The sequence below is a fragment of the Streptomyces hamibioticus genome, assembly GCF_047946815.1.
Lineage (GTDB): Bacteria > Actinomycetota > Actinomycetes > Streptomycetales > Streptomycetaceae > Streptomyces.
The window spans coordinates 2,615,917-2,727,723 of record NZ_JBKKQY010000001.1; the positions used below are offsets into that span (position 1 = coordinate 2,615,917).

The 111,807-nt window shown below is 71.2% G+C and carries 105 protein-coding genes and 3 pseudogenes (2 of these 108 cut by a window edge); 38 read left to right on the forward strand and 70 right to left on the reverse strand.

Going from position 1 to position 111,807, the window contains the following annotated elements; translation table 11 throughout:
- The 19 genes from ACLGIH_RS11525 to ACLGIH_RS11615 all read right to left on the reverse strand — a co-directional run.
- Positions 1-116 carry the beginning of a DegT/DnrJ/EryC1/StrS family aminotransferase gene (locus ACLGIH_RS11525; protein ID WP_416525154.1) on the reverse strand. It extends 1,171 nt beyond the left edge of the window, so 116 of the gene's 1,287 nt are visible here — the first part of the coding sequence; the start codon lies at positions 114-116; the stop codon falls past the left edge of the window.
- 38 nt (positions 117-154) lie between these two features.
- Positions 155-1,243 carry a 2-deoxy-scyllo-inosose synthase gene (locus tag ACLGIH_RS11530; RefSeq protein WP_416525155.1) on the reverse strand — a complete coding sequence of 363 codons (1,089 nt, stop codon included), beginning with the start codon at positions 1,241-1,243 and terminating at the stop codon, positions 155-157.
- A 208-nt stretch (positions 1,244-1,451) separates the two neighbouring features.
- Entirely contained in the window at positions 1,452-2,366 is a 915-nt protein-coding gene (locus ACLGIH_RS11535) for a phosphotransferase (protein WP_416525156.1), read from the reverse strand.
- Complete coding sequence (locus ACLGIH_RS11540) at positions 2,350-3,207, reverse strand: inositol monophosphatase family protein (RefSeq protein WP_416525157.1); 858 nt, start codon at positions 3,205-3,207, stop codon at positions 2,350-2,352. Before ACLGIH_RS11540 ends, ACLGIH_RS11535 begins: the two co-directional genes overlap by 17 nt.
- Positions 3,200-4,501, reverse strand: a complete 1,302-nt coding sequence (locus ACLGIH_RS11545) for a condensation domain-containing protein (RefSeq protein WP_416525158.1) — start codon at positions 4,499-4,501, stop codon at positions 3,200-3,202. Before ACLGIH_RS11545 ends, ACLGIH_RS11540 begins: the two co-directional genes overlap by 8 nt.
- Positions 4,502-4,520: 19 nt before the next feature.
- Entirely contained in the window at positions 4,521-6,302 is a 1,782-nt protein-coding gene (locus ACLGIH_RS11550) for an ATP-binding cassette domain-containing protein (RefSeq protein WP_416525159.1), read from the reverse strand.
- 8 nt (positions 6,303-6,310) lie between these two features.
- On the reverse strand, positions 6,311-8,167 hold the full coding sequence (locus tag ACLGIH_RS11555) for an ABC transporter ATP-binding protein (protein ID WP_416525160.1): 1,857 nt from the start codon (positions 8,165-8,167) through the stop codon (positions 6,311-6,313).
- A gap of 52 nt (positions 8,168-8,219) precedes the next feature.
- Positions 8,220-9,260, reverse strand: a complete 1,041-nt coding sequence (locus tag ACLGIH_RS11560; RefSeq protein WP_416525161.1) for an inosamine-phosphate amidinotransferase 1 — start codon at positions 9,258-9,260, stop codon at positions 8,220-8,222.
- A gap of 59 nt (positions 9,261-9,319) precedes the next feature.
- On the reverse strand, positions 9,320-9,565 hold the full coding sequence (locus ACLGIH_RS11565; protein ID WP_416525162.1) for an acyl carrier protein: 246 nt from the start codon (positions 9,563-9,565) through the stop codon (positions 9,320-9,322).
- A 30-nt stretch (positions 9,566-9,595) separates the two neighbouring features.
- Complete coding sequence (locus ACLGIH_RS11570; RefSeq protein WP_416525163.1) at positions 9,596-10,570, reverse strand: ParB/RepB/Spo0J family partition protein; 975 nt, start codon at positions 10,568-10,570, stop codon at positions 9,596-9,598.
- Positions 10,567-11,973, reverse strand: a complete 1,407-nt coding sequence (locus ACLGIH_RS11575) for a glutathionylspermidine synthase family protein (protein WP_416525164.1) — start codon at positions 11,971-11,973, stop codon at positions 10,567-10,569. The genes ACLGIH_RS11570 and ACLGIH_RS11575 overlap by 4 nt, the downstream gene beginning before the upstream one ends.
- Positions 11,970-13,292 carry an ATP-grasp domain-containing protein gene (locus ACLGIH_RS11580; RefSeq protein ID WP_416525165.1) on the reverse strand — a complete coding sequence of 441 codons (1,323 nt, stop codon included), beginning with the start codon at positions 13,290-13,292 and terminating at the stop codon, positions 11,970-11,972. The genes ACLGIH_RS11575 and ACLGIH_RS11580 overlap by 4 nt, the downstream gene beginning before the upstream one ends.
- Positions 13,289-14,617 carry an MFS transporter gene (locus ACLGIH_RS11585; RefSeq protein ID WP_416525166.1) on the reverse strand — a complete coding sequence of 443 codons (1,329 nt, stop codon included), beginning with the start codon at positions 14,615-14,617 and terminating at the stop codon, positions 13,289-13,291. The genes ACLGIH_RS11580 and ACLGIH_RS11585 overlap by 4 nt, the downstream gene beginning before the upstream one ends.
- Positions 14,610-15,086 (reverse strand): redoxin domain-containing protein, encoded by a 477-nt coding sequence (locus tag ACLGIH_RS11590; protein ID WP_416525167.1) that lies wholly within the window; start codon positions 15,084-15,086, stop codon positions 14,610-14,612. The genes ACLGIH_RS11585 and ACLGIH_RS11590 overlap by 8 nt, the downstream gene beginning before the upstream one ends.
- Positions 15,087-15,144: 58 nt before the next feature.
- Positions 15,145-16,485 (reverse strand): glutamine synthetase family protein, encoded by a 1,341-nt coding sequence (locus ACLGIH_RS11595; RefSeq protein WP_416525168.1) that lies wholly within the window; start codon positions 16,483-16,485, stop codon positions 15,145-15,147.
- On the reverse strand, positions 16,482-17,888 hold the full coding sequence (locus ACLGIH_RS11600) for a SidA/IucD/PvdA family monooxygenase (protein ID WP_416525169.1): 1,407 nt from the start codon (positions 17,886-17,888) through the stop codon (positions 16,482-16,484). Before ACLGIH_RS11600 ends, ACLGIH_RS11595 begins: the two co-directional genes overlap by 4 nt.
- A gap of 14 nt (positions 17,889-17,902) precedes the next feature.
- Entirely contained in the window at positions 17,903-19,141 is a 1,239-nt protein-coding gene (locus ACLGIH_RS11605) for an NAD(P)/FAD-dependent oxidoreductase (RefSeq protein ID WP_416525170.1), read from the reverse strand.
- Positions 19,142-19,179: 38 nt separating this feature from the next.
- Positions 19,180-20,469: an ATP-grasp domain-containing protein gene (locus tag ACLGIH_RS11610; protein ID WP_416525171.1), complete on the reverse strand. Its 1,290-nt coding sequence runs from the start codon at positions 20,467-20,469 to the stop codon at positions 19,180-19,182.
- 54 nt (positions 20,470-20,523) lie between these two features.
- Positions 20,524-20,844 carry a hypothetical protein gene (locus tag ACLGIH_RS11615; protein WP_416525172.1) on the reverse strand — a complete coding sequence of 107 codons (321 nt, stop codon included), beginning with the start codon at positions 20,842-20,844 and terminating at the stop codon, positions 20,524-20,526.
- Here ACLGIH_RS11615 and ACLGIH_RS11620 point away from each other — a divergent pair.
- Positions 20,843-21,823 (forward strand): LuxR C-terminal-related transcriptional regulator, encoded by a 981-nt coding sequence (locus tag ACLGIH_RS11620; protein ID WP_416525173.1) that lies wholly within the window; start codon positions 20,843-20,845, stop codon positions 21,821-21,823. The genes ACLGIH_RS11615 and ACLGIH_RS11620 overlap by 2 nt on opposite strands.
- A gap of 101 nt (positions 21,824-21,924) precedes the next feature.
- Here ACLGIH_RS11620 and ACLGIH_RS11625 read toward each other — a convergent pair whose 3' ends face one another.
- Positions 21,925-22,647 (reverse strand): sulfite exporter TauE/SafE family protein, encoded by a 723-nt coding sequence (locus ACLGIH_RS11625; protein ID WP_416525174.1) that lies wholly within the window; start codon positions 22,645-22,647, stop codon positions 21,925-21,927.
- A 207-nt stretch (positions 22,648-22,854) separates the two neighbouring features.
- Here ACLGIH_RS11625 and ACLGIH_RS11630 point away from each other — a divergent pair, with 207 nt between their 5' ends.
- A complete protein-coding gene (locus ACLGIH_RS11630; protein WP_416525175.1) occupies positions 22,855-23,073 on the forward strand; it encodes a hypothetical protein in 219 nt (72 codons plus the stop codon).
- Between the two features lie 132 nt (positions 23,074-23,205).
- On the opposite strand, the gene ACLGIH_RS11635 is transcribed toward ACLGIH_RS11630, so the two are convergent.
- The 8 genes and pseudogenes from ACLGIH_RS11635 to ACLGIH_RS11670 all read right to left on the reverse strand — a co-directional run.
- Positions 23,206-24,954: an ABC transporter ATP-binding protein gene (locus ACLGIH_RS11635; RefSeq protein WP_416529343.1), complete on the reverse strand. Its 1,749-nt coding sequence runs from the start codon at positions 24,952-24,954 to the stop codon at positions 23,206-23,208.
- A 134-nt stretch (positions 24,955-25,088) separates the two neighbouring features.
- Positions 25,089-25,532: a lasso peptide biosynthesis B2 protein gene (locus ACLGIH_RS11640; RefSeq protein ID WP_416525176.1), complete on the reverse strand. Its 444-nt coding sequence runs from the start codon at positions 25,530-25,532 to the stop codon at positions 25,089-25,091.
- Complete coding sequence (locus tag ACLGIH_RS11645) at positions 25,529-25,783, reverse strand: lasso peptide biosynthesis PqqD family chaperone (protein WP_416525177.1); 255 nt, start codon at positions 25,781-25,783, stop codon at positions 25,529-25,531. Before ACLGIH_RS11645 ends, ACLGIH_RS11640 begins: the two co-directional genes overlap by 4 nt.
- Positions 25,784-25,813: 30 nt before the next feature.
- Positions 25,814-27,664 carry a lasso peptide isopeptide bond-forming cyclase gene (locus tag ACLGIH_RS11650; protein ID WP_416525178.1) on the reverse strand — a complete coding sequence of 617 codons (1,851 nt, stop codon included), beginning with the start codon at positions 27,662-27,664 and terminating at the stop codon, positions 25,814-25,816.
- A gap of 25 nt (positions 27,665-27,689) precedes the next feature.
- On the reverse strand, positions 27,690-27,800 hold the full coding sequence (locus tag ACLGIH_RS11655) for a keywimysin-related RiPP (RefSeq protein ID WP_366132068.1): 111 nt from the start codon (positions 27,798-27,800) through the stop codon (positions 27,690-27,692).
- A gap of 761 nt (positions 27,801-28,561) precedes the next feature.
- Positions 28,562-28,865, reverse strand: a pseudogene (locus tag ACLGIH_RS11660) (helix-turn-helix domain-containing protein); the annotation flags it as partial.
- 84 nt (positions 28,866-28,949) lie between these two features.
- Positions 28,950-29,744: a helix-turn-helix domain-containing protein gene (locus ACLGIH_RS11665; protein ID WP_416525179.1), complete on the reverse strand. Its 795-nt coding sequence runs from the start codon at positions 29,742-29,744 to the stop codon at positions 28,950-28,952.
- A gap of 362 nt (positions 29,745-30,106) precedes the next feature.
- Positions 30,107-30,436: pseudogene (locus ACLGIH_RS11670) on the reverse strand (ATP-binding protein); the annotation flags it as partial.
- Between the two features lie 146 nt (positions 30,437-30,582).
- On the opposite strand from ACLGIH_RS11670, the gene ACLGIH_RS11675 reads away from it, so the two are divergent.
- Together ACLGIH_RS11675 and ACLGIH_RS11680 are read left to right on the forward strand one after the other, a co-directional pair.
- On the forward strand, positions 30,583-30,852 hold the full coding sequence (locus ACLGIH_RS11675; protein WP_416525180.1) for a type II toxin-antitoxin system Phd/YefM family antitoxin: 270 nt from the start codon (positions 30,583-30,585) through the stop codon (positions 30,850-30,852).
- Positions 30,845-31,108, forward strand: a complete 264-nt coding sequence (locus ACLGIH_RS11680; protein ID WP_416525181.1) for a type II toxin-antitoxin system RelE family toxin — start codon at positions 30,845-30,847, stop codon at positions 31,106-31,108. Before ACLGIH_RS11675 ends, ACLGIH_RS11680 begins: the two co-directional genes overlap by 8 nt.
- Before the next feature lie 359 nt (positions 31,109-31,467).
- Here ACLGIH_RS11680 and ychF read toward each other — a convergent pair whose 3' ends face one another.
- Complete coding sequence (gene ychF / locus ACLGIH_RS11685; RefSeq protein ID WP_416525182.1) at positions 31,468-32,556, reverse strand: redox-regulated ATPase YchF; 1,089 nt, start codon at positions 32,554-32,556, stop codon at positions 31,468-31,470.
- A gap of 470 nt (positions 32,557-33,026) precedes the next feature.
- Here ychF and ACLGIH_RS11690 point away from each other — a divergent pair, with 470 nt between their 5' ends.
- Positions 33,027-33,443: a DUF6542 domain-containing protein gene (locus tag ACLGIH_RS11690; RefSeq protein WP_416525183.1), complete on the forward strand. Its 417-nt coding sequence runs from the start codon at positions 33,027-33,029 to the stop codon at positions 33,441-33,443.
- Positions 33,444-33,614: 171 nt separating this feature from the next.
- Here ACLGIH_RS11690 and ppgK read toward each other — a convergent pair whose 3' ends face one another.
- Both ppgK and ACLGIH_RS11700 read right to left on the reverse strand, forming a co-directional pair.
- Positions 33,615-34,373, reverse strand: coding sequence for a polyphosphate--glucose phosphotransferase (gene ppgK / locus ACLGIH_RS11695; protein WP_416525184.1), 759 nt, complete (start codon positions 34,371-34,373; stop codon positions 33,615-33,617).
- Positions 34,374-34,402: 29 nt separating this feature from the next.
- Positions 34,403-35,431 (reverse strand): 4-hydroxy-3-methylbut-2-enyl diphosphate reductase, encoded by a 1,029-nt coding sequence (locus ACLGIH_RS11700; protein ID WP_416525185.1) that lies wholly within the window; start codon positions 35,429-35,431, stop codon positions 34,403-34,405.
- Positions 35,432-35,571: 140 nt separating this feature from the next.
- Between ACLGIH_RS11700 and ACLGIH_RS11705 the strand changes: the two genes are divergently transcribed.
- The 3 genes from ACLGIH_RS11705 to ACLGIH_RS11715 are packed head-to-tail and all read left to right on the forward strand — an operon-like array spanning position 35,572 to position 38,517.
- Complete coding sequence (locus tag ACLGIH_RS11705; RefSeq protein ID WP_416525186.1) at positions 35,572-37,002, forward strand: APC family permease; 1,431 nt, start codon at positions 35,572-35,574, stop codon at positions 37,000-37,002.
- A 42-nt stretch (positions 37,003-37,044) separates the two neighbouring features.
- On the forward strand, positions 37,045-38,253 hold the full coding sequence (gene xseA, locus ACLGIH_RS11710) for an exodeoxyribonuclease VII large subunit (protein WP_416525187.1): 1,209 nt from the start codon (positions 37,045-37,047) through the stop codon (positions 38,251-38,253).
- Between the two features lie 9 nt (positions 38,254-38,262).
- The gene (locus tag ACLGIH_RS11715) at positions 38,263-38,517 is read left to right on the forward strand and encodes an exodeoxyribonuclease VII small subunit (protein ID WP_416525188.1); all 255 of its coding nucleotides are present in this window, start codon (positions 38,263-38,265) and stop codon (positions 38,515-38,517) included.
- A gap of 344 nt (positions 38,518-38,861) precedes the next feature.
- Here ACLGIH_RS11715 and ACLGIH_RS11720 read toward each other — a convergent pair whose 3' ends face one another.
- Entirely contained in the window at positions 38,862-39,074 is a 213-nt protein-coding gene (locus ACLGIH_RS11720; protein ID WP_416525189.1) for a DUF4287 domain-containing protein, read from the reverse strand.
- 204 nt (positions 39,075-39,278) lie between these two features.
- Here ACLGIH_RS11720 and ACLGIH_RS11725 point away from each other — a divergent pair, with 204 nt between their 5' ends.
- Positions 39,279-39,869, forward strand: a complete 591-nt coding sequence (locus tag ACLGIH_RS11725; protein WP_416525190.1) for a malonic semialdehyde reductase — start codon at positions 39,279-39,281, stop codon at positions 39,867-39,869.
- A 92-nt stretch (positions 39,870-39,961) separates the two neighbouring features.
- On the opposite strand, the gene ACLGIH_RS11730 is transcribed toward ACLGIH_RS11725, so the two are convergent.
- Positions 39,962-40,495 carry a DUF4245 domain-containing protein gene (locus ACLGIH_RS11730; protein ID WP_416525191.1) on the reverse strand — a complete coding sequence of 178 codons (534 nt, stop codon included), beginning with the start codon at positions 40,493-40,495 and terminating at the stop codon, positions 39,962-39,964.
- A 127-nt stretch (positions 40,496-40,622) separates the two neighbouring features.
- On the opposite strand from ACLGIH_RS11730, the gene glpX reads away from it, so the two are divergent.
- Positions 40,623-41,654 (forward strand): class II fructose-bisphosphatase, encoded by a 1,032-nt coding sequence (gene glpX, locus ACLGIH_RS11735; RefSeq protein WP_416525192.1) that lies wholly within the window; start codon positions 40,623-40,625, stop codon positions 41,652-41,654.
- Between the two features lie 125 nt (positions 41,655-41,779).
- On the opposite strand, the gene ACLGIH_RS11740 is transcribed toward glpX, so the two are convergent.
- Together ACLGIH_RS11740 and ACLGIH_RS11745 are read right to left on the reverse strand one after the other, a co-directional pair.
- Positions 41,780-42,154: a WhiB family transcriptional regulator gene (locus ACLGIH_RS11740; protein WP_416525193.1), complete on the reverse strand. Its 375-nt coding sequence runs from the start codon at positions 42,152-42,154 to the stop codon at positions 41,780-41,782.
- Positions 42,155-42,326: 172 nt separating this feature from the next.
- A complete protein-coding gene (locus tag ACLGIH_RS11745) occupies positions 42,327-43,031 on the reverse strand; it encodes a DUF1707 SHOCT-like domain-containing protein (RefSeq protein WP_416525194.1) in 705 nt (234 codons plus the stop codon).
- Between the two features lie 148 nt (positions 43,032-43,179).
- Here ACLGIH_RS11745 and ACLGIH_RS11750 point away from each other — a divergent pair, with 148 nt between their 5' ends.
- The 4 genes from ACLGIH_RS11750 (at position 43,180) to ACLGIH_RS11765 (ending at position 49,468) form a co-directional block, all read left to right on the forward strand.
- Complete coding sequence (locus tag ACLGIH_RS11750) at positions 43,180-44,856, forward strand: fumarate hydratase (protein WP_416525195.1); 1,677 nt, start codon at positions 43,180-43,182, stop codon at positions 44,854-44,856.
- Positions 44,857-44,993: 137 nt separating this feature from the next.
- On the forward strand, positions 44,994-46,379 hold the full coding sequence (locus tag ACLGIH_RS11755) for a class II fumarate hydratase (protein ID WP_416525196.1): 1,386 nt from the start codon (positions 44,994-44,996) through the stop codon (positions 46,377-46,379).
- Between the two features lie 73 nt (positions 46,380-46,452).
- Positions 46,453-47,166, forward strand: coding sequence for a cytidylyl-2-hydroxypropylphosphonate hydrolase (fomD, locus tag ACLGIH_RS11760; protein ID WP_416525197.1), 714 nt, complete (start codon positions 46,453-46,455; stop codon positions 47,164-47,166).
- Between the two features lie 217 nt (positions 47,167-47,383).
- Positions 47,384-49,468 carry a SpoIIE family protein phosphatase gene (locus ACLGIH_RS11765; RefSeq protein WP_416525198.1) on the forward strand — a complete coding sequence of 695 codons (2,085 nt, stop codon included), beginning with the start codon at positions 47,384-47,386 and terminating at the stop codon, positions 49,466-49,468.
- Between the two features lie 58 nt (positions 49,469-49,526).
- Here the strand turns inward: ACLGIH_RS11765 and ACLGIH_RS11770 are convergent, their stop codons facing one another.
- The gene (locus ACLGIH_RS11770; protein ID WP_416525199.1) at positions 49,527-51,854 is read right to left on the reverse strand and encodes a transglycosylase domain-containing protein; all 2,328 of its coding nucleotides are present in this window, start codon (positions 51,852-51,854) and stop codon (positions 49,527-49,529) included.
- A gap of 266 nt (positions 51,855-52,120) precedes the next feature.
- Here ACLGIH_RS11770 and ACLGIH_RS11775 point away from each other — a divergent pair, with 266 nt between their 5' ends.
- The 5 genes from ACLGIH_RS11775 to ACLGIH_RS11795 all read left to right on the forward strand — a co-directional run bounded on the left by ACLGIH_RS11775 (position 52,121) and on the right by ACLGIH_RS11795 (position 57,027).
- Complete coding sequence (locus tag ACLGIH_RS11775) at positions 52,121-53,056, forward strand: SPFH domain-containing protein (protein WP_416525200.1); 936 nt, start codon at positions 52,121-52,123, stop codon at positions 53,054-53,056.
- Entirely contained in the window at positions 53,053-53,310 is a 258-nt protein-coding gene (locus tag ACLGIH_RS11780; RefSeq protein ID WP_416525201.1) for a type II toxin-antitoxin system antitoxin, read from the forward strand. Before ACLGIH_RS11775 ends, ACLGIH_RS11780 begins: the two co-directional genes overlap by 4 nt.
- Positions 53,311-53,435: 125 nt before the next feature.
- A complete protein-coding gene (locus tag ACLGIH_RS11785) occupies positions 53,436-53,960 on the forward strand; it encodes a PadR family transcriptional regulator (RefSeq protein ID WP_416525202.1) in 525 nt (174 codons plus the stop codon).
- Positions 53,957-54,643 (forward strand): ABC transporter ATP-binding protein, encoded by a 687-nt coding sequence (locus ACLGIH_RS11790; RefSeq protein WP_416525203.1) that lies wholly within the window; start codon positions 53,957-53,959, stop codon positions 54,641-54,643. The genes ACLGIH_RS11785 and ACLGIH_RS11790 overlap by 4 nt, the downstream gene beginning before the upstream one ends.
- A gap of 83 nt (positions 54,644-54,726) precedes the next feature.
- Positions 54,727-57,027 (forward strand): ABC transporter permease, encoded by a 2,301-nt coding sequence (locus tag ACLGIH_RS11795; RefSeq protein ID WP_416529344.1) that lies wholly within the window; start codon positions 54,727-54,729, stop codon positions 57,025-57,027.
- A 142-nt stretch (positions 57,028-57,169) separates the two neighbouring features.
- Here the strand turns inward: ACLGIH_RS11795 and ACLGIH_RS11800 are convergent, their stop codons facing one another.
- Entirely contained in the window at positions 57,170-58,111 is a 942-nt protein-coding gene (locus tag ACLGIH_RS11800; RefSeq protein ID WP_416529345.1) for a LysR substrate-binding domain-containing protein, read from the reverse strand.
- Positions 58,112-58,240: 129 nt separating this feature from the next.
- Here ACLGIH_RS11800 and ACLGIH_RS11805 point away from each other — a divergent pair, with 129 nt between their 5' ends.
- A complete protein-coding gene (locus tag ACLGIH_RS11805; protein WP_416525204.1) occupies positions 58,241-58,795 on the forward strand; it encodes a peroxiredoxin in 555 nt (184 codons plus the stop codon).
- A 6-nt stretch (positions 58,796-58,801) separates the two neighbouring features.
- On the forward strand, positions 58,802-59,335 hold the full coding sequence (locus ACLGIH_RS11810; protein WP_416525205.1) for an alkyl hydroperoxide reductase: 534 nt from the start codon (positions 58,802-58,804) through the stop codon (positions 59,333-59,335).
- Positions 59,336-59,434: 99 nt separating this feature from the next.
- Here ACLGIH_RS11810 and ACLGIH_RS11815 read toward each other — a convergent pair whose 3' ends face one another.
- The 3 genes from ACLGIH_RS11815 to ACLGIH_RS11825 all read right to left on the reverse strand — a co-directional run bounded on the left by ACLGIH_RS11815 (position 59,435) and on the right by ACLGIH_RS11825 (position 63,382).
- A complete protein-coding gene (locus tag ACLGIH_RS11815; RefSeq protein ID WP_416525206.1) occupies positions 59,435-60,784 on the reverse strand; it encodes an AI-2E family transporter in 1,350 nt (449 codons plus the stop codon).
- A gap of 139 nt (positions 60,785-60,923) precedes the next feature.
- On the reverse strand, positions 60,924-61,634 hold the full coding sequence (locus tag ACLGIH_RS11820; protein WP_416525207.1) for an aggregation-promoting factor C-terminal-like domain-containing protein: 711 nt from the start codon (positions 61,632-61,634) through the stop codon (positions 60,924-60,926).
- 422 nt (positions 61,635-62,056) lie between these two features.
- Positions 62,057-63,382 carry a PhoH family protein gene (locus ACLGIH_RS11825; protein WP_416525208.1) on the reverse strand — a complete coding sequence of 442 codons (1,326 nt, stop codon included), beginning with the start codon at positions 63,380-63,382 and terminating at the stop codon, positions 62,057-62,059.
- Between the two features lie 1,092 nt (positions 63,383-64,474).
- Here ACLGIH_RS11825 and ACLGIH_RS11830 point away from each other — a divergent pair.
- Positions 64,475-64,702 (forward strand): annotated as a pseudogene (locus ACLGIH_RS11830) (DNA glycosylase AlkZ-like family protein); the annotation flags it as partial.
- 12 nt (positions 64,703-64,714) lie between these two features.
- Here ACLGIH_RS11830 and ACLGIH_RS11835 read toward each other — a convergent pair.
- Both ACLGIH_RS11835 and ACLGIH_RS11840 read right to left on the reverse strand, forming a co-directional pair.
- Entirely contained in the window at positions 64,715-65,521 is an 807-nt protein-coding gene (locus ACLGIH_RS11835; protein ID WP_416525209.1) for a class I SAM-dependent methyltransferase, read from the reverse strand.
- 67 nt (positions 65,522-65,588) lie between these two features.
- Positions 65,589-66,473: an LLM class flavin-dependent oxidoreductase gene (locus ACLGIH_RS11840; protein WP_416525210.1), complete on the reverse strand. Its 885-nt coding sequence runs from the start codon at positions 66,471-66,473 to the stop codon at positions 65,589-65,591.
- A gap of 232 nt (positions 66,474-66,705) precedes the next feature.
- On the opposite strand from ACLGIH_RS11840, the gene ACLGIH_RS11845 reads away from it, so the two are divergent.
- Both ACLGIH_RS11845 and ACLGIH_RS11850 read left to right on the forward strand, forming a co-directional pair.
- Positions 66,706-67,110 carry a DUF192 domain-containing protein gene (locus ACLGIH_RS11845; RefSeq protein ID WP_416525211.1) on the forward strand — a complete coding sequence of 135 codons (405 nt, stop codon included), beginning with the start codon at positions 66,706-66,708 and terminating at the stop codon, positions 67,108-67,110.
- A gap of 76 nt (positions 67,111-67,186) precedes the next feature.
- Positions 67,187-67,672 (forward strand): hypothetical protein, encoded by a 486-nt coding sequence (locus ACLGIH_RS11850; RefSeq protein WP_416525212.1) that lies wholly within the window; start codon positions 67,187-67,189, stop codon positions 67,670-67,672.
- Positions 67,673-67,674: 2 nt separating this feature from the next.
- Here the strand turns inward: ACLGIH_RS11850 and ACLGIH_RS11855 are convergent, their stop codons facing one another.
- From ACLGIH_RS11855 to ACLGIH_RS11925, 15 genes are all read right to left on the reverse strand, one after another.
- A complete protein-coding gene (locus tag ACLGIH_RS11855; protein ID WP_416525213.1) occupies positions 67,675-68,232 on the reverse strand; it encodes a hypothetical protein in 558 nt (185 codons plus the stop codon).
- 2 nt (positions 68,233-68,234) lie between these two features.
- Positions 68,235-68,864, reverse strand: a complete 630-nt coding sequence (locus ACLGIH_RS11860; RefSeq protein ID WP_416529346.1) for an OmpA family protein — start codon at positions 68,862-68,864, stop codon at positions 68,235-68,237.
- 8 nt (positions 68,865-68,872) lie between these two features.
- Positions 68,873-69,448: a hypothetical protein gene (locus ACLGIH_RS11865; protein WP_416525214.1), complete on the reverse strand. Its 576-nt coding sequence runs from the start codon at positions 69,446-69,448 to the stop codon at positions 68,873-68,875.
- Positions 69,449-69,481: 33 nt separating this feature from the next.
- Positions 69,482-70,078 carry a pilus assembly protein TadG-related protein gene (locus ACLGIH_RS11870; RefSeq protein ID WP_416529347.1) on the reverse strand — a complete coding sequence of 199 codons (597 nt, stop codon included), beginning with the start codon at positions 70,076-70,078 and terminating at the stop codon, positions 69,482-69,484.
- Positions 70,075-70,269 (reverse strand): Flp family type IVb pilin, encoded by a 195-nt coding sequence (locus ACLGIH_RS11875; RefSeq protein ID WP_416525215.1) that lies wholly within the window; start codon positions 70,267-70,269, stop codon positions 70,075-70,077. The genes ACLGIH_RS11870 and ACLGIH_RS11875 overlap by 4 nt, the downstream gene beginning before the upstream one ends.
- 148 nt (positions 70,270-70,417) lie before the next feature.
- Positions 70,418-71,233, reverse strand: a complete 816-nt coding sequence (locus ACLGIH_RS11880; protein WP_416525216.1) for a response regulator — start codon at positions 71,231-71,233, stop codon at positions 70,418-70,420.
- Entirely contained in the window at positions 71,230-72,648 is a 1,419-nt protein-coding gene (locus ACLGIH_RS11885) for a sensor histidine kinase (RefSeq protein ID WP_416525217.1), read from the reverse strand. The genes ACLGIH_RS11880 and ACLGIH_RS11885 overlap by 4 nt, the downstream gene beginning before the upstream one ends.
- An 18-nt stretch (positions 72,649-72,666) precedes the next feature.
- The gene (locus ACLGIH_RS11890) at positions 72,667-73,554 is read right to left on the reverse strand and encodes a DUF5936 domain-containing protein (protein WP_416525218.1); all 888 of its coding nucleotides are present in this window, start codon (positions 73,552-73,554) and stop codon (positions 72,667-72,669) included.
- A gap of 11 nt (positions 73,555-73,565) precedes the next feature.
- Entirely contained in the window at positions 73,566-74,510 is a 945-nt protein-coding gene (locus ACLGIH_RS11895) for a type II secretion system F family protein (protein WP_416529348.1), read from the reverse strand.
- 35 nt (positions 74,511-74,545) lie between these two features.
- A complete protein-coding gene (locus ACLGIH_RS11900) occupies positions 74,546-75,886 on the reverse strand; it encodes a TadA family conjugal transfer-associated ATPase (protein ID WP_416525219.1) in 1,341 nt (446 codons plus the stop codon).
- Between the two features lie 70 nt (positions 75,887-75,956).
- Complete coding sequence (locus ACLGIH_RS11905) at positions 75,957-76,319, reverse strand: TadE/TadG family type IV pilus assembly protein (protein WP_416525220.1); 363 nt, start codon at positions 76,317-76,319, stop codon at positions 75,957-75,959.
- A 1-nt stretch (position 76,320) separates the two neighbouring features.
- The gene (locus ACLGIH_RS11910) at positions 76,321-76,710 is read right to left on the reverse strand and encodes a pilus assembly protein (protein WP_416525221.1); all 390 of its coding nucleotides are present in this window, start codon (positions 76,708-76,710) and stop codon (positions 76,321-76,323) included.
- Positions 76,707-77,960, reverse strand: a complete 1,254-nt coding sequence (locus ACLGIH_RS11915; RefSeq protein WP_416525222.1) for a CpaE/TadZ family protein — start codon at positions 77,958-77,960, stop codon at positions 76,707-76,709. Before ACLGIH_RS11915 ends, ACLGIH_RS11910 begins: the two co-directional genes overlap by 4 nt.
- Before the next feature lie 9 nt (positions 77,961-77,969).
- Entirely contained in the window at positions 77,970-78,677 is a 708-nt protein-coding gene (cpaB, locus tag ACLGIH_RS11920; RefSeq protein WP_416525223.1) for a Flp pilus assembly protein CpaB, read from the reverse strand.
- Between the two features lie 88 nt (positions 78,678-78,765).
- The gene (locus ACLGIH_RS11925; RefSeq protein WP_416529349.1) at positions 78,766-79,629 is read right to left on the reverse strand and encodes a hypothetical protein; all 864 of its coding nucleotides are present in this window, start codon (positions 79,627-79,629) and stop codon (positions 78,766-78,768) included.
- Between the two features lie 510 nt (positions 79,630-80,139).
- Here ACLGIH_RS11925 and ACLGIH_RS11930 point away from each other — a divergent pair.
- A complete protein-coding gene (locus tag ACLGIH_RS11930) occupies positions 80,140-80,466 on the forward strand; it encodes a hypothetical protein (RefSeq protein ID WP_416525224.1) in 327 nt (108 codons plus the stop codon).
- Positions 80,467-80,974: 508 nt separating this feature from the next.
- Here ACLGIH_RS11930 and ACLGIH_RS11935 read toward each other — a convergent pair.
- The 3 genes from ACLGIH_RS11935 to ACLGIH_RS11945 are packed head-to-tail and all read right to left on the reverse strand — an operon-like array spanning position 80,975 to position 86,840.
- Positions 80,975-85,618 carry a putative T7SS-secreted protein gene (locus ACLGIH_RS11935; protein ID WP_416525225.1) on the reverse strand — a complete coding sequence of 1,548 codons (4,644 nt, stop codon included), beginning with the start codon at positions 85,616-85,618 and terminating at the stop codon, positions 80,975-80,977.
- On the reverse strand, positions 85,618-86,283 hold the full coding sequence (locus ACLGIH_RS11940; protein WP_416525226.1) for a hypothetical protein: 666 nt from the start codon (positions 86,281-86,283) through the stop codon (positions 85,618-85,620). Before ACLGIH_RS11940 ends, ACLGIH_RS11935 begins: the two co-directional genes overlap by 1 nt.
- The gene (locus ACLGIH_RS11945; protein WP_416525227.1) at positions 86,280-86,840 is read right to left on the reverse strand and encodes a hypothetical protein; all 561 of its coding nucleotides are present in this window, start codon (positions 86,838-86,840) and stop codon (positions 86,280-86,282) included. Before ACLGIH_RS11945 ends, ACLGIH_RS11940 begins: the two co-directional genes overlap by 4 nt.
- 218 nt (positions 86,841-87,058) lie before the next feature.
- Here ACLGIH_RS11945 and ACLGIH_RS11950 point away from each other — a divergent pair, with 218 nt between their 5' ends.
- The gene (locus ACLGIH_RS11950; protein WP_416529350.1) at positions 87,059-88,765 is read left to right on the forward strand and encodes a chitinase; all 1,707 of its coding nucleotides are present in this window, start codon (positions 87,059-87,061) and stop codon (positions 88,763-88,765) included.
- A gap of 64 nt (positions 88,766-88,829) precedes the next feature.
- Here the strand turns inward: ACLGIH_RS11950 and ACLGIH_RS11955 are convergent, their stop codons facing one another.
- Complete coding sequence (locus tag ACLGIH_RS11955; protein ID WP_416525228.1) at positions 88,830-89,318, reverse strand: ATP-binding protein; 489 nt, start codon at positions 89,316-89,318, stop codon at positions 88,830-88,832.
- Positions 89,319-89,513: 195 nt separating this feature from the next.
- On the opposite strand from ACLGIH_RS11955, the gene ACLGIH_RS11960 reads away from it, so the two are divergent.
- The 4 genes from ACLGIH_RS11960 to ACLGIH_RS11975 all read left to right on the forward strand — a co-directional run bounded on the left by ACLGIH_RS11960 (position 89,514) and on the right by ACLGIH_RS11975 (position 92,531).
- The gene (locus ACLGIH_RS11960) at positions 89,514-90,365 is read left to right on the forward strand and encodes a helix-turn-helix domain-containing protein (protein ID WP_416525229.1); all 852 of its coding nucleotides are present in this window, start codon (positions 89,514-89,516) and stop codon (positions 90,363-90,365) included.
- Between the two features lie 10 nt (positions 90,366-90,375).
- Positions 90,376-90,567 (forward strand): hypothetical protein, encoded by a 192-nt coding sequence (locus tag ACLGIH_RS11965; RefSeq protein WP_416525230.1) that lies wholly within the window; start codon positions 90,376-90,378, stop codon positions 90,565-90,567.
- 79 nt (positions 90,568-90,646) lie between these two features.
- On the forward strand, positions 90,647-91,156 hold the full coding sequence (locus ACLGIH_RS11970) for a SigE family RNA polymerase sigma factor (protein WP_416525231.1): 510 nt from the start codon (positions 90,647-90,649) through the stop codon (positions 91,154-91,156).
- Between the two features lie 76 nt (positions 91,157-91,232).
- The gene (locus ACLGIH_RS11975) at positions 91,233-92,531 is read left to right on the forward strand and encodes a hypothetical protein (protein ID WP_416525232.1); all 1,299 of its coding nucleotides are present in this window, start codon (positions 91,233-91,235) and stop codon (positions 92,529-92,531) included.
- A gap of 17 nt (positions 92,532-92,548) precedes the next feature.
- On the opposite strand, the gene ACLGIH_RS11980 is transcribed toward ACLGIH_RS11975, so the two are convergent.
- The 5 genes from ACLGIH_RS11980 to ACLGIH_RS12000 form a co-directional block, all read right to left on the reverse strand.
- Entirely contained in the window at positions 92,549-93,871 is a 1,323-nt protein-coding gene (locus ACLGIH_RS11980; protein ID WP_416525233.1) for an Nramp family divalent metal transporter, read from the reverse strand.
- Positions 93,872-93,938: 67 nt separating this feature from the next.
- Positions 93,939-94,541 carry a hypothetical protein gene (locus tag ACLGIH_RS11985; RefSeq protein ID WP_416525234.1) on the reverse strand — a complete coding sequence of 201 codons (603 nt, stop codon included), beginning with the start codon at positions 94,539-94,541 and terminating at the stop codon, positions 93,939-93,941.
- 106 nt (positions 94,542-94,647) lie between these two features.
- Positions 94,648-95,058 carry a RidA family protein gene (locus ACLGIH_RS11990; RefSeq protein ID WP_416525235.1) on the reverse strand — a complete coding sequence of 137 codons (411 nt, stop codon included), beginning with the start codon at positions 95,056-95,058 and terminating at the stop codon, positions 94,648-94,650.
- Complete coding sequence (locus ACLGIH_RS11995; RefSeq protein ID WP_416525236.1) at positions 95,055-95,831, reverse strand: IclR family transcriptional regulator; 777 nt, start codon at positions 95,829-95,831, stop codon at positions 95,055-95,057. The genes ACLGIH_RS11990 and ACLGIH_RS11995 overlap by 4 nt, the downstream gene beginning before the upstream one ends.
- Positions 95,828-96,868: a sugar kinase gene (locus tag ACLGIH_RS12000; RefSeq protein WP_416525237.1), complete on the reverse strand. Its 1,041-nt coding sequence runs from the start codon at positions 96,866-96,868 to the stop codon at positions 95,828-95,830. Before ACLGIH_RS12000 ends, ACLGIH_RS11995 begins: the two co-directional genes overlap by 4 nt.
- A gap of 147 nt (positions 96,869-97,015) precedes the next feature.
- Between ACLGIH_RS12000 and ACLGIH_RS12005 the strand changes: the two genes are divergently transcribed.
- Together ACLGIH_RS12005 and ACLGIH_RS12010 are read left to right on the forward strand one after the other, a co-directional pair.
- Positions 97,016-98,356 carry an amino acid deaminase gene (locus ACLGIH_RS12005; RefSeq protein WP_416525238.1) on the forward strand — a complete coding sequence of 447 codons (1,341 nt, stop codon included), beginning with the start codon at positions 97,016-97,018 and terminating at the stop codon, positions 98,354-98,356.
- Between the two features lie 26 nt (positions 98,357-98,382).
- Complete coding sequence (locus ACLGIH_RS12010) at positions 98,383-99,993, forward strand: N-acyl-D-amino-acid deacylase family protein (protein ID WP_416525239.1); 1,611 nt, start codon at positions 98,383-98,385, stop codon at positions 99,991-99,993.
- Between the two features lie 52 nt (positions 99,994-100,045).
- Here ACLGIH_RS12010 and ACLGIH_RS12015 read toward each other — a convergent pair whose 3' ends face one another.
- A complete protein-coding gene (locus ACLGIH_RS12015; RefSeq protein ID WP_416525240.1) occupies positions 100,046-100,798 on the reverse strand; it encodes a hypothetical protein in 753 nt (250 codons plus the stop codon).
- Between the two features lie 126 nt (positions 100,799-100,924).
- Here ACLGIH_RS12015 and ACLGIH_RS12020 point away from each other — a divergent pair, with 126 nt between their 5' ends.
- Positions 100,925-102,136: a pyridoxal phosphate-dependent aminotransferase gene (locus ACLGIH_RS12020; RefSeq protein WP_416525241.1), complete on the forward strand. Its 1,212-nt coding sequence runs from the start codon at positions 100,925-100,927 to the stop codon at positions 102,134-102,136.
- A gap of 101 nt (positions 102,137-102,237) precedes the next feature.
- Positions 102,238-102,657 carry an SCO4983 family protein gene (locus ACLGIH_RS12025; RefSeq protein ID WP_416525242.1) on the forward strand — a complete coding sequence of 140 codons (420 nt, stop codon included), beginning with the start codon at positions 102,238-102,240 and terminating at the stop codon, positions 102,655-102,657.
- A 564-nt stretch (positions 102,658-103,221) separates the two neighbouring features.
- Here the strand turns inward: ACLGIH_RS12025 and ACLGIH_RS12030 are convergent.
- On the reverse strand, positions 103,222-105,033 hold the full coding sequence (locus ACLGIH_RS12030; RefSeq protein ID WP_416525243.1) for a phosphoenolpyruvate carboxykinase (GTP): 1,812 nt from the start codon (positions 105,031-105,033) through the stop codon (positions 103,222-103,224).
- 339 nt (positions 105,034-105,372) lie between these two features.
- Here ACLGIH_RS12030 and trhA point away from each other — a divergent pair, with 339 nt between their 5' ends.
- The 4 genes from trhA to ACLGIH_RS12050 all read left to right on the forward strand — a co-directional run bounded on the left by trhA (position 105,373) and on the right by ACLGIH_RS12050 (position 109,142).
- Complete coding sequence (trhA, locus tag ACLGIH_RS12035) at positions 105,373-106,086, forward strand: PAQR family membrane homeostasis protein TrhA (protein ID WP_416525244.1); 714 nt, start codon at positions 105,373-105,375, stop codon at positions 106,084-106,086.
- A 100-nt stretch (positions 106,087-106,186) separates the two neighbouring features.
- On the forward strand, positions 106,187-107,752 hold the full coding sequence (locus ACLGIH_RS12040; RefSeq protein WP_416525245.1) for an MFS transporter: 1,566 nt from the start codon (positions 106,187-106,189) through the stop codon (positions 107,750-107,752).
- Between the two features lie 4 nt (positions 107,753-107,756).
- On the forward strand, positions 107,757-108,398 hold the full coding sequence (locus ACLGIH_RS12045; protein WP_416525246.1) for a TetR/AcrR family transcriptional regulator: 642 nt from the start codon (positions 107,757-107,759) through the stop codon (positions 108,396-108,398).
- A gap of 12 nt (positions 108,399-108,410) precedes the next feature.
- Positions 108,411-109,142, forward strand: a complete 732-nt coding sequence (locus tag ACLGIH_RS12050; RefSeq protein WP_416525247.1) for a Mut7-C RNAse domain-containing protein — start codon at positions 108,411-108,413, stop codon at positions 109,140-109,142.
- On the opposite strand, the gene ACLGIH_RS12055 is transcribed toward ACLGIH_RS12050, so the two are convergent.
- Positions 109,139-111,547: a galactose oxidase family protein gene (locus ACLGIH_RS12055; protein WP_416525248.1), complete on the reverse strand. Its 2,409-nt coding sequence runs from the start codon at positions 111,545-111,547 to the stop codon at positions 109,139-109,141. The genes ACLGIH_RS12050 and ACLGIH_RS12055 overlap by 4 nt on opposite strands.
- Positions 111,544-111,807, reverse strand: partial view of a glycosyltransferase gene (locus ACLGIH_RS12060; protein WP_416525249.1) — the 3' end only. It continues 933 nt past the right edge of the window; the window shows 264 of its 1,197 coding nt (coding positions 934-1,197); its start codon lies beyond the right edge, outside the window — the gene reads right to left on this strand; the stop codon is at positions 111,544-111,546. The genes ACLGIH_RS12055 and ACLGIH_RS12060 overlap by 4 nt, the downstream gene beginning before the upstream one ends.

Genomic DNA, 111,807 nt, shown 5'->3' on the forward strand with positions numbered 1-111,807 from the left:
TGGCTCTGCAGCGTCTCGGACACGCGCCGGAGCGTGTCGGTCCCGAGCTGCGGCCACCGCGGCCAGCCAGCCGTCCAGACCGGAGGCCCGCCGTACAAAGCGAGTTCTGTCACCACGTCACCCCGCGTTTCCGTTGTGGAAGGGCAGCTTGTTCTCAGTGCTGAAGGGACAGGCCGTGCCGGTCGGCCCGAAGGCCGGCGACCGTCTCCTCGACCAGGTCCATGGGGACGGGGACCAGCGGCAGATCGCGTGAGCCCATCGGCGTGCCCAGCTCGTCCAGGACGACCATCGCCGCCTCGTCCTCGGAGACCGGCAGGTATCCCCGCTTGTTGTCCCGCCGGACGGCGTTCATGACGTCCGCGATGTCCAGGCCGGAAGGCACGGCGACGGGAGCGCCGAGTGCCTGCGCAAGTTCGTCGTGCAGGGCCACGTCATCGTGCGTGAGTCCGCCGACCGCGGCGGAGACGCGGGCGGCGGCCAGCATGCCGAACATCACGGCCTCGCCGTGCGAGACGCCTGCGGCGCCGCGAAGCCGCTGGTCGCATATTTCGACCGCGTGACCGACGGTGTGGCCGTATTCCAGGATCAGTCCCGCCTTCTGCTCATAGCGGTCCTGCCCGGTGACGGAAACCTTCGCCTCAAGACTCTCTTCGAGCAGCCACAGCAAGGTGCCGGGCGCCGTGAGATCACCCTCCGCGAGGACGCGCCGCAGGTCGGGAATGCTATGGGGACGGATGGCCAGACAGTTCTTCGTCGCCTCGCAGAGACCCGACCGCAATTCGCGGTCTTCCAGGGTTTGCAGCATCGCCACATCCAGGTAGACCGCTTCGGGCGTGTGGTAGGTGCCGATGTGGTTCTTTCCGGAGCCGCTGTTGATGGCCTGCTTGAGCGAGATCACAGAATCCATCGCCGCTACGGTGGTGGTCGGAATGTGCACGAGGCGCACCCCGCGGAACAGGAGCGCGGCGACCACTCCGGCGAGGTTTCCCGGCACTCCGCCACCGAATGCGATCACCACGGAGCGTCGGGTGGCTCCGGATGCGATGGCGTCTTCGAGGTGCGACGCGAGGTTGGGCAGCGATTTGATGTTCTCGCCGGCAGGGAGGCTGAGCACCCGGACGGGGGCATGTACACCGAGCTTGGTCAACAGGGACTCGCCGTGCTGGGCCAGCACCTTTTCGTCGGTGACGACGATGAATCTGTCCGCATCGTACGCGGCAATCGATTCGACGATCCGGTCCATGCAGTCGTACCCGTAGAAGTATGGGTACCTGGTTCCGCCGAGAGCGACGGTGCGCATGTTCCAATTCAAGTCAGCCATAACCACGGAGGTTACTCAACGCCGAGACGCAGACACACTGAGAATGAACACCGGCTGAGCTCCCCCGAGCAAAACAGAAAACCCCGCCCGAAGAGGTGTTCACCACTTCGGACGGGGCCTGGAACGGACGTCACACGGTCAGCGTCCGGCCATCCGGAAGATACGTGAGGAGCCGTCCCCACATTGCCTCGTCCTCCCGGTCCCCGGCGCAGCTCCGCATGAACCGGGAGCAATATTCCGCTATCTCGCTGAGAATCCACCGGATCTCGTAGAAGCGGAGGAACTCCGGTCGGCAGCGCTCAGCGATGTCGACGCCCAGGGTCCTGCCGACGTGGAACCAGTCACGCTCGGGCGGGCCGACCATCGCGCCGCCCCAGTCCGCCAGTATGAGTCCCTCCGCGGTGCGCAGCACGTTCGCGGCGCTCGGTTCACCGTGCGTGATGCCTCGGGTGTCGGCGGACCCGGCACAGTGCCGTCCGAGCTGCCCGATCTCGGAGCGGAGCGCGGCCAGTCGCTCCCGGTGTGCGCGCAGCAGGCGGAAGAGCCGGGCCGGATAGCCGCCGTCCGGCTCCGGGCCGTCGGCGAAGGCCATCGCGCTGTCGAGGTCGGCGTCGAAGGACAGCGTGAAGTCCTCGGCTGGCAGGTCGTGGGGCACCTGCGCCACATGGACTTCCGCAATCATGGACGTGATGCGCTCCAGCTCGTCCAGGGTCGGCCGGGACCGGCCCACCTGCTCGGCACCGACCAGGGGGAAGACGACGACCGGATACCCGCCGACCGCACGGACGGTTCGGCCGTCGGCACCGGTGAGGGGGGCCAGGACGTAGCGCAGTCCCGACTCCCTCAGCAGCGTGGCGACCCGGTAGGCCGCCGGCACATGTCCCCGGAGGTCGCGGCGCAGACTGACCCAGAGACTACCCAGGCGGAAGGCCCAGCTGTCCTCGCCCAGGGGCACGAACTCCAGCGTGCCCGAGGCCCCTTCGTACTGTGAGGCCACGGTCCGTTCCAGTTCGTCGAGATTCACGTCCTCAGGTGGCAGCAGCACGGTCTTCCCCTTCCTCTTCCCCACGGACGGCGGCCGGCGGCGCCGGGGGCACGTCCACCGGCAGGTGAGGGGCGAGTACGGCGGTGAGTGCCGCGTGCACGGCACGCCCCCCGTAGAGCCCCCAGCGCATGTCGAGTCGGTTGCCTCCCCACGGGTCGGTGAACAGGCCCCCGGCCTCGGCGACCAGGAGCGCACCGGGAGCCATGTCCCAGGGATTGCCGCCCTCGTCGAGGACGGCGTCGAGACGCCCCTCCAGCAGCGCCACCACGGGCGAGGACTCGGCCACCCACCGGGCACGCCGGGCGATCGCCGCGGCCGCCACGGACTCCGACGGGGGGACGAAACCTCCCACTCGTGCGGTGTCCGGGTCCCCGGCGGCGGTGAGGGTCACCCGACGACCGGTCGACATCGGCGCGGCATCCGTTCCGGCATAGGTGCCCGCGCCACGCACCGCCCACCAGCGGCGTCCAGTGGCGGGCCGGTTCAGGACGGCGATCTGCAGCCGGCCGTCGACTTCCAGGGCGATATGGGTGCCCCAGTCGTCCCTCCCGTCGAGGAAGGGCACGGTGCCGTCGATCGGATCGAGGATCCAACGCCTTCTTCCCGACGCGCACGTGCCGCTCTCCTCCGTCAGGATGCCGTCCTCGGGCCGCGCACGGCGCAGCGTGCGCACCAGGGCGCGGTCCACCTCGAGATCGGCGGCGGTGACCGGGCTGCCGTCGTCCTTGCTTCGCATCGGTATGCCGGACCGGCCGAAGTGGCGCAGGGAGATGCGGGTGGCGACGTCCGCCATGTGATGGGCGAGCTCGAGGTCGCCGAGGTCCGTCGGGGCATCAGCCACGGCCCGCACCCGCCTCGGCGGACAGCTCCCCGACGGCCGAGGTGAGGGCCGAGGCCAGAGCACGGACGGCGCTCTCGGCCACCTTGGCGGGGCGGTAGGTGATCCGCCCCCGCAGTTCGTCTTCCGTGAACTGCCACCGGATCTGCGCCGGTCGGCGGTCGCGTGCGGGAAGGGGCACGTCGAGGGCGGTCAGCACCGCTCGGCCGAGACGGGGCGCGTCGAACTCGTCGCCCGCCGCGCCGGCGAAGTTCACCTTGAGCGGTTCCGGTCCGCCGCACGCGTCCAGGATGCGGTCCTCGTAGACATGCCGGTGTGGTTCCGACGCCTGCCACGCCTCTCCCGTCCGGCGCGAGAGACGCAGGGGGGTGTCGGTGGCCGTGGTGCGCAGGCGGGTGAGGCGCGCGTTGACGCAGTGCCCCACCACGTCCCAGCTGCGTTTGCTGTCGCGTCCGGCGGTGTCGGTGCCCAGCAGCAGGTCCCGCTGCCCCGTGGTCCGGGCGACGGCGGAAGCCGTGGCCCCGAGCAGCACCATGCTCGGTGAGAGACGGTTCTCACGAGCGACTCGGCGCACCGCTGACAGGGAACCCGGGGCCAAGGTGAATGTGTGCCGGACCGTCTGCCAGGTATCGCCCTCCGGCCGTTCCCTCGCCGGCGGCTCCCAGGACGCGGCCGACGGCGCACCCGCCGTGACGGCCTGCCAGAAACCCAGGGAGCGGCCGGCGACCTCGGGCCACGACCGGCGCTGATCGCGGATGAAGTCCGGGTAGTCGTAAGCGAGCGGGTTGAGCCGAGCCGGGCGTCCCTCCACGCGGGCGCTGTAGAACTCCGACAGGTCGCGCCAGATGACGGACAGCGACCAGCCGTCATAGACGAGATGGTGCAGGGCGAAGGACAGCAGGGTGCCGTCGGCGGTGATGTGCAGGGCCGAGCGGAACAAGGGCTGCCCGTTCAACACCTCATCGGTTGCGCAGCGCTCGGCCGCCAAGGCCGCGGCGACCTCCCGCATCCCCCGGTGGCCCCACTCCCGGACGGTCGTGCGCCCCGACGCGGAGTCGGCGACGCACTGCTCGTAGCCGCTGTCACCGGGAGTGATGACCGAGCGCAGCATGGCATGCCGCTGTGTCACGTCGTCGACCGCCCCGACCAGGCTCGCCCGGTCGAGAGCGCCGTCCACGCGGAACAGACAGACGAGGTCGTACTGCTCGGCGCACTCGGGATACCGCGTCATGTTCCGGATCATGCCGGTCTGCTGGAAGGAGAGCGGCAGCACTGACCGCGGCGGAGGGTTGCTCATGGGACTCCGGCTCTTTCGCTCAAGAGGTGGAATAGGCGGTGGCCTGGATGCCGTACAGCTCCGCGTACCGGCCGCCGAGGCGCATCAGGGCGTCGTGGTCGCCCGACTCGACGAGCCGGCCCTTGTCCAGCACGAGAATGAGGTCCGCCCCCGTGACGGTGGAGAAGCGGTGCGACACGATGACCGTGACGGCTCCCGTCCGCCGGGCCAGTGACCTGGCCCGGTCCATGTAGCGCTCGAAGATGGCCTGCTCGCTCGGTGCGTCGAGCGACGCCGTGGGCTCGTCGAGTACGAAGAGCAGTGGGTCGGAACGCATCGAGGCCCGGGCCAGCGCCGTGCGCTGCCACTGGCCCTCCGAGAGGTCCACGCCGCCCAGCTCGCGGCCGAGCTGGGTGTCCAGTCCGTCCGGAAGGCTGTCCGCCAGTTCCTCGGCGTCCGCGTCCCGCAGCGCCTCCCGCACGATGGCCCGGTCACCGATGTTCCGCAGGTCCCCGAGCCCCACGGTTTCGGCGAAGACGGTCCTGAACCGCCCGAAGTCCTGGAAGGTGGCGCTCGAACGGGACCGCCAGCGCTCGGTGTCCACTTCGGTGAGTTCGACGTCGTCGACCAGTATCCGGCCCGTGTCGGGCCGGTACAGCTTGCTGAGCATCTTCACCAGCGTGGTCTTGCCCGATCCGTACTCCCCGACGATCGCCACCACGGAACCGGCCGGCAGGCGCAGGTTCAGGTCGTCCAGCGCCTTGATGTCCGTACCGGGGTAGGAGTACGAGACGTTCTCCAGCGTGATGCCCTGCGACAGCCGCGCCGGGGGCGGCACGCTCCCGGTGGTGCGTGCCCGGTCCTGCTCGACGTAGGAGCGGAACCACAGGTACGGCTCGATCACCCGTCGGGCTCCGGCGGTCGACGTGGTGCTGGCAACCGTGCTCTGCACGGTCTGGCGGAGGCTGGCGGCCACCGTCACCGCGAGGACGAGATCCCCGACCGTGCCGTGCCCCTGCGCGGTTCGGTGGGTGACCAGGGCCAGCCCCCCGACGAACCCCGCGGCGAAGGTCAGCCAGCCGGCCAGCTTCCAGGCCCCGGCGCGGAGCTGCGCCCGCCCTCGCGGGCCCATCGCGGCCTGCCAGGCCTCCTGCTGCCTCCTGACGATCTCGAGCCCTGCTCCGGAGACGCGGATCTCCTTGCCGGTGTCCGCCTTCACCGCGAGCTCGGCCAAGTGCTGCTGCAGCCGGTACGCCTCCGCCGTCTCCACCTCGACGCGCTTGACGACCCCTTGGCCACGGTGGTCGCACAGCACCGGTGCGAGGGCGAAGAGCAGCAGGATCAGCAGCCATGGGCTCACCGTCCCGAGGAGCAGCAGCGTGACGACCAGTTTCAGCACGTTCGCGGCTGCCTGCGCCGCGTTCCAGAAGCTCGCCGCCAGTTGACTGGTCGAGGCGCGGACGATGGTCACCCGGTCGAGGAAGTCGGTCCGTTCCAGATGGTCCAGGCCCTCGAGTGAGACGATGTCCCGGTGCACCCGTGGGTGCAGTTCGAGCCGGCCGACGCGGTCGGCCGTGGTGGAGCGCAGGAGTCCGGTCGAGTCCTGGAGGACCAGGTTCAGGGCGTAGACGACGCCCGCCGCGGCAGCTGCGGTCGCCGCACCGCCTCGGTCGCCACGGACGATGGCGTCCACCGCCTCGCGCAGGGCGACGGCGCTCGCGGCGACGGCCACGACGGAGCAGGCCAAGGACGCGAGGGTCAGCAGGGTGAGCCGTCGCTGCGACTGCCATGAGAGGACGAAGACCTCTCTCCAAAGACGCAAATAACCCTTCACAGCACCCCTCCCAGGCCGGCCTCTTCGGGTAGGTCGCGGTTGAACCGCTCCGCCTGGATGGCGAACATCCGCGCGTAGGCACCGCCGAGTGACATCAGCTCGTCATGCGTTCCGCACTCGGTGATGCGGCCGTCCTCCAGCAGCACGATGCGGTCGGCCTGCCGCACGGTGGAGAGCCGATGGGAGATCAGCACGACGCTGGTGTCGCCCTTGTTCCTGGCCAGCCGGTCGAAGACGTCGAATTCCGTGCGTACGTCCAGATGAGCGGTCGGCTCGTCCAGCACCAGCAGTTTCGCGCCTCGGCGGATGGCGTACAGCGCCCGAGTGAGCACGATCTGCTGCCATTGGCCGCCGGACAGGTCCACACCGCCGGTCCGCGAGCGCGCCAGGGGTGTGTCCCATCCCGACGGAAGCCGCTCCAGCACCGCGTCGAGTCCCGCCTCACGGGCGGCGGCTTCCAGCGCGTCCGGGCTCGACGCCGCTTGGGCCTGCCCGAGCGTCACATTGTCGGCGGCGGACAGGTGGTACCGGACGAAGTCCTGGAACACGATCGACAGTCGGGCCCGCCATGCGTCGGCGTCGAGTTGCTCCGTGTCCTGGCCGTCCGCGGTGATCCGTCCTCCCGTCGGGCGGTACAGCCCGGCGAGCAGCTTGATGAGGGTCGACTTGCCGGCGCCGTTGAGGCCGACGACGGCCAGCAGTTCCCCGGGCTGGATGGCCAGGTCGACCCCCTTCAGAACCTTCCGCTCGGTGCCGGGGTAGGCGAACTCGACCTGGTCGAAAACGACGCGTGGAGGGCGCGTGGCCGTGTCCGGGAGCCGGCTGGGTGACGTGCCGCCGGTGTCGGACGCCAGGTCGTCGTCACGCAGCGCCTCGGTCAGCTCGTCGAAGGCCCGCAGCACCCGCATCCCGCCCAGAATGTGGTACGTCTCCGCATTGGGCCCCAGGATCTGGAACAGCGACCAGCCGGCGGCGAACACCGCGGTCGCCACCGCCGTGGTGGCACCGCCGTCCACCGCGCTGCGCGCCACCAGGACATACGCGGGTATCAGCCCCACGCAGACGATCAGGAACTGCCGCCAGGTGGACAGCAGCATCGTGGTGATGTACGACCACAACGGCTCATTGGCCTCCCGGACGTGTTCCTGCATCCGCTCGACCATCCAGTCGGACAGCCCGAAGACACGGAGGTCCTTCCCCTCGCCCGGGGACACCGAGGCCTGGCGCCACACATCGGCGAACAGCTCACCCTTGGTGGCACCCTTCCACCGCACCGTCAGCCCGAAGTCCAGCCGGGTGCGTAGCACGCGGTTGACCACGGCCGGGATCAGCACGAGGGGCACCAGCCACCACGCGTAGGTGAGCAGGACCAGGCACGCGGCGACGGCGCCGAGCATGCTCGCCGCCCAGCGCACCAGGCTCACGGCGCCGTCGGAGGGCGTGGAGTCGTATCCACGGCTGCGGTCGGCCAGCGCCTCTCGGACCAGGGTCTGCACCTCGGGCCGTTCCAGGGCCTGGATCCTGCGGCTCGTCGCGGCGGCCCGGGTGACCCGGGCTCTGTGCCAGCCGTCGATTCGCGCGGACGCCACGAACGCCAGCGGCGCCGCTGTGGCCTCGGCCACATGCCCCACGACCAGTACCCCGGCGAAGACCCCCAGGGGCGCCAACGCCGACTCGAACAGGTCGGCGCCGCCCGCCTGGACGAGGCTGTCCACGAGGAACGCGAGGGCCATCGCACTGGCTGCGGGCACCAGTCGCTCCAGCAGCAGCCCGACGACGAGGGTGCCGACGACCGGGCGCCCGGCCGCTCGCAGAATCCTGAGCAGGCGGATCCTCTCAGTGATTCCGGTCACAAGTTCTCCTAAGCGGTCCGAGAAAAGGGTCTGCCTCCTGACCACGGCGGTTTCAGCGGTACGTCTCCAGGGTCCCGGTACGGCGGACGTCGAGGGACACGCAGTGGAAGGAGCCGCCGAGTGTGCGCGCGTGCGTCAGGGACAGGGGCAGGACGTCGACCCCGTGCTTCTCCAGCATCCGCATCAGATCGGGCTGCCGCTTGTCCGCGACGACCAGGCCCGGCTTGAGCACCAGAAGGTTCATCCCGATCCAGGTGGAACAGTACGGCCGCTCCCCCACGAAGCCGGTGTCCACCAGTTCCGGGCACCAGATCTTGTCCCAGCCGCGCAGGAACTCCGGCATGTTGCTGTCGTTCACACGTTCCGGGTTGAGCAGCACGAGCCCCGGGCGCAGGGGGACGATGGTGGAGTCGACGTGCGTGGACGCGTAGAGGTCCCGGCAGGGGTGGACGGTGTAAGTGTCACCGAGCGCGGCCTGGAGCCAACGCCACCCCTTCTCGTTCCCGCTGTCGGACACGAGGTAGAGGATGTCCGTGCCGAATCGCAGGATGTTCGCCGCATCGAAGGCCGGCTCGAGGTCGAGAAGGCGGCTGCCCGGCTTCCGGCCGGCATCGAACATGCCGTCACCGAGCCGGGGCTTGGGCGCCGATATCCACTTGGAACCGCTCGAGAAGAACTCGATGAGCATGTCCTTGTAGGCGAACGGCTCCAGAAATCGGGAGCGAAGCACCATGGGGGTCTCGATGACCGTGTCGCCGACCGTGAGCAACACGTCCCTGGGGCAGTAGTTGTAGAAGCCGTCCGTCTGCCAGTCCGGGGTGGCGATGGTCGCCGAGTGATCGGTGTTCTGCGGTCGCCGGACCTTGATGCCGAGGTCCGTGAGTTCGGCGCAGAGCTGTTCGAGGTCGTCCCGGGTCTCCTCCAGAACGCGTCGGGGAATCGGCCCCGAGGGGATTTGGTCTATGGAGCCGTGGTCGGCGTACTCGATGGCGAAGAGATCCTCACCCGGCCTCGGCACCTGGGCGCCCTCGATGGACCCGATGACGACTTCTTCCAGCGGGTCCCATTCATTGTGGACGTCGACAAGGCTCATGAGCCGTTCCCTTCTGTCAATGCGTTTTCCAGCAGTACCGGACGAGTGCGCGAAGCCGCTCAACTTGTACTCATCGGCAGGCCGGTGACCTCGGCGTGAAGATCGGCGAAGCTCTCCGCGAAAAGGATGTCGGACGCCTCGGCAGAAATGTTCCACCGCTCCTCGAGGAGGGTTGCGATGCGCAGCGCCATGAGCGAGTCACCGCCGACTTCGATGAAGTTCTCGCCGGGTGCGGGAGCGGGAATGCCGATGACATCGCCACACAGCTTTGTCAAAGCGTGCAGCTCGAGAGGTGATGAATTCACGACTGCCCTTCATTTCCTTTTCTGGGGCGATCACTGCGACAGAGCGTAACTATCGGCGGCCTGCTGCTGCCTCATGTCGTGAACACCTGGACCGTGACGGTTGAGCTCCCTGGAAAGGGCCAGCCATTCGGCGGCGCATCGCCGGGCCAGCCCCGCTGCCACCTCGGCCCAGTGCGGGGGGAGGCCCTCTGCGACGATCCGCCACTCCTCGTCGAGAACGAGGTGGGCGTCCAGCCAGCGCAACAGCATCCGGCCCCTTTCCGTGTAGCGGAGCCCGGGGTCCTGGGACAGCGCTCGATAGCGGCCGGCCACCGCGTCGGCCTCCTCGACGTCGTCGGGGGCCAGCGGGGCCCCGGCCTCCATCAAGGCCCGAACGCTGTGAGCGGTACCTACGGAGACGCCTGCCTCGCGCGCGATCTGCCGGATCGAAGCCTCCGGCCGTGCCGCGATGACGGCACTGGCGCGGATGCGCGCGTCGCCGGCTCTGAGCGGTCGGGCCCGGCCGTCCCGTCCCAGCCGGGTGTTCGACTGCGCACTTTCCTCGGACGAACACCCGCGCAACCGGCCAACGGTCTTCGGGCTGAGCCCCACCACGGCAGCGATGCCACGGTCCGACCACTGCGGATGCGTCCTCAGGATCCGTACCGCGGCGGCGCGGCGTTCCGCCAGGCACAGCGGGAGGCCGTGGCGGGCGTTGAGCCGCACCGACAGGACGAAGGCGTCCTCTTCGCTGCCGTCGAAATACCGCGCGGCCACGTGCCGTCGTCCCAGCAGCTTGTACGCCTGCACCCGGTGCCGACCGTCGATGACGCGCAGCGTCGAGAGGTGGACGACGATCGGCGGCAGGTCCCCGTCGTTGTGGCACAGCAGCTGAATGTGCTGCGCGTCTTCGGTGTCCCGCCGTGGCGACCCGGTCAGCACCAGCGACGCGATGCTGACACGGTGCACCTCGGGTGCCACAGCGGCCAGGATGTGCGCGTCCGCTGGTTCGGCCGGCTGATTCACCTTTCTCCCCCGCCCTTCGCTTCGGTCCCCGCCTGGAAGACACAGCCGGCGTGGGCTCGCTCCGCATAGGAGATGACGTCTGCGCGCTCGGTCGGCAGCCCGCGCAGAAAGGCCCCCGCGTAGCGTCTGCCGATCAGGAAGGCACCCCAGTTGAGAACCCATCCGGAAGCGGCCTCGGACTGCGCGGTGGCAGGGAAGGGTTCCGGCTGCGGGACGACCAGTTCCTGGACGACGTGCGGACGCTCCAGCGACGCTTCCAGGTGTGCCGACCATTCCTCGTCGCCGACACCGCGTCCCAGGACCGTGCCGGTTCCGCCAAGACCATGGGCCGGCTTCAGCACGAGCCGCTCCCGGTGCCGGCGGCAGTGGTCGAGCAGATCGACGGCGGCCCCTTCCCGGGTCCTGACCGTGCCGGGCCGGAGTTCGTGTGTCCAGGGCAGCAGGCGCCGCACGAGTTCCCGCTCGTGCGGAGCGAACGTCTCCTGGCAGCCGCCCTCCCACAGCATGGCGAGGGCCCGTTTGTTGCCGTGCAGGGACGTGCGCAACGGCGACAGCAGGGGCACCTCGCACCTGGTGAGAGCGTCGAGGAGGGCCTCGGCGGCGGCTGTCGAGGCCGCGTCGGCCGTCAGCTCTCCCAGGGTGAAGAAGCGGTATACGACGTCTATGGGTTCACCGTCGACGAGGGTCCGGCCGCCGTCCTCGCGCACCTGGCCCGTATGGCAGGGGACCGCTGTCACTCCGTGCGAGGCGAGGAGCCGGGCGAGCACCCGGATCTCCGGTTCCGTCGCGCGGTAACCGCTGACACAGTCCATGAGAGCGACCCGGCACGGTGCGGCGGAGCGGCCGCAGCCGGGTGCCGCGGCCTTGATCACCTCCGCGAGCGCGGCCACGGTGTCGGGAAACGACAGCTGTTCGTCCCGGACGAATCGAGCAAGACGGTCGTCGGTCAGCAGCAATCGGTTCAGTTCCGGAGTCTGGAGGCCGCCGAGGGCACTGCTGAGGTTGAACTCGAGCAGCCTGAATCCCGTGTCGTCCCGGTAGAGGTCGGCCCGGCCGATGCGCGTCGGCTCGGGCACCGGCGACCTGAGGACCAGTCGCGTCTGCGCGGGGGTCAGCCCCACGGCGGCCGCGAACGCGGACAGATCGCCTCCGAAGAGCCGGTCCGGGAGGGAGAAGAGAAGGTCGACGACACCGTTCAGGTCGTCCTCGAGCCGTGCGACCTCCGTGGCCTCCAGGAAGGCCGGCCGGGTGAGGAGGCGATCCTCCAGCGCCAGCCTGACGTTCTGCACGAGTTCCGGGTCCGCGTCCGCGGGCTCCAGCGGACGGCTGCCGGCGTCCGAGGCGGTATAGCGGGCCGTCAGAGGACGCATGGTGCGCAAACCGGCCTCCAGTGCACGTGTCATCGGCGCTCCTCGTGGTCGTTCCCGGTGTTCCCGGTGTTCTCGGCCTTCCCGGTGTTCCCGGCGTTCTCCGCCGCCTCGGCGGCTCCGGCGGCTTCCGTGGTCACGTGGATCAGGCTCAGGGCATGCCGGACCCGGTCGAGCGCCTCGTCCGGGTCCGCCCCGATGGCGGTCACGGCACCGCACCGGTCTCCGGACCCACGAAGAGGGGCCACGGTGTCACCGAGCCGGATGTCCTGTGCCAGCTCCACCACCCCGGGGCAGGCGGCGGCCTGCTCCCACCCGGTGAGCCCGGTGACGACGCCCGGATCCGGGGTCAGGAACCAGGTCGCGGCGGCGCCGTGCGGCCCGGTGGCCGGCGGCAGCCCGAGTGGCGCCCCGGACACCTGCGCCGCCAGTAGGTCACGGACGTCGACGCCTCTCACGTGCCGCACCAGGTCGACGATGCCGTCGCCACCCGGCCGGTTGTGCGACTCGACGATGCGGGGTCCCCGCGCCGTGAGAATGATCTCTGTGTGCGCGGGTCCCTCGGTCAGGCCGACGGCATCGAGAAAGCGGCGGGCCGCCGCTTCCAGCGCCTGGAGCCGGACGGCCCCGATCCGGGCCGGGACGACGTGACCGACCTCGACGGCGTTCGCGCCGGTGAACTTCTCGGTGACCGCGAGGATGTGGTGTCGGCCCTCGGAAGTGAACGACTCGACGCTGAACTCCGGTCCGTCGAGGAACTCCTCGACCAGGAGTTGCTCCGGGTCCCGCACGGCCCTGCCGCGCGCGGCGGCGACGTCTGCCGGGTCCCGCACGACGAGGACACCCTCGCTCCCGGACCCGCCGCGAGGTTTCACCACGACGGGCAGTCCGGCCAGGGCGATGAAGGCGTCGACGTCCTCGGGGCCCCGGAGGACGCGGGCGCGCACGGCGCAGGCGTCGGCGAGCAGACCGGGGTGCCGACGCATCAGCGCCTTGTCCTGGAGCGTCAACACGGTCGTCAGCGGATTGCCGCCGAGTCCCAGGGCGTCCACGATACGGGCCGCCGTGGTCAGGAACCGCTCCCTGACGGTGACGACCCGCCGAAAGGACAGCTCCTGGTGAAGGAGGAGTGCCCTGCGGATCCAGGCCTGCGGAGAGTCGTCGGGAAGCAGCAGCGCCTCGTCGCACGCACCGCGGTGACCTGGCCCGAACTCGTCGCGGGTGCCTCCGTAGACGACGTACATGCCATGCGCGCGCAGCGCTGCGGGCAGCCGTGTGCCGCCGCCCAGGACGAGCACCGCGGCCCGTTCCGTCGCGCGGGACGGCCTGGCGGTTGTCACTGCCGTGTCAGTCATGCCGTTTCCTGTACTGCTCGGGGAGGAGAGGGGGTGCCCGGGGTGACGGCGAGGCCACCGGCGGTGCTGCGCCGCGCCCCGCGCACCAACGACGGGACGGTGGCGGCGACGGCGGTGACGGCGACGCCCAGGAGGAGCCAGCCGGTGACGGGCCTCCAGTCGGCTCCGGGTGCCAGGCACACGGTGGTGAGGACGATGGGGGACAGGGCACTGGTCACGCCTCTGCCGAGGGAGAAGAAGCCCTGGTACTCCCCGTGCGCGCCGGCCGGTGCCAGCTCGTAGCTGAGTCCATAGGCACCCGCGGAGTGCCACAGTTCGCCTGCCGTGTGCAGCGTCATTCCGACGATGAGCACCAACAGGGCCGCCGCGGGACTGCGGACGAAGGTGACACAGGCGATCAGCGCCCACGCCACCGCCAGCACCCACCCCGAGCGACGCACCGCGGCCGCGGCGGTCACCGCGTTCCCCGTGCCGCGGGAGAACGGCACCTGAAGGAGGACGACCAGCACGGTGTTGGCCACGATGACGGCCGATATGCCCCACTTCGGTACGGTGCTGTGTCCCGCTATCCACAGTGGCAGGGCGAGCGACAGCACGTCGTAGTGGATGCTCGTCACTCCGCACGCCGCGGTGACCAGGGTGTACCGCCGGTCGCGCAGGACCGCCCGGCGTGACCGCCCCGGTGCACCGGGTGTCTCCCTCACCACTTCGGGAACTCTCGCCAAAGGCAGGGCGGCCAACACGTACGCGGCCGCGTTGACGAGGACGATCGTCAGGTAGGCAGCACGGCTGTCGGCTGCCAGGGCGAAGGCCGCGAGCGCGGTGCCTATGCTCAGTCCGGCGTTCGTCACCGACTTGAGCATGGCGCGCAACCGCACTCGGGCCTCTCCGGTGCCCATGCCGCCGATGACCGCTCCCCGTGCGGCGGCGCCACCCCGTTCGGCCAGGGCCGCGACCGTGGCGGCGGCGACGAACGGCCACCAGGAGTGGACGAGCGCGAAAGACGCCGTGGCGAGGGCCTGTACGAGGAGCGCGGTGGCGTAGGTGCCGCGCGCGCCGAAGCGGTCGGCGAGCCGTCCCATGGGAACGGCCGCCAGCAGTCCGGCCAGTCCGGCGACGGCGAGTCCGACGCCCACCTGAGACGGCGTCAGGCCCACGGACCGGGTGAAGAACAGCGCGCTGACCGGCAACAGGAGCCCGCTGCCGGTCTGTCCCACGAACGTGGACAGGGCCAGGGCGCGGGGCGCGCCCCGCTCGGGAAGCGCCCGCCGGATCCGCGCCCGCGCCGACACCCGCGTCCGGTCGGCAGGACGAGGATCAGTCATCAAGGGCCCCGTCGGCCGCCGAGAGCCTCGACAGTTCGTCCAGTACGAGCGCGGCGTGACGCTCGGGGTCGGGAACAGGATGGATCAGGGAACGGACCCGGCCCTCCCGGTCCAGAACGACGGCGGCGCGGGCGAACAGCGTCCGCTCCCCCACCCGGACCTCGGGTACGCCCAGTGCCCGGCCGAGGGAGAGGTCACCGTCGCCGATCAGCGGATACCCCAGCTCCCGGGTCCTGGCGAACTCCGCCAGGAAGCCCGGTGGGTGGGCGCTGGCGCCGAGGACCAGGACGTCGCTGCGGGCGAAGGCCCCCGCCCGGTCGCGCACGGAGCAGAGTCCCGTGGTGCAACCCGCGAGTTCCGGCAGCGCCTCGCCTATACCCGGCTCGGTGATGTAGATGAGGACGGTCCACCGGTGGCCGGGGCTCGGAACGGACACCGGGCCGACGGTCGTCTCGACGACGCTGTGCATGGTTCTTCCTACTTCAGTCGATGGCGGGTTCGGCGCCGGCAGGGGGCGGTGTCTGCAGTCACACGACGTCCAGGTACCGGTCCACTTCCCAGGGGGTCACCAGCCGGTGCCAGGCGTTCCAGTCGGCCCGGCTCGCCGCCAGCCAGGCGCGGGTGGTGAGATCCCCCACGGCCTCCCGCACGGTCGTGTCCTCCTCCAGGGCACGCAGCGCGGTGGGGAGGTCGGTCGGCAGCGGGCTGACGCCGCGCAAGGCCCGCTCGGCCTCGCTGAGCGTGTCGGCGGGTTCCTCGCAGGCCTCGGACAGTTTCAGTCCTCGGTCCTGGCCGTCACCGAACGCGGCGAGGATCGCGGTGAAGAGCAGATGGGGGTTGGCCGCCGGGTCGGGACTGCGCATCTCCAGCCGCATCGAGTCGGGGGCGGCCGCGTCCCCCACGACCTTGAAGGCGGTGGACCGGTTGTGCCTGGCCCAGGTCCGGTGCACGGGGGTGCCGGAGGCCGGCACCAGCCGCTTGTAGGAGTTGACCGTGGGGTTGCCCAGGGCGGTGAGCGCGTCGGCGTGCTCCAGAACACCCGCGAGCGACTGGCGGAAGAGCGCGGACATGCCTTGGGCGTCGTCGGACTGGTGGAAGAGCGGAGCCCCTTCGGAGTCCGTTCCCCGCAACGACACATGGACGTGCAGTGCGTTGCCGTACAGGTGGGCCAGTGGCTTGGGCATGAAGACGGCCTTCATGCCGCGGCGTCGTGCCATGGTCCGCGCCGTGTGCTTCAGCAGCAGCAACCGATCGGCGGTGGTCACCGCGTCCGCGTGCTGGAAGACGATCTCGCGCTGCCCCGCGCAGACCTCGTGGTGGTGGCCGAGGACGGTGAAACCCATCGTCTCCAGGGCGTCACTGGTGTCGCGACAGACCTCGTCCGCCTGTTCCTGCTCGACGAGGTCCCAGTAGCCGCCGGTGTCGCCCGGCTCCCACGGGGGCCGCGAGTCGTGGGCGCGCAGCAGGTAGAACTCGGCCTCGACACCGAACACGGGGAGCTGCCCGCGGGCCTCGGACCCGGCGACCGCGCGGCGCAGCCGAGCGCGGGGATCGGCGGCGAACGGCCGCCCCCGGTCGTCGAGCACATCGCAGAAGACCATGCCCACCGTCCTCCCCGCCGGTGTGCGCCACGGCCGGGAGACGAAGGTGTCCGGGTCGGGCACGAGACGCAGATCACCGTGTCCCGGACCGCCTTGGCCCAGCAGGACCGAGCTGTCCACGGTCCATCCCGTGTCGCGGACGGCCTTCCAGCGGGAGGCGGGGACCTCCAGGGCCTTCAGGCGTCCGGTGACATCGGTGAAGAGCAGCTGGATGTAGTCCATGTCGGCCGGCGACGTGGTCGGCGACTTCGCGGTACGGGTGTTCACAGTGCTCCTCGGCTGGTGCTCGGCACATGGGCGGGGGCGGTCAGGCTGCCCGGCTGCGCGTCGTGCGCGAGGGACGCCGGGGAGACGTAGGCGGAGAGCACTCGGTCGGCCAGCAGGCCGAGCGAGCTGAGATTGGGGAAGCCCGGTCCCTGGGCGACCCCCGCCAGGTTGGGCAGATGCAGTGGCGCGGGGAGGCCGGGCACAGCCAGCACATGGTCGATGACGCGTTCGAGAGTGGCCCGGGCGAAGGCCCCGCCCACGGCCCGGTTCAGCGCCTCACGTGCCCGGGGGCCGAGCACATCGGTGAACCACAGTGGGTCGCCGCCCGTGGCGTCCACCACCAGGTCGGCCTCGAGGACGTGCTGCCGGCCCGCATGGTCGAAAACGACCTCGACGGTGCCGTCGGCAGCCAGGCGGGTTGCGGTGACCCGGCCGGTCCGCCAGGAGACCCGTTCGGTCCCGGCGAGATCGCGCTGGACGTCCTGGGAGAACACTGCCCGGTCGGTGCGCCGGATGAACTCCCGGCGGTCCGGCTCGGCCAGCGCCGTCCAGTCGGCGGGGTCACTGAAGTAACGGTTCTCGAAGGGGCTCTCGCCCCGGCTGTAGAGAGCGGCGTGGGGCGTGACGACAGTGACATCGCGGTGGTGGGCGAGGGCCAGCTCCCTGACGATCGTCCCAGCCGTCTCGCCCGCCCCGATGACCGCCACCCGTCGCAGCCGGTCGGGCAGGCCGGCCATGGCCACACGCCAGAACCCCGCCGTGTCCAGCACGCGCGCGCCGTCGGTGGACACGACGCCCGCGCAGGGGCCTGGTCCGGACACCAGCAGCCCGCAGCCGTGCACGGTACCGCGGGAGTCACCGTCGGCGTGGACGACCGTCCAGCCGCCCTCCCGCGTCTCCGCGCTCAGTACCTCGCCGGTCACCACCCGCAGTCCGGCCTCCAGCGACGCCCATTCGAGGTAGTCGGCCCAGTCCCGGTGGGTGGGTTGCGGTCTTCCCCGGTCTATCCAGCGCGCGTACGCCGCGGTGCTCATCAGATAACCGGTCCAGCTGAAGCCGGCCATGCGCCGCACTATCTCGCCGACCACGGGGTCACGGCGCTCGCCCCAGGTGGAGCCGTCATAGGGGAATCCCAGGTCCTTTTCGGGCAGGGTTCCCAGGCGCTGGCGTCCGTCGGTCCAGCCCTGTCCGGCACGCCAGTTGGCCGCCGTGCGGTCGCGCTCGACGGCGGTCACGGCGGGAACGTCGAAACCGACGTCGCGCAGGACCTTCGACTTGGCGGCGAGCGCGACGGCCTTCGGCCCCGCTCCGATGACCAGCAGGGACCGGTCACGTGCCGAAGCGTCGCCGGTGGGTGGCTGGTCCGGCAGGCGGGAGGTCCGCAAGGTCGCAAGGTTGCTCATGGTGTCCTCACGCCTCACAGGAAGCGGGCGGGATCGAAGGCGGCGGGTATGCCCCGTCCGGTACCGCCACGTATCCGCTCCGCCAGCTGTTCGGACAAGACCTGGGAGTAGGGCATTCCGTGGCCGTTGAACGCGGCCATCACCCACAGGCCCTCCGCTCCCGGCCAGGCGCCCACCAGCGGGCAGCGGTCGGGTGTGAAGGCCATCACCCCGCTCCACGCGCGAACCACGGGAACTCCGGTGGTCTGCGGCATCAGGGCGGGCAGCGCACGGGTCAGACGCTCGGCCAGTTCGGGGGAGAAGGCCGGCGTGTTGGCGCCGGAAGGCAGGGCCACGTGCTCGTCCCTGCCGGGGACCGTGTGGCGCAGTCCACCGAGCAGGAGGGAGCCGTCCTTGTTCTGGCCTCCGTACACCAGCCCGCGGTCGAGGCCCCATTGCGGGATGCGGAAGGGCACCGGAGCCGTCTGCACGAGCTGACCGCGCACCGGCGTGATGACCTGGGCGAGTGCGGGCAGGACGGTCGGCGTCCAGGCGTTGAGGGCGACCACGACGTGGTCGGCGACCACGTCGCCGGCGTCCGTGACGACACGCCAGCCGGCGTCGCCAGCGGCCGGTTCCACGGCCACCGTGGTCACGCCGAAGCCGAAGTCCGCACCGTGTCGCTGAGCCGCGCCCGCAATGCCCCGGACGTACGCCACGGAGTGCACCATGTCCTGGCCGGGCCGGTGAAGCCCGCCCAGCACGGTGTCGGGCAGGTCGGTGCCGAAGACCGCCCGCGCCTCGGGGAGGTCGAGCCATTCGGCCTGGATGCCCTCGCTTTGCAGGGCCTGCGCCGTCCGCTTGAGTTCGAGTGCCTCGTCTTCGCTGTCCGCCAGGTCGAGCTTGGCCGTGCAGGCCCGTGTGTCTTCGAGACCCTCTCGAGCGATCACCTCCCGCAGCAGGTCCCGGTTGGTGAGCGTGGCGCGGTAGATGGCCTGTGCCTGGTCCCGGCCGAAACGGTCGATGGCCGAGGAGTGCTGAGCGTTGCCCCCTTGGATCACCCGTCCGGCGTTGCGGCCCGACGATCCCATGGCCGGGCCGGGATTGCGTTCCACCACGAGGGGGCGCAGACCGGCACGGGCGAGCCAGTAGGCAAGCGTCGAGCCCATGACGCCGGCGCCGAGCACACAGACGTCGGCGCGGGCGGGCAGGGGCTGGTCGGTTCCCGTCCAGCTCGGTCCGGTGGCGAGCCAGCAGGAATCAGGGCTTTGCATGGACGTCCTTGCATCGGTCACGTGGGTCGTCGTTCGGCTCAGGTCCAGCATTCGGCGCTCGGCAGTCTCCGCGCCGGCTCCTCGTCCGGGGCACGAGGGGACGTGACCACGTGGACCATGGCGGCGATGCGGTCCGCACGTTCCACGGCGTCCGCCGTGTCCTCGCCGACGGCTATGACGTACCCGAGGCGGTGCAGATTGGAGTTGACGGGTTCGACGACGTCTCCCGGCCGGGTCAGCAGGACCAGGCGTTCGCGGTCCGGCGCGAGAAGCCGGGCCGCCTCGGCGACCCCGTCGATGCGCCGTACGACGCCCGGGGCCCCGGTGAGAAACCGGATGGCGGCGCCGCCGGTGAAGGGCGGCAGGTCGAGCGCGTCCAGGTTCACGTCGAGACCGAGAGCGAGGTCGGCGGCGATGCCGTAGAGGTCGACTCCGCGGGTGAGGCGGATCAGGTCCACGATGCAGTCGCCCGCGGGCCGTGGGTTGACCTCGACGATGCGAGGGCCGTCGGCGGTCAGGATGAGCTCCGTGTGAGCGATGCCGTGGTCGTAGCCGACCGCCTTGAGCGCTCCTGCGGCGATGTCCCGCACCTGTGCTTCGAGGTCGGGGCCGAGCCGGGCCGGTACCGCCTGGCCGAGCTCCACGAACGAGGTGCCGCGAGTGCTCAGTTTCTCGGTGCAGGCGAGGACCACCGTGCGCCCCTCGGACGTCACCGTCTCGACGCTGATCTCCTCTCCGATCAGCTCCTCTTCGGCGAGCAGGCGCCCCGTCCTGGTGAACCGTGCCGCCTCCGCCCAGGCGGAGTCGAGTTCCCGTGGGCTGCCGGCGCGGACCACGCCGCGTCCCGCCGACGAGTCGTCGGGCTTGAGGATGAGGGGGTAGCTCAGTCCGTCGACCGCGGCTCGTCGCTCGCCGGAACCGCCCACCGCCGACTCAAGAGTGCGGAATCGGGGCCCGGGGACAGCGGACTCGGCGAGCCGGGCACGGACCCAGGTCTTGTTCGTCAGGGCCCGGAGTGTCTCCGGCGAGCAACCCGGCAGCCCGAACTCCTCAGCCAGTTCGGCTACCAAGGGCAGGGTGGAGTCGAGGAAGCCGATGACCCCTTTGCGTTCGGGCGCCGACGCCAGCGCGGCGCGGCACGCCTCGTACATGTCTTCCGCCGGACGCTGGGGCGACAGCGGAATCTGCCGGTCGGCCAGCCTCAGATAGGCGGCGGTGGCACTCTCTGCCACCGCGAGGTCGAAGTCGGTGCGAGAGATCCATGAGGTCAGCGCCTGTTCGCGCAGACACCCGACCCGGATCAGCAGGAGGAGGGCCTTGGCATCCATGGCCATGTCTTTCGTCAGGTAGCGGTCGGTGATTTCGGCGGCTGCTGGGCCGGCTCATCCCCAACCGGTGTCCCTTTCGGCGGCGGCGACGACGCGCCCGGCCGCGAGTGGTTCCTGGGCCGCGGCGGCCACGGCAGCCGCAGGCGTGATCACCAGAAACAGCGCGAAAAGGTATCTCTTGGCCACTTTCATGCTCAATCCCCCATTTGGAACCTTGCGTTCGAATTCCTGATTCGATCTTGCTGCAGCTTCTTCACGTTCGCCACGCCCCCGGTGGATCATGGATAGGCAGTGCCGGAACAGGAAGGCTGAATGAATGACAGGAAAACGGGAGGTAAACGGAGGTAATGGACAGGATTCAGTGATCCAGGCCATGCAGCAGCTCTACGCAGAGGCGTTGCGGCAGGGCTCCGGCACTCGTGAGGACCTGACCCGTGACGCCGATCTGCCGTCATCGGCGGCCGCGCCCGCCTTCGAACGGCTGCTGGCGCTCGGGTTGCTGGAGCCCCGGCAGGACCGCTCCGGCACCTACGACCAGCGCCTGCTGGACGTGGCCGAGGCACGCGCCATTGCCCGTCTGCGCCAGGCCCTGCACGAGGCCCAGACACGCATCGACACCGCGACGGAGGAGTTCGCGGCGCTGCGCGAGGCTCAGGATGCCGTCCAGGAGACCGAGCACCGGGCCGACACCACGCTCGAGATCGGCGTAGGCGACATCGATCTGCTGCTGGAGGAGACGGCGAAGGAATGCAGGAGGGAGGTGCTGACGGCTCAGCCGGGCGGCCCACGCCCCGTCAATGTCCTCGGTCAAGCCCAGGAACGCGACATCGCGATGCTGGAGCGGGGTGTGGCCATGCGCACCATCTACCAGCACAGCGCCCGCTTCAGCCCGGCCACGGAAGCGTACGCCGCCCGCCTGGGCGAGGCCGGCGCGGAGATCCGCACGCTGGACATCCTCTTCCCCAGGCTCATCATCTTCGACCGGCGCGTCGCCTTCATCCCCACACACCAGGGACCCGGCGCTCTCTGCATCCGCCGCCAGGGCGTGGTGTCCTTCTTGGTCAGCGTCTTCGACATGGCCTGGCAAGCGGCCTCTCCTTTCGCGTCCGCCTACGAATCCCGTCGGGAGGGGTTCGTCGTCTCGGACACGCAGCGCGCCATCTCACGGCTGCTTCTGGTCGAGGAGAAGGACGCCGCGATAGCCCGCCGTCTGGGCATCAGCGAACGGTCCTGCCGCCAGCACATCGCGAAGCTCATGGTCCAGCTGGGCGCGCGCAACCGTACCCACCTCGGGTTCCTCCTGGCTTCCGAACTACAGGAGGAAGCCCACGGCCCGGTGCCCCACTCCCCCTGACCCGGACGCACCGGGGACGGTGCGGCGAGCACCGGAACCTCGTGATGCCGCTTGCCCGGGCCGGGCGCAGCCCGACCTTCCTCGGCGCTCCTCTTCCGCGGTCACGCGGCGGCCACCCGGAAGACCACCGAGACGGAGCTGACGACCAGCAGCCCGAGGATGACCCGGCGGAACCATTCGGTGTTCAGCCGGCTGAAGATCTTCTCCCCGGCGAATATCCCGACGAACAGCGCAGGGACGCCGGCCAGCAGCGTCTGCCCGACGGTGGCGGTGAGCTGGCCGCTGACGGCGTAGCCCGACAGGGCGAACAGGCTCGTTCCGGAGAACACCACGCCCAGCGTGGCCCGTTGGACGCGCGGTTCCAGCTTCATGCTCTGCAGCGCGGCGACCATGGGCGGGCCGTCGATCCCGGTGGAGGCGAAGGAGGCGCCGGAGAACATGGCCACGCCGACGATGGTCGCCGTCCCGCCCTTCAGGGTGATCTTCCGCCACACGATGAAGGTGCCGAGGAGGACGACGGCGGTGATGGTGAGCATCAGCGCCCGGGGCGGCAGGGCGGCCAGCAGCCATACGCCGAAGGGGACTCCGGCCAGTCCCGCGACGAGGGTGACGAATGTGAGACGGCGGTCGATGTGCCGCCGGTCGCGGACGGCTGTCCACAGGCTCAGCGGAGCGGCCATGATTCCGGCGACGATGACCGCACCGGCGGGGTCGATGAGCAGGGCCAGCGGCGGTACGGCGACGAGCGAGAAGCCGAACCCCGCGGTGGTACGGACGACGGAGGCGACGGCCAGGATCAGGAAGGCGCCGAGGACGGTCATCATGGAAAGGGGCTCCGAGGGGTTCAGATGACGTGGTGGGTGAGGCCGCCGATGCGCACATGATCTTTCTTGCCGTTCGCCGGCCACGCAAGGCCCCAGGGGTACGGAAACCCGCGAGGGACTCGCCCGGCTGGCGGTACAGGGCGGGCGCGCGCGCCGCCGGGGGGTGACGGTGGGGTTGTCTGCTGGCCTCCGTCAGAGGAGTTTTCCGTGATCATCAAGAAGCTGCACGAGTCGGGTCTGCGCAGTGAGCACGCCTACACGGCCGCTGTCGCCTCGATCGGTCTGTCGTTCCTGTCGTGGACGGTGTCCGTCAAGGCGGAATCGGCCGGCACGGACCGTGCCGACCGGTGGGGGATCTTCGTCGGTGAGTGGGCGCCCACGTTCTTCGGCCTGGGGCTCGCGCTGGCGCAGTACGAGAAGAAGTGACGAAACGATCCTTCATGCACCCGTGGGGTGGGCTTGCGGCCGCCCCACGGGTGCGTCGGCCGGCGCCCCCGTGACCGTCGCGCCCGCGGCGTCGGCAGTCCGGAGGATGTGTCGACCGACCTGGGCGAACGGCTACTTCGGCGTCTCCGCGACCGGGCGGAGCATCTGGCCGGCCGCCAGTTCGCGGTAGGTGGGGCTGCCGGTGAGCAGTTCCTCGTGACGTCCGCCGGCGATGGCGCGGCCGTTGTCCAGTACGACGATCCGGTCGGCGTGCTGGACGGTGGAGAGCCGGTGTGCGATCACCAGGAGAGCGCATTCCTGCGCGACCTCCTTCATCACCGTGGTGAGCGCGGCCTCGTTGATGGCGTCGAGGTGGGACGTGGGCTCGTCGAGGAGGAGCAGCCGGGGACGGGCGAGCAGGGCGCGGGCCAGGGCGACACGCTGGCGCTCGCCTCCCGAGAGGGTGTTGCCGCGGTCGCCGAGCATCCCGGACAGCCCCCCTCGCAGCCGTCGCACGACGTCGTCGAGCCGGGCGAGTTCGACGACGCGCCGCACTTCGGCCTCGGTGGCGTCGGGCACGGCGTAGGTGATGTTGTCGCGCAGGGTGCCGTGGACGACGTGGGTGTTCTGGTCGACGACGGCGATGCGCTCACGGCATTCCGCGCGGGTCAGTCCGGTGGCGGGCAGCCCGTCGAAGAGCAGGGTTCCGGAGTCCGGTTCGTAGAACCTGGCCACCAGGGCGAAGATCGTGCTCTTGCCCGCGCCCGACCGGCCGACCAGGGCCGTCTGGCGCCGGTGCGGGACGGTGAAGGTGACGCCGCGCAGGATCGGCCGGTCGGGGTCGTAGCCGAAGGTGATGTCCCGCAGGGCCAGGGCGGGCTCCGGGTCCGGGGCGGCCGGCCGAGCCGGTTCCCGCGTGTGCGCCCGCACGGCCGGCGCCCGGCGCTGCGGTGGCTCCGCGGGCAGGTTGAGGGCTTGCTCGATGCGCTGGTAGGCGCCCATGCCGCGTTGTATCAGCCCGACCGCGCGGAAGACCGAGGACAAGGGCAGCACGAGGTAGGAGGCGTACAGCAGGAAGGCGACCAGGTCACCGAGGGAGTTGGCGTGGCCGGTGACGCGCAGGCCGCCGATGACCAGGACGAGCAGGAAGGAGCCCTGGACGGCGAGTTCGACGGCCGGGCTCATCACGGATGCCAGCTTCGCGGTCCGTACGCCCGCTCCGTACGCCGCCTCGACACGTTCCCCGATGCGCCGGGCCTCTCGCTCCTCCGCGCGGTGCACGCGCACCATCGGCAGGGCGCCGAGCGCACGCTCGAGCTCGGCGGCGATCGCGCCGACGGAGTTCTGCATGTGTTCGGACGCGGCCCGGATGCCCTTCAGCAGTGAGGCCACGACCGCTGCCGCGGTCGCCACGGTCGCGGCGACCAGGAGCAGCAGCAGCGGGTCGATCCACATCATCAGGGCGATGGCGCCTGCCGCGACGAGTGCCCCGGTGACCAGGTCGACGAGGGCCTGGGACACCACTTCCCTGAGCAGGGTGGTGTCGGCGGTCACGCGGGAGACGAGATCGCCGCTGCGATGGCGGTCGTACTCCCGCATCTCCAGCCGCAGCAGCCGTCCCACCAGGCCGTGGCGGAGTTGCCGTACGACGCCTTCGCCCATGCGTTCCAGGACGAACCGGCCGACGGCGCCGGTGATCGCTTCGGTGATGAACAGCACGGCCAGCAGGAGCAGCAGCGGCCAGTACACCCGTCCGTCACCGCTCGCGTCCACGATCCGCTTGGCGACGAGGGGCTGGGCGAGCCCGAGGGCGGAGCCCACGAGGGTGAGCACGGTGGCCACGACGATCGCGGGCCGGTGTCCGGTGGTGAGCCGGTACATGGTGGCCACCGCGGCCCGTGTGGAGCGGTCCGGCGTCTTGGCCCGTGCCGAGCCGTCCGGCGTATCGGCCCGGGTGGAGCGGTCCGGTGCCTTGGCCGGTGCCGAGCGGTCCGGCGTATCGGCCCGGGGGCCGGTCATGAGTGGGGCGGCCGGTGCGCCGTCACGGGTTCCACCGCCAGCAGCCGCGTGAAGTAACCGTCGGGCACTCCTTCACCGATGGGCCGGCCCTCCGCCTCGATCCAGGCGTGCGCGTTGAAGGGAGGCACCACGCTCGCCCCGGTGACCCACGTGGGCCAGCTGCCGGTGAGCCGGCACAGCAGGGCGGCGCCCAGCGAGCGGGGCAGGCAGCCCTTCGGCCCGGCGCAGAGCAGGCTGACCGCGCACATCGCGTCCCGGGCGTTCTTCGCCTGTGCGGCGGTGGCGGGCGCGGCTCCGCGGCGGACGGTGCCGAGGACGGCGCGGATCCGCCGCGGGGGCAGCCGCGACAGCACGACGGCGGGCAGCAGCACGAGACGGGCGGCCAGGCGCCGGGGAAGCGGGACGCCGGTGGGTCGTTCCAGGGCGCTCGGTGTCGTCATGCGGCCAGCCCCGCCTTCCGCAGTTCCTGTACCAGAGCCGTGACGTCCTGCTCGGCGCGGGCCCGGTCGGTGTCGAACTCCGTCACGAGCGCGTCGACGGCCTCGGCCTCGTCGCCGCCCTTCAGGAGGGTCTGCACCACCAGGGTGCCGGTGGGGTTGAGCTCCCAGTAGCTCCCGCTGCGCTGGTCCAGGAGGACGGTGCCGTAATCGGTCTGAGCGGTGGAGACGTCGGGGCTGAACCGCAGTGCCATGGGGGGTGACTGCCTTTCTCCGGTGCGGGCCTAGCGGATACGGGTGCGGCTGGGGGAGCCGGAGAGGCCGCGCAGCCAGACCTCGGTGGCGATGGTGGAGTAGAGGATGGCGTCGCGCAGCCCCGGCGTGGAGGGCCGCTGGGCGAGGCGGCGCAGTGCGCTCCCGTCGACCAGGCCGAGCTGCTCCAGGCGGGAGTTCTCCCACAGGGCGTGCAGGTCGGCGCGGTGCCGGCGCAGTCCGTCGGCGGCGTCCATGGAGGCGGCGGCCTTGGTGGTGCGCCGCAGGCATTCCTCGGGCACGATTCCGCTCATGGCGGCGGTGAGGAGGGGTTTGTACCGCCAGGGGGAGACCCGCTCGCTGGGCCGTACGGCGAGGGACGCCTCGATGACGCGGTCGTCGAGGAACGGCGAGGCCATCGGCACGCCGGCGCGGGCCGCCATCCGGTCCCACTGGCGGATGATGCGGGTGCAGGAGCGGATCTGTTCCAGGTCGGCGTGCAGGCCGCGGTCCGCGTGGAGCGGGGTCGCCCGGTCGGCGGCCTCTCGCAGGGCCCGCCGGGCCAGCCGGGCGGCGTCGGGGGTGACCCAGTCGAAGAGGCGTGGGGGCGTGCCCCAGCCGAGGCTGGTGGCGACCGTGGCGGGGACCGGGTCGCGCAGGTGACCGGCGGCGTCGGCGAGCCACTTCCCGTAGGGGCGGGAGTCGGCCAGGGCACGGACCGTGCCCCCGAGCGGCCACTGCCACAGGGCCCGGAAGCCGCGCAGCTGCCGCAGCGCGAACAGCGGCCGGGTGCGCGCCAGCCGGTGGTAGTACGCCTCCGAACACCACGCCACGTGGTCGCCGCCGATGCCGGTCAGGTGCAGCCGGCTGCCGCGCTGCGCCATGCCGGGCAGGTGGTGCAGGACCCGGGAACGGTCCATGACGCCGATGGTGGGCTCGTCCAGCAGGTCGTCGATGGAGAGCAGATCGTCGTAGACCAGAGGTGAGGCGTCGGCGTCCCACACCACATGCTCGACGTCCGGCAGGTGCTTCGCCGCCTGCTCGGCCCAGTGCAGATCGGTGTCGGCCGGATCGCGCCCCGGCCAGGTACTGGCCACCACGTGGGCGGGAGAGCGGTCGGCGAGGAAGCAGACGGACGTGGAGTCCAGGCCGCCGGAGAGGTCGCAGCTGACCACGCCGCCCCGGCGAGTGCGGGCGTCGACGGCCGCGGTGAGGGCCTCACGGACCAGGGGGGCGCCGTCGGCGAGCGTACGGACCGGCTCCGGCGGGGACCACCACCGCGAGTGGCGTGCGGTCCGCCCGTCCGCGGCGACGATCAGGGCGTCCTGTGGGGGAACGGCGGTCACCTCGCGCCAGAGGGACGTCTCGGACAGTGGATGGGGCACCGGCCACAGCAGCCGCACCGCCAGTCGCTGCTCGTCCGGCGCGGCGCCGAGCGCGTCGGCGAGTACGTCGGCGCGGGTGGCGGCCACCTGCAGGCCGTCCACGAGGGCGTGGAAGACCAGCCGGAGCCCGGACGCGGTGCCCTGGACCCTGAGCCGGCCGTCCAGGGTGGCGACGAGGTGGAAGCTGCCGGGCAGGGAGCGGGCCAGCGCGTCCAGCTCCGCCGGATCACGCAACCGTTCTGCCCGGGCCTTCAGTTCTGCGGCGTCCACCGGGCAGCAGCCGACGACGGCCAGGGCGGTGCGGCCGGCGCGCGCCGTCACGATCTCCTGGTCGTCCCACTGCCCCACCAGCCACGGCCGGCCCGACGGGTGCGTGAGGACGCGTGCTCCGGGGTGGGCGAAGGAGCGGGCCACGGCGGCCGCGTCCGCACGGTCGGTGAAGACCGTGAAGTGCGCGTCGCCGGGGCCCGTCCCCGCACTTTCGTGCAGTTCAGTCATGACGTCGGGTCAGGACCGTCGGTCGTCAGTTCTTGCTCAGGACGAGCCGGTCGTTGCCCGAGCGCTGGAGCAGCCCGGTCTTCTTCCGGAACGATCCGAGCCGGACGAGCGTCGGCGCTTCGTAGGCCTTCTTCATGACCACTCCTCTGTTCCAGGGTTCACGTCCGCTTCCCTGGCCGGCAGCGCACGGGGGTTCCGGCTCACTGCGGGCCTGCCCAGGCTCATCGGGAGCCTCGGGGTGAGGAATCGGCCGCAGCACCTAGCTATGTGCACAACGGAGAGCCCGACAAGACCACGAAAGAAAATAAGACAATAGGCTAATTCCGCTTATGGGTAGACGCTGACCCCGCTGCTCGCCGATCTCGTCGAGCACCGCGCCATTCAAGGCACTTGTGCACACATGCAGAAGAAACGTTTGGAACTGCGCGCCTGGCGACGTCCACCGACTCTGCCGCGGCGCGCCGACAGCCGAACCGGACGGAGCCGCCGGGCGCACTCGGCCCCGGTGCTCGCGCATCCCTCTCTCCGACTTTCCGTACCGCGACCCGCGGAAGACGCACCGAACGGTCGGCGCCGGGCCGGCGGAACCCGGCATCACCGACCCAATTCACACCGCACGGCCACCCGCGACGGGGTGTACTCCGCAATCAGCTCGACGTCGGCCGGAGTCGGGATCCCATCCTTGTCCGCCGCCAACGCATCCCCCAGGAGATCCAGATGCCTCGTGCGGAATCGTTCGCTCCCGATGCGCTTGTCGACAACTGCCGACGGCGACCCGCCGGCACCATGCGGTCATTGACCGTGAAGGCTGTCGGCCCCGCACCGCGTCCGTGGACGTCATCAATGCTGTGACCGCGAAGCTCCGCCGGGTGGCTGGGCCGGTGATCAAAAGGGAGGGGTGACCGTCTGAACGACGGAGTCCTCGTCGTCACGGCTGAGCAGGCGGGGACAGCCTCCCGCCCGGCGAGGGCCCAGGCAGGCCGGGCCGATCTCGTTGAACCGCTGGATCACATCGCGCACGGTGTCCCAGTCGGCCTGCACCGGCTGGGCGATCACTGGGCATCCGGTTCCCGCCGGTCGAGGCGAGCAACATCATCGCGCGCCGGTCGCGCACCGACTTGGTGCTGCCCCGGCGCACAATCTGCTGCAGCCGCTGCCCTTCCTGATCGGTCAGTCTGCGCACACGGGCAGGCTCGGCCACCGCACGCCTCCAGCAGTCGGATCGGCGTCACCGCACATCCGACCGTCGTGACCGCGAACCCGTCGAACCTATGCGGTCAGAACGTCAGCCGCCGCCCGCATGGAGGGCTCCATTCTCGATGTCGTCGACATGAACGAGGGCGTCCGGAATATCCTTGAAGTGCATGAGGGCCTTGACGGAAACCTTGTAACTCCGCCCTGCCCTCGCCACAGGTAAAGGAAACTGGCCCGCCCTGATGAGTCGATGCGCGCCAGAAATAGAGATTCCCATCACGTCTGCGGCTTCCTGGAGCCCGACGAACGAGGGATAGAGATCAGACGCATAGTAGTACAGGTTCGGGCTGGAAATCCGGGATCGGGACAGCCTCGATGCCCTCACCGCCTGACTGACGGACCCTGAGCGACGACCAGTGCGCAGGTCTTCGTGAAAGCCCTGCACAGCGTCGGAGCAACCCACCCTCTGAAACAGCGCCCCGAGTCGCTCACCCCTGATCTGCTCTGCGACATCCGAGTCACGGATACTGCCGATATCAATGATCGATGATGCCCTCAGAGCCGAACCCTGGGTGGGCACTTCCGGTTGGTCGAATGTTTCGAGGTCATCCCTCGAGTACTCCGCCGAGGCGACATTCCCGTACCGAAAGGCCATCTCGAAGGCCGCCTTCACCATTCGATCCCTGACATGCCGAGGCGGAACGCCCAAGGCAGTGTCTACCCACACCTCCAAGGCGGTTGCCATCATGGCCGACCGAATTTCTTCCAGTTCGACTCGGAAGTCACGGGAGATCTTCGCGGACAGCGATCGGAAGCATGGAACGATGCAGTCAAGGATGACTAGTCTCCATCTGTCGTCGCCATCCAGATCACACAGCCTGCCCATGGCAATCAGGGATTCCCACAGACGAGAACTGGCCGCTGACCGAACTCCTGCGGAAATCACTTCGGCGCGAAACTTCGGATAAGTGGGATGGCGCCTGATCTCACACTCATCAACTACTCCCACATGGACACAAACTGGCGCCTCTCCGAAACTCTGACGAACACTCCATTCAATGCGATCAAAAACATCCGGCATAACTCGCGCTCCGTCCTTAACCGGCTACCCGCACAAAGTATGCCGCTCCAAGAAAAGTTTGGAGACCGTCTCCTAACCAGGTCATCCAATCGCATGAACGATGTTTACATCCAGCGATTTGGGGGTTCGCAGAAAGAATCCAGAATCGCTCGGCACAGCCACATCGCCAGGGCGCGATCCGAGGCTCGCTGCAGCATCCCTCGAAGACGCCGGCGGCATCCATCAGGCAGGGAACCTCGTCGATGACCAGCACGCTCGCGCGGCCGGCAGGCAGCGCCGCCGCCAGTACATCGAACGCAGCGTCCCAGCTCTGCGACGGCACGGCGGCCACCAAGTGCGCCAGGGACAGCGTCGATGTCTGGACATCCCGGGCAAGCCGCGCCAGATCATCCCCGGGGACGCACCGGTGGCGGCGTAGAACAAGGATGACGCCCGGACTGCTCTGCACACCGCTCGACCAGGTCCGACTTGCCTGCTCGGCGCCACCCGCGCAGCATCACGCAACAACAGCCCAGCCACTCACTCCGACGGACTGTCCAGCACGCACCCAGCACGGCGGGGAGTCGTCCAGCACATCCAGCGCTAGAGACCGCTCCAGCCGGAGCGTTTGTGTACACATGGCACACTCGGTACACTTGAGCGCATGACACAGCCGCTACCCATAGAGTCCATTCGCGACGTACGCGCACACCTGGCCGAGGTCGTGGAGCGCGCCGACAGGGACGACGTGCCCACCGTGATCACCCGACGGGGCAAGCAGGTCGCAGCCGTTGTCTCCATCGATGTACTGCGCAAGTACCAGGAGTGGGAAGAACGCGAGATCAACCGGATCATCGACGAACGCATGGCCAACCCTGCACCCGGCGTCCCGATCGAGGACATCATGAGGGAGACGCTGGCGCGCGGTGAGTGAGTACCGAACCGTCTTCCGGCCGGAGGCGCAGGCAGAGCTCCGGAAGATCCCCCGCGACATGGCCCTGCGCATTCTGGCCAAGCTGACCGAGCTGGAGAGCGACCCCTTCGGCTTCAACACCACTGCGCTCGTGTCACAGCCAGAACGCCGTCGACTGCGGGTCGGCGACTACCGGGTCGTCTACACGATCGACAACGGAGAGCTCGTGGTGTGGGTCGTACACGCCGGGCATCGCTCCACCGTTTACGACACCTGATCCCGACTGTTCCAGCGTCACAACGTCCGGCCCGGATCGAGCACGGGGACACCTTGTACGCGAAGCCTCCTCCGCAGGCGTGCGGGGCCTACTCCAGTGTCTCGCGCGTTCCGGCGTGAGGCCCATGGCAACGATGGCTTCAGCGAAGGTTGGCGTGCCGGCATCGACATACAGAAAGTACAGGCAGCGCCCCGGAGCTCACTCAGCTACCTGCATCCCTGATCGCTGCGGTGACCGAACGTCAGAGGGTCCAGCACCGATCCAGCACGGGATGGACAAAGGGGCCGTCTCCCGGAGGAGCCGACCCCATCTGACCTGTATGTCTGCCCAGTCGGTGACGTGGTGCTTGTTTCATCCGCTCACACGTTGAAGCGGAACTCCACCACGTCCCCGTCCTGCATCACGTAGTCCTTGCCCTCCATGCGGGCCTTGCCCTTCGCGCGGGCCTCCGCCACCGAGCCGGCCTCGACCAGGTCGTCGAAGGAGATGACCTCGGCCTTGATGAAGCCCTTCTGGAAGTCGGTGTGGATGACGCCCGCGGCCTCCGGGGCGGTGGCGCCCTTCTTGATGGTCCAGGCGCGGGATTCCTTGGGGCCGGCCGTCAGGTAGGTCTGCAGGCCCAGGGTGCGGAAGCCGACGTGGGCCAGGGTGGCGAGGCCGGGCTCGTCCTGGCCGACGGACTGGAGCAGCTCCAGCGCCTCGTCCTCGTCCAGCTCGGTGAGGTCGGACTCCAGCTTGGCGTTGAGGAAGATCGCCTCGGCGGGGGCGACCAGGGCGCGCTGCTCGTTCTTGAAGTCCTCGTCGATCAGCTCGTCCTCGTCGACGTTGAAGACGTAGAGGAAGGGCTTGGTGGTGAGGAGGTGCAGGTCATGGAGGAGCTCGTTGCGCTCGGTGCCCTGGACGATGCCGTGCGCGAAGAGCGTGTCGCCCTTTTCGAGGATCTCCTTGGCCTCCTCGACCGCCTTGACCTTCGGCTGGATGTCCTTCTTGATCCGCGACTCCTTCTGGAGGCGCGGCAGGACCTTCTCGATGGTCTGGAGGTCGGCGAGGATCAGCTCGGTGTTGATCGTCTCGATGTCGTCCTTGGGCGAGACCTTGCCGTCGACGTGGACGACGTTCTCGTCCTTGAAGGCGCGGATGACCTGGCAGATGGCGTCCGACTCGCGGATGTTCGCCAGGAACTTGTTGCCCAGGCCCTCGCCCTCGCTCGCGCCCCGCACGATGCCCGCGATGTCGACGAAGTCGACCGTCGCCGGCAGGACCCGCTCGGAGGAGAAGATCTCGGCCAGTTTCGCCAGCCGGGGGTCGGGGACGCCGACCACGCCGACGTTGGGCTCGATCGTGGCGAACGGGTAGTTGGCCGCCAGCACGTCGTTCTTGGTCAGGGCGTTGAACAGGGTCGACTTGCCGACATTCGGCAGACCGACGATTCCGATCGTGAGCGACACGTTGCGACTTCCCGTACGTGAGGATGCGGAGGTGCGGAGCAGGCCAGACAGGGCCGATCCACCAGTCTACGGGGTGGCCGGCATCGGTCCCGCGCAGTGTCGAACGCTTGGCCAAGGTCCGCTCCACGGCGTGTCCGAGAGCCGATTCGGCACATAAAACGACCTAAGTTGGTCGAGTGGAGCAACACAGGACGCGACCCCCGCAGCACGGAACGCGACGAGGCCGGCCGCCGCTGCCCCCGCAGGGCCGGGGCGGCGACGGCGGTGCGGCGGGCCCGGCGGTGCGCGGCCCCCGCGGCGCGGGCGGCGGGGTCGGCAGGCAGGGCGGGCCCGGTGGGCCGGGTGGGACAGGTGCATCGGGCGGATCGGGCGGAGCGGGCGGGCCCGGCGGGCCGCCGCGGGTGGTACGGCCGGCGCGGCCGGGGGCCGTACGTCCGCACGGGCCCCCGGTGGTGCGGGCGCTGCGGCGGATGCCCAACCCACGGCTGACCGGGCTGGGCAGCGGGCTGTTCTGCGCGGCGGTGATGCTGGCGCTCGGGTTCCTCGACCAGCTGCTGTTCGGTTCGTCGCTGACGGTGTACGGCGTGCTGTTCGTGCCCGTGTGCGTACTGACCGCCGTCTGGGTGCGCCGGGGCGACCTGCTCACCGCCCCCGTCGTGGTGCCGATCGCCTTCGCCGTGGGGCTGACGACCGTCGCCGACGACGGTGACGGCGGATTCGGCGGGCGGGTGATGGGGATGGTGACCGCGCTGGCCACGGAGGCCGGGTGGCTGTACGGGGGCACCCTGGTCGCCGGGTCGATCGTGATCGTGCGGCGGATCCGGCTGATGCGGCGCCGGGCCGCCGCCCGCAAGTCACGCCTCCACGCGAGCCGCCGCTCGGCCTGAAGGCTCCCTGGCCCGGCATGGTCCGGCCTTGTCCCATCTGGCCCGGCTTTCACCGCCTGGCACTCGGCCTTGTCCCGCCTGGCCCGGCTTTCCTCCGTCTGCCCCCGGCCTGGTCCGGCCTGATCCGCCCCTGGGCAGCGGTGCCGTCGCCCCCTCCGCCCTACGGCCCCCTCAGCCGGTCGTCCGTTCCAGTTCCGCCGCCCTCATCGCCGCGCCCACGATGCCCGCGTTGTTCTGGAGCTGTGCCGGGAGGATCTCCGCCTTGACGCCCTCGAGGTACGGCAGGAACTTGTGGGCCTTGCGGCTGACCCCGCCGCCGATGATGAACAGCTCGGGCGAGAAGAGCATCTCGACATGGGCGAGGTACTTCCGCACGCGGTGCGCCCAGTGCTCCCACGACAGGTCGTGGTCCTCCTTGACCTTGCTGGACGCCCGCTTCTCCGCGTCGTGTCCGTCCAGCTCCAGGTGGCCCAGCTCGGTGTTGGGGACGAGGGCGCCGTCGACGAAGACGGCGCTGCCGATGCCGGTGCCGAAGGTGAGGAGGATCACCGTCCCCCGCCGGTCGCGGCCCGCGCCGAAGTGCATCTCGGCGACGCCCGCCGCGTCGGCGTCGTTGACGACCGTCACCGGCAGGCCGCCCAGGCGGTCACGGAACATCGCGCGCGCGTCCGTGTCGATCCAGCCCTTGTCGACGTTGGCCGCCGTACGCACGGTGGAGCCGCCGGTGACCACGCCGGGGAAGGTGAGCCCGACCGGGCCCGTCCACCCGAAGTGCTCGACGACCTGCCGGACTCCGTCGGCCACGGCGCCGGGCGTCGCCGGTCGCGGGGTCAGAACCTTGTGGCGCTCCTCCGCCAGGTCGCCCCTGTCGAGGTCCACAGGGGCGCCCTTGATTCCGGATCCGCCGATGTCCACGCCGAAGATCTGCATGGCACCACGTTACGACCCACGACTGACAGTCACGCCCCGCTCGTCGGACCCGGCGCTCCCGAACCGCCCCGCTCGGCGACCAGGGCCGCCGCCTCCTCGCGCAGGTCGCGGCGCAGTTCCTTGGGCAGCGAGAAGGTGATGGACTCCTCGGCGGCCTTGACGATCTCCACGTCCTCGTAGCCGCGCCGGGCCAGCCACTCGAGGACCTGCTCGACCAGTACGTCCGGGACGGAGGCGCCGGAGGTGACGCCGACCGTGGTGACGCCCTCCAGCCAGGCCTCGTCGATCTCGTCGGCGAAGTCCACCAGGTACGCCTCGCGCGCGCCCGCCTGCTTGGCGACCTCGACGAGCCGCTTGGAGTTGGAGGAGTTGCGGGAGCCGACGACGATCACCAGGTCGGCCTCGGCACCCATCTGCTTCACCGCCAGCTGGCGGTTCTGCGTGGCGTAGCAGATGTCGTCGCTGGGCGGGGAGATGAGCTGCGGGAACTTCTCCTTCAGCGCGTCGACGGTCTCCATGGTCTCGTCCACGGAGAGCGTGGTCTGGGAGAGCCAGACGACCTTGGACGGGTCGCGGACCTCGACCTTCTCCACGTCCCCGGGGCCGTCGACGAGCTGGATGTGCTCGGGGGCCTCACCGGAGGTGCCGATGACCTCCTCGTGACCCTCGTGGCCGATCAGGAGGATGTCGTAGTCCTCACCGGCGAAGCGGACGGCCTCCTTGTGGACCTTGGTCACCAGGGGGCAGGTGGCGTCGATGGTGGCGAGCTTGCCGCGCTCGGCCTCCTCGTGGACGACGGGGGCCACGCCGTGCGCGGAGAACATGACGATGTTCCCCGGGGGGACTTCCTCCGTCTGCTCGACGAAGACGGCGCCCTTCTTCTCCAGGGTCTGGACGACGTACTTGTTGTGGACGATCTCGTGCCGGACGTAGACGGGGGCCCCGTACTGCTCCAGGGCCTTCTCGACGGCGATCACGGCGCGGTCCACACCCGCGCAGTAGCCACGGGGGGCGGCGAGCAGGACACGGCGGCCAGGCGAAGCGGTCATGCGGTCCATCGTAAGGCCGCGTTCGGCGGGTCAAAGATCGCGTCGGGGCCGCGTCGCCCGGGAGACTGGCGAAGGGCGGGGAGAGCGAGGGGGAGCGAGGGGAGCGACGGGGAGCGACGGCGAGCTTCGACACGCACGGCGGAGGCGCGATGTCCGAGTCCGGCACGGGGGCCCAGCGGGCCGAGGGCGAGCACGGCGCGCACGGGGAGCACGGCGGGCAGGGGGAGCGTGACGGGCACGCGCTGCGGCGCAGTCTCGGCTTCCGTGACCTGGTCGTCTACGGGCTGCTGTTCATCGCGCCGATGGCGCCGGTCGGGGTGTTCGGCACGCTGGACGCCAAGTCGCACGGCGCGGTGGCGCTGGTCTACGTCGCCGCCACGATCGCCATGGCGTTCACCGCGTTCAGCTACGCGCAGATGGTGCGGGTGGTCCCGCAGGCGGGGTCGGTGTTCGCCTACGCGCGCGCGGGGCTCGGCCGGGGCGCCGGGTTCGTGGCCGGCTGGATGGCGATGCTGGACTACGTCCTGATCCCGGCCGTCGCCTATCTGTTCTCGGGCATCGCGATGAACGAGCTGGTGCCGGAGGTGTCGCGGTGGGTGTGGACGGCGCTGGCGGTGGTCGTGACGACCCTGCTGAACCTGTGGGGGGTGCGGGCGGCGGCCCGGGTGGGCTTCGCGGTGCTCGCCATGGAGATCGTGGTCCTGCTGGTGTTCGTCGCGGCGGCGGTCGTCGTCCTCGCGCGCGACGGTGCCGAGCGCGGCTGGCTGTCGCCGCTGTCCGGGGACGGCACCCAGGGGGCGTTCGCGCTGTCGGCGGTGGTGGGCGCGGTGTCGGTGGCGGTGCTGTCGTACCTCGGGTTCGACGCCATCGCCACCTTCGCCGAGGAGGTGACCGGAGGGTCGGCCAAGGTGGCGCGGGCGCTGCTGTTCTGTCTCGCGCTGGCCGGTGTGCTGTTCGTGGCGCAGACGTACCTGGCGGCGCTGCTGGCGCCGATGTCGTCGGCGGAGCTGGCGGCCGAGCCGGGGCGGCAGGGATCGGCGTTCTACGACGCCGTGGACGTCTCCGTCGGGGCGTGGCTGCACGACCTGGTCGCGGTGAGCAAGGCGATCGGCGCGGCGTTCGCGGCGCTGGCGGGGCAGGCGGCGGCCGGGCGCCTGCTGTTCGCGATGGGGCGCGACCGGCGGCTGCCGGGGGTGCTGTCCCGGACATTCTCCGGGGTTCCGCGGGTGGCGCTGCTGGTCGCGGCCGTGATCACCATGGTCGCCGCGGTGTGGGCGGCCCGGCGGGACGACGGGATGGACCACCTGGTGTCGGTGGTCGACATCGGCGCGCTGACGGCCTTCACGCTGCTGCACGCGAGCGTGGTGGGCTGGTTCGCCGTCCGGCGGCGGGGAGGCCGCGTCAGCTGGTGGCGGCACGTGCTGATCCCCGTGACCGGGGCGGCGATCACCCTCGCGGTGATCGTGGAGGCGTCGGGCACGGCTCAGCTGGTGGGGCTGGTGTGGCTGGCGGTCGGGCTGGTGGTGCTCGTGGCCCAGCGCAACCGGGTCGGGGCCCGGCGCGAGCCGGTCGAGGGGTGAGCGGGCGGCCGGATTGTCGGTGCGGCGGACTACGCTCGCGGCATGGCGGTGAACACGAGTCCCGAGTCCCCTCTGCCCGTCGGTGAGGTGTCGCGGCTCATCGGGGGCTGGATCGACCGGCTCGGCGCGGTGTGGGTCGAGGGGCAGATCACACAGTTGTCGCGGCGGCCGGGTGCCGGGGTGGTGTTCCTGACACTGCGCGACCCGTCGTACGACATCTCCGTCAGCGTCACCTGCTACCGGCAGGTGTTCGACGCGGTCGCCGACCTGGTCGGCGAGGGCGCCCGGGTCGTCGTGCACGCCAAGCCGGAGTGGTACGCCCCGCGCGGGCAGCTGTCGCTGCGGGCCGCCCAGATCAAACCGGTCGGGGTCGGGGAGCTGCTCGCCCGGCTGGAGCAGCTGAAGAAGGCGCTCGCGCGCGAGGGGCTGTTCGCGCCGGAGCGGAAGAAGCCGCTGCCCTTCCTGCCGCATCTGATCGGGCTGGTGTGCGGGCGGGCGTCGGCCGCCGAGCGCGACGTGCTGGAGAACGCCCGGCACCGCTGGCCGGCCGTCCGCTTCGAGGTGCGCAACGTCGCCGTGCAGGGCGTGCACGCGGTGCCGCAGGTGGTGCAGGCCGTCAAGGAGCTGGACGCGATCGACGACGTGGACGTCATCGTCGTCGCGCGCGGCGGTGGCAGCGTGGAGGATTTGCTGCCGTTCTCCGACGAGCAGCTGGTGCGGGCGGTCGCGGCCTGCCGGACGCCGGTGGTGTCGGCGATCGGCCACGAGCCGGACAATCCGCTGCTGGACCATGTGGCCGACGTGCGCGCCTCGACACCGACCGACGCCGCCAAGAAGGTCGTGCCGGACGTCGGCGAGGAGTACGAGCGGGTGCGGCTGCTGCGGGACCGGGCGCGGCGGTGCGTGGAGGCGTTCGTCGAGCGGGAGGAGCGGGGGCTCGCCCATGCGCTGGCCCGCCCCTCGATAGAGGACCCGCACCGGATGATCGACGAACGGTCCGAGCAGGTGACCGGGCTGCTGGAGCGCGGCCGGCGCACCCTGCGGCACCACCTCGACCGCGCCGACTCGGAACTGACCCACACGCACGCGCGCGTGGTGGCCCTCTCCCCCGCCGCGACCCTCAAGCGGGGGTACGCGGTGCTGCAGCGGTCCGACGGTCACGCCGTCCGCGACCCGGACGAGGTGGCGGCCGGCGAGACGTTGCGCGCGCGGGTGGCCGAGGGCGAGTTCTCCGTGAGAGTCGATGCATAGGGTGTGGGGATGACCAGCGAGGTGGAGCAGACGGCGGCGGCCCGGGACGAGGCGCTCGGCTACGAGCAGGCCCGCGATGAGCTGATCGAGGTCGTACGGCGCCTGGAGGCGGGCGGTACGTCGCTGGAGGAGTCCCTCGCCCTGTGGGAGCGGGGCGAGGAACTGGCGAAGATCTGCCGGCGCCGGCTGGACGGCGCCCGCGCCCGGCTGGACGCGGCGCTGGCGGAGGAGGCGGAAGCGGAGGCAGGGGCCGACCGGGACTGATCCGTCGCGCTCAGGAGCGCGGCCGGTTGTGATGTGCGGCGCGTGCGGGTTCGCCTGCGGCGGCTGCGGGTTCGTGGCCTCAGCCGGTCCTCGCGGACGGCGGCCGCGGGTCCGTCGTGGCTTGTCGCGCAGTTCCCCGCGCCCCTGGGTGGACCGCCCGGACCTCCGGCCGAACCCCGACGCCCGGACCCGCGCCCAGGGACTCGGTCGGTCCTCGCGGACGGCGGCCGCGGGTCCGTCGTGGCTTGTCGCGCAGTTCCCCGCGCCCCTGGGTGGGCTGCCCGGACCTCCGGCCGAACCCCGACGCCCGGACCCGCGCCCCTGGGGGCGGCCGGCCGTGCTCGCTACTTTTCGCCGGTCTCGGCGAGGGTGTGGGCGACGAGGGCGTTGGCGTGGCCGTGGCCCAGGCCGTGGTCGGCCTTGAGCCAGCCGACCAGCTCCATGTGCTTGGTGAGCGGCGAGGAGCGGATCAGCTCCTTCCATTCCGCGATCGGACGGCCGTACTTCTTCTCGATCGACGGGAAGTAGCTGGCGGGGCCCTTGGCGGTGCTGGTCATGTCGGTGCTTCCCATTCGTGTCGGTCAACTGTGGCGTCTCACCCGGTAGGACCGTAGGCGGCGGGTGAAATCACCGGTCGGAGGGCGTGATCTGCGTCACCGGCATCTTGGTTGAAGGTTGAACTTCTTTTGGCGTACGGTCGTACCCGTCAGCGGATCCGTGCACCCGCCACGGACCCGACGCAGCCCCGAGAAGGACCACGCATGTCTCTCGTTCTTGACCCCGCCGCCCAGGACCTGCTGTTCCGCGAGGCCCGGACCGCCAACACCTTCACCGACGAACCGGTGACCGACGAGCAGGTGCAGGCGATCTACGATCTGGTCAAGTACGGCCCGACCGCCTTCAACCAGTCCCCGCTGCGCATCACGCTGGTCCGCTCCGCCGAGGCCCGTGAGCGTCTCGTGCGGCACATGGCCGAGGGCAACCGGCCCAAGACGGCCGCCGCCCCGCTGGTCGCCATCCTCTCCGCGGACAACGAGTTCCACGAGGAACTGCCGCACCTCTTCCCGCACTTCCCCGAGGCCAAGGACGCCTTCTTCAGCGAGCGCCCGGCCCGGGAGAACGCCGCCGCGCTGAACGCCGCCCTCCAGGCCGGTTACTTCATCGTGGGCGTCCGCGCCGCCGGCCTGGCCGCCGGTCCGATGACGGGCCTGGACTTCGAGGGCGTGCGCAAGGAGTTCCTGGACGACGACCACACGCCGCTGATGGTCGTCAACATCGGCCGCCCGGGCCCCGACGCCTGGTTCCCGCGCTCCCCGCGCCTGGCCTACGAGCAGGTCGTCACGACGGTCTGAGACCGCCCCCGGCCACGGAAAAGGCCCCCGGCGCGCCGCCGGGGGCCTTCGTCGTACGCGCGGTCGTACGCGCGCGCCGTACGCGCGCGGGCTCACGCCATCTTCAGCGCCGCCGCCATCTTCGCCAGCTGCTCGAACGAGCCCGTGCCCGCCACGATGGTCGTCGCCCCCTCGACGCCGCCGGTGTCCTTCAGCACCAGGGCGTCGTACCGGCCGCCCTCGTACCGGGTCCACGTCCGGCCCGCTATCTCCTCGGTCCGCTCCGTCTCCCGCGCCCCCTGGGTGGCGTCGTCGATGAACTCGGCCGGCTTCTGCGTCGACTGCTGGACCTGCACGTACTCACCGTCAGCGGTGTGGAAGCCCAGGTGCCAGGTGTCGGACTCGGCGCCCCGGTAGCGGACCGACGTCGGCTTCCAGTCCTTGGCCAGCCCCTCGGGCGCCGCGACCGGGTACGGCGCGGCGCGGCGCGCGGTCAGCAGCTCGACCCGGTAGTCGACCCGCTTGAGGTCGGGCTCGCCGTCCTCGTGCGGGATGAACAGCCACATGACCAGCCCCGCGAGAACGATGACGCCCATGGAGAGCACCATGTCCCGGGCCGTCTTCTGCTTGCCTTTCGTACCTGCCACGCCCCCTATCGTCGCAGGTCCCCGGAGCGCTCATCCGTGGGGTCCCCTGCTCATTTTGTCTGCCTAACGATAGAGTCGTGGCCAACACCCTCATCCGGCCGTCGTCGTATCAGAAAGGTGCGCTCCGATGACCGAGCATCATCTGCCGTCCGAGCTGGACGTCCCCTCCGAGGCCCCCGACCGCAACCTCGCAATGGAGCTGGTCCGCGTCACCGAGGCCGCGGCGATGGCCGCCGGCCGCTGGGTCGGGCGCGGGGACAAGATCGGCGCCGACGGTGCCGCGGTGCGCGCCATGCGCACCCTCGTCTCCACCGTCTCGATGAACGGCGTCGTCGTCATCGGGGAGGGCGAGAAGGACGAGGCGCCGATGCTCTTCAACGGCGAGCGCGTCGGCGACGGGACCGGGCCCGAGTGCGACATCGCCGTGGACCCGATCGACGGCACGACCCTGACCGCCAAGGGCATGACGAACGCGATCGCGGTGCTGGCCGCCGCCGAACGCGGCTCGATGTTCGACCCGTCCGCCGTGTTCTACATGGACAAGCTGGTCACCGGCCCGGACGCGGCCGACTTCGTGGACATCGACGCGCCGGTGTCCGTGAACATCCGCCGGGTGGCCAAGGCCAAGCGGTCCACGCCCGAGGACGTCACCGTCGTCATCCTGGACCGGCCGCGGCACGAGGGCCTGATCCAGGAGATCCGGGAGACCGGCGCCCGCATCAAGCTGATCTCCGACGGCGACGTGGCCGGCTCCATCCTCGCGCTGCGCGAGGGCACCGGCATCGACCTGCTGCTCGGCATCGGCGGCACCCCCGAGGGCATCATCTCGGCCTGTGCCGTGAAGTGCCTGGGCGGCACCATCCAGGGCAAGCTGTGGCCCAAGGACGACGAGGAGCGGCAGCGGGCGATCGACGCCGGGCACGATCTGGACCGCGTGCTGACCACGGACGACCTGGTCTCCGGCGACAACGTCTTCTTCGCCGCGACCGGGATCACCGACGGCGAGCTGCTGCGCGGGGTGCGGTACCGGGCCGAGACGGCCACGACGTCGTCGATCGTCATGCGCTCGCGGTCGGGCACGGTACGGCGCATCGACTCCGAGCACCGGCTGAGCAAGCTGCGGGCGTACAGCGCGATCGACTTCGACCGGGCGAAGTAGCGCGGCCGGGGGTGCCGGGCACCGATCAGCTGCGGGCCCGGCATTCAAAGCGTTGAAACACTCAAGGCGTTGAAAGGGGCGCCCTCCTCATCGGGGGGGCGCCCCTTTCCCGCGTGCGTGCCGGGTCAGCCCGCTGCCGCTATGCGGGCCGCTCGCGCCGTCTTCTTCAGTTCCAGCTCGCGGCGGCGGCGCCGGGCCAGGACCACGCGGCGCTCGGCGGCGGTGAGGCCACCCCAGACGCCGTACGGCTCGGGCTGGAGCAGGGCGTGCTCGCGGCACTCGACCATGACCGGACAGCGCGCGCAGACGCGCTTGGCCGCCTCCTCTCGCGAGAGCCGGGCGGCGGTGGGTTCTTTGGAGGGTGCGAAGAACAGGCCGGCCTCGTCGCGCCGGCACACCGCCTCGGTGTGCCACGGAGCGTCTTGGTCCCTGTCCCGCGCTGGCACCCGCTGGGCCGGAACGGCAGCTACCTGCAGGGACGAATGCGGCGTTTGCAGCACGGTCTACTCCTGACGACGGCTTCGCGAGCGAGAGACGATGCGTCAAGGCCTACCCGCTGTGCGCGCGCCTATGCACTGAGTTCCGAAGCGCCGCTTCCGGCTTCGCGACCGCCAACGGTCACAGGGACAACAGCGGCAACAGTGGCAACGAGGGTTCACATCGGCACAGTGGTCACAGGTACTTGCGCGTGCGCCTTTCGACCTTGCGCTGCACCCGGTCGAGGATGTCCGCGACGATCTTGCCCCGCTTGGGCCGCGCCTCCACGCTGCCGAGGACGGCCCAGCCGTCGACGTAGACGACGGGGGCCCCGGGATCGGCCGAGTCGAGCGTGTCCACCTCGAAGCTGCCGAGGACGCCGCCGCCGGTGCCGCGCAGCGACACGTTCTCCGGGACGCGGACCTCGACGCTGCCGAAGACCGAGAACGCCTTGATGACGACCTGCTGGTACTCGAAGATCGCCTCGCTGAGATCGATCTCGACGCTGCCGAAGACCGCGTACGCGTGGACACGGCGGCCCGCGCGCCAGCGGCCCTTGCGGACGGCGGCGCTGAACACCGCGACCACGTTGTCGTCGGCCACCGCCGGCAGGGCGTCGGCGGCCGGGCGGTCGGGGGCCGGGGCGTGCGGTACCCGGCGCCGGTGCGCGGCGGGCAGGTCCCGGACGAAGACGTCCAGCTCCCCGACCGTCTTGGCGGCCAGCACGCCCTCGACGCGCTCGGCGTGCTCCTCCGCGGTGAGGCGGCCCTCGGCGAGGGCCTCGCGCAGCATGTCGGCGACGCGGTCGCGGTCGGCATCCGAGGCGCGCAGCTCGGTGACGGCCGGCTCGGTGACGCGCGGGGCGGTGTCCTGCGGGCGGGCGTGCTTGTGAAGGTCCACGGCAGCAGCGTACCGAAACGCGATAGATCGCGACTAGGGGGTGTCGGGGACGAACTGAGCCCGACCTCACAAGCTCCGCCCCGACCGCAGGTTCTACGCTGGTGAGCGCTGCCAATGGAGGCCAGCCGCTGTCTGCCGTGAGTGAGGAATGGGCGCCATGCCTGAGTTCGCGTACACCGATCTGCTCCCCATGGGAGAGGACACCACCCCGTACCGGCTGGTGACCTCCGAGGGTGTCTCCACCTTCGAGGCCGACGGGCGGACGTTCCTCAAGGTGGAGCCGGAGGCGCTGCGCAAGCTGGCCGAGGAGGCCATCCACGACATCCAGCACTACCTGCGCCCGGCCCACCTGGCGCAGCTGCGCCGGATCATCGACGACCCCGAGGCGTCGAGCAACGACAAGTTCGTGGCGCTGGACCTGCTGAAGAACGCGAACATCGCGGCGGCCGGCGTGCTGCCCATGTGCCAGGACACCGGCACGGCGATCGTCATGGGCAAGCGCGGACAGAACGTGCTGACCGAGGGCCGTGACGAGGAGGCCCTGAGCCGCGGCATCTACGACGCGTACCAGAACCTCAACCTGCGCTACTCGCAGATGGCCCCGCTGACCATGTGGGAGGAGAAGAACACCGGCTCCAACCTCCCCGCCCAGATCGAGCTGTACGCGACCGACGGCGGCGCCTACAAGTTCCTGTTCATGGCGAAGGGCGGCGGCAGCGCCAACAAGAGCTTCCTCTACCAGGAGACCAAGGCCGTCCTGAACGAGGCCTCCATGATGACGTTCCTGGAGGAGAAGATCCGTTCGCTGGGTACGGCCGCCTGTCCGCCGTACCACCTGGCGATCGTCGTCGGCGGCACCAGCGCGGAGTACGCGCTGAAGACCGCCAAGTACGCCTCCGCGCACTACCTGGACGAGATCCCGGCCGAGGGCTCGCCGCTCGGGCACGGCTTCCGGGACACGGAGCTGGAGGAGAAGGTCTTCGAACTGACGCAGAAGATCGGCATCGGCGCGCAGTTCGGCGGCAAGTACTTCTGCCACGACGTCCGGGTCGTCCGGCTGCCGCGGCACGGTGCGTCCTGCCCGGTCGCCATCGCGGTGTCCTGCTCGGCGGACCGGCAGGCCGTCGCGAAGATCACCGCCGAGGGGGTCTTCCTGGAGCAGCTGGAGACCGACCCGGCGCGGTTCCTGCCGGAGACGACGGACGAGCAGCTGGAGTCGGAGGGTGACGTCGTCAAGATCGACCTCAACCAGCCGATGGACGACATCCTCGCCGAGCTGACCAAGTACCCGGTCAAGACCCGGCTGTCCCTGACCGGCCCGCTGGTCGTGGCCCGTGACATCGCGCACGCCAAGATCAAGGAGCGGCTGGACGCGGGTGAGGAGATGCCGCAGTACCTGAAGGACCACCCGGTGTACTACGCGGGTCCGGCGAAGACGCCCGAGGGGTACGCGTCCGGGTCGTTCGGCCCGACGACCGCCGGGCGCATGGACTCCTACGTGGAGCAGTTCCAGGCGGCGGGCGGCTCGAAGGTGATGCTGGCGAAGGGCAACCGCAGCAAGCAGGTGACCGACGCGTGTGCCGCGCACGGCGGCTTCTACCTCGGGTCCATCGGCGGGCCGGCGGCGCGGCTCGCCCAGGACTGCATAAAGAAGGTCCAGGTCGTCGAGTACGAGGAGCTCGGGATGGAGGCCGTCTGGAAGATCGAGGTCGAGGACTTCCCGGCGTTCGTCGTCGTGGACGACAAGGGCAACGACTTCTTCCAGGACCCGGCGCCGGCGCCGACGTTCACGTCGATTCCGGTGCGGGGGCCGGGGCTGGCGTAGTCCCCGGGGGTGCGGCAGAAGGATTTTCCTCGCCCCCGCCGCCCCTGCCCTCCCCCAGAGGGAGGGTCCCCACGTCCCCGGGGGCACAGCCCCCGGGGACGCGGAACATCCGCCCCCGGTCACACGCTGTACCGGGTATGAGCGAATACCGCATCGAGCACGACTCCATGGGCGAGGTCCGGGTCCCCGCCCACGCCAAGTGGCGGGCCCAGACCCAGCGGGCGGTGGAGAACTTCCCCGTCTCCGGGCAGCGCATCGAACGCGCGCACATCGAGGCGCTCGCCCGCATCAAGGGAGCGGCGGCCAAGGTCAACGCCGAGCTGGGGGTGCTGGACAAGGAGATCGCCGGCGCGATCCAGGAGGCGGCCGCCGAGGTCGCCGAGGGGAAGTGGGACGAGCACTTCCCGGTCGACGTCTTCCAGACCGGCTCCGGCACCTCGTCCAACATGAACACCAACGAGGTCGTCGCCACCCTGGCCAGTGAACGGCTCGGCCGGGACGTGCACCCCAACGACCACGTCAACGCCTCCCAGTCGTCCAACGACGTCTTCCCGTCCTCGATCCACATCGCCGCCACCGCCGCCGTCAGCCGGGACCTGATCCCCGCGCTGGAGCATCTCGCCGCCGCGCTGGAGCGCAAGGCCGAGGAGTTCGCCGACGTGGTGAAGTCCGGGCGTACCCATCTCATGGACGCCACGCCCGTGACCCTGGGCCAGGAGTTCGGCGGGTACGCCGCCCAGGTGCGCTACGGGATCGAGCGGCTGACCGCCTCGCTCCCCCGGCTGGCCGAACTGCCGCTCGGCGGCACCGCCGTGGGCACCGGCATCAACACCCCGCCCGGTTTCTCCGCCGCCGTCATCGAAGAGGTGGCCCGCGCGACCGGGCTGCCGCTGACCGAGGCGCGCGACCACTTCGAGGCGCAGGGCGCCCGGGACGGCATCGTCGAGACCAGCGGGCAGCTGCGCACCATCGCGGTCGGCCTGACGAAGATCGCCAACGATCTGCGCTGGATGTCCTCGGGTCCGCGGACCGGGCTCGCGGAGATCCTGCTGCCCGACCTCCAGCCCGGCTCGTCCATCATGCCGGGGAAGGTCAATCCGGTGATCCCGGAGGCGGTGCTGATGGTCTGCGCCCAGGTCACCGGCAACGACGCGACCATCGCCACCGCCGGCGCCTCCGGCAACTTCGAGCTCAACGTGATGCTGCCGGTCATCGCCAAGAACGTGCTGGAGTCGATCCGGCTGCTCACCAACGTCTCCCGGCTGCTGGCCGACCGGACCGTGGACGGCGTCGTCGCCGACCGCGAGCGGACCCGCGAGTACGCCGAGTCCTCACCCTCCGTGGTGACGCCGCTCAACAAGTACATCGGGTACGAGGAGGCCGCCAGGGTCGCCAAGAAGGCGCTCCAGGAACGCAAGACGATCCGTCAGGTCGTGGTCGAGGGCGGCTACGTCGAGCGCGGCGACCTCACCGAGGAGCAACTGGACGAAGCGCTGGACGTCCTGCGGATGACCCGCCCCTGAGCGGCCCGCGGACCGGACGCGGACCGTGACGGCCGCCGCAGCGTCGTATGCCGGTGGCACCTACTATCTGGCCATGGCAGACGGTGAAACGGTGAGCACGGCGGCGGAGGCGGGCGGAGCGGCGGCTCCGGCGCCCCCGGCGGCCTTCTGGGCGCCCGGCAGCCACATACTGTGGCGGTACCGGGAGAACGGCGGCCCGCGCATCCACATCGCCCGCCCCGTCACCGTCGTCCGGGACGACCCCGAGGTGCTCGCCGTGTGGCTGGCGCCCGGCACCGAGTGCGTGAAGCCGGTGCTCGCCGACGGCACGCCCGTGCACCGGGAACCGCTGGCGTCGCGCTACACCAAGCCGCGCGGCGTCCAGCGCGACCGGTGGTTCGGCACCGGAGTGCTGAAGCTGGCGCGCCCCGGCGAGCCCTGGTCGGTGTGGCTGTTCTGGGAGCCGGGCTGGCGGTTCAAGAACTGGTACGTCAACCTGGAGGAACCGCTGACCCGCTGGTCCGGCGGTGTCGACTCGGAGGACCACTTTCTGGACATCTCCGTGCAGCCGGACCGGAGTTGGCACTGGCGCGACGAGGACGAGTTCGCGCAGGCCCAGCGGGACGGTCTGATGGACTCCGCGCAGGCCGAGCGGGTGCGGCGGGCGGGCCGGGCGGCGGTGGAGACGATCGGCGCCTGGGGGCCGCCGTTCCCGGACGGCTGGGAAAACTGGCGCCCCGACCCGGACTGGCACGTACCGTCGCTGCCGGAGGACTGGGACCGTACGCCCGCGCAGGTGTCCTCATGAGACCCTTGATGCGCCCCCCGGCAAGAAACGTAGGATCGTCCTCCGCACGTGCGCACGGCGGCAACTTCAGGAGCACACGGCGGGCTTGACCGATCGTCACCGAGGGGCGGCAGGACGTGAACGAGAGGTACGAGGGCATTCCGTTCCCGGGGCACGTGTTCCGGGTATCGGGACTTCTGCGAGACGAACTGCACGCGCGGCGCGCAGTCGCAGACGGATGGATTCGACACGCGTGACGGAGCACCCGATCTCCTTCGAGCGCCCCCAGCCGGGCGCAGCCCCCGCGGACCCCCGCGGGGCGCTGCTGCGTACCCCGACGCCGCGCATCCCGCAGGCCGGTCTGCCGGCCCAGGGCCGCACCGGCGAGACGCCGTCCACGCCCGCCGCACCGCCGGCACCCCAGACGGCGCCCGCCGGCGGTCTCGCCGAGCACTCCCAGCCCGGTGCCGAGCACGACGCCGAGCCCGACACGCACCGCCCGCGACCCGCGCCCGAGGGCATTCCGGCCCAGCCGGACGGCGAGCCGGACGACGCCGCCGGCCCGGCCCCGGAGCGGCGCACGGGGCAGCAACCGGCGCCGGGGCGGCCCACGCCGATGCGCCGGGACGGGGACCGGCTGCGCTTCGTGGGCGCCGCGACCCGGCGGATCGCCCGCGGCATGGACCTCGACGAGATCGTGATGGGCCTGTGCCGGGCCACCGTGCCGACGTTCGCCGACGCGATCCTCGTCTATCTGCGCGAGCCGCTGCCGGTCGGCGACGAGCGCCCCAGCGGCCCGCTGGTGCTGCGGCTGCGCCGCACCGACCGGATACCGGCCGAGCGGGACACCGAGGGCGGTTTCATGCCCCCGGCCCAGCCCGAGCCGTCGGAGCTGGACACGGTCGGCTCCGAGCTGTGCGAGGTACGGCCGGGCAGCGCCCTCGCCGAGGTGCTGCGCGGGGTGCGTCCGGTCTTCACCGACACCTCCGCCGCCCGCGCCGCTCTGCCCGAGCTGCTGGGCGAGGGCGGCGAGTTCACCGTACCGAGCGGTCGGCGGACGATTCTGGCGCCGCTGCGCGGCCGGCGCCGGGTGATCGGGGCCGCGCTGTTCCTGCGCCGCCCCGAGCGCGTCGCCTTCGAACCGGACGACCTGCTCGTGGCCGCCCAGCTGGCCACGCACAGCGCGCTCGGCATCGACAAGGCGGTGCTGTACGGCCGCGAGGCCTACATCGCCGACGAGCTGCAGCGCACGATGCTGCCCGAACACCTGCCGCGCTGCACCGGCGTCCGGCTGGCCTCGCGCTACCTCCCGGCCGCCGAGACCGCCCGGGTCGGCGGCGACTGGTACGACGCGATCCCGCTGCCCGGCAGCCGGGTCGCCCTGGTGGTCGGCGACGTGATGGGCCACTCGATGACGTCGGCGGCCATCATGGGCCAGCTGCGCACCACCGCGCAGACGCTGGCCGGGCTCGACCTGCCGCCGCAGGAGGTGCTGCACCACCTCGACGAACAGGCGCAGCGCCTGGGCACCGACCGCATGGCCACCTGCCTGTACGCCGTGTACGACCCGGTGTCGCACCGCATCACCATCGCCAACGCCGGCCACCCGCCGCCGGTCCTGCTGCACCTGGGCGGCCGGGCCGAGGTGCTGCGGGTGCCGCCGGGGGCGCCGATCGGCGTCGGCGGCGTGGACTTCGAGGCCGTGGAGCTGGACGCCCCGGCCGGCGGCACCCTGCTGCTGTACACCGACGGGCTGGTGGAGTCCCGCCTGCGGGACGTGTGGACCGGCATAGAGCAGCTGCGCGAGAAGCTCGCCGCGACGGCGCAGCTGACCGGGCCGGACCATCCGCCGCCGCTGGAGGCCCTGTGCGACGAGGTGCTGGACATGCTCGGGCCGGGCGACCGGGACGACGACATCGCGCTGCTCGCCGCCCGCTTCGACGGGATCGCGCCGAGCGACGTGGCGTACTGGTTCCTGGAGCCGGAGGACACGGCCCCGGGCCGGGCCCGGCGACTGGCCCGGCGCGCGCTCGCCCGCTGGGGCCTGGACGAGCTGAGTGACTCGGTGGAGCTGCTGGTCAGCGAGGTCGTGACCAACGCCGTGCGGTACGCGACCCGGCCGGTCACGCTGCGGCTGCTCCGTACCGACGTGCTGCGCTGCGAGGTCGGTGACGACGTGCCCCAGCTGCCGCGGCTGCGGCAGGCCCGGGCCACCGACGAGGGCGGGCGCGGGCTGTACCTGGTCAACCGGCTGGCCCGGCGGTGGGGCGCGACCCGGCTGAGCACCGGCAAGGTGGTGTGGTTCGAGCTGAACCGGGGCTGAGCCCCGTGTCGCGCGGAAACGCCGGGGCGCCCGGTGATCACCGGGCGCCCCGAGCGTCTCACTGCTGCCGTTGCTCCGGTCGCTGCCAGGCGCCGTTGGGCAGCAACGGCTTTTCGTCGTCGTCCGGGGACTCGTCGCCCGTCGGCGGCTGCGGCGACTGGGAGATGCTCGGCGAGGCCGAGGACGGGGTCCCGGACGGCGTCTGCGACGGCGGCTCGGAGCTGGGCTCCTCGGACACCGGCGGCTCGGAGGAGGGCGCCTCGGAGGACGGCTCCTCGGTCGGGGTCTGCGACGGCGTCCGGGACGCGGAGGGCGTGCTGCTCGGCCGGACCGCCGCGCCCTGCTTGGTTTCCAGGACGAACTCGCTGTTCCCGTCCGTCACACCGAAGGTGTACGCCGCCCAGATCTCCGCCGGGAAGCCGCCGCCGTTGACGCGGTGGTCGACGCCGCCCGCCTTGTACATCGGGACCTGGGGGTGCGGTTCCTTGTCGTCCTCGCCGAACAGGCCGACGGAGGTGACCAGCTCGGGCGTGTAGCCGCTGAACCAGGCCGACTTGTTGTTGTCGGAGGTGCCCGTCTTGCCCGCGACCTGCTGGCCGTTGCGGAGCGGGTTGTCCCGCACGGACCGCTGGGCCGTTCCGTCGTTGACCACGCCGGTCAGCACGGACGTCACCGTGTCCGCGGCCTCGCGGCTGATGACCTGCTCGCCGATCGGCTCGGGGAAGTCGACCGTGCGGGAGTTGTGCTCGGCGGACTTGACCAGGGCCGGGGTGACCTTCTCGCCGTGGTTGGCGAGGGTGGCGTAGACACCGGCCATCTCCAGCGGGCTCGCGCCCATGCTGCCCAGGGTCTGCGCGGGCACGGCCTCCATGCCCTCGGTCTCCATGCCGAGCCGGCCGGCGACGTCCACCACCCGGTCCATGCCGACGTCGATGCCCATCTGGGCGAAGACGGAGTTGACGGACTTGTTCATCGCCTCCTGGACGGTGATGTCGCCGTAGTCGACGTCGTCCTCGTTGGGGGGCGCGAAGCCGACCTTGCGGCCGTTGTCCACCACCGGGCGCCGGCTGTCGCCGTCGTAGACGGTGTCCGCCGTGATCGGCACGCCGTCCTGTGTCTCGGCGTCGTCGTCCACGGCGGCGGCCAGGACCACCGGCTTGAAGGTGGAGGCGGGCTGGTAGTCGTCCCGGGTGGCGTTGTTCGTGAAGTGCTTGAGGTAGTCCACGCCGCCGTACATCGCCACGACCGCGCCCGTCTCCGGGTCCACGGAGACGGCGCCCGCCTGCACGTCGGCGTCGACGTCACGCTGGTCGGGGTCGAGCTTGCTGGTCAGCCGGGTCTTGACCGCCTTCTCCAGCTGCGTCTGCTTCTTCTTGTCGATGTTGAGCGTGATGGTCCAGCCGCCGGCGTCCACCATGACCTTGGCCTGGTTCATGTCCTCGGCCGTTCCCTCGGCGACCAGCCGGTTCATCAGGGCCGCGTTGGCCGTCTCCACCACGTACCCGGCCTGGCCCTTCAGCCCGGGGGCGGGCCTGGGCTCCTCGGGCTCGGGGAACTTCATGGCCTGCCGCTCGGACCGGTCCAGCCACTTCATCTCGACCATGTTGTCCAGCACGTAGTTCCAGCGCTGCCGGACCAGCTTCTTGCCGGTGTCGCTGGCGATCGCCCAGTCGTACTGGTTCGGCGCCTGGAGCAGCGCGGCCAGGTAGGCGCCCTGCTCGACGGTGAGGTCCTCGGCGTCGACGCGGTAGTAGGCCTGGGCGGCGGCCTGGATGCCGTAGGCGCCGCGGCCGTAGTAGCTGGTGTTCATGTAGCCGGCGAGGATGTAGTCCTTGGACTTCTCCCGGTCCAGCTTGAGCGAGATGACCAGCTCCTTCAGCTTGCGCGTGACGGTCTGGTCCTGCGTCAGGTAGTAGTTCTTGACGTACTGCTGGGTGATGGTCGAGCCGCCCTGCGCGCCCTTGCCGGCGAGTGTGTTGAACACGCCGCGCGCGGTGCCCTTCAGATCGACGCCGGCGTCCTTGTAGAAGGTCTTGTTCTCGGCGGCGACGAAGGCGTGCTGGACGTCCTTGGGCACTCTGGACAGGTCGACGATCTCACGGTTGCGCTCGCCGTCCCGGGCCATGACCGAGCCGTCGCTGTACTTGTAGACGTTGCTCTGCAGCTTGGCGTCGGACTTGGCCGGCGGGATGTCGATCACCATGTACAGCACGATGAAGGCGCCCATGCCGAGCAGGCAGAGACCGAAGAACGTGCCGAGGATCTTCTTCCAGGTGAACAGCCGGCGTATGCCGCTCTTGCCGGTCGCACCCGACGAGCGGCCGCGCTGCGGCGCCGCGCGGCGGCCACCGCGCTGCCTCGCTCTTCTCTCTTCCGCTCGCCCCATGGATCCGGTCCGCTCCGCTTCGCTCATGTGTGCTCAGACGTCACACAGGTTTCGTCGGCAGGTCAGCTCAGAAAGCTAACACCGTCAGAAGTGACAAAGGGCGGCCGATCCGGTCTTTTACGGACGTGAGAATCAGCACGCGCCCCCATGGAACCGACGTGCGAGAGCGGTTGAGGGTTGCCACGGCGGGATAAAGTGATATCACTTATCTAGCAGTCAGCTATACGACATCGGCGCCCGAGGGCGCGGACGGACGGGGAGCACTCATGCCGATACAGGACACGCAGATCACCGCCGACGCTCCGGAGATGCCGGAGCCACGCGTGCGGGAGTTCCCGGCGCACAGCGTCGGCGGCGGGCTCGCCCTGCTGCTCGGACTGGTCGGCCTGTTGGCCGGCGTCGGCATGGTCGTCACCGCCACCGCGGTCTCCGGCGCGGGCGGCAAGGCCGCGCTGATCATCGGCGGCATCCTGGTCGCCCTCGCCTCGGCCCTCGCCATGGGCGGGCTGAACATGGTGGCGCCCGGCGAGGCGCGGGTGGTCCAGCTCTTCGGGCGGTACCGCGGCACGATCCGGCAGGACGGACTGCGCTGGGTGAACCCGCTCACCTCCCGCCAGAAGATCTCCACCCGCGTGCGCAACCACGAGACCGCGGTGCTGAAGGTCAACGACGCCTACGGCAACCCGATCGAGCTGGCGGCGGTCGTGGTGTGGAGGGTCGAGGACACCGCCCAGGCGACGTTCGAGGTCGACGACTACATCGAGTTCGTCTCCACGCAGACCGAGGCGGCCGTGCGGCACATCGCCATCGAGTACCCCTACGACGCCCACGAGGAGGACGGCCTCTCGCTGCGCGGCAACGCCGAGGAGATCACCGAGAAGCTCGCGGTCGAACTGCGCGCACGCGTGGAGGCGGCCGGCGTGCAGATCATCGAGTCCCGCTTCACGCACCTCGCCTACGCCCCCGAGATCGCCTCGGCGATGCTCCAGCGGCAGCAGGCCGGGGCGGTCGTCGCGGCACGGCGGCAGATCGTGGACGGCGCCGTCGGCATGGTCGAGGCGGCGCTCGCCCGGATCACCCAGCAGGACATCGTGGAGCTGGACGAGGAGCGCAGGGCCGCGATGGTGTCCAACCTGATGGTCGTGCTGTGCGGGGACCGTGCCGCGCAGCCGGTCATCAACACCGGGACGCTCTACCAGTGACGACCCCCGCCGAGGACCCCTCCCGGAAGCGACGGCCGCAGCGGCGCAAGCAGGTGCTGCTGCGGCTGGACCCGCTGGTCTACGAGGCACTGGCCCGCTGGGCGGGCGACGAGCTGCGCTCGGCCAACGCCCAGATCGAGTTCCTGCTCCGCCGGGCCCTGGCGGAGTCCGGCCGGCTGCCGGGCGAGGCGGGGCCGATCCCCCGCCGGGGACGGCCGCCGGCCGCGGAACGGGACGCCGAACCGGAGCCCTAGCCGCCCGGTCGGGGCGGTGGCGGAATCGTGACAATCGGCCCCGACCTGCACCGCCGTACACCCCGCCATGATCTGCACACCCCGCGTATACACCTTGCGTATACACCGTGTGTAGAGTGCTCCGCATGTCCATCGGTCACACCCTCCTCGGACTCCTGGAGTCCGGACCCCGCCATGGTTACGACCTCAAGCGGGCCTTCGACGAGAAGTTCGGTCACGACCGGCCGCTGCACTACGGCCAGGTCTACTCGACCATGTCCCGGCTGCTGAAGAACGGCCTGGTCGAGGTCGACGGCATCGAGGCCGGCGGCGGTCCCGAGCGCAAGCGGTACGCGATCACCGACGCCGGCATCACCGACGTCGAGCGCTGGCTCGGCACCCCGGAGAAGCCCGAGCCGTACCTCCAGTCCACGCTGTACACCAAGGTCGTCCTCGCGCTGCTCACCCACCGGGACGCCGCCGACATCCTCGACACCCAGCGCTCGGAGCATCTGCGCAGCATGCGGATCCTCACCGACCGCAAGCGCAAGGGCGATCTGGCCGACCAGCTCGTCTGCGACCACGCCCTGTTCCACCTGGAGGCCGACCTGCGCTGGCTCGAGCTGACCGCGGCGCGCCTCGACCGGCTCCGGGAGGCGGTGGCCCGATGACTCCGGCCGGTTCGCTGCTCACCGCCGAGGGCCTGCGCAAGGCCTACGGTCCCACCCTCGCCCTCGACGGCGCCGAGTTCTCCATCCACCCCGGCGAGGTCGTCGCCGTCATGGGCCCTTCCGGGTCCGGCAAGTCGACGCTGCTGCACTGCCTCGCCGGCATCGTCACCCCCGACTCCGGGACGATCACCTACAACGGGCGGGAGCTGTCCGCCATGACCGACGCCCGGCGCAGCGCGCTCAGGCGCTCGGAGTTCGGGTTCGTGTTCCAGTTCGGCCAGCTCGTGCCGGAGCTGACCTGCGTGGAGAACGTCGCCCTGCCGCTGCGGCTGAACGGCGCGCCGCGCAAGCAGGCCGAACGGGCCGCGCTGTCCTGGATGGAGCGGCTGGAGGTCGACGACCTGCGCAAGAAGCGGCCGGGCGAGGTGTCCGGCGGTCAGGGGCAGCGGGTCGCCGTCGCCCGCGCGCTGGTGACCGACCCGCGCGTGCTGTTCGCCGACGAGCCGACCGGCGCGCTGGACTCCCTCAACGGCGAGCGCGTGATGGAGCTGCTCACGGACGCCGCGCGGTCCACCAACGCCGCCGTCGTGCTGGTCACGCACGAGGCCCGGGTGGCCGCCTACTCCGACCGCGAGATCGTCGTACGGGACGGCAGGTCCCGGGACATGGAGCGCGCGATATGAATGCCCGCCCGTCGCCCACCACCGCCCTACCCGAGGCGCTGCGCGCCGCACCTTCGCGTTCCACGTGGGCCGGTGACCTCGCGATGGGTGTCCGGTTCGCCTTCACCGGCGGGCGCGAGGGCTGGACCCGGGCGCTGCTGACGGCCGTCGGCGTCGGACTCGGGGTGGCGCTGCTGCTGCTGACGACGGCGATACCCAGTGCGCTCTCCGCCCGGGACGACCGGGAGAACGCCCGCACGGACATCACGTTCAGCCAGAAGGTGATTCCCGAGGCCGAGGACACCCTCGTCGTCGCGAACGTCGGCACCGACTACCGCGACGAGTCCGTCCGGGGCCGGGCGCTGGAGCCCGAGGGCCCGCGGGCGCCGCTGCCGCCCGGTGTGGAGCGGTTCCCGGGCGTGGGCGAGATGGTCGTCTCCCCGGCGCTGAAGGAGCTTCTGGAGTCGGACGCCGGGAAGCTGCTGCGGGAGCGGCTGCCGGACCGGATCGTCGGCACGATCGGCGAGAGCGGGCTGGTCGGCTCGGCCGAACTGGCCTTCTACCAGGGCGCCGAGGGGCTCGCGCCGCGCATCGACGGCGGCCGGGTGGCCCGTATCGACCGGTTCGGCGATCCGGACCCCGGCTCGGAGCCACTGGACCCGGTGCTGCTCCTGCTGATCCTGGTCGTGTTCGCGGTGCTGCTGATGCCGGTCGCCGTCTTCATCGCCGCGGCCGTCCGCTTCGGCGGCGAGCGGCGCGACCGGCGGCTGGCGGCGCTCCGGCTGGTCGGCTCCGACAGCCGGATGACGCGGCGGATCGCCGCCGGCGAGGCACTGGCGGGCGCACTGCTCGGGCTCGGCTTCGGCGCGGTGTTCTTCCTGGTCGGCCGTCAGCTGGCGGGCCACGCGGTGGTCTTCCACGTGAGCGTCTTCCCGAGCTATCTGAACCCCTCGCCGCTGCTGGCGCTGCTGGTCGCGGTGGCCGTGCCGGCGGCGGCCGTCCTGGTGACGCTGTTCGCGCTGCGCGGCGTGATCATCGAGCCGCTCGGCGTGGTGCGCACGGCGAAACCCGCGCGGCGCCGGCTGTGGTGGCGGCTGCTGCTGCCGCTGGCCGGTCTCGCCATGCTGTACCCGATGATCGGCCAGGGCCGCTCAGGCGGGGACTTCAACCAGTACCTGGTGATCGGCGGCGTCGTCCTGCTGCTGGTCGGCGTGACCGCGCTGCTGCCGTGGGTGGTGGAGACGGTCGTCGCCCGGCTCGGTGCCGGCGGGGTGTCCTGGCAGCTGGCGGTGCGCCGCCTCCAGGTGAGCAGCGGCACGGCGGCCCGCATGGTCAACGGCATCGCGGTGGCCGTCGCCGGGGCGATCGCCCTGCAGATGCTGTTCGCGGGCGTCGACGACGACTACACCGAGATGACCGGGTACGACGTCATGCGCGCGCAGATGCAGGTGAGCGTGCCGCAGCAGGTGCCGATCGGGCCGGCCGCGGAGAAGCTGCGCGAGACCGAGGGGGTGCGCGGGGTGTACGCGTACTCCGAGGCCTACCTCGGCGACCGGCGTGCCGACCCGGAACTCACCACGGCGCTGACCGTCGGGGACTGCGCGGCCCTCCGGGAGATCGCCGGGCTGCCCTCGTGCCGGGACGGCGACGTGTTCGCCGTGCCCCGGACGGAGCACGACACCGACGCCGGGAAGCTGATGGAGCCGGGCCGGACGCTCTACCTCGATCCGACCTACGAGGGCGGTCCGAAGGGCCGCGAGATCCCCTGGACGGTGCCCGAGAAGGTCCGGGAGGCCCGGCCGCGCACCGGACCGACCGGCCAGGAGACCGGCGGCTTCCTCGTCACGCCCAAGGCGCTGGCGGCGGCCGCCGAGCCGGTCCTGTCCGGAACGGTCTACCTCCGGCTCGACCGGTCCGTGCCGGACGTGGAGGAGTACGTCCGCAACACGGCCGCGGCCATCGACCCGATGACGTACCCCATGGTGTGGTCGGCGCAGGAGAGGACCGAGCGGTTCACCGCGATCCGCACCGGCCTGTTCGTCGGAGCCGCGTGCGTGCTGGCGCTGATCGGCGCGAGTCTGCTGGTGTCCCAGCTGGAGCAGTTGCGGGAGCGCAGGAAGCTGCTGTCCTCGCTGGTCGCCTTCGGCACCCGGCGGCGCACGCTGAGCCTGTCGGTGCTGTGGCAGACGGCGATTCCGATCGCCCTGGGCCTGCTGCTGGCCACCGTGGTGGGTCTGACGCTGGGCGCGGTGCTGCTGAAGATGACGGCCACGCCGGTCCGGGTGGACTGGGCGAGCGTGTGGTCGATGACCGGCATCGGCGCGGCGGTCGTCCTGGTGGTGACGCTGCTGAGCCTGCCGCCGCTGCTGCGGCTGATGCGGCCGGAGGGCCTGCGCACCGAGTAGCCCTCGCCTCCGGGCCCCCGCTACGCCGGACGAGCTGACACACCAGCCCGTCCGGCGTCTGAGGACGAGGCCGTTCAGGCCGGCGACGGGGGTGCGGGGGCGGATCCCCCGGGACGGGACGGTCGGGGGCGGCGGGTGCGGATCACCCGACGATCCGCACCGGAAGCTCCCGCAGCGCCCCCCGCAGCGCCGCCGCCAGCTCCTCGTACTCCTCGGCCCGGGCCGCCCCCGTCCGCATGGCCAGGGCGACGCGGCGGGTGGGGGCCGGGTCGGCGAAGGACGCGGTGAGGAGCTGGGTGGAGCGCGAGGTCTCCACCCGGACCGCCGTGCGCGGCAGCAGCGTCACACCGAGGCCGCCCGCCACCAGCTGCACCAGCGTCGACAGGCCCGCGGCCGTGGTGGTCGCCGGGACGTCGGCGCGGCCCGCCTCCCGGCAGATGTCGAGCGCCTGGTCGCGCAGGCAGTGCCCCTCGTCGAGCAGCAGCAGGTTCAGCGAGCGCAGCGCCTCGCGCGGGACGCCCTCCCGGCCGCCGAGCCAGTGGTCGAGCGGGGTGACCAGCACGAAGTCCTCGTCGAAGAGCGGCAGCTCGGTGACGCCCGGCACGCCGAGCGGAACGGCGAGGAGGAGCAGGTCCAGGCGGCCGGCGGCCAGACCGTCCAGCAGGCTCGCGGTCTGCTCCTCGTGCACCTGGAGGTCGAGGTCCGGGTAGCGCTCGTGCACCAGGCGCAGCACGGTCGGCAGCACGTACGGCGCCACGGTCGGGATGACGCCGAGGCGCAGCGCGCCGGTGAACGGCGCCCGGACCGCCTCCGCCTCCTCCAGCAGCGCCCCGACCTCCGCCAGCACCGCCTTCGCGCGGACGGCGAGCCGCTCGCCGGCGGGCGAGAGCAGCACCTTGCGCGTCGTACGCTCGACGAGGGTGACACCGAGTGTCTCCTCCAGCGCCGACACGGCCCCCGACAGCGCGGGCTGGCTGGTGCCGATCGCGGCGGCCGCGTCCCGGAAGTGCAGATGCTCGGCGACGGCGGCGAAGGCGCGGAGCTGGGCGAGGCTGGGCTGCTTCGGCTTACCGACAGTACTGATAACTACCTCCGATCAACCGGACCGAGTGTAGCTATTTCCGTAATCAATGCACGGTGTGCCAACATCAGCAACGTCCAACCCATGGGAAACACCTGCAAACCGGGTGTTTCTTCGCTGCAAGGAGAGCGTGTGCTCACTGTCGGTGACAAGTTCCCCGAGTTCGAACTGACCGCCTGCGTCTCGCTGGAGAAGGGCAAGGAGTTCGCGACGATCGACCACAAGACCTACGAGGGCAAGTGGAAGGTCGTCTTCGCCTGGCCCAAGGACTTCACCTTCGTGTGCCCGACCGAGATCGCCGCCTTCGGCAAGCTGAACGACGAGTTCGCCGACCGCGACGCCCAGGTCCTCGGCTTCTCCGGCGACTCCGAGTTCGTCCACCACGCCTGGCGCAAGGACCACGACGACCTGCGTGACCTGCCGTTCCCGATGATGGCGGACCCCAAGCACGAGCTGATGCGCGACCTGGGCATCGAGGACGAGGAGGGCTTCGCCAAGCGCGCCGTCTTCATCGTCGACCAGAACAACGAGATCCAGTTCTCCATGGTGACCGCGGGCTCCGTCGGCCGGAACCCCAAGGAGGTCCTGCGGGTCCTGGACGCCCTGCAGACCGACGAGCTGTGCCCGTGCAACTGGACCAAGGGCGAGGAGACCCTCGACCCGGTCAAGCTGCTCGCCGGAGAGTGATCCGACATGTCCCTCGACACCCTGAAGTCCGCCATACCGGACTACGCCAAGGACCTGAAGCTCAACCTGGGCTCGGTCATCGGCAACTCCGAGCTGCCCGCCCAGCAGCTGTGGGGCACCGTGCTGGCGACCGCCATCGCCTCGCGCTCCCCCATCGTGCTGCGTGAGCTGGAGCCGGAGGCCAAGGCCAACCTGACGCCGGAGGCGTACACGGCCGCCAAGGCCGCCGCCGCCGTCATGGCGATGAACAACGTGTTCTACCGCACCCGGCACCTGCTGTCGGACCACGAGTACGGCACCCTGCGGGCCGGCCTGCGGATGAACGTCATCGGCAACCCCGGCGTCGACAAGGTCGACTTCGAGCTGTGGTCCTTCGCGGTCTCCGCGATCAACGGCTGCGGCATGTGCCTGGACTCGCACGAGCAGGTGCTGCGCAAGGCGGGCCTGGACCGCGAGACGGTCCAGGAGGCGTTCAAGATCGCGGCCGTGGTCCAGGCCGTGGGCGCCACGCTGGACGCCGAGGCGGTCCTCGCCGAGTAGTCCCGCGCACCGGTCGCGCGTACCGGTCCCGCGCACGAACACGCGGAACGGGCCCCGTTCACCCTGGTGGTGGGCGGGGCCCGTCGCCGTGCCGGGGCGTTACGCCGAGGCCGGGTCCGGTGGCGGCGGAGGCGGGTCGGACGGCGCCCTCGGCTCCGCCGCCGGGGCGGCGTCGGTCGACGTGGCGCCATGGGGCTTGGGGGTCTGCCGCAGCGCGACCTCACGGGAGTGCGCCCGCAGATAGCCCACGACGGTGTTGGTCACCGCGACCAGCGGTACGGCGACCACCGCGCCGCCGATGCCGGCCACCAGCCCGCCGCAGGAGACCGCCAGCACCACGGCCAGCGGATGGACACGCACCGCGCGCCCGAGGATGAACGGCTGGAGGATGTGCCCCTCGATCTGCTGCACCGCCAGGACGACGACGAGGGTCATGACGGCCGTGAACACGCCCTGCGTGACCAGTGCCACCACGACCGCGAGCGCGCCCGACACCACCGCGCCGACCAGCGGGATGAAGGCGAACAGGAAGATGAACACGGCCAGCGGCACGGCCATCGGCACGTCCAGGAAGTAGATGCCGAGGCCGATGAAGATGGCGTCGATCAGGGCCACCACCACCGTGCCGCGCACATACGCCGTCAGCGTCCGCCACGCGCGCGGGCCGGCGCCGGCCACGCCCGGCCGGGCCGCGGCCGGGACCAGCTTCAGCGTCCACTGCCAGATGCGCTTGCCGTCGTGGAGCAGGAACAGCGTCGAGAACAGCGCCAGCAGGATGCCGGTCAGCGCCTCGACCACGACCGTGACGCCCTCCAGTCCGGCGGAGGTGATCTGCTCGGTGTTGGCGCCGACCGCCTCGCGCAGGTTCGTCGCGATCTCGTTGATCTGCTTGTCGGTGACGTGGAAGGGGCTGTTGAGCAGCCACCGGCGCAGCTCGTCGATGCCGTCCTGGACCTGGTCGGAGAGGGTGTCGATGTTCTCCATGACCTGCCAGGTGACGAACCACCCGATCAGCCCCATCACCACGAAGCCGAGGATCGCGGTCATCGCGGTGGCCAGGCCGCGCGGCACCCCGATCCGGCGCAGCCGCGCCACCGTCGGCTGGAGCAGGGCCGTCATCAGCAGGGCGGCCACGAAGGCCAGGACCACCAGCTGGACGGCGCTGATGACGCGCATCAGCACCCACAGCGTGCCCGCCAGGATCAGCAGGCGCCAGCCCGCCTCCGCGGCGACCCGCATGCCCCACGGCACGGCCTGTGCCGGGTCGGGGCGGGGCTGGACGGCCGGCGGGTGGTCGGGGGGCGGCGGCACGTGGTCGGGGTGCGGCCCCTGCTCGGCCTCGGCCCGGGCGTGCTCCCGCTCCACCTCGGCACGGCGCTGGTCCAGCTTCCGGCTCATCCGGGTCAGTCCGGCACCCAGCCGACCGAGCCACCCTGGCACTCGCGACATGATCCGTCCTTTTCCCCCGTCTCTCCCCACCACTCCCCCCTGGAGTCGTCGGCTCCGAACCTACAGGGGAACAGCCCCTCACCGTAGGACGGCGAGGGGCTGCCAGGGGTTGAGCGGCGACCGGGGGTCGCGGGCCGGTTCAGTACCAGCGGTTGGCCTGCCAGAACGACCAGGCGTCACAGGGGCTGCCGTAGCGCTCGTTCATGTAGTTCAGGCCCCACTTGATCTGGGTGGCCGGGTTGGTGCGCCAGTCGGCACCGGCGGAGGCGTACTTGCCCGCGGGCAGCGCCTGGAAGAGGCCGTAGGCGCCGGAGGAGGGGTTGACCGCCTTGTAGTTCCAGCTGGACTCGTGGTCCACGATGTTGCTGAAGCACTGCCACTGGCCGCTCGGCACCATCTGCCGCGCCATCGACTGGATCTGCGCGATGGTGTACGAGCTCTGGACGGCGAAGGTGGAGGAGTCGCGGGCGGCGCTGCGGCTGGCGGCCTTCTTGGCCTCCTCGCGCTTCTTGGCCTCCTCCTCGGCGGCCTTCTTGGCGGCCGCGTCGGCTTCCTGCTTCTTCGCGATGGCGGTCTCGGCGGCGGCCTTGCGCGCCGCCTCCTCGGCCTGCTTCTTGGCACCGGCGTCCGCGGCGATGGCCTGGGCATCGGCCTGCTGCGTCAAGGACGCGGTCTGCACCTGGGCCTGCTGCCCCACGGGGATGTCCGCGAGGAGCGTCGTGCCGCTGGCCGTCGCTTCGGCGTCGTTGTTCTGCGCGGTGCTGCCCGAGGCAACACCGACGACGCTTCCGACAGCGGTGACCGCCGTGGCCGAGGCCACTGCGAATCCCCGGACCGAGATCCGGCTCACACGGTTTCCTTCCAGCATCGCCCGCTTCGGTGACCCTCGCGGACGCAATCGTGCCCCTGGCGCTGGCCTCCCCAACTTCGGGGTCACGGGAGGCGCGGGCCCGGTGGGCAACTCCCGCTCGGGGAGCGCCGCGTGGTGCTCGGGCGGCATACGACGATGCTATGGAGTTGGCTTTGTGGTGCTCTTGTGGTACCGCGCCGCTGGGGGTGCGGCCGTGTCGTATGCGGGGCCTGACAGGAACGAGACTCTGCCGTAACACGACGGCGTGAGGCAATTCTGTGTTGCGTGTGAAAGCTCACATCCCGTTTGCCCCAGGGGATTCACGGAAAGCCCCACGCGCGAAGGCGCCGCCCGGCTAGGCTCTACGCCTTTCCCGGGCGGCGCCAACTGCCGCGTAACCGGCCCCTATTGGGCCCGACCCCTCAAAGATGCCCGTCTTCGAGCATTTCGGTCACAAGGGCAGCGATCTGGGACCTCTCGGACCGCGTCAGCGTCACGTGCGCGAAGAGCGGATGACCCTTCAGCTTCTCGACCACGGCGACGACTCCGTCGTAGCGGCCGACGCGGAGATTGTCCCGCTGTGCCACGTCATGGGTGAGTACGACCCGTGAGTCGGCCCCGATCCGGGACAGCACGGTCAGCAGGACGTTCCGCTCCAGGGACTGGGCCTCGTCGACGATGACGAACGCGTCGTGCAGCGACCGGCCGCGGATGTGGGTGAGCGGCAGGACCTCCAGCATGCCGCGGGCGGTGACCTCCTCGATGACCTCGCGGCTGGTGACCGCCGACAGCGTGTCGAAGACGGCCTGCGCCCAGGGGCTCATCTTCTCGGCCTCGGTGCCGGGCAGATAGCCGAGCTCCTGCCCGCCGACCGCGTACAGCGGCCGGAAGACCATCACCTTCTGGTGCTGCCGGCGCTCCAGCACCGCTTCCAGGCCCGCGCACAGCGCCAGCGCCGACTTGCCGGTGCCGGCCCGGCCGCCCATCGACACGATCCCGACGTCCGGGTCGAGGAGCAGGTCGAGCGCGATCCGCTGCTCGGCGCTGCGGCCCTTGATGCCGAACGCCTCCCGGTCGCCGCGCACCAGACGGACGTCGCCCTCGGCCGTGACCCTGCCGAGCGCGTTGCCGCGCTCCGACTGGATGGTCAGGCCGGTGTGCACGGGCAGGCCGACGGCTTCGGGGACGTGGACGTGCCCCTCCTCGAAGAGGATGTCCACCTGCTCCCCGGGCAGGGTCAGTTCGGACATTCCGGTCCAGCCGGAGGCGTCCGTGATGGCCAGCTCCGCGCGGTACTCCTCGGCCAGGAGCCCGACCGAGGACGCCTTGATCCGCAGCGGGAGGTCCTTCGACACGACGGTGACGTCGAACCCCTCGGCCTGCAGGTTGCGGGCGACCGCGAGGATGCGGGAGTCGTTGTCCCCCAGGCGGTAGCCGGTCGGCAGCACGCTGGGGTCCGAGTGGTTGAGCTCGACCCGGACCGTTCCACCGAGGTCCCCGATCGGGATGGGGGCGTCGAGGCGGCCGTGCCGGACCCGGTAGTCGTCGAGCAGGCGCAGGGCCTGCCGGGCGAAGTAGCCGAGTTCGGGATGGTGCCGCTTGGCCTCCAGCTCCGTGACCACGACGATGGGGAGCACGACCTCGTGCTCGTCGAAGCGGCTCAGGGCGTTCGGGTCGGACAGCAGGACGCTGGTGTCGAGAACGTAGGTGCGCCGGTCTGGCTTGTGGCGCTGTGCGCTGGTCACCACGGAAGGACGTACCCCCTCGTTAGAGGTCGGGGAGCGACGAGGCTGAGCTGGACCGGTCGACGGCTCCGATGCACGCCTTGCACGGGCCGGTGACCGGCCCTCCACTGCTTCTTCCGTGCCGTGACCGCACGGGCGGGCTGGTGCAAAGGGCCTCCCGGGCGGACGGCCCCGTGCCGCCCGCTGAGATCCGACGCCCGTGGTTCGGGCATCGACCTGGTGGGGTTATGCCCTCGAACACGCGCCGCCATGCCACGCCACCGGGCGGCGCGCCGGTGAACTCCTCGTGACGTGCGGTCCCTCGTGACGTGCGGTCAGGGGGCGACGGCCTTCTTCGGCGTGCGCAGGCCCAGCGAGAGGGCGGCATGCCCGTGGCGTCGCCGGGACAGAAAAAACGGGCCGGTCCGTGGGGGGGAGACGGACCGGCCCGAGGGGGGGTTTCCACCATAACCCTTCGTGAGTGCTGCCGCGCGCATCGGCGCGCCACAACTACTCTCCGAATTCATCCGGCGACGCCACGCTGGCCCCGGAATCCCCGCTTCAGCCCGGTTTCCCGGCGGGACGATGCCGGAATTCCCGGCGAATCGGGTGACTCGGGCGGTGATCCGCAGGATTCCGCGCACGCCCGGTCGGTACGGCCCGGCGCCCACGCATCCCTCCACCGGGTGACCCCGACGGTGAACGCCCGCTTGACCGCGGCACCGCGCAGCCCCCTCCACTGCGCGGTACCGCCCGCGCAGCTTTGCTCACGCGAATTACCTTGGTCCGAACTTACGTGACCGGGTGCCGTGGAAGCGAGCCGAGCCGGATAACGATGTGAAAAACATGTGCAAGGACATGCCTACCGGTACGCGAGTGCCGACGCAGCAGGACAGAGGGAAGGCGGAGCGGGACGGGGGCAGGCAGCGGACCAGGACAAGACCTGGCCTCTTTCCGTCGTACCGTCACCCCCATGACGACGACGGTGGGGACCAGCTGGGCCGCGGCGAGTGCGCGGCAGTTCGAACGGCAGTTCCTGGCCCGGGCCGCTCCGGAAGGCACGCCGGTCGCCGATGTGGTCGGTGCCATGCCGGCCGCGCATGCGCAGGTGCTGTCGGCGGCCAGGCCGGCACCTTCCCGCTGCTGCTGGTGGACGGCGTGGTGGCGGGCGTCTGGCACCAGCGGCGGCGGGGCCGGCGGACGACGGTGACGGTGGAGCCGCTCGGACGCCTGACCGCGCGGCAGGAGCGGGGGCTGGCCGCGCAGGCCGAACGCGTGGGCGAGATCCTGGAGGCGACCGCGGAACTGGTGGTGGGCGAGGTGACGGTGGGCCCGCACGCGTGAGCCGGTGACGGCCTAGGCGGCGGGTTTGCGGGCGTCGAAGAGCTGGCGGGCGCTGTGGGCGACGAAGGGACCCTCGGACTCGATGCGCTCGTGCAGCGCGCGCAGCCGGGGCTCGTACGCCTCGACGGTGAAGCCGGGCACCATCCAGACGACCTTGCGCAGGAAGTGGACGACGGCGCCGATGTCGTGGAACTCCATCCGCAGCCGTTCCGCGCGCAGGTCGACGACCTCCAGACCGGCGGCCTCGGCGGCGGCCCGCTCGCGGTCGGGGTGGCGGGCGGTGCGGTTCTCCTCGGGCTGGGGGCCGAGGAAGTACTCGACGAGCTCGAAGACGCTGGCCGGTCCCACGTGCTGGGCGAAGTAGGTCCCGCCGGGCGCCAGCACCCGCGCGATCTCCTCCCACCGCGGCTCGACGGGATGGCGGCTCACGACGAGGTCGAAGGCGGCGTCCGCGAACGGCAGCGGCGCGTCCTCCGGAGAGGCGACGACCGCGACGCCGCGCGGCCGGAGCAGGCCGGTGGCCTTGGCGACGTTCGGCGCCCAGCCCTCGGTGGCGACGACGAGCCGGGGCGCCCGCGCCTCCCGTCCGGCGACGCCGAGCGCGAAGTCCAGGACCTCCCCTCCCCCGGTCTGCACGTCCAGTACGGCATCGGCAACGCCGAGCCGCCCGGCCATCGACCGGGCGTACCCCCAGGACGGCCGGTCCTCGCTGGCCCGGCCCTCGAACCAGGAGAAGTCCCAGCCCTCGGTCGGGACGGAGGCGCCTTCGGCGACGAGGGCTTCGAAGGTGCGGGACGGTCGTCGTGACTGTTGTGCCATGGCCCGATGCTCTCAGGGTCGGTGGGAGGAGCGGGACCCGACGCAGGGCGCGGCGGGCCCGTTCCGGTCAGTGCGCGGGCCGGTCCACCAGCGGGCGGACCTCCTCCGCCGCGAAGCGCACGAACCCCTCGGGATCGGGCTCGTCCCCCGTCGGCTGCAGGACCACCGTGTCGGCGCCGGCGGCGGCCACCTGCCGCACGGCCTCGGCGACGGCGCCCGCGTCCCCGGCGACGCCGAGACCGGGCACCGAACCGGCGCCCTCCGCGGTCAGCTCGGCGCGCAGCCGCTGCTCGGCGCCGGGACCGGTGGCGGTGAGGAGATAGACGACGACCCGGTGCGGCTCGGTCCGCCCGGCGGCGGCGCGCCCCTCGTCGATGAGCCGGCGGGCCTGCCGCACACCGTCCGGCGGGGTGGACGCGGTGAGGATCGTCCCGTCCGCCGCCTCCCCGGCGAGCCGCAGCGAGCGCGGGCCGGTGGCACCGGCGAGCACCTCGACGGCACCGTCCGGCGGCCAGTCGAGGGCCACGTCGTCGAGTCCGACGTACCGCCCCTTCGTGGTCACGCGCTCTCCGCGCAACAGCGCCCGCAGCGCGACGAGATGTTCCCGCAGCAATGTCACGGGCGATTCCACCCGCGCCCCCACCTGCCCCATCCAGTCCTGCACCCCGTGGCCGACGCCGACGACGGCGCGGCCGGGGAACATCCGGTGGAGCGTGGCCGCCTCCATGGCGGTGATGGCGACGTTCCGCAGCGGCACCGGGAGCAGGCCGACCCCGATCCGGACCCGCTCGGTCCAGGCGAGCGCGGCACCGGCCGCGGAGATCCCGCCCTCCCGGAAGCAGTCCTCCCACAGCCACAGCTCCTCGAGCCCCGACTCGTCGGCGACCCGGCAGACACTGCGCAGCCGTTCGGGGGCGAGCTGGGGGCGGAAGACGGCGCCGAGTACGGTCATGCGCCCTTCCTACCCGAGCGTGGGCGGACGGACAACGGCATTACGGCCGGGGCGTGGCCGCCGGCCGGCGAACCTCGGTACGGTCGAGCCGGAGAGCCGGAGAACCGGAGAACCGGACAGCGGGAGTACGGACACCCGCAGTTCCGGACAGCCGGAGTTCCGGACTACCGGAGTACCGGACTACCGGTGGTCCGGATGCGGGCGGCGGGGACGACGACGGGGTGGGCCGGACATGAGGCGGAGCCTGCGGCGCTGGCGGGACGGGCGGGGAACGCTGGTCGTGGACGGGGGGCCGGGCCGACCCGGCGTCAGGGTGCCGCTGGAGATCGCCGCCTCCTACCGGGCGCGCACCCGCGGCCTGTTGGGGCGGGACGGCCTCGACGGTGCGCTGCTGCTGACGCCCGCCGCGAGCGTGCACACCTTCCGGATGCGGATGCCCATCGACGTGGCGTATCTCGACCGACGGCTCACCGTCATCGCCGTGCGCACGATGCGGCCGGGCCGGCTGGGGCTGCCTCGGCCGCGGTCCCGGCATGTGCTGGAGGCGGAGGCCGGGGCGATGGCGGGCTGGGGGGTTCGGGCAGGGGTGCGGGTACAGGTCGTGAGTCCTGCTCAGGGCCCCGTCCGAGGGGCGTGAACTCCTCCTGGGGGCGAACGTGTTCCGCCGGGGCGGACGACGCGCGGCCGGGCCGCCGGGCGACAGCATGTCGGTCATGACCACCACCACCGTTCCGGCCCCGCACGCACCGGCGCCCGTGTGGGCCCGCCGGGCCGCGCACGCCATCGCCCTGTGCGCCCTGCCGTCCGGGTTGTGGCGCACCGCCATGGCCTGCGGGGTCTACGTGGGCTACAGCGGCCAGGTACTGCGCGACGTCTACGGCATTCCGGGCTGGGGTGTCGTCTACGTCGTCGGCCTGTCCGTGCTGGCGGAGCCGGCGGCCCTGCTGCCGCTGCTGCTGGTCGGCGACCGCCGGCGGCCGCGCAGGCCTCGGGCGGTCGCCGCACTGGCGTGGACCGCGTCGGCGGTGCTGGTCCTGGTGGCGTCGTGGCAGATCGTGGTCGCGTTCACCACCGAGAGCCAGTCGTACCTGGCGAGCGGTACGGCGCAGACCGTCTGGGCCGTCGCCTTCGCCCCGCTGCTCGCGATTCCGCTGCTGAGGACCGCCGTGACCTGGTCCTACGCCAAGCGGGTTCGGTGAGGTCAGGGCGACACGATGTGGAGGATCGCCGTACCGTCCGGGCCGGCCGACATCTGGATCACCACGGCGTCGGGCCGGGGGCTCGGTGCGCCGGCGCCGACGCCGCCGCACGTGGTGCCGCTGCCGTTGCCGCGCAGGGCGGTGACGCAGCCGTTGCCCGGTCCGCTCGCCCCGCCCCTGGCTTCGCCGTTGCCCGACTTCACGGTGTACTCCACCTTGTTCGGGCCGACGTCGGTCACGGAGAGGGTCGCCCGGCCCCCTGGTCCCTCGAAGCGGATGGTCACCGGTTCGGTCACCGCGACTTCGCAGTCGCCGTCCGCGCAGGCGCCGACGTCGTGTCCGTCCGCGGCCGGCGGTGGCGGCGACGGTGGCGACTCGGGGGAGGTGGTCGCCGCGCGCGGGGGCTGTGTCGAGGCGGGTGCCGTCGTCGGCGGGGGTTCGTTCGCCGCGGAGCCGCCGGTGGGGCCGGCGGAGCCCGAGCAGCCGGTCGCCGCGAGGGCGGTCAGTGCGGCGAGCAGGAGGCCGCCCGCCGTGCGACCGCCGCGCCGTGCCGGGCCCACGGTCAGTCCTCCGTACGCGGGAACGACACCTCGACCCGGCGGTTCTTCTTGCGGCCGGACTCCGTGGAGTTGTCGGCGATCGGGTACTGCTCGCCGTATCCGCGGACCTCGTAGGTGATGTCGGCGTCGTTCAGTTCCCGGGCCAGGACTTCCTGTACGGCGTTGGCGCGCTGCTTCGACAGGACGTCTCCGTGGGCGGAGGAGCCGAGGTTGTCGGTGAAGCCGAAGACGCGGATTCTTGTGGCGCCCTGGGTCCTGATCTCCTCGGCGATTCCGGCGATACGGGACTTGGACTCGCCACTGAGCTTCGCGCTGTCCTTGCCGAACAGCACCTCGGCCTGAAGGGCGAAGGTCACCTTCGTGTTGGTGTCCTCACGGCGCTCGTCACCACTCTGGTCCTCGACGACCGACTTGATGTCCAGCACCTTGGCCCGAGCGAGCGTGGCCCCGTCCGGAAGCTTCAGATCCGGGTCGTTGGGGTCCACGTCCACGGGGGCGGAGGCGGTGGCTTCGGTGCCGGGGGGGACGCTGGGGCCGTCGGCGGCGTGGGCGGCCGCCGGGCCGTGGACCTGGGTGACGACCATGACTGTGGCGGCGGTGAGAACCAGGGCGAGACGTGGGGTCGCGGTCATGGTGAGGCTCACCCGGAGATCGTGATGGTGGCGCTGGCGAAGGTCGGCAGTTGGAGGGTGACGTCCGTCGTGCTCGTCGGCGGAGCTGGAAACTGCATGAATACAGCCACGCTGTCACCGGCCTTGATCGTGGAGAAGCCAGTCGTCGTGAGCGGTCGGCCATCCGTGTCACGCAGCACGTAGTAGCGCTTCTTGCCCTTCGAGTCGACGAGCGTGGCGCCACCCAGTGACCTGCCGTTCCTGACGATCTCAGTTTCGTTGCCGCTCAGCGCGGCAGGGACCACCGTGCCTTTCGCCGCGTCATTCTTCAGATTGCCGTTCACCGTGACGAATCCGCCAGAGTCCCGCTGAGCGGAGGTGATCTGAAGCAGCAGCCCGTTCGAGCCCTTCAGTTCTGCCAACGTCTCCTCGGACGGTCCCTCCTGAGCACTCGGCTTGGACCCGCTGTCGGAGGAGGTGCTTGTCCGAGCATCCGGCTCTTCGTCACCTCCACCACCGCAGCCGGCCACACCGAGAGCCAGTCCCGTCGCAACGGTCAACGCCACCAGCCCTCTTTTGACCTGAGTAGTGATCCGAATGCTCATGAGTCCGCTTCCTTCATCCTCATCATTCGCTTGCTAGTCGGCCAAGTGGACGTCGAAGAGATCGTGAGCTTCGGGAATGTCGTCCAGTTGCTCGGGGTCCAGGTCCCAGACGCGATGCTCACAAGTGAGTGGAGGCAAAGTGTCCCTGTTGCCCTCGGCGGGGACTTCGAACGTGCAACGGGGCTCGACCACGGCAGTGGCTTCCGCAACCGATTTCCAGTCCTCCGTTCCGTCGACGATGGAATCGCCGACCGGCCTGTTCGTTTGCACCTCGACCCTGAAACCCAGGAGACCTTCGGGTGTGCAACCCAGCACTCGGGCATCGTTCCTCGCCGCCAGCTGATCAGCACGCCGGCATGAGGGCTCCAACTCCGTTGCTCTACCGTCGAAGATGTCCTGCCACTTCGCCGGAGTGAGCATGTCCGCGACCCATTTGTCGGCGAGTTGATCTCGCAAGTCCTGAGCAGCCGCGAGTGCTGCCGCGTCAGCTGCTGTCTGAGCCCCGTTCCGATTCGCCCCTGCTTGGCCGACCGCAAAATACGCGAACGCAAGAAGAAGCAGGCCCCCCACCACCGTGATGTAGATGGGGAAGGCCTGCCCTCCGTCGTCGCAACGGCGGTAGCGCGTCAGCCCGTGACCTCGGCGATCTTTTGAGTGATCGCGTCGTAGATCGACTGCCCGATGTCCGTCCCCGTGATGGCCAGTACGATCGCCACCACGACCGCGATGATTCCCAGGTACTCCACCGCCGTCTGGCCCCTGTCGTCGTGGGCGGCGCGGGTGTGCAGGCGGGTGAGGGCGGTGGTCAGCCAGTTGGACATGGGGGGTTCCTCCCGGGTGGGCGGTGGCGGTGTCGTCGGCAGGACGGTACGGCCCGGCCGGTCGCCTCATCGAGGGCCCCAGGGCCCAATCCCGGGCCCAATCCGCGGCCCCACGTCGCTTGTTCGTCCCCCCATTGATCACCACGGGTCACTCCAGGCCTCGTCGGGAATCCGGTGCCGTGCCCAGCCACTTGGCGGCGGCCTCGGAGCGGCTGGTGCTGTGGAGCTTGGCGAAGATCCGGTTGATGTGGTTCTTGACCGTCTTCTCGCTGATGAAGCACGCCGCGGCGATCTGCTGGTTGGTCATGCCGGATGCGATGAGGTCCATGATCTCCGCCTCCCTCACGCTGAGCCCGAATCCCACCCGCGGCCTGTCTGCCCGTTCCGACGACTGTCCCACAGGTGGTTGCACTTGTGAAAGGGGGATGGCGTTAACCCCAGAATTTAGGGGGCGTTCAGGGCGAAACTCGTGTGCAGTCGCACTCCGTCCGCTACTCTCCCGGAGCTGGGCCAGCAGCGCGCCCGCCGCCGTCGGCGTGACATGCGTCCTGCCCCGCGTGATGTCCCGTACCGCCGTCACCAGCTGCTCCGCCGTGAACTCGCCGTGCACCAGGTAGCCGCCCGCCCCCAGCCGCAGGGCCTCCTGGACGATCTCCGACTCCCCGCTGTACGTCAGCATCATCACCGGGGCGATCCGGACCAGGTACGGGAGGGCCGAGATGCCGTCCACCCCGGGCATGCGGACGTCCAGCAGGACGAGGTCGGGCCGGTGCAGCCGGGCGGCTTCGCAGGCCTGGCGGCCGTCCGCCGCCTCGGCCACGACGGTGATGTCCTCGCGGTCCGACAGCAGCGCGGTGAGTCCGGCCCGGACGACCGGGTTGTCGTCGGCCACGATCAACCGCAGTGGTGGGGATTGCGGTACGTGGGGCGGGATCGCGCGCTCACCGGTCCCGTTCGCGTTCACGTTTCCCCTCCCGTCAACCGCAGGTCCAGGCGGACCTCCGTCCCCCTCGGGTGGTCGCCCCGGCCGATGCGGAGGCGGGCGCCCAGCGACGCCGCGCGTTCGGCCATGCCGACCAGGCCGAAGTGGCCCGAGCTGCGCAGGTCTTCGAGGGTCAGGTCCGGCGGCAGGCCGGTGCCGTCGTCGTACACGCTGATGCTCAGCAGGTCGCCGTCGAAGCCCGCCCGTACCTCGACACGGGTCGGGGACGCGTGGCGGTGTGCGTTCTCCATCGCCTCTCCGGCGATGGAGAGGAGGTGGCGGGCCACCGCGGGAGGGACCGTGGGGGCCGGGGCCGGCAGGGCCTCGTAGGTCGTGCGGACGCCTGTGCGGATGCCGAACTGCTCCGTGTGTGCGCGCAGTTCCGCCAGTACGTCCGTGGCCTGCCCCGGGGCCGGCTCGTGGCGCAGGTCCGCCAGGAGTTCGCGGGACTCGGCCGCCGCCCTGCGGGCCGAACGGGCGATGAGTTCCGCCTGCCGCCGTACCCGCGCCGGGTCCGTGCGGTCGGCGCCCGCCGAGGCGGCGAGGCCGTCCGCGGCCAGGGCCACGCCGTGCAGGGTCTTGGCCACCGAGTCGTGCAGCTCGCGGGCCAGGCGGGCGCGTTCGGCGCTCACCGCCTCGGTGACGGCCAGGCGGGCCCGCACCGCCGTCAGGGCCTCGGTGGCGCTGCCGAAGCGGAGGAGAAGGTTGCGCAGGCTGGAACCGACCGCGCCCGCGATGACGCAGAGACCGGGCAGCAGGGACATCTCCGCGACGGACGGGTTCGGCTGCTCCAGTGCCGCGTGGACCAGGAGAAGGATCAGGGACTGGAGGGAGGCGAAGATCGCCGCTCCGCGCCAGCTGTAGACCAGGCCCGCCAGCAGCGGGGTGCAGAGGCTGACGTACGCCAACGGCGCCTCCGGGCCCGCCGAGACGAGGAGCAGGGCGCCGAACAGGGTGTCCACCGCCAGGAGGGTGGGGTGGCGCAGCAGGAGAGGGCCGAAGCGTTCCCAGTCGCGGAAGAGCAGGTACGAGCCCATGAACGTGACGACCACCGCGGCGCCGACCAGACGGGCGCCCAGGCCGGGGTTGGCGTTGAGGAGCGCGGCGGGGGCCGCCACGGCGATCATCGCCAGCCGGAAGCCGAAGACCTGGCGGCACAGGGCCTGGAGGGCGTTCACCTGGAGCGCCATCGCCGGAGCGGCCGGAGCCGCGGGGGCGGCGGGGGCGGGCCGCTGGTCCAGCCGGTAGCCGGCAGCCGTCGCCGAGGGGCCCGGTACGTCCGCTCGGGCGTCGTCGCCGGGTCTCGGGTCCTGCGTCGGCCGGTGCTGCCGGGCCCGGCGCCGCAGGGCGCTCCGTCGCGCCGCCGGCCGGATGCCCGTCACCTCGGTCGCAGCCATCGCCTTCACCCACCCCACCTACTCACCGGTGATCGTCCCGAAGTCCGTCCCCGAGCCGAGGATCAGGCCGGCGCCGAGCAGGATCATCGTGGCCGGCACCATGAACGTGGTGATCATCAACGTCGCCTTGGGCACCGCCCGCGCCGCCTTGCGCCGGGCGTTCTGGGCGTCCGTGCGGCGCATGTCCTTGGCCAGGGAGACCAGCGTGTCGACGATCGGGGCGCCCAGTTCCTCGCCCTGCTGCAGGGCCGTGACGAACATCGCCACCTGTTCGGAGTCGTTGCGGCGGCGCAGTTCCGCGAAGGCCTGGCGGCGGCTCATGCCGAGGTCCATCTGGCGGAGCGTGATGCGCAGTTCGTCCGCCCAGGGCCCCTCGTAACGGCTTGCCACCCGGTCCAGGGCCTGGCGGAAGCCGAGGCCCGCGCTGACCACGACCGCGAGGACGTCCAGGAAGTCGGGGAGCGTGCGCTCGATCTCGTCCTTGCGGACCCGGATCGCCGACCAGATGCCGACCTCCGTCCAGAAGGCGCCGAAGGCCAGCAGGAGCAGCGCCACCAGGTACTGGCCGCGGAGCAGGAAGACGAGGAAGCCGACCGCGCCCAGGAAGCCGTAGACCGCCCGGCGGGCCGCGTAGCGGTCGAGGGTCAGGCCGCCCGGGTTGCCCGCGAGGTCGATCCGGCGGCGGTACCTGGCGACCTGCCGCGGGCCCATCAGGCGCAGGACGGCGGGGGCGTAGCGCATGCCCAGGCGGTCGATCAGCGAGTCGACGGCGCCGGTGCGGGTGGCGCCGACCTCCAGGGCGAGCAGCAGGTCCCCGGGGAGTTTCGCCTCCGCGCGGTACATGCGGATGCCGGCGAAGACGCCCCAGACGGCGAGGCCCATCAGCAGGGCCAGCAGAAGTCCCATCGGCTCCCCCTCTACACGTCGATCCGGGACATCCGGCGGATGAGGACGAAGCCGACCACGTAGAGGGCGAAGGCGACGATCACCGCCGCCTGGCCGGCCGGGGAGCCCGTCATGCGCTCCAGGGCGCCGTCCTTCACTCCGTTCATCAGCAGCAGGGAGCCGATGCCGAGGACGGGGACGGCGTACGACGTCATGTTCACCTGGGAGAGCTGGGTGCGGATCTCGCGCCGGGTCTCCTTGCGCTCCTCCAGGGTCTCCGTCAGGTTGCGCAGCGCGCTGACCACCTGGCCGCCCGCGCGGTTGGAGAGGACCAGCGTGGTGACCAGGACGACCAGCTCGCGGGAGGGGAGGCGGTCGGCGAGTTCGCCGAGCGCCTCGTCCAGGGACGCGCCGACCGCCAGCTGTGCCGCCACCTTGCCCAGTTCCTGGCCGGCCGGGGCCTCCAGCTCCTCCGCGGCCATGCCGATGGCGGTGCGCAGGGCGAGTCCGGCCTGGGTGGCGTTGGCCAGGATGCGGGCCAGCTCGGGCAGTTGGCTGATGAATCTCTCGATGCGTTTCTGGCGCTGCCAGTTGAGGAACTGCACCGCCAGCCAGATCCCCAGCAGGCCGGCGAGCGGCCCGAAGAAGGGGGCGAGGGCCGCGTGGCCGGTCAGCCACAGGCCCGCGACCCCGGCGAGCATGTAGACGGTGAACTCGCCGGGGGTGATGTCCAGGCCGGTGGCGGACAGCCGCAGTTCGAGGCTGCGGCCGAGGCGGGTGCGGCGCAGCCGCCGGTCGAGGTTCGGGAAGTGTCGCCGGCGGCCGGTGAGCGGGGCGTGGCCGGCGGCGGAGAGGCGGTCGACGAGGGCCTGTCGCTGGGCGCGGCCGGCCGCGTAGGAGTGCAGGCCCGCCACGGCCAGGGCGCAGGTCAGCAGCGTGATGCCGGTGGTGAGGGTGACGAGGGTGGGCAGTTCCATCGCTGCCGTGGGTTCCGGTTCCATGCGGTCGGTACCTACCTGCCTGCTTCTCGGGTGGCGAGCTGGGTCGCGCTGTGGGCGACGCCGAACGCCTGGGGGACGGGCTGGCTCGCCATGTAGAGGCGGTCGGCGGTGCGGCGCGGGAGGGGGTGGTGCTCGAAGGCGCCGTGGATCCGGCCGTCCGGGGTCATGGGCTGCGCGTGGAAGCGGGCCACCGTGTTCAGGCGGTAGGGCTCGCCGCCGTGGCTGGTCAGCAGGGCGATCTCGGTGATGCGGCGGGCGCCGTCGGCGAACCGGGTGAGCTGCACGATGACGTCGACGGCGCTGTTGATCTGGTCGTGGAGCGCGACGAAGGGCACCTCGACGTCGGACATGGAGGCCAGGGTCTGCAGGCGCATCAGGGCGTCCTCGGCGCTGTTGGCGTGGACGGTGGCGAGCGAGCCGTCGTGGCCGGTGGACATCGCCTGGAGCATGTCGAGGGACTCGCCGCCGCGGACCTCGCCGACGACGATGCGGTCGGGGCGCATGCGCAGCGAGTTGCGGACCAGGTCGCGGATCGTCACCCGGCCCTGGCCCTCGACGTTCGGCGGGCGGGACTCCAGGCGGATGACGTGGCTCTGCTGGAGCTGGAGTTCCGCGGAGTCCTCGATGGTGATGATGCGTTCGGACTCGGGGATGAGGCCGGAGAGCGCGTTGAGCAGGGTGGTCTTTCCGGTGCCGGTCGCGCCCGAGACGATGATGTTGAACCTGGCCTGCACCAGCCCCGCGAGCAGGTACACCATGTGCTCGTCGAGCGAGCCGAGGCCGACCAGTTCCTGGAGCGTGAAGGAGCGCGGGAAGCGGCGGATGGTGAGCGTGGCGCCGGTCAGGGACAGCGGCGGGATGATGACGTTGACGCGCTCGCCGGACGGCAGGCGGGCGTCGACCATCGGGTTGGACTCGTCGACGCGCCGGTTGACCGTGGAGACGATGCGCTCGATGGTCTGCATCAGCTGGTCGTGGGAGGCGAAGCGGAGCGGGAGCTGCTCCACCCGTCCGCCGCGCTCGACGAAGATGGCGTCCGGGCCGTTGACCATGATCTCCGTGATCGAGGCGTCCTCCAGCAGGGGTTCCAGGATGCCGAGGCCGAGGGCCTCGTCGACGACCCGGCGGATCAGCTGGGAGCGCTCGACGGTGGACAGGACCGGTCCTTCGCGGCTGATGATGTGGCCGAGCACGCGCTCCAGCCGGGCGCGGCGCTCGGCGGCGGCCAGCCCGCTCATCTCCGCGAGGTCGATCTCCTCCAGGAGCTTGGTGCGGTACGAGGCGACCAGGTGGCCGTCCTCGCCCCGGCCGGCGTGCTCCTCGGGCGAGTGGATGCGTGCGCGCAGGCTCATGCGTCCGGCTCCTCGTACTCGGTCACGTACTCGGTCACGTACTCGGTCACGGGCTCGGTCGCGGGCTCTGTCATCGGTCGAGCGGCATGGTCGCGGTCCTGGTGGCGTCCCCGAAGTCCCAGCCCGGGACGACGGACGGGATGTCGACGCTGGCGGTGACCGTCACCTCGTCGCCGCCGTACGCCTCCGGGCAGTCGGTGCCGTCGGCCAGCCAGCCGCTGACGGCCGCCGCGCACGCCGCCTGGGCGCTCTCGTCGAGCGAGGCGCTGCGGGCGCCGGCCCGCGCGGCGGTGCCCGCCTGCTGGGCGGTGTAGGCGACCAGGCCGAGCTGTACGGCGGCCAGGGCGACGAGGACCAGGACCGGCAGGAAACCGAGGTACTCGATGGCGGCCTGCCCCCGGTCCCTGCTGCGCCCGCTCGGCGAGTACGGCATCTCAGTCCCTCTCCTCCTCGACCGCGCCCGCGTGGCCGTGCACGTCGAGCGGGAAGCCGACCGTGCCCGGGAAGAGGACGGGGACCCGGAGCGTCACGTCGGCCGTGACATAGCCGCCGGCGGTGCCGCAGTCCACGTCGGCGTCCCCCTCCCAGGCGCCCGGCAGCTTCTCCAGGCCGGCCGCCCGGCAGGCGCCCTGCCGCTCCCCCGGGCTCGCCGCCGTGCCCGCCCGTACGGCCTCGTCGGCAGCATTACCCGCGAGCGTGAACGTGTATCCCACGAGCACGAGCTGCCACAGCACCACCAGCGTGGCGATGATCGTCGGGATCATGCCGAGGAACTCGATGGTGACCTGGCCCCGGTCCCCGCCTCCGCCGCGCAAGGGGCTCATCCCCCGCCCTCCCTGCGCCGCCGGAGGCTCACCGAGGCGCGGTCCCCGCGGAGCCGGCCGGCCTTGTGGGCGCCCCCGGATGCCTTGACCAGGCCGAGTTCACCGGCGAGGCCCCACAGCGCCTGCTTCACGGTGCTCTTGTTCTCCAGCTCGTGCAGGCGGCCGGCGTCGACGGCGCCCTGGAGTTCCTTGAAGGCCGCGGGGACGGTGGTGGCGGCGACCGCGGTGCCGGTGATCCGCTGGATGAGCACGGGCTGGATCTCCGTGCCCCGGGTATGCCGGTTGACGACGACGGTGGTCTCCTCGGCCTTGCGGATCTGGAGCCGGTCCCACATCCGCACCGCGCGCTTGGCGCCCCGCACGGCGACCACGTCCGGGGTGGTGACCAGCAGCGCGGTGTCGGCCATCTCGACGGCCGCCGCGCCGGCCCCGCCGAGCTGGGCGCCGCAGTCGACGACGACGACCTCGTAGCGGGAGCGCAGGGCGCTGATGATCTGGCGGGCGGCGCGGTCGGTGACGTCCTCGCCGCGTTCGCCCTCGGCGGGGGCGAGGAGCAGGGCGACGCCGGTGTCGTGCCGGAAGACGGCGTCGGCCAGGACGCGGGGGGAGATGTCGGTGATGGTGGCCAGGTCGGCGACCGAGCGGCGGAACTGGACGTCCAGGTAGGAGGCGATGTCACCGGCCTGGAGGTCCATGTCGAGCAGGGCCGCGGGGCGGCCGGAGGCCTGGGCGGCGAGGGCGAGCTGGATCGCGGTGACGGTGGCGCCCACACCGCCCTTGGCGCCGCTGACGGTGACGACGGTGCCGCCGGCGCCGGTGAACACGTCGCCGCCGCTGCCCAGGTGCCGGCGTACGCCGACCGACCACTGGGCGACCGCCTGGACGCGGCTGGCGAGTTCCTCGTAGCTGAGCGGCTGGGCGACCAGGCCGCGGGCGCCGTAGTCCATGGCGGCCTGGAACAGGCCGGGTCCGGCGTCCGAGGTGACGAGGATGACGCCGACGGCCGGGAAGCGCAGGGCGACCTCGCGGATCAGTTCCAGGGCCGGGACCGGGCCGATCCGCTCGTGGACGACGACGACCTCGGGCAGTTCGTCGACCGACTCGGCGGCGAGCCGGGCGAGGGTGTCGACGAGCTGGGTGGAGTCGGTGACCGGGGCCACCGGTTCGGCGTCCGGGAGCTGGCTGAGCAGCGTCGTGATGGACCGGGCCGCGTCCGCGTCACCGACCGCCGGGAGGATCCTCGTGGGCATGCGGGCCTCTCACTTGTCCTTGGCGAGTTCGTACGTCCGGTCCTCGTCGGAGACCGCGGTGTCGCCGCCGGGTGCCACCAGCGCGAGCCGGACCCGCTCGGCGAAGGACTCGGCGTAGGTGAGGCGCTGGGCGTCGAGGGTGGACAGGGCGAAGGTGATCGGGACGGCTTCGGTGGGCTGCCGGTCGCGGCTGCCGCGGTCGGGCTCCAGTGCGGTGAGGTCGCCGACGTCGAGGACCCTGGCGTTGGTCACGATGATCTTGGACTGGTCGGGGTCGCCCTCGCGCTCGCCCTCGAAGGTGGCGTACACGTTGACGGCGGAACCGGGCGTGATCTTGCCGGCCACGCCGGTCGCCGCGTCGATCATGATGGCGACCTCCTGCTGCCCGGGCCGCAGGGCGGGCTGGTCGACGATCATGTCGCTCTGCAGCAGCGAGCCCTCCTTCAACGTCGTCACGGCGATCTTGCCGCGGATGCGGGAGAGATCGGTGACCGCGTTCTCGGAGAGCCAGCGCTCGGGCATCCGCACCTTCTCGAACTGACCCGCACTGAGCGCCGTGTAGGGCTTGACCTCGGACTTGACCCGATAGGCGGTCACCTCCGGCCCGACCTTCGACTTCACGTCGTTGATGACGGACAGCACACCGGCGAAGGCGCCCAGGGCGCAGACGACGGACAGGATCAGGAGGATCACGCCGCGGCGCTGACGGGAGTTCATGGGCCGAAGAACCTCGTTGGGGGGTGTCGGTCGTGCGCGGTCGGATATCGGGGCGGGGGCGGACGCCGGCTCGGGTTCCGGCCCCCGCTCACCCGGTGAGCATGCGTCTCTCGTCGTACCGGAGGGCGCGGGCGGGCGCCCGGCTCAGCTGGTGCCGGTCGTCGTGGACGGGGGGCGGGGTCGCGGAGCAGAACACGCACCGGTCGCCGATGACGGCGATGCCGCACCAGTGGCAGCTGTTCTGCCGTACCGAGGCGACCAGTTGGTAGAGGACGGACAGGTCGGGCAGGAAGGAGCAGAACTCGACCAGCTTCCCGGTCCCCCACCACCGGGCCGACTCGGCGGGCAGCGGGCTCTCCCGCAGCCCCGTCACGTTCCATGACGGCGCGAGGGTCCCGGTGACCCAGTCGGACTGGAGCTGGCCCTTGGCCACCAGCATCCAGGTACCGAACTCCGGGCCGGGCAGGGCGGCCTCCGGCCCCATCCGCACGAGCTGCGGCTCGGGATGGGCGAGCACCCCGAACTGACTGCCCGGCATCCAGGACTTGGCGTGCGACTTCAGCCCGACGGGGACCCGGTCGAGCCGGGCGACGGAACCGAGCAGCCCGCCGGCGTGCACGTAGTGGGTGAGCAGCCGGCCGGCCGAGGCCAGCACGCCGGGGCCGAGGTCGCAGGAGGCGAGCTGCCGCAGCTGGCGGGCGAGGACGGCGACGGCGAGCGGGGGCAGCGACGGCCGGAACAGGGCGATGCGGTCGCTCTCCAGCAGCGACCGGACGGTGTACAGCCGCCGCTCCACACCGGGCGGGGCGGCCTGCGAGCACACGACGATCAGGTGCCCGTGCTGGTCGACCAGCGCCTGCACCTCGGCCAGCACCTGCGCCAGGGGCCGCCGGTCGACGTCCTGGAGCACGACCGCGGGCATGGTCCGTTCGTCCAGCGGCGGCAGCGCCATGTCGGCGCTGGTCACGGCGATGGCAGTTGACACGCGCGGCTCCCCGTCTCCCCAGGCCCCACGGACGGGCCGGCATCACTCCGGCACATCCCGACGACTTCACAGCGTGACTACCCGAGCACTGTATCCACGCGTCTGTGACCGGAGAACAGCGTTTCCGCAGCTGTGGAACAACTTGTGTTCCACAAGTCGCGGCAAAACGGGACAGGTTGAGCATCTTGCTCGGCAACGCAGGCGAGGCCGCGAGTGTCCGGAACACCGCCGAAGCCCCCGCGTCGACAGCAAGGGCCGGACGGCCAAGGAGGTGCAGACGCCTGGACAGCTCTGGGATTCCCACGATTGCGAGCCCTGCACGCAGGCTGCAGCGAGCGTCACGCAGCGAAGGGCGTGCCGTCAGCCGGTCGCGCAGGAACGGAATCGGCGGAGTGGTTCGACGGCGGCGGGACCGTCGGGGTCGAAGGTGTCTCCCCGGTGCTCGATGGCCAGGTCCGGCCCCCAGGTGTGAGCAGCGTGACAGCGGAAGCAGAAGGCGATTTCGAACGGCAGATCGGTGGAGCTATGGGCGCGGACGCCCCAGCCCGACAGGAAGCAGCGGTGGATTTCGCCCTGTGGAAGGCCCTCGATCAGCGCCGGCGCCGGGTGAACCTGGCTCCCCTCCCAAAGCGCTGCTTCGTCACCGGCCAGGTCCTGCGCAGCGATGTGCCGTGCGGGCGGCGAAGGCTCGGCCCTTCTTGCGGCGATGCGGCGATAGCGGATGCGCGCGGCAGAGGCGAGGACCCGTCCGGACTGACGTACGGCCCGTGCGGGGCAGACGAGATCGCTCAGTTCACCACTTGATCATTAGCTTTGACTCGAGAGGCGAACCGCAACAGCCACCAAGGAGCCGTCCTCCGCCACCTGAACCTGCGCGTCTTCACAGTTCAGGACCCGCGCGGGACGTGCCATGGAAAAGAATACACACACGACGTCCCGCTCTCGAGAGATCGCCAGTTCGTTCGTCGACGTCACAACCCTTGACGCAAACGTGGAATAATCCGGGTTCGCAACAATCCCCCAAGGCGAGCAGTCAAAAACAGGGATTCCACGCTCCGGCGGGGGAAGCGACCTGGACGACGTCTCCCTCAACCACACGGGTGGCTCATCAATAACGATCAATTCCAGCAAGGCGCCGACTTCTGGATCGACTTTAATTTCTAGTTCGCCGCCCGCGCTCCCAGTAATCCTCCAGTAAAGCGGCTGCTGTCCACTTGCAGTTCCCCAAGTGACAGTCAATGGAATATACGGGTCGATTTCAGCGACCACAGGACAGCAATCATGCACCCCGACGACCTTGACCAACGGATTCTTACCCCTTGTAGAGTGCGTGTACGAGAGCAGGCAGTGGTTCCTCCGGTCGCTTATTGAATTTAAGCTCCCAATCTCCGGACTCGACCAACCTTCCCAATGGTACGCCATCCTTTGTTGCCGCGGCGACCGCTTCTTGGAGGCTTCGCAACTGCACTTGATTGATGAGGCCCACTTGCTCGGGGCTGGCCATTGCGGAGATCCTGCCCTGAGCATATTCGTTCAGATGCTTGGTCGCATTGCCGTGGACCCAAACGCGAGTCTCCCCGGCCTGCAGCTCAAAGGACCGCGGAAGTTCAGTGCCTGGATAGTTCGGCTGCGTGGGCTTGATATCTCCCCAAACGGTCCCCTGGCAGCCAGGGGCCAGACCCATCGGATCGGTCCAGGTCTGTGGATTACCAACATAAGCGGCTGGATTGGGCGCCGGCAGCAAACCGAGTGGGTCGAGACTGACGTAACGGGCGGATTCTGGATCGTAATGACGGAAGTAGTTGTAGTGAAGTCCCGTCTCGGGGTCGTAGTACTGGCCGGGGAACCGCAGAGGCGTGTAGGTGGCGCTGTCGACCGACCAGGCGGTCGTGCCCCACAAAGTGCTTCGTGTTCGCCAGGCGATCTCCCCCCGTTCGTCGATCAGTTCGCTGGGGGTGCCGACGAGGTCGGTGACTATGGCGAAGAAGCGGGAGTCGATTTCCTGCTGGGACGCTTCGCCGGTCAGGATGCGTTCCGTCTGGGCGATGGGGCGCAGGCCCTCGTGGTCCCAGGTGAGGGTGACCGGGTGGGGGAGGTCGGGTGAGGTTGTGGTCTGTTCGCAGAGGGTCGTGCCGTCCCAGGTGAAGGTCACCCGTTCCACGACCGTTTCGCCGTCCTCCGCCAGGCGGAGTTTGGCCGTGCGGCGGCCCAACGGGTCGTACGTGTAGTGCCAGCGGGTGCCGTCCGGGGTGGTCACCGAGGTGAGGCGGTCCTCGGCGTCCCACTCGTAGCGCCAGGTGTCCGGCTTGCGGGACACGCGGGTCTTCTGGCGCAGAGTGATGCGGCCCAGGGCGTCGTGTTCGTAGCGGACGCGGCCCGCGCGGGTGATGCGGGTGCCGGTGTACGTGCGCTCGCCGGCGGCCTCCGCGCCCGGGTGGGAGGACGGCCAGGACGCCGACGTCTGGTTGCCGGCCGCGTCGTAGGCGTACGTCTCCGTCCAGTTCGCGGCGTGGACCGCCGTCACGCGGCCCACCGCGTCGAGGTCGAAGCGCCGGGAGCCGTCGAGGTGGTCGTCGATGCCGATGAGGTTGCCGTCGGCGCGGTAGGCGTAGGCCCGGTGCTGGACCGTGCGGCCGCCGGCGCCCGTGACCGACTGGGCGGTGAGGCGGCCGAGGGCGTCGAACGTGTGGTCCAGGGTGAACGTATCTCCGATGCGCCGGGTCAGTTCGCGGCCCGCCGCGTCGTACGTGACGTCTATGGGGCGGCCTGACGCCACCAGGTCCGTTCTGCGGCCCGCCGCGTCGTACGTCCACGTCGTCGTCGCCCCGGTGGGGGTCGTACGACCCGTGCGGCGGCCCAGGGCGTCGTACGTGTACGTCAGCGTGCGGCCGTCGACCGTCTCCTCGCGCACCCTGCCGTGGCGGTCCCGGAGGATGGTGAGCGTCGTGCCGTCCGGGCCCGTTGCCTGGGCCAGGCCGTCCGTGAAGTCGTAGGCGTACGTCGTGACCCGGCCCGCGGCGTCCTTGCGGATCACCTGACCGAGGTCGTTGTGCTCGAAGCGGGTCACCTGGCCCAGCGCGTCCGTGCGGGAGGTCAGTCGGCCCGCCGGGTCGTGGGTGTAGGTGAGGGTGCGGTCGTCGAAGTCCGTTTCCGCGGTCAGGTGTCCGGCCGGGTCGTACTCGTACGTCCACGTCAGGCCCTGCGGGTTCCTGACCTTCGTCAGGCGCAGTTCCGTGTCGTGCTCGAACTCGTAGCGGACCCCGTCCGGGCCCGTGCGGGCGGTGAGCAGGTCGAAGTGCGTGTACTCGAACCGGGTCACGCCGCCCAGCGGGTCGGTGTGGCTGGTGCAGTTGCCCTCGCCGTCGTAGGTCCAGGACTCCGTCGTGCCGTCGGGGGCCGTACGGCGCAGCAGGTGGCCCTCCACCGACCACTCCAGCCGGGTCGCCGCCCCGGCCGGGTCCGTCACGGTCACCGGGCGGCCGAGTGCGTCCCGTTCGTACGTCGTGACCGCGCCCAGCGGATCCGTGACGGACACCGGGAGGCCGGCCGCGTCGCAGCGGACCCTGGTCGTGTGGCCGAGCGGGTCGGTGACGGAGGTGAGGCGGCCTGCCTCGTCGTACGTGAAGCGGCTCGTCTGCCCGGACGGGTCGGTGACCGAGGTGCGGTTGCCGCGGTCGTCGTACGTCTGGCGCCAGACCGTGCCGTCGGCGTTGACGACCTTCACCGGCAGGCCGAGGGCGTTGTACTCCGCTCTCGTCTCCCGGCCGTCCGGGCGGGTGACGCAGGTCAGGTTGCCGGCGTCGTCGTAGTGGAAGGACGTGGTGTTGCCCAGGGGGTCGGTGCGGGACAGCAGGCGGTCGTAGCGGTCGCGGACGTAGCGGGTGACCGCGCCCAGCGGGTCGGTCTCGGCCACCACCTGGCTGGCGTCGTTGATCAGGAACCGGCGGGTGTGACCGTCACCGGTGACGGTCGTGGTCGTGCGGAGTCCGGTCTCCGGGTCCCTGTCGCCATAGGTGAGGCGCAGGGTCATGTGGCCTTCCGGCCCGCCCTCGGCGATGCAGCGGTCGCGGTCGTCGTACTCGTAGCGGTAACCGCGGCCGTTGGTGTCCGTCCAGGACGTCACGCGGCCCGCTTCGTCATACGTGAAGCGGAGTGGCAGGCCGGACGAGTTGACGACCTCGGTGAGATGGCCGTCGGTGTAGCCGTAGCGCTTGAGTTCGGTGCCGGCCAGGTGGAGCGCCGTGATCCTGCCCGCGTGCGTCGTTACGCGGATCTCGTGGCCGCCGCTGGAGGACACGGCCAGCGGCGTGCCGTCGCCGTCGTGCTCGAACGTGATCCAGTGGCCGTTGCGGTCGTCGATCTGTTCCAGGACCGCGAGGTGCTCGCCTCGGTCGGCGAAATGGCGGACGCGGCCGGTCTTCGGGTCGGTGACCGTATAGCCACCGTCCTCACGGGCGAGGGGCCAGCGGGGGCCGTGGCTGGGGAGGGTGGGCACACCGGGGGCCGGATGGGGGTAGGCCAGCAGCATGCCGTCCTCGGTGACGAGCACGACGCCCTCGGAGTCGATCTCCAGGCGCTGGTCGAGGGTGGAGGACCAGGAGGGGCCGAACCAGCGGCCGAGACGGTAGCCGGACTCGACGCGGCGTTCGAGGACCAGGGGCAGGGCTCCCGGCAGTTCGACGTCCGTCTGCGGCAGGTACATCTTGCCGGTGGCCAGGTCGACAGGGTCCGTGCCCGTGCTCACCTTGGCGCCGTCCTGGCGGGCGTTGGCCGGCGGGTCCGCCTCGGACGCCCCGCGCGCCGACCGTCCCCCCGTCTCCGCCGCCTGTTCCATCCCTTCCCGCGCCGCCAGCCGCAGGCCGCCTCGGGCCAGGCCCAGGCCCTTGGTGCCGAGGAGTTCGGGGATCAGCCGGCCGACCCCTTCGGAGGGGTCCTTCTTGAAGCCCTCCCAGGCCGACTTCAGTGTCCGGTCGGGGTGGGCGGCGGCGGAGGCCAGGCCGGAGAGCGTCATGCTGACGTTCTGCAGGTACTCGGCCGGGTGCGTGACGTTGTACGGGTCGAACGGGACCACTCCGCGCACGAAGGAGACGATCCCGGCGGTGCCCTTGACCACGCCGCCGACGACATGGGTGAGTTCCGTGGCGGTCGCCACCGCGTTGTCGAGGACGTTCGCCGTGAGCCGGTTCAGCGGCGGCGGTTCGGCGGGCGCGTGCTCCAGGGCGGCGCGCACCGAGTCCGCGGCCGTGCGGCCGGCGTCGTTGCGCTGCCGCCGCGCCTCGGACAGGACCTCGTGGGCGCGTTTGATGTCGGCCGTGCCCGGGTCCTTGAAGGGCTCCGGACGCGGGCCCGGGTCCTCGTTGGCCTTCACTGCGGCGTTGTAGGCGTCGACGCGCTTGTTGTACGCCTCCACGGCCTCCTTGGAGGCTTTCCGGCCCTTGGTGTACAGCTCCACGGCTTCCCTGGCCTGGCCCTGGGCCCACTTGACCGTATCGGCGTACGACTCCAGCGCCTTGGCCGCCTTGTCGCAGGCGTCCGCCGCGTGCCTCCACTTGGTGGGATGCATGGCGAACTTCTTGCGGAACGTGTCCGCTGCCTTGCCCTTCCACGACGAGGAGTCCAGCTTGCGCATCCCGTCGCCGACCTTGTCGAAGGCCTTGTGGAAGTCCTTGAGGTGCTTGGCACTGGACCGGATCGTCTCCGGGTCGCCGTGGATCAGCTCGTTGGCCTGGTCGGTCTGCCCGAGCTGCTGTTCACCCGGCGTGGCGCCCAGGTCGGAGGCCCATGCGTCGCCGAGGTCCTCGACCTTGTCCGCCCAGCCCTCGGCGCCGACCTTCTCCAGACCCGCCCCGACGAGGTCGGTGCCCTTGTCGATGCCCTCGCCGACGAGCTTCTTGCCCGCCTCCCAGCCGTCCTCCAGCGTGCCGAGCCCGTCGTTGACGAGGTCGTCCAGTCCCATCAGCCCGCGTTTCCGTTCTGCTGGGGCTGCTGCTGGGCCGCCTGGGCACGCTCTTCCGCCGACGGCCCGAAGGCCGCGTCGAGCAGGGCCTCGTACTGCTCGTCGGTCATGCCCTGCTGCGGATTCATCAGGCTCATGTCGGACGTCATCATCTGCGACGTCATCATGTCCCGGCTCGCGTCCATCCAGCCCTGCTTGCTGTTGGCCCAGGCCTGCTCGAAGGACTCCTTGCTGTAGTCCGGATTCAGGTAGGCACCGGCGGTCTCGGCGCCCAGCTGCGTCCAGCTCTTGCTGGTGATCTCTTCTTCGGTCGCGTGCGGGTTGCCGACCAAGGAGTTGGCCGCGACCTTCATCATGCCCTCGACGTACTGGTCGGTCTCGTACAGCGTGCCCGCCGCGAGCCCCACTGCGTCCGCGAACCTGTTGCCCTCGATCACCAGCGCGCGCACGCCCCACTCCCAGCGCTCGCAGAAGGACGCGAAGGCCGAGGTCAGGCCTGCGTGCCCCAGTTCCAGACCGGACAGGGCGATGTCCGAAAAGCCTCGCCCGGCCCCGGCCTCCCCGATCATGCCGAGTTCGCGCAGCTCCTCCAGGGTCAGTGTGATGCCCTGGGTGATCAGGTCCAGCCCCTCGGCCTTGAGGTCCTTGCCGTCGCCGGCGGTCACCGCCGTGCCTCCCCGTCGTCGTACGTGTGCACCGCCACCGCCTCCGGCACGACCCCCGCCACCGGCGGCAGGAGCACGCCGTCCTCGCTTCCGACGTCGACGGCCACGCCGCACGGCACCCCGGCGGCGGGGACGGCCACATCCAGCAGCCGCGCTCCGAGCACCTGTCGGTACGTCCACTCCCGGTCCTGTTGCCCCCTCGCGATCGCGAATCGGGCGAGGGCCGCCTCGTCCGTGAAGGTGTAGATCCAGCGGACGCCGCCGAGGTCACCGGTCAGGGGTGCCTCGTCGTCGCCGTCGAGCGGCACGAGGACGGCGGTGCGGCGGAACTCGCCGACCAGGGCGGCGAACTCCCGGCGGGCCGCCGTCGTGTCCGCGGGGGCCGGGGAGGGCTCCGTTGCTTCCCCGGAGGGCCGGGCTGCTTCCTCCGGCAGCCGTACGGCGTCCTCCGGCGGTCGCACGACGTCCCCCGCCGGCCGTGTCGTTTCCGCGTACTCGGCCAGTCGGGACCGCCGTGCGTCCGCGTTCGTCCCGTTGTCTCCCCCGTGGTCAGCCATGCCGGAGATCATCACATCGTCGCGTTGCGGAACGCAACGCGGACGGTCGGGACTCGGCCGGGAGCCGGACGTCGGGCCCAAAGCGGCGGTGCAGCCAAGGAGTTGGTTGCCTCCCACCCCTTGACACCGCAATTGGTCTGGACCAACTTGGTGACCCAGCGTTGGCCACCGCCCCCTTCCTCCCCACTCCCCCACCGGAGGCCCCAGTGGACCCCGTACTGGCCCCTGTACGCAGACGGTTCGGAAGACGGACGCGGATATGGGCGGGAGCCGTCACTGCCGCGCTCGTGCTCTCGGTCACGGCCGTCGGGCAGGCGTCCGCGGCCGATGTCAACCACGTGAAGAACGCCGGTTTCGAAGCCGGTCTGAGCAACTGGACCTGCTCCGCGAACAGCGGTACGGCCGTCTCCTCCCCGGTGCACGGCGGTACGGCCGCGCTGAAGGCGACGCCCAGCGGGCAGGACAACGCCCGGTGCGGCCAGACGGTCAAGGTCCAGCCCAATGCGCAGTACTCGCTGAGCGCGTGGGTGCAGGGCGGGTACGCCTATCTCGGCGTGACCGGGACCGGCACGACGGTCGTCTCCACCTGGACGCCGGACAGCAGCAGCTGGAAGCAGCTGACGACCAGCTTCCGCACCGGCGCGTCGACCACCTCGGTGACCGTCTACACCCACGGCTGGTACGGGCAGGCCGCCTACCTCGCCGACGACGTCTCCGTGTTCGGCCCGGACGGGGGCGGGGGCGGCGGTGAGCCCGAACCGACCGTGCCGGCGACTCCGGCCGGGCTGAGTGTCTCGGGGTCGACGTCCTCCTCCGTCTCCCTGTCCTGGAACACCGTGTCCGGAGCGACCGGGTACACCGTCTACCGCGACGGAACGAAGGCGGCGGCGGTCACCGGCACCTCGGCGACCGTGACCGGGCTCGCGCCCTCCACCTCGTACTCCTTCCAGGTCGCGGCGACCAACGCGGCCGGCGAGTCGGCCAAGTCGGCGGCGGTGACGGCCCGGACCAAGGAGTCCGGCGGCGGTGGCGGCGGTGATCTGCCCAGGCACGCCGTCACCGGCTACTGGCAGAACTTCGACAACGGGGCGACCGTCCAGAAGATCTCCGACGTGCCCGCGCACTACGACATCATCGCCGTCGCCTTCGCGGACGCCACCCCGACGCCGGGAGCCGTCACCTTCAACCTGGACTCGGCGGGGCTCGGCGGCTACACGGTCGAGCAGTTCAAGGTCGACATTCAGGCCAAGCAGGCGGCCGGGAAGAAGGTCATCATCTCGGTCGGCGGCGAGAAGGGCACGGTGACCGTGAACGACTCGGCCTCCGCGACCCGGTTCGCCGACTCCGTGTACGCGCTGATGCAGCAGTACGGCTTCGACGGCGTCGACATCGACCTGGAGAACGGCCTCAACGCCACCTACATGACGCAGGCGCTGCGCGCGCTGTCGGCGAAGGCGGGCCCGGGCATGATCCTCACCATGGCGCCGCAGACCATCGACATGCAGTCGACATCCAACGCGTACTTCCGGACGGCGCTGAACGTGAAGGACATCCTCACGGTCGTCAACATGCAGTACTACAACAGCGGCACCATGCTGGGCTGCGACGGCAAGGTGTACGCGCAGGGCACGGTCGACTTCCTCACCGCCCTGGCCTGCATCCAGCTGGAGAACGGCCTCGACCCGTCCCAGGTCGGCCTCGGCCTGCCGGCGTCGACCCGGGCCGCGGGCGGCGGCCATGTGTCGCCGACGGTCGTGAACAACGCCCTGGACTGCCTGACCAAGGGCACGAACTGCGGCTCCTTCAAGCCGTCGAAGACCTACCCGGCCCTGCGCGGCGCGATGACGTGGTCCACGAACTGGGACGCGGCCTCGGGCAACGCGTGGTCCAACGTGGTCGGCCCGCACGTGGACGCGCTGCCGTAGCCCCGTCGGCGCCGACCGGTCCGACCGCCCCTGCCCACGGTGACGTGAGCGGGGGCGGTCCGCGTCAAGCGGCGCCGTACGCCGCCGCGCTCGCCCTCGGCAGCGTCGCCCACATGCGGGTGCCGCCGCCCGGCTCCCGCGCCTCTCCGAAGCCCCACGTCCCGTCGCAGGCGCGGCAGACGCAGGCCAGGACGCGGAGCGCGGCGCGGCGGCGGGTGTCGCAGGCCGTGGCCAGGTGGGCGTTGGTGTGGCGGGGGTGGCTGTCGTAGGCGATCACCCGGAACGCGGCGAAGCGGTAGCGGAGGGTGAGGTAGAAGTCCTCCGACTCCGTGAACTGGCAGGCCACGGCACACAGTTCCCCTACCACTTGCAACGCCGGGTCCAGCATGTCCGCCAGGCCGTGGGCCCTCAGCACCTCCTTCGTCGCCGCCCGTGCGAGTGCGGGGCTGGCGAGCGCCGCGGGGAGCGTGAAGCTGTAGGCGAGGGTTTCGGGGATGGGGGCGGTGGGGTCCGCCGGGTAGGCGGGCGCGACGGGGCAGCGGGATGCGGGCATGGACGGCTCCTTCATCGGCGTACGGACCGGTGCGGCGGACGGTGGCTCGTCGCGCGGGCAGGCTCGCGCGGTGCGCTCCGGCTGCTCGTGGTAGCTGGCGCGTTACTCAATGTACCGGACTATGGGCCTAAGTTACCCCGCGAATTGGCAACTCAAGCACCCCGTAGAGTGTCCGGAGTCACGAGGAGGGGCTGCATGGCCGCGAGGACATCGCCGACGGAGCGTCAGAAGAGGCTGGGGGCAGAAGTCCGCAGGATGCGGACGGCCGCCGGTATGACAGGCGAGTTCGCTGCCGGACTGCTCGGCGTGGACCGAGGCAAGATCTCCAACATCGAGTCGGGCACGCGTGCCATCAGTCCCGAGCGGCTGCGCACGCTGGCCTGCAACTGCGACTGTGACGACGAGGCCTACGTCGACGCCCTGGTCGAGATGGCCCGGCCCGCGGGGCGCGGCTGGTGGGAGAAGTACCGGGGCAGCCTTCCGGCCGGGCTGCTGGACATCGCCGAGCTTGAGCACCACGCCGTACGGCTGCGCAGCGTGCACCTGATCCACATGCCCGGGCTTCTGCAGTCCACCGACCACGCACGAGCCGTGTTCAAGGCGGCGCTGCCCCCGCTCCCCGAGCACGAGATGGCCCTTCGGCTGGCGCACCGTCTGGAGCGACAGCGCGTGCTGGAGGGCGACAATCCCACCGAGTACGTGGGCATACTCCACGAGGCCGCGCTGCGCATGCAGTTCGGAGGCCGGAAGGTCGCACGCGCCCAGCTGGAGCACCTGCTCACCGCCTCCGAACTGCCCAACGTGTCACTGCACGTCATTCCGTTCGAGGCGGGCTCCTTCCCGGGTGCCGGGCATACCGTCGTCTACATGGAGGGGCCCGTGCCGCGCCTCGACACCGTGCAGATCGACAGCTCCCACGGGCCGGAATTCCTTCACCACGAGGCCCAGTTGTCCAAGTACCGGGCCCAGCTCGACTGGATGGAGCAGCACGCCCTGTCGCCCGCGGAGTCGCAGGCCTTCATCCAGGACATCGCCACCCAGCTCTGAAGGAGTCGCCATGCCCGACATCACGTGGGAAGAGCCGTTCTGTGCCGAAGGATCGGCCTGCTTCCGCCTCGGCACCGACCCGGAAGGCAACGCCTACATCGCCATAGCCGGCGCCGAGGACGCCTACCTCACCGACAGCCGGGACGCGCTGCGCCGCATGATCCTCGACATCAAGGCGGGGAAGGCCGACCACCTCCTGTGAATCTCGTATGAAACATTTCCCCGGGCCCACCGCATCAATGAGGTGAAGGCAGTCGAGGGAAGTCACGGGGGACATACGCATGAGACAGGGCCGCGCGGACGAGTACGCCGAGTTCGCGAACGCGCGGGCCGGGCATCTGTACCGGTCCGCCTGTCTGCTCACCGCCGGTGACACCCACCTCGCCGAGGATCTCGTGCAGGAGACCCTCGGGCGGCTGTACGTCCGCTGGGGGCGGGTGTCGCGGGTCGGCAACCCCGCCGGGTACGCGCAGACCGTCCTCACCCGGGCCTTCCTCGCCCATCAGCGGCGGCGCAGCAGCGGGGAGCGGGCCACGGACGTGTTCCCCGACCTGCCCGGCGCCGGCGACGGTGACGCGCCGCTGCGGCTGACGCTGCTGGCGGCGCTGGCCCGGCTGCCCGTCAAGGACCGGGCCGTCGTCGTCCTGCGGTACTGGGAGGACCGGTCGGTGGGGGAGACCGCCGACGTCCTCAACGTCAGCTCGGCGGCCGTGCGGACGCGGTGTGTCCGCGCGCTCGGCCGGCTGCGGGAGCTGCTGGGCGAGGACCTCGCGGAGTACGCCAGGTCCTGACGCCCGCCCCCTCCACTCCTGCCTCAGCTCCCGCCTCTCACCCCTCACACCCACACCTGCGGAACGGTGGTTCGCCATGCCCGAAGACCAGTACGGACACCAGCACGGACACCAGCACGACGGTGCCTTCGAGGACCGGCTCGCGACCGCCCTGCGTGCGGCCGGCGACGGCTTTGACGCTGACCGGACCGCGCTGGCCGCCGCCGGCCGGGCCCGCGGCCGGCGGCTTCGGCTGCGGCGCCGGGCCGCCGTCCTCGGCGGTGCGGCGGGCATCGCGGCGGTGGGCGTGGGCGGGGCGCTGCTCGTGGTGCCGGGCGAGGCTCCCGACGCCCGGACGTCGTCCACGGCCGCCTCGTCGGCCATCCCGTCGGCCGTCCCGTCGTCCCCCTCCGCCACCCCGGCCTCCGAGGAGTTCACGGGTGACGACCTGCTGCGTACGCTGAAGGGCCTGCTGCCCCCGGGCGAGTTCAGCCAGGAGGAGGCACGGGGCACCGCAGAGAGGCTCCCCCCGTCCGTGCGGCTCGTGTACGACGACGGAGACGGCGCCGCCGCCCTCGGACTGAGCTTCGGCCGGGTCGAACCCGGCAGCAGTGCGGCCCGGGAGACGACGCGGTGCCCGGACGAGGTGTTCGTCCCGCACGACAGCTGCACCACCAGCCGGCTGCCGGACGGCTCGGTGCTGATGCTGTTCCAGGGCTACGAGTATCCGGACCGGCGGGTGGACACCAAGCGGTGGGCCGCGGAACTGGTCACGGCCGAGGGCGGGCACGTCTCCATGAGCGAGTGGAACGCCCCGGCGGAGAAGGGCGAGCCGGTCAGCCGGCCGGAGCCGCCACTGTCCCGGGAGCAGTTGAAGGAGGTCGTCACCGCCGAGGTGTGGCGCACGGTCGTGGACGCGCTGCCCGAGCCGCCGAAGCCGTCCGCGACGACCAGCGCTCCGCCGCAGGCGCCGGGCACCTCGGTCGGTGAGACGCTCGCCGGGCTGCTGCCCGAGGACGTGAAGGTGGTCGGCGAGGGCGGCCAGGAATCCGGGTACGCCTATGTCGTCGTCGACGACGGCAAGGGCAGGAGCCTGGTCCAGGTCAACGTCCAGCACGGCATGGACGACGTCGCCGACCAGCTCTACGGCTCCGGCGAGACCCTGCCCGACGGCACCCGCGTCGCCACCCGGCAGGGCGCCGGTGACGACCGCGTCGCCGGGGTGCTGATGTGGACCGTCGACACCATGCGGCCCGGCGCCGGCGGCTTCCGCGTCGTGATCAGCGCCTTCAACAACGGCGCCGCACACGCCGAGCCGAGCCGCGCGACTCCCGCGCTGACCATGAAGGAGCTGCGGGAGATCGCGCTCAGCCCGGAGTGGGACAAGCTGCGGTAGGAGGCGGGAAGCCGGACCTAGAAGAAGCTCCCCCAGGGCTGGTCCCAGATCTCCTTCGCGCCGAGCACCAGGAACAGCAGGCCGGCGATGGCGAGCATGCCGTTGCTCAGCCGGCCGCTGCGCCATTCGCTCGGCGTGCGGGAGGAGTTGAGGAGCCAGATCAGCGTGAGGGCGAGGAACGGCATGAAGGCCGCGCCCAGGACGCCGTAGACGATGACCAGGCGGAACGGCTCCCCCTGGAAGAGCAGGACGATGGGCGGGAAGGTCAGCCACAGCAGGTAGGCGCGGAAGGGCCAGGAGCGTTCGCGCCTGCCCGAGGCGATCTCCTCGCCCTTCGCCGCCGTCGCGCCCCGCAGCCGGGCCACGAAGTCGGCGAACATCAGGCTCACGCCGTGCCAGACGCCGATGAGCGAGGTGAACGACGTGGCGAAGAAGCCGATCAGGAAGAACTTGGCCGTGGCCGTGCCGTACTCGCTCTCCAGGATGTCGCCGAGCTGCACCAGTCCCTTGCCGCCGCCGGCCAGGGCGATGTTCGCCGCGTGCAGCAGCTCCGCGCCGACGATGAGCATGGCGACGACGAAGACACCGGTCGTGATGTACGCGACCCGGTTGTCCAGCCGCATGATCTTCATCCAGCCGGCGTTGGTCCAGCCCTTGGCGTTGACCCAGTAGCCGTACGCGGCCAGCGTGATCGTGCCGCCGACGCCGCCGATCAGGCCGAGGGTGTTGAGGACGGAGTCCTCCTCGCCGGGCAGCACCGGCAGCAGACCGGCGAAGGCGTCGCCGAGGTTGGGGGTGACCCGGATCGCCAGGTAGACCGTCACCACGAACATGACGCCGACCAAAACCGTCATGACCTTCTCGAAGACGGCGTACTTGTTGAACCAGACGAAGACCAGGCCGACCAGGCCGCAGGCCACGCCCCACCACTGGAGGTCCATGACGTCCGGGAAGAGGGCCTGGAGCGGCAACGCGCTGGACGACATGGCCGCCGCGCCGTAGGTGAAACCCCAGATCACGACGTAGACCGCGAAGAACCAGGTGGTCCAGCGGCCGAGGCTGGCCCAGCCGTCGAAGAGGGTGCGGCCGGTGGCCAGGTGCCAGCGGCCGGCCGCCTCGGCGAGGGAGATCTTCACCAGGCAGCCGACGACCGCCGCCCAGAGCAGGGTGTAGCCGAAACTGCTGCCCGCGATGAGGGTCGCCACCAGGTCCCCGGCGCCGACACCGGTCGCGGCGACGACGATGCCGGGGCCGATGTAACGCCAACTGGACTTACGCGGCGCCGAGTCCGTGCCGCGCGGTGCGCCGGAGTCTGTCGTGTTGCCCGTGGTGTCCGCCATGAGGGTCAAGAAAGCCCATGGCGGACGGCGGGACAAGAGGGCCTGCGTGGATCTTCACAGGGTGCGCCTACTCGGCGGCCTTGTCCTCGGTTTCCCCTTCGGGCTCGTCCGCGGTCCCGGGGGCTTCGCTCCCGGTTTCGTCGCCGTCCTCGAAGTACGCGTCCAGGACCTCGTCCAGTCGCGCCTCCCACTCCGGGAAGACGCTCCTGGACGGCGCCTCGATCTCGATCGGGTACCAGCGGCGCTCCGGCGTGTGCACGGTCACGGTGAACCGCTTGCCGAAGCGCGGCGTCTCCGTCTCGACCGCGCCGATCTCGTCCCAGCGGAACTCGCACTCCTGGTCGTCGAGGGCGAGTTGGACGCCCTTGTGGTCGGCGACGATCCGGGCGCGGCGGTCGGACGCCTCGAAGACCGGGCCGTCGGGCACCGCCTCGTCGGCCTCGGGCTCCTCGTCGGCCGCCTCCTCGGCGTCCTCGGCATCCACGGCCTCCACGGCATGCTCGGCCGTCTCGTCGCTCACCTCCCCCGCCTTCGCGTCCTCGGGCTTCGCGTCCTCCGGCTCACCCGACGCGGGCGAGGTGAGCCCGGGGATGAAGGCCGGGTCGAAACCGGCGCCCTTGAGGGGCTCGCCTTCCAGCGGCTGGCTGCTCGTTCCCATGCGCTGCTCCACAGCGGGCAGTATGGTCGACAAACCTGTGCGGGACACAGTCGGCCCCGGCATCGTTACGTCGGCGATGCCTGGAGGGAGGCCGGGCCGGGCCGCCGTCCGGGCGGCGTCACCCGAGGACGGCCAGGGCGTCGATCTCGACGAGCAGGCCCTCGGGAAGGCCGACGTACACCGTCGTACGCGCCGCCGGGGGCTGCCGGAGCCCCTGCTCGGCGAAGTAGTCGTCGTAGATCTCGTTCATTTCGGCGAAGTGGCCGACGTCCGTGAGGTAGACGCGGATCATCATCACGTCGTCCCAGGTCGCGCCGCCCTCTTCGAGGATCGCCCGGACGTTGGCGAGGGTCTGGAGGGTCTGCTCGCGCAGGGTCGGGCCGGCCGGGGCGGGGGCCTTGCCCTCCTCGTGGGGCAGGAAGCCGACCTGGCCGGCGACCTGGAGGATGTTGCCCTTCTTCACGCCGTGGGAGAACCGCGCCGGCGGGGTGGTGTGGGTCGCGGAGGTGAGGGCGGTCTTGTCGGTCATACCGTGTCCTTCTCGGATTGTTCCTGCACGGGTGTCCTGCCGGAGTACTCGCCGCTGATCGCGTCCGCCGTTCGGCGCACCAGCGGGAGCAGGGCGAGGAGTTCGTCGGCGGTGACGACGACGTTCGGCGCGGAGACCGACATGGCGGCGACCACCCGGCCGTCCGCGCCCCGGACGGGGGCGGCGACACAGTTGATGGACTCCTCGTGGCCGCCCAGATCGGTGGCCCAGCCCTGTTCTCGCACCTTGGCCAGCTCCTTGAGGAAGGCGTCGGCGTTCGGCGTCGAACGGGCCGTGTAGAGGGGGTAGTCGAGCTTCTCGGCGACCGTGCGGCGCTCCGGTTCGGGCAGGTCGGCCAGGAGCAGTTTGGCGACGGCAGCGACGGTGATGGCGACGGGCTTGCCGATCCGGGAGTACATCCGCACCGGGTAGCGGCTCTCCACCTTGTCGATGTAGAGCACCTCGTCCTCCTCGTGGACGGCGAGGTGGACGGTGTGCCCGCACCGCTCGTTGAGGCGTACCAGGTGGGGATGGGCGATCTCGCGGACGTCCAGGTTCTCCATCGCCTCCTGGGCGAGGGCGATGAGCCGGGCGCCGAGGCGGTAGCGCTGGTCGGACTGGCGGTAGACGAAGCCGTGGTGGTGCAGGGTACGCAGGAGGCGCAGGGCCGTGGACTTGTGGACGCCGAGGCGCTCGGCGACCCGGCCCAGGTCGGCGGGGCCCTCGGCGAGCAGCGGCAGGATGCTCAGCGCGCGGTCGACGGTCTGGCTCATGGGGTGCGTACCTCCTCCTCGGCCCCTTCCTCGGCCTGGGTCCAGCCGGGGCCGAGTCGCAGTGTCCCCCACGCGGCGTCGTCCAGGGCGGCCAGCCGGTCGGCGTGGTGCCGGGCGGGGGGCGCGGCGAGGTCGCCGGGGACGGTGAGGGCGGCGGCGGCCCAGAGGTGACCGTGCCGGAGGCGGTCCCGGACGGGCAGTCCGCGCAGGGTGGCGGAGAGGAACCCGGCGGCGAAGGCGTCCCCGGCGCCCACCGCGGCGACGACGTCGACCCGCGGCGACGGCACGGAGGTGACCTGCCGTCCGTGGAAGGCGGTCGCCCCGGTGCTCCCCTGCTTGACGACCAGCACCCCGGGCTCGGGCAGCGCGGCCCGCACGGCCTCGGGGCCGCCGAGCCCCCAGGCCTCGTCCTCGCCGACGAAGACCAGGTCGGCGCCGCGCGCCAGCTCCCGCAGCACGGCGGGACCGTCCTTGGCGTCGCGCCACAGCCCCAGCCGGTGGTTGACGTCGAAGGAGACCAGCGGCCGGCCGGGGCAGCGGGCGGTCAGTTCGCGCATCAGCTCCCGGCACTCGGCGGAGAGCGCGGCCGTGATGCCGGACAGGTGCAGGACGTGTCCGGCGCGGACCGCCGCCAGGTCCAGGTTCCGGGCCGACATGGCGGACGCCGCCGAACCGGCCCGGTAGTACGCCACCTCGTGCGCGTCGGTCGCCCGGTCGCCGGCGGTGCGGAAGTACACGCCGGTGGGGCGCGCCGGGTCGCGGCGCACGGCGGAGACGTCGACGCCGTAGCCGCCGATCGCCTCGACCAGGTGGTCGCCGAAGCCGTCCGCGCCGACCCGGCCGACCCAGCGCGCGGAGTGCCCGGCGGCGGCCAGCACGCAGGCGACGTTGGACTCGGCGCCGCCGATGGACCGGTCGAAGGAGGGCACGTCGGCGAGACGGCCCGGGCGGGAGGGCAGAAAGGTCACCATGGACTCACCGAGCGCCACGACGTCCACGACGCCGAAGGCGGTGCGGGGGCGTCCGTCGGCGGTCACGATGGCGTGGGCTCCCGTCCCTCTCGCGTTCCTGCTCACGGGCGGCGGCTTCCGTTGACCCCGCGTTCGGCGAGATGTTAGACAGCAGCTGGCGACATACGCAATGGTCGTTGCAGGTAATGCAACGCACCGGATCAGGGAGGCTCCATGGCCCTCGACGACACCGGCGGCCGCACCGGCGGCGAACCCGCGACCGGTACCGACACCGGCGGCCGCACCGGCACCGGCGCTCTCGCCCGCCTGGCCGAGGAGCACGTCGACCACCGCTTCAAGGGCCTCCCCCCGGACGCCCACGGCCTGACCGTCGCCGAGCTGGCCGCCGAGCGCCGCAACCTCTTCACCGGCGGCTTCACCACCCCCGTGCTGGCCCTCTCCGCCGAGCGCCTGGAGCACAACCTGAAGCTGATGGAGGTCTACGCCGCCCGGCACGGCCTCGCCTTCGCGCCGCACGGCAAGACCTCCATGGCCCCGCAGCTCTTCCAGCGCCAGATCGAGCACGGCGCCTGGGGCATCACCCTCGCCGTGCCGCACCAGGTGCGGGTGGCGCGGGCCTTCGGCACCCGGCGGGTCTTCCTCGCCAACGAGCTGGTGGACGCAGCCGCCCTGCGCTGGATCTCCTCCGAGCTGGACGCCGACCCCGAGTTCCGCCTCGTCTGCTACGTCGACTCCGTGCGCGGGGTCGAGCTGATGGACGCGGCCCTGCGCCAAGCGGGCGCCTCCCGGCCGCTGGACGTCGTGGTCGAGCTGGCCGCCGGAGACGGTGCGCGGACCGGCGTGCGGACGGAGGCGGAGTGCGCGGCGGTCGCCGACGCGGTGGCCGGGGCGGCGTCGCTGCGGCTGGTCGGCGTCGCCGGGTACGAGGGCGAGGTGCCGGGCGCCGACCCGGAGAAGGTGCGCGCATGGCTGCGCCGCCTGGTCGCGCTCGCCGTCGGCCTCGACGAGGCGGGCCGCTTCGCGGACCCGGAGGAGATCGTGGTGAGCGCGGGCGGCAGCGCCTGGTTCGACGCGGTGGCCGACGTGTTCGCGGAGCTTCCCGAGCTGTCCCGGCCGGTGCTGAAACTGCTCCGCTCCGGCGCCTACGTCTCCCACGACGACGGGCACTACCGCGCGCTGACCCCCTTCAACCGGGTCCCCGAGGAGGGCGCCCTGGAGCCGGCGTTCCGCCTGTGGAGCCAGGTGGTCTCCCGCCCCTCGGCCGGGCAGGCCTTCACCAACGCGGGCAAGCGGGACGCGGCCCACGACCTCCACCTGCCCTCCGCCCAGGTGGTGCGCAGGGACGGTGCCGAGCGCCCGGCCACCGGCATCGAGGTGACCGGCCTGTCCGACCAGCACGCCTGGCTGCGCACCGGCCCCGGGGCCGACCTGGAGGTCGGCGACTGGGTCGGCATGGGCCTGTCCCATCCGTGCACGTCGTTCGACAAGTGGCAGCTGATCCCGGTCGCCGAGGCGGACGGCACGGTCGTCGACTACGTCCGTACGTTCTTCTAGGGGTCGGTGAGGAGTCGGGCATTCCCATGGAAGAGCTGGTCATCCGGGACGCGGACGTCGTGGACGGCTCCGGTGAGCCGTCGTACCGCGCCGATGTCGTGGTCGACCGCGGCCGGATCGCCGGCATCGTCAAGGAGGCCGCGGCGGCGGGCTGCCAGCGTCCGCGGGCCCGTCGCGAGCTGGACGCGGAGGGCCTGGTCCTCTCCCCCGGCTTCATCGACATGCACGCCCACAGCGACCTGGCGCTGCTGCGCGACCCCGACCACAGCGCCAAGGCCGCACAGGGCGTCACCCTGGAGGTCATCGGCCAGGACGGGCTGTCGTACGCGCCCGTCGACGACCGCACGCTCGCCGGGGTCCGCCGCGCCATCGCCGGCTGGAACGGCCCCGGCGACGACGTCGACTTCGGCTGGCGGTCGGTCGGCGAGTACCTGGACCGGCTCGACGAGGGCATCGCGGTCAACGCCGCCTACCTCGTCCCGCAGGGCACGGTCCGGGCGCTCGCCGTCGGCTGGGAGGACCGGGCGGCGACCGAGGCCGAGCTGGACCGGATGCGCCGGCTGGTCGCTCAGGGCCTGGAGCAGGGCGCCGTCGGCCTGTCCTCCGGGCTGACCTACCCGCCCGGCATGTACGCCCCCGACACCGAGCTGATCGAGCTGTGCCGGGTGGTGGCCGGGTACGGCGGCTACTACTGCCCGCACCACCGCTCGTACGGGGCCGGGGCCCTCCGGGCGTACCAGGAGATGGTGGAGCTGGCCCGGGCGGCGGGCTGCCCGCTGCACCTGGCCCACGCCACCATGAACTTCGGCGTGAACGAGGGCCGGGCGCCCGAACTGCTGTCCCTGCTGGACGACGCGCTGGCCGCGGGCGCCGACATCACCCTCGACACCTATCCGTACACCCCCGGCTGCACCACCCTCGCGGCCCTGCTGCCGAGCTGGGAGAGCGAGGGCGGGCCCGAGGAGGTCCTGCGGCGGCTGGCCGACGAGGAGACCGCCGAGCGCATCCGGCGCCACCTGGAGGAGACCGGCTCCGACGGCTGCCACGGCGTGCCCGTGGAGTGGGAGACGATCGAGATCTCCGGCGTGAACGACCCGGCGCTGGCCGAGTACGTGGGCCGGACGGTCCTCCGCTCGGCGCGGCTGCGCGGCGAGACCCCGTGGGCGGTCGCGCGCCGGCTGCTCCTGGCGGACCGGCTGGCGCCGACGATCCTCCAGCACGTCGGCCACGAGGAGAACGTCCGCGCGATCATGCGGCACCGGGTCCACACGGGCGGCTCGGACGGCATCCTCCAGGGCGGCAAGCCGCATCCGCGCGCCTACGGCACCTTCCCGCACTACCTCGGGCGCTACGTGCGGGAGCTGGGCGTGCTGTCGCTGGAGGAGTGCGTGGCCCGTCTCACCGCCCGCCCGGCGGCGCGGCTGCGGCTGCCGGACCGGGGGCTGGTCCGTGAGGGGTACCGGGCGGACCTGGTCCTCTTCGACCCGGCGACGGTCGCGGCGGGGTCCACCTTCGAGGAGCCGCGCCGGCTGCCGACGGGCATTCCGTACGTGCTGGTCGACGGGCGGTTCGTCATCGAGGACGGCCGGCGCACGGACGTGCTCGCGGGACGGGCGGTACGCAGGACGCCGGTGTGACCGAGGGGCGGGCGGTACGCAGGACGCCGGTGCGGTGCCGCTTCGCCGAGCCCTACTTCGGTCCCTTGCCGCCCGGACGGCCCTTGTCCGGCCGGTCGCCGGAGTTGCCCGGTGCGCCGGGTGCGTCCGAGGCATCCGGTGTCTCCGGTGCCTCCGTCGTGGAGGAAGCGGAGGCCGGGGTGGACACCGCCGGCTCCGGCGCCGGCGCGGTCGTGCCGCCCGGGCCCGGGCTCGGGCCGGCCGCGGACTCTGCCGGGGCGGCGGCGTCCGTGCCCGGGGACGCGGTCGCGGAGCCCTTCCCACTCGCCGGCGACCTGAGCGGGCCCACCGCCTCCGACGCGTCGCTGCCCGCGCTCGCGCCGCTGCCGGCCGGGACCGTACGGGCCCCCGGCCCCCCCGGCTCCCCCGGGCCGGCCGGGCCGGCCGGGACCTCGGCCGTGGGGCCCGTACGGTCGCCCTTGCCTCCGGAGCCGCCCTGGCCCGGGCCCGAGGAGGAGAAACCGACGACCAGGAGCACCACCGACGCCGCGCCCACCGCGCCCGCGGCCATGGCCGCACGGCGGGCGGGCGAGGAGCCGGGGCGCTTCCGGCGGGCCCGGTGCCGTGCGTCGGTGGCGGGGCCGCTCTGCCGTCCCTCGCGCAGCCGGGGCAGCTCGGCCGTCTCGTCGTAGGCGTTCTGCCAGCCGTGCGCGGCCGCCGGGTCGGCGTACTCCTCGTACGCGGGCGGCGCGGCGGTCTGCGGCAGATACACGTTCGGAGCATCCGCACCGTACGGCCCGTCGCCGGGCTGGGATGGCCTGGACATGGCGGCGAATTGTAGGGACCGGAGGGGCTGCTGGGACAGCCGTCGGCGATACCCGGACATACCGCCGCGTCTCACGTGGCGGAAAACACGGCCCAAAGGCGATAACCGGGCCGTAAGCTCGCCGTCATGCAGGTGATCCAGTCGACCAAGCTCGCCAACGTCTGTTACGAGATCCGGGGCCCGGTGCTCGAGGAGGCGATGCGGCTGGAAGCGGCCGGTCACCGCATCATGAAGCTCAACACGGGCAACCCGGCGGCGTTCGGCTTCGAGTGTCCGCCCGAGATCCTGGAGGACATCCTCCGCAACGTCTCGACCGCCCACGGCTACGGCGACGCCAAGGGCCTGCTGGCCGCGCGCCGGGCCGTCGTCATGCACAACCAGACCCTCGGCATCGAGACGGACGTCGAGCACGTCTTCATCGGCAACGGCGTCTCCGAGCTGATCGTGATGGCGATGCAGGGCCTGCTCGACGACGGCGACGAGGTCCTCGTACCGGCACCGGACTACCCCCTGTGGACGGCCGCCGTCTCGCTGTCCGGCGGTACGGCGGTGCACTACCGCTGCGACGAGCAGTCCGACTGGATGCCGGACCTGGCGGACGTGGAGCGGAAGATCACCGACCGCACCAAGGCGCTCGTCGTCATCAACCCCAACAACCCGACGGGGGCGGTGTACGACGAGGCGATGCTGCGCGGGCTGACGGACATCGCCCGCCGCCACAACCTGCTCGTCTGCTCCGACGAGATCTACGACAAGATCCTCTACGACGACGCCGTGCACACGCCGACCGCGGCGATCGCCCCCGACCTGCTCACCCTCACCTTCAACGGCATGTCGAAGGCGTACCGGGTGGCCGGCTACCGGGTCGGCTGGATGTCGGTCTCCGGCCCCCGGGCGCACGCCGAGTCCTACATCGAGGGCCTGACGATCCTGGCCAACATGCGGCTGTGCGCGAACATGCCGGGCCAGCACGGGGTGGTCGCCGCGCTGAGCGGACGGCAGACCATCAACGACCTGGTGCTGCCGGGCGGCCGGCTGCGCGAGCAGCGGGACGTCGCCTATGACCTGCTGACCCGGATCCCGGGCGTGACCTGCGTCAAGCCCAAGGGCGCGCTGTATCTCTTCCCGCGGCTGGACCCCAAGGTCTTCAAGATCAAGGACGACCGGCAGATGGTCCTGGACCTGCTCCGCCAGGAGAAGATCATGGTGGTCCAGGGCACCGGCTTCAACTGGCCCGAGCCGGACCACTTCCGGGTGGTGACCCTGCCGACGGCCACGGATCTGAGGGACGCGGTGGACCGGATCGGGAACTTCCTGGACGGCTACGGCCAGCACTGACGCTCACCCTGCGTATGCGGCGTGCCCAGTCTTGTGAACGGCTCAACTTTAGATTGAATCTAAGCTAGGATGGTTTCCTGAAGCACTCAGGAGGCCATCCCATGTACGAACCGATCCGCAGCAAGTCGGTCCACAGCACGATGGCCGGCAGCACTTCCTTCCCCCACCGCTCCCGCGAGGAAGAGCTGGACATCCAGCTCGCGGGCCATCTCGCCGCCCTGCTCGCCGTCACCGACGAGCTGCGTGCGCTGGCGCCGTCCACCGATCTCGACGCCGCCGCCGAGCGGCTCACCGGACAGGTGGCCCGGCTGCGAGGAGGGCATGCGCCGGCCCGCGCGCCGCTGACCACCGCCGAGGGCGGGCCGCAGGCGGCGGCCCTGCACCAGCGGGCGCACACGCTGGCGGGCCGCGCACTGGTCGTGGCCGCGTCCCGTGCCGACACGGCGGTCGCCATCCTGGCCGCCGAACGCATGGACGCGCACGCTGCGGCCCTGGAGCCGCGCGAACTCGCGTCCCACTGAGCCCCTCGGGGCTCCCTCGACGGCCCCGGTCCGCGTGCACCCGCAGCGACGCGCGGACCGGGTGCCACAGACCGCCGGGCGGACGACCCCCACACCTCTCGGCTCCGGCGCCCACGCCGGGCCCGCTGTGGGGCTTGCCTCGGGCTGCAGAGCGCAGGGCGGTTCGGACACATGTGTGAATTCGGCTGGTTATCGCCTACGGAAGAACGGACCGGACGGGCGCGCTCCGCAGTTCCACGGAAGTAGGGGCGGTCACCGCCGAGGTGTGCGAGCTGTTGCCCACGCCGGGGAAAGGCCCGAGCGCTCCGGCCGACGTGGACCGTCGGCCGGAGCGCTCAGTCATCATCGGCACGTTCGTGAGCCCGCTGCCGGGCCGTGCCGAAGTGGGCGGGGTGACAGCCCGGCGCCGCCGGTCCCGTCGGGGCGGACGGGTGACGGTGACGTGCCTGGTACCCCGCACGCCGTTGTGCGGGGCCCCGCCGGTGTGTTCCGCGGCCGGCCGTGACGTGACGATCGCTGGTCAGGGCATTCCCGTTCCGGCCGGCCGCGGGGTCCATGCGGACGTCAGCCCAGGCGCTCCACCAGGGCGCGGTGCTGGTCCCACAGTTCCTTCGGCGTGTGGTCGCCGAAGGTGTTGAGGTGTTCGGGGACGAGCGCGGCCTCCTCGCGCCACACGTCCTTGTCGACGGTGAGCAGGAAGTCCAGCTCGGCGTCCGACAGCTCCAGGCCGTCGGTGTCCAGGGCCGCCTTGGTCGGCAGGACGCCGATGGGGGTCTCGACGCCGTCGGCCTTGCCCTCCAGGCGCTCCACGATCCACTTCAGGACGCGGCCGTTCTCGCCGAAGCCGGGCCAGACGAACTTGCCGTCCTCGTCCTTGCGGAACCAGTTGACGTAGTAGATCTTCGGCAGCTTGGACTGGTCCTTGTCCTTCGCCACGTCGATCCAGTGGCCCATGTAGTCGCCCATGTTGTAGCCGCAGAACGGCAGCATGGCGAACGGGTCGCGGCGCAGCTCGCCGACCTTGCCCTCGGCGGCGGCGGTCTTCTCGGAGGCCACGTTGGCGCCGAGGAAGACGCCGTGGTTCCAGTCGAAGGACTCCGTCACCAGCGGCACCGCGGTGGCGCGGCGCCCGCCGAAGAGGATCGCCGAGATCGGCACGCCCTTGGGGTCCTCCCACTCCGGCGCGATGATCGGGCACTGCGCGGCGGGGACGGTGAAGCGGGCGTTCGGGTGGGCGGCCGGGGTCTCCGACTCCGGCGTCCAGTCGTTGCCCTTCCAGTCGGTGACGTGGGCGGGCGGCTCCTCGGTCATGCCCTCCCACCACACGTCGCCGTCGTCGGTGAGGGCGACGTTGGTGAAGACCGCGTTGCCCCAGAGCGTCTTCATGGCGTTGGCGTTGGTGTGCTCACCGGTGCCGGGCGCGACGCCGAAGAAGCCGGCCTCGGGGTTGATGGCGTACAGCCGGCCGTCCTCGCCGAAGCGCATCCAGGCGATGTCGTCGCCGATCGTCTCGACCGTCCAGCCGGAGATCGTCGGCTCCAGCATGGCGAGGTTGGTCTTGCCGCAGGCCGACGGGAAGGCGGCGGCGACGTATTTGGGCTCCCCGGTGGGCGGGGTCAGCTTCAGCACGAGCATGTGCTCGGCGAGCCAGCCCTCGTCGCGGGCCATGACGGAGGCGATGCGCAGGGCGTAGCACTTCTTGCCGAGCAGCGCGTTGCCGCCGTAGCCGGAGCCGTAGGACCAGATCTCCCGGGTCTCCGGGAAGTGGGAGATGTACTTGGTGCTGTTGCAGGGCCAGGGCACGTCCTCCTGGCCGGGCTCCAGCGGCGCGCCGAGGGTGTGGACGGCCTTGACGAAGAAGCCCTCGTCACCCAGCTCCTCCAGGACGGCCTGGCCCATCCGGGTCATGGTGCGCATGGAGACGGCGACGTACGCCGAGTCGGTGATCTCGACGCCGATCGCGGACAGCGGCGAGCCGAGCGGGCCCATGCAGAAGGGCACCACGTACATGGTCCGGCCGCGCATGGAGCCGCGGAACAGGCCCTTGTCACCGGTGAAGATCTCCCGCATCTCGGCGGGGGCCTTCCAGTGGTTGGTGGGACCGGCGTCCTCCTCCTTCTCGGAGCAGATGAAGGTCCGGTCCTCGACGCGGGCGACGTCGGTGGGGTCGGAGGCCGCGTAGTAGGAGTTGGGGCGCTTGATCGGGTCGAGCCTGCGGAAGGTGCCTCGCTCGACGAGCTCCCCGCACAGTCGCTCGTACTCGGCCTCGGATCCGTCACACCAGACCACGTCGTCCGGCTGCGTCAGTTCGGCGATCTCGTTCACCCACGAGATCAGCTCCTGGTGCTGGGTGGGAGCCGCGATGTCGCGCGCCACGATTGCTCCTAAGTGAGGGATGTGTTGTTGGAGGCCCCGTGGGGGCTGCGACCCGGATGCATCCCGCGGGATCCCTGCGGCGCTCATCCGGTGCCGACCGCACTCATTTGATCATCCGATGCGAGTGCCCATCTGTCCAGAGGGCCGCACACCTGAGCGGCGTGAGGATCGCCACGTACCTCTGCTTATCCCTGAGTTTCTTTGCGTATACGTTGGGTTCGCCTGAAACTTCTTTTACCTCGCCGGACGCCCCGTCGCCACGTGAGACGATCGCCACTCGCGGCGACTCATGTGGTCGTACTGATATATGACTTACGGCTCCGTAGGTACCCTTCCGCCATGACTGCGTCCGCTTTTGACGCGCCCAGGGACACGTCGGCCGCCGGCCGCGGTCCCGTCGCGCTCTCCCTGCCGCATCCGGTCAAGCCGAAGCTCCGTGGCTGGCTGCACCTCGGTATGTTCCCGGCCGTCCTCGTCGCGGGTCTGGTACTCACCGCCTTCGCCGAATCGACCAGAGGACGCGTCGCCTGCGGGATCTTCGCCCTGACGGCCTGCCTGCTGTTCGGCGTCAGCGCGCTGTACCACCGGGGCAACTGGAGCCCGCGGATGGACCGGGTGCTGCGCCGCCTGGACCACGCCAACATCTTCCTGATCATCGCGGGCACCTACACCCCGCTGACCATGCTGCTCCTGCCGGGGGCCAAGGGTCAGTGGCTGCTGTGGGGCATCTGGGCCGCCGCGGCGGCCGGCATCCTCTTCCGCGTCTTCTGGGTCGGCGCCCCGCGCTGGCTCTACACGCCGTGCTACATCGCCATGGGCTGGGCGGCGGTCTTCTACCTGCCGGACTTCATGCGCGCGGGCGGCGTCGCGGTGCTCGTCCTGGTGATCGTGGGCGGCGTGCTGTACAGCGTCGGCGGGGTGGTCTACGGGCTCCAGCGCCCCAACCCGTCACCGCGCTGGTTCGGCTTCCACGAGGTGTTCCACTCCTTCACCCTGGCGGCCTTCATCGCGCACTACGTGGGGATCTCGCTGGTGGCGTACCAGCACGCCTGACCCCCGGGCGAACAGGAGAGGGCCGCGGCCGGTGCGCCGTGGCCCTTTTTCGCGCGCGCAGCTATGGCGGTGACTTTCTTTTGAGAGTTACTCTCATTTCATGTTCTCTGTCACTCAGCCGGTCGCCGTGCCCCGCGACCCCCGGCGCTGGTGGGCGCTGGGCGCCCTGGTCGCGAGCATGCTCGCGCTCGGTTTCGATCTGACGATCCTCAACGTCGCCCTGCCCACCATGGCGGAGCAGCTCGGCGCCGGGACGGGCCGGCTCCAGTGGATCGTGGACTCCTACGTCGTCGTCTTCGCGGCGCTGATGCTCCCCGCCGGTCTGCTCGGCGACCGCTTCGGGCGGCGCCGGATGCTGGTCGCCGGCCTCGCCGTGTTCCTGGCGGGTTCGCTGGCCGGTGCCCTCGTCGACTCCCCCGGGCCGGTGATCGCCGCACGCTCCGTCATGGGACTGGGTGCCGCGCTGGTGATCCCGCTCGGGCTGTCGGTGCTGCCGTCGATGTTCGGCGAGGAGGAGCGCGGCAAGGCGGTCGCCGCGGTCAGCGCCGCCATGGCCGCGGGCATGCCGCTCGGACCGCTGGTCGGCGGGCTGCTGCTGGACCACTACTGGTGGGGCTCGATCTTCCTGATCAACATCCCGATGGCCGCCCTCTCCATCGCCGCCTGCCTCTTCCTGCTCCCCGAGTCCCGGGACCCGGCCTCACCCCGGGTCGACGTGCTGTCCACCGCGTGCAGCGCGCTGGGCCTCGGCGCGCTGGTCTTCGGCATCATCGAGGCGCCGGAGCGGGGCTGGGGCAGCGCGCCGGTGCTCGGCGCGTTCGCCGCGGCCGGCCTGCTGCTGACCGGCCTGGTGGCGCGGGAGCGGCGGGCGGTGCGCCCCATGCTCGACCTGAAGCTGCTCACCCGCCGCGGGTTCCTGTTCAACAGCCTGGCCGCGACGCTCGGCACGTTCGTCTTCGCCGGGCTGCTGTTCACGCTGCCGGCGTATCTCCAGGAGGTCGGCGGCAGCGACGCGTTCGGCACCGGGCTGCGGCTGCTGCCGATGATGGGCGGGCTGATGGTCTCCGCGCGGGCCAGCACGGCCCTGGTGGAGCGGCTCGGCCCGCGCCCGGTGGTCACGGTGGGCCTGGTGGTGCTGTGCTTCGCCGCGCTGCTCGGCTCCCGCACCGAACCCGGCAGCGGCTACGGCTTCACCGCGCTGTGGCTGACCGTCGCCGGCCTCGGCTTCGGTCTGGCGATGGTGCCCGCGATGGACGCGGCGCTCGGCGGCATCCCGGCGGACGAGGCCGGCAGTGGCTCCGGGCTGCTGATGACCCTGCGCCAGGTGGGCGGCGCGATCGGCATCGCGCTGCTCGGCAGCCTGGTCGCGGGCGCCTACGGCGACCGGCTGGACACCGCCGGGCTGCCCGCGTCCGCCGCCGAGACGGCCCGGGATTCGGTGAGCGGCGCCCACGCCGTCGCCGAGCGGCTCGGCCTGCCCTCCCTGGCCCGGTCCGCCGACGCCGCGTACGTCGACGGCATGGGCACGGTCCTCGTCGTCTGCGGCATCGCCGCCCTGGTGACCGCCGCCCTGACGGCACTGCTGCTGCCCGACTCCCGGCCCGGCCGGACGCCGGTCAGCGCCGCCCGGGACATGGCCCGTCCCGAGGCCGATGGCCGACAATGAGCCCATGACCACGGCACGAACCCCTGCTCCCGAGGCCGCCCGCCGCCCGCTGGGCCTGCGGGAACGGAAGAAGATCAAGACCCGCATCGCGATCAGGACGGCCGCGTACGCCCTGATCAAGGAGCAGGGGTACGACGCCACGACCGTCGAGCAGATCGCCGAGCGCGCCGAGGTCTCGCCGAGCACCGTCTTCCGGTACTTCCCCACCAAGGAGGACATCGTCCTCACCGACGAGTACGACCCCCTGATCGAGGGCCTGCTGCGGGAGCGCCCGGCGGACGAGCCGGTGCCGGAGTCGATCCGGTGGGCGATCCGCGAGGCGATGTCCCTGGCGCTCGCCGACAACCCGGACTTCGGGCAGGACGAGATGATGGTCCGGGTCCGGCTGATGGTCGAGGTCCCCGCGGTGCGCTCCCGCCTGATGGAGAGCATGTCCGTCACCGGCCGCCTGATGTGCCGGGCGCTGGCCGAGCGCACCGGACGCGACGAGAACGACCTCGGCGTACGGGTCTACGCGATGGGGCTCATGGGCGCCCTGCTGGAGACGCTCATCTACTGGGCCGAGCGGGACTGCCGGGACGACCTGCTGGAGCTGATCGACCGCACCATCGCCACTTTCGGCAGCCTGGCGTCTCGGCGGACATGACATCCTGACGGGGTGAACGGTCCCGAGATCCGCGTCGAATTCGCCCCCGAACTGCACCTGTTCGTCCCGCAGGCCCGCCGCGCCGGCGCCGCCCGGGCCGCCACCGACGGCGTCTCCACGCTGGGCCATGTCGTGGAGTCCCTCGGCGTCCCGCTGACCGAGGTCGGCGCGCTGGAGGTGGACGGCCGCGAGGTGCCGCCCGGACACGTCCCGACGGGCGGCGAGTCGGTGACCGTACGGGCCGTGCGCCGCCCCCAGCGGGTGCCGGGCGCCGAACTGCGCTTCCTGCTCGACGTGCACCTGGGCACGCTCGCCCGCCGGCTGCGCCTGCTCGGCGTGGACACGGCGTACGAGTCGACGGACATCGGCGACCCGGCGCTCGCCGCCCGGTCGGCCGCGGAGCGCCGGGTGATGCTCAGCCGCGACCAGGGTCTGCTGCGCCGCCGCGAGCTGTGGGCGGGCGCGTTCGTCTACAGCACCCGCCCCGACGACCAGGTCCGCGACGTGCTGGACCGCTTCGCGCCCGAGCTGCGGCCCTGGACCCGGTGCACCGCGTGCAACGGCCTGCTGGAGGAGGCCACCAAGGAGGAGGTGGCCGACCAGCTCGAGGGCGGCACCCGGCGGTCGTACGACGTGTTCGCGCAGTGCACCGACTGCGGACGCGCGTACTGGAAGGGCGCGCACCACGAGCAGCTGGAGGCCATCGTGGAGCGCGCCCTCGCCGAGTTCTCCCGGGACCGCTAGCGCCGCTTCTTGACGTCGCCCTTCCCGCAGGCGATGCCGTCCCGGTTCCGGTCCAGCTTCAGCGGGTCGTCCTTGCCGTTGACCTTCAGCCGGCCGTAGTCGTGCTCGGCCAGCCAGGTGCAGCGGTCGGCCGTCGTCGCCTCCACCTCGGCCGGGAAGGCGGTCGGCACGCACACGTTGGCGGAGCCGTAGTGCCGGTCGCAGCCGGAGACGGTCGGGGCGACCGGCTGCGAGGCGCGCTTCCTGCCGGGCCCGGTGACCTTGCCCTGCGGGGCGTCGGCGAAGGAGTGGACGTGCGCGGAGGCGTCCTTGGTGCTCAGCGCCCGCGGACCGTCCAGGTGCACCCACTCGGCCACCGACGGCACGCCGTTGGTGTCCACCGCGAAGAGCATGTACCAGCCGGGCGGCGCCAGGTTGGGGTTGCTGGTGACATTGAGGTCGACGTTGTCGCCGTCGACGGACAGCGGCAGGTCCACGAACCGCTGGTTGGGGTCCGAGGAGTGGGTGACCGCGGCCGGGCGGATCAGCTCGGCCTTGGCGATCGGCCGGTCGACGGTGATGCGCTGGGTGTCGCCGTAGTTCCACTCCTTGTCGATCACCGAGGTGATCGCCGACCGCTCGCCCTTGAGCAGGTACGGCGGCGTGTAGATCGACACGCTGTGGTTCCAGGAGCCGTTGCCCGGGTTGTCGCCGGTGGTCATCACCCGGCCGTCGGGCAGCAGGAACGCCGACGAGTGGTAGCCGCGCGCCTCGGGGTCGGCGGCCACCGGGTCGAAGGTCTCCGTCGCCGGGTCGAAGATCGACGTCTCGAACACCGGGTCGGCCCGGTTGTGCAGGGCGCCGCCGGTCTCCAGCACCTTGCCGTCGGGCAGCAGCACCGCGGAGAGGTACATCTTGCCCTGGCCGCCGGTCTGCGGGACGCGGCCGTTGCCGAGGTCGACCGTCCCCTGCGGCAGCGGCGGCCCGGCGACGTACGCCGGGTTCGGCTGCTTGAGGTCGATGATGTCGGTCAGGCGGTTGGCGTCCGGGTTGGAGTCGATGTTGCCGCCGCCGATGGTCAGCACCTTCTGGTCCTGCGCCGGGGGCAGCAGCACGCTCATCGACTGGTCCCGCTCGTCCTTGTCCTGCAGACCGGGCACCTGGGTGATGGTGTTGGCCTGGTAGTCGTAGATCGCCGAGCCGGTGCCGGGGATGTTGTTGCCGAAGACGTGACTGCCCGAGTAGAAGAGGCGGCCGTCCTGCATCAGGATCATCGACGGGTACAGGCCCCAGAACGACCAGGTCTGGTTGACCTGCCAGGTCGGCAGCCACTTCTGCTGCTCGTCGGACCACAGCTCGGCCGTCACCGAGCCGGTGGAGTCCTCGCGCAGACCGCCGAAGGAGATGACGTCGCCGTTGCCGAGGATGGTCGCCGACGGGTACCAGTGGCCGTCGTTCATGTCGTTGGTCCGGAGGTAGGTCTCGGTCTCCGGATCGAAGATGTACGAGTCCTTGTAGCCCTGGTAGCCGATGGTGCCGTCCGCCGACGGATAACCGGCGTTGCCGCTCATGACGAGCACCCGGCCGTCCTTGAGCTGCACGTGCCCGGCGCAGAACATGTCCTTCGGTGTCGGGATCGTCCGGTAGGTGCCGTTCTCCGGGTCGTAGACCGCCGAGGTGAAGGTGCCGGCCTCGAACTTCTCCGGGTCGTTGCCGGAGCCCGCGATCAGCAGCACCTTGCCGTTGTGCAGGACGACGGAGTGCATGGAGCGGACCGGGTTCTGTGTGGGCAGCACGTCCCAGCGGCCGTCGGCGCACTCCGCGGCGGTGCCCGTGCAGTCCGGGTCGGGGACGGGTTCGGCGACCTGCTCCATCGTGTAGTCGTCGGTGGTGGCCGAGCCGGTGCCGTAGACGGAGACGCCCCAGCTGATCCGGTCGGTGCCGGACGGCACCTCGGGGGTGCGGACCTCCGCCCGGGCCCAGTCGGCGGACATCTCCAGGGTCTTGAGGTCGGTCCAGTACTGCCAGCCGGCGTCCGCGTCGTGCCGGAAGAGGGTGACGGACGCGTCCGGCGTGGTCGTCTTGTACCAGAGCGACAGGTCGTACTGCCTGCCCGGCGTCACCACCGGCGCGCAGTCCTCCGACTCGGTGATCAGGGCCTTGCGGTCGCCCTCGGCACGGCGGGTCAGCTCCACCTTCATGGCCCTGCCGCCGCTGTGCGCGTCGGTGACGGTCTCGAAGGTGAAGTCGTTGTCGCCCCAGCCGGACTTGCTCCAGCAGTACGGCATGCCGCCGATGCCGGCGGTCTCGAAGCCGGGGTTGGCGATCAGGTTGGCGGCGGACGCCGGCTGGGGTGCGGTGAGGAGGAGGCCGGTGGTGAGCGCGCCCACCGCCAGCAGAGCGGTGCCTGTCCGTCTCGGTCTCATGCGGTGCTCCTTGCCGTGCGGCTCCGGGCTTGCTTCTGGCCTCGCGGGAGATAGACCAGCGCTTCGGTTCCGACGAAGCGCAGGACGAAGGTGATGACGAGCGCGAGTGCGGTGGCGGGCAGCACGGCGAGGCCGAACTGGCCGACGAGCAGGGCGATCAGGGGTATGCGCAGCACCAGGTCGGCGTTGGCAAGCAGCGCGAACCGCACGGTGCGGTCGGCCCAGTGCCGGTGGCGGCGCCGGTCGCGGAACAGCAGCCG

Excerpts from the sequence above, each read along its gene's own strand:
- ACLGIH_RS11530 (WP_416525155.1), bottom strand. The coding sequence starts at position 1,243 with ATGGACCGGATCGTCGAATCGATTGCCGCGTACGATGCGGACAGATTC.
- ACLGIH_RS11545 (WP_416525158.1), bottom strand. The coding sequence starts at position 4,501 with ATGAGCAACCCTCCGCCGCGGTCAGTGCTGCCGCTCTCCTTCCAGCAG.
- ACLGIH_RS11560 (WP_416525161.1), bottom strand. The coding sequence starts at position 9,260 with ATGAGCCTTGTCGACGTCCACAATGAATGGGACCCGCTGGAAGAAGTC.
- ACLGIH_RS11575 (WP_416525164.1), bottom strand. The coding sequence starts at position 11,973 with ATGACACGTGCACTGGAGGCCGGTTTGCGCACCATGCGTCCTCTGACG.
- ACLGIH_RS11580 (WP_416525165.1), bottom strand. The coding sequence starts at position 13,292 with ATGACTGACACGGCAGTGACAACCGCCAGGCCGTCCCGCGCGACGGAA.
- ACLGIH_RS11585 (WP_416525166.1), bottom strand. The coding sequence starts at position 14,617 with ATGACTGATCCTCGTCCTGCCGACCGGACGCGGGTGTCGGCGCGGGCG.
- ACLGIH_RS11590 (WP_416525167.1), bottom strand. The coding sequence starts at position 15,086 with ATGCACAGCGTCGTCGAGACGACCGTCGGCCCGGTGTCCGTTCCGAGC.
- ACLGIH_RS11600 (WP_416525169.1), bottom strand. The coding sequence starts at position 17,888 with ATGAGCAACCTTGCGACCTTGCGGACCTCCCGCCTGCCGGACCAGCCA.
- ACLGIH_RS11605 (WP_416525170.1), bottom strand. The coding sequence starts at position 19,141 with ATGCAAAGCCCTGATTCCTGCTGGCTCGCCACCGGACCGAGCTGGACG.
- ACLGIH_RS11610 (WP_416525171.1), bottom strand. The coding sequence starts at position 20,469 with ATGGATGCCAAGGCCCTCCTCCTGCTGATCCGGGTCGGGTGTCTGCGC.
- ACLGIH_RS11620 (WP_416525173.1), top strand. The coding sequence starts at position 20,843 with ATGCAGCAGCTCTACGCAGAGGCGTTGCGGCAGGGCTCCGGCACTCGT.
- ACLGIH_RS11615 (WP_416525172.1), bottom strand. The coding sequence starts at position 20,844 with ATGGCCTGGATCACTGAATCCTGTCCATTACCTCCGTTTACCTCCCGT.
- ACLGIH_RS11625 (WP_416525174.1), bottom strand. The coding sequence starts at position 22,647 with ATGATGACCGTCCTCGGCGCCTTCCTGATCCTGGCCGTCGCCTCCGTC.
- ACLGIH_RS11635 (WP_416529343.1), bottom strand. The coding sequence starts at position 24,954 with ATGTACCGGCTCACCACCGGACACCGGCCCGCGATCGTCGTGGCCACC.
- ACLGIH_RS11640 (WP_416525176.1), bottom strand. The coding sequence starts at position 25,532 with ATGACGACACCGAGCGCCCTGGAACGACCCACCGGCGTCCCGCTTCCC.
- ACLGIH_RS11645 (WP_416525177.1), bottom strand. The coding sequence starts at position 25,783 with ATGGCACTGCGGTTCAGCCCCGACGTCTCCACCGCTCAGACCGATTAC.
- ACLGIH_RS11650 (WP_416525178.1), bottom strand. The coding sequence starts at position 27,664 with ATGACTGAACTGCACGAAAGTGCGGGGACGGGCCCCGGCGACGCGCAC.
- ACLGIH_RS11655 (WP_366132068.1), bottom strand. The coding sequence starts at position 27,800 with ATGAAGAAGGCCTACGAAGCGCCGACGCTCGTCCGGCTCGGATCGTTC.
- ACLGIH_RS11665 (WP_416525179.1), bottom strand. The coding sequence starts at position 29,744 with ATGGGCAGGCTGTGTGATCTGGATGGCGACGACAGATGGAGACTAGTC.
- ACLGIH_RS11675 (WP_416525180.1), top strand. The coding sequence starts at position 30,583 with ATGACACAGCCGCTACCCATAGAGTCCATTCGCGACGTACGCGCACAC.
- ACLGIH_RS11690 (WP_416525183.1), top strand. The coding sequence starts at position 33,027 with ATGCCCAACCCACGGCTGACCGGGCTGGGCAGCGGGCTGTTCTGCGCG.
- ppgK (WP_416525184.1), bottom strand. The coding sequence starts at position 34,373 with ATGCAGATCTTCGGCGTGGACATCGGCGGATCCGGAATCAAGGGCGCC.
- ACLGIH_RS11700 (WP_416525185.1), bottom strand. The coding sequence starts at position 35,431 with ATGGACCGCATGACCGCTTCGCCTGGCCGCCGTGTCCTGCTCGCCGCC.
- ACLGIH_RS11705 (WP_416525186.1), top strand. The coding sequence starts at position 35,572 with ATGTCCGAGTCCGGCACGGGGGCCCAGCGGGCCGAGGGCGAGCACGGC.
- xseA (WP_416525187.1), top strand. The coding sequence starts at position 37,045 with ATGGCGGTGAACACGAGTCCCGAGTCCCCTCTGCCCGTCGGTGAGGTG.
- ACLGIH_RS11715 (WP_416525188.1), top strand. The coding sequence starts at position 38,263 with ATGACCAGCGAGGTGGAGCAGACGGCGGCGGCCCGGGACGAGGCGCTC.
- ACLGIH_RS11720 (WP_416525189.1), bottom strand. The coding sequence starts at position 39,074 with ATGACCAGCACCGCCAAGGGCCCCGCCAGCTACTTCCCGTCGATCGAG.
- ACLGIH_RS11725 (WP_416525190.1), top strand. The coding sequence starts at position 39,279 with ATGTCTCTCGTTCTTGACCCCGCCGCCCAGGACCTGCTGTTCCGCGAG.
- glpX (WP_416525192.1), top strand. The coding sequence starts at position 40,623 with ATGACCGAGCATCATCTGCCGTCCGAGCTGGACGTCCCCTCCGAGGCC.
- ACLGIH_RS11750 (WP_416525195.1), top strand. The coding sequence starts at position 43,180 with ATGGGCGCCATGCCTGAGTTCGCGTACACCGATCTGCTCCCCATGGGA.
- ACLGIH_RS11755 (WP_416525196.1), top strand. The coding sequence starts at position 44,994 with ATGAGCGAATACCGCATCGAGCACGACTCCATGGGCGAGGTCCGGGTC.
- fomD (WP_416525197.1), top strand. The coding sequence starts at position 46,453 with ATGGCAGACGGTGAAACGGTGAGCACGGCGGCGGAGGCGGGCGGAGCG.
- ACLGIH_RS11765 (WP_416525198.1), top strand. The coding sequence starts at position 47,384 with ATGGATTCGACACGCGTGACGGAGCACCCGATCTCCTTCGAGCGCCCC.
- ACLGIH_RS11770 (WP_416525199.1), bottom strand. The coding sequence starts at position 51,854 with ATGGGGCGAGCGGAAGAGAGAAGAGCGAGGCAGCGCGGTGGCCGCCGC.
- ACLGIH_RS11775 (WP_416525200.1), top strand. The coding sequence starts at position 52,121 with ATGCCGATACAGGACACGCAGATCACCGCCGACGCTCCGGAGATGCCG.
- ACLGIH_RS11785 (WP_416525202.1), top strand. The coding sequence starts at position 53,436 with ATGTCCATCGGTCACACCCTCCTCGGACTCCTGGAGTCCGGACCCCGC.
- ACLGIH_RS11790 (WP_416525203.1), top strand. The coding sequence starts at position 53,957 with ATGACTCCGGCCGGTTCGCTGCTCACCGCCGAGGGCCTGCGCAAGGCC.
- ACLGIH_RS11795 (WP_416529344.1), top strand. The coding sequence starts at position 54,727 with ATGGGTGTCCGGTTCGCCTTCACCGGCGGGCGCGAGGGCTGGACCCGG.
- ACLGIH_RS11810 (WP_416525205.1), top strand. The coding sequence starts at position 58,802 with ATGTCCCTCGACACCCTGAAGTCCGCCATACCGGACTACGCCAAGGAC.
- ACLGIH_RS11815 (WP_416525206.1), bottom strand. The coding sequence starts at position 60,784 with ATGTCGCGAGTGCCAGGGTGGCTCGGTCGGCTGGGTGCCGGACTGACC.
- ACLGIH_RS11835 (WP_416525209.1), bottom strand. The coding sequence starts at position 65,521 with ATGGCACAACAGTCACGACGACCGTCCCGCACCTTCGAAGCCCTCGTC.
- ACLGIH_RS11840 (WP_416525210.1), bottom strand. The coding sequence starts at position 66,473 with ATGACCGTACTCGGCGCCGTCTTCCGCCCCCAGCTCGCCCCCGAACGG.
- ACLGIH_RS11845 (WP_416525211.1), top strand. The coding sequence starts at position 66,706 with ATGAGGCGGAGCCTGCGGCGCTGGCGGGACGGGCGGGGAACGCTGGTC.
- ACLGIH_RS11850 (WP_416525212.1), top strand. The coding sequence starts at position 67,187 with ATGACCACCACCACCGTTCCGGCCCCGCACGCACCGGCGCCCGTGTGG.
- ACLGIH_RS11860 (WP_416529346.1), bottom strand. The coding sequence starts at position 68,864 with ATGACCGCGACCCCACGTCTCGCCCTGGTTCTCACCGCCGCCACAGTC.
- ACLGIH_RS11865 (WP_416525214.1), bottom strand. The coding sequence starts at position 69,448 with ATGAGCATTCGGATCACTACTCAGGTCAAAAGAGGGCTGGTGGCGTTG.
- ACLGIH_RS11875 (WP_416525215.1), bottom strand. The coding sequence starts at position 70,269 with ATGTCCAACTGGCTGACCACCGCCCTCACCCGCCTGCACACCCGCGCC.
- ACLGIH_RS11885 (WP_416525217.1), bottom strand. The coding sequence starts at position 72,648 with ATGGCTGCGACCGAGGTGACGGGCATCCGGCCGGCGGCGCGACGGAGC.
- ACLGIH_RS11890 (WP_416525218.1), bottom strand. The coding sequence starts at position 73,554 with ATGGGACTTCTGCTGGCCCTGCTGATGGGCCTCGCCGTCTGGGGCGTC.
- ACLGIH_RS11895 (WP_416529348.1), bottom strand. The coding sequence starts at position 74,510 with ATGGAACTGCCCACCCTCGTCACCCTCACCACCGGCATCACGCTGCTG.
- ACLGIH_RS11900 (WP_416525219.1), bottom strand. The coding sequence starts at position 75,886 with ATGAGCCTGCGCGCACGCATCCACTCGCCCGAGGAGCACGCCGGCCGG.
- ACLGIH_RS11905 (WP_416525220.1), bottom strand. The coding sequence starts at position 76,319 with ATGCCGTACTCGCCGAGCGGGCGCAGCAGGGACCGGGGGCAGGCCGCC.
- ACLGIH_RS11910 (WP_416525221.1), bottom strand. The coding sequence starts at position 76,710 with ATGAGCCCCTTGCGCGGCGGAGGCGGGGACCGGGGCCAGGTCACCATC.
- ACLGIH_RS11915 (WP_416525222.1), bottom strand. The coding sequence starts at position 77,960 with ATGCCCACGAGGATCCTCCCGGCGGTCGGTGACGCGGACGCGGCCCGG.
- cpaB (WP_416525223.1), bottom strand. The coding sequence starts at position 78,677 with ATGAACTCCCGTCAGCGCCGCGGCGTGATCCTCCTGATCCTGTCCGTC.
- ACLGIH_RS11925 (WP_416529349.1), bottom strand. The coding sequence starts at position 79,629 with ATGGCGCTGCCGCCGCTGGACGAACGGACCATGCCCGCGGTCGTGCTC.
- ACLGIH_RS11935 (WP_416525225.1), bottom strand. The coding sequence starts at position 85,618 with ATGGGACTGGACGACCTCGTCAACGACGGGCTCGGCACGCTGGAGGAC.
- ACLGIH_RS11945 (WP_416525227.1), bottom strand. The coding sequence starts at position 86,840 with ATGGCTGACCACGGGGGAGACAACGGGACGAACGCGGACGCACGGCGG.
- ACLGIH_RS11955 (WP_416525228.1), bottom strand. The coding sequence starts at position 89,318 with ATGCCCGCATCCCGCTGCCCCGTCGCGCCCGCCTACCCGGCGGACCCC.
- ACLGIH_RS11960 (WP_416525229.1), top strand. The coding sequence starts at position 89,514 with ATGGCCGCGAGGACATCGCCGACGGAGCGTCAGAAGAGGCTGGGGGCA.
- ACLGIH_RS11965 (WP_416525230.1), top strand. The coding sequence starts at position 90,376 with ATGCCCGACATCACGTGGGAAGAGCCGTTCTGTGCCGAAGGATCGGCC.
- ACLGIH_RS11970 (WP_416525231.1), top strand. The coding sequence starts at position 90,647 with ATGAGACAGGGCCGCGCGGACGAGTACGCCGAGTTCGCGAACGCGCGG.
- ACLGIH_RS11975 (WP_416525232.1), top strand. The coding sequence starts at position 91,233 with ATGCCCGAAGACCAGTACGGACACCAGCACGGACACCAGCACGACGGT.
- ACLGIH_RS11980 (WP_416525233.1), bottom strand. The coding sequence starts at position 93,871 with ATGGCGGACACCACGGGCAACACGACAGACTCCGGCGCACCGCGCGGC.
- ACLGIH_RS11990 (WP_416525235.1), bottom strand. The coding sequence starts at position 95,058 with ATGACCGACAAGACCGCCCTCACCTCCGCGACCCACACCACCCCGCCG.
- ACLGIH_RS11995 (WP_416525236.1), bottom strand. The coding sequence starts at position 95,831 with ATGAGCCAGACCGTCGACCGCGCGCTGAGCATCCTGCCGCTGCTCGCC.
- ACLGIH_RS12005 (WP_416525238.1), top strand. The coding sequence starts at position 97,016 with ATGGCCCTCGACGACACCGGCGGCCGCACCGGCGGCGAACCCGCGACC.
- ACLGIH_RS12010 (WP_416525239.1), top strand. The coding sequence starts at position 98,383 with ATGGAAGAGCTGGTCATCCGGGACGCGGACGTCGTGGACGGCTCCGGT.
- ACLGIH_RS12015 (WP_416525240.1), bottom strand. The coding sequence starts at position 100,798 with ATGTCCAGGCCATCCCAGCCCGGCGACGGGCCGTACGGTGCGGATGCT.
- ACLGIH_RS12020 (WP_416525241.1), top strand. The coding sequence starts at position 100,925 with ATGCAGGTGATCCAGTCGACCAAGCTCGCCAACGTCTGTTACGAGATC.
- ACLGIH_RS12025 (WP_416525242.1), top strand. The coding sequence starts at position 102,238 with ATGTACGAACCGATCCGCAGCAAGTCGGTCCACAGCACGATGGCCGGC.
- trhA (WP_416525244.1), top strand. The coding sequence starts at position 105,373 with ATGACTGCGTCCGCTTTTGACGCGCCCAGGGACACGTCGGCCGCCGGC.
- ACLGIH_RS12040 (WP_416525245.1), top strand. The coding sequence starts at position 106,187 with ATGTTCTCTGTCACTCAGCCGGTCGCCGTGCCCCGCGACCCCCGGCGC.
- ACLGIH_RS12045 (WP_416525246.1), top strand. The coding sequence starts at position 107,757 with ATGACCACGGCACGAACCCCTGCTCCCGAGGCCGCCCGCCGCCCGCTG.
- ACLGIH_RS12055 (WP_416525248.1), bottom strand. The coding sequence starts at position 111,547 with ATGAGACCGAGACGGACAGGCACCGCTCTGCTGGCGGTGGGCGCGCTC.